Source organism: Paenibacillus sp. M-152 (assembly GCF_003856555.1).
Classification (GTDB): domain Bacteria; phylum Bacillota; class Bacilli; order Paenibacillales; family Paenibacillaceae; genus Paenibacillus; species Paenibacillus polymyxa_C.
In genome coordinates, this window is sequence record NZ_CP034141.1 from 497,501 (window position 1) to 612,843 (window position 115,343).

The 115,343-nt window shown below is 46.6% G+C and carries 85 protein-coding genes, 21 tRNA genes, 5 rRNA genes, 1 pseudogene and 4 riboswitches (1 of these 116 cut by a window edge); of the genes and pseudogenes, 77 read left to right on the forward strand and 35 right to left on the reverse strand.

All coding sequences use genetic code 11. The features are described 5' to 3' along the window. Nucleotides 1-288: 288 nt before the first annotated feature. The 23 genes from EGM68_RS02185 to EGM68_RS02295 all read left to right on the forward strand — a co-directional run bounded on the left by EGM68_RS02185 (nucleotide 289) and on the right by EGM68_RS02295 (nucleotide 5,391). Nucleotides 289-3,215 (forward strand): 23S ribosomal RNA (locus tag EGM68_RS02185). A gap of 76 nt (nucleotides 3,216-3,291) precedes the next feature. Next, a 5S ribosomal RNA gene (gene rrf, locus EGM68_RS02190) occupies nucleotides 3,292-3,408 on the forward strand. Nucleotides 3,409-3,442: 34 nt separating this feature from the next. Further along, a tRNA-Ile gene (locus EGM68_RS02195) sits at nucleotides 3,443-3,519 on the forward strand. A 22-nt stretch (nucleotides 3,520-3,541) separates the two neighbouring features. After that, nucleotides 3,542-3,617: transfer RNA gene (locus EGM68_RS02200), tRNA-Ala, on the forward strand. A gap of 4 nt (nucleotides 3,618-3,621) precedes the next feature. After that, nucleotides 3,622-3,697, forward strand: a tRNA-Asn gene (locus EGM68_RS02205). 34 nt (nucleotides 3,698-3,731) lie between these two features. Beyond that, nucleotides 3,732-3,805, forward strand: a tRNA-Met gene (locus EGM68_RS02210). A gap of 3 nt (nucleotides 3,806-3,808) precedes the next feature. Next, nucleotides 3,809-3,900: transfer RNA gene (locus EGM68_RS02215), tRNA-Ser, on the forward strand. A gap of 31 nt (nucleotides 3,901-3,931) precedes the next feature. Then, nucleotides 3,932-4,003: transfer RNA gene (locus EGM68_RS02220), tRNA-Glu, on the forward strand. 6 nt (nucleotides 4,004-4,009) lie between these two features. Beyond that, nucleotides 4,010-4,085 (forward strand) — tRNA-Val (locus EGM68_RS02225). Between the two features lie 10 nt (nucleotides 4,086-4,095). Further along, nucleotides 4,096-4,169, forward strand: a tRNA-Met gene (locus tag EGM68_RS02230). Nucleotides 4,170-4,194: 25 nt separating this feature from the next. Beyond that, nucleotides 4,195-4,271 (forward strand) — tRNA-Asp (locus EGM68_RS02235). Nucleotides 4,272-4,321: 50 nt separating this feature from the next. Next, a tRNA-Phe gene (locus EGM68_RS02240) sits at nucleotides 4,322-4,394 on the forward strand. A 25-nt stretch (nucleotides 4,395-4,419) separates the two neighbouring features. Then, nucleotides 4,420-4,495: transfer RNA gene (locus EGM68_RS02245), tRNA-Thr, on the forward strand. A gap of 4 nt (nucleotides 4,496-4,499) precedes the next feature. Further along, nucleotides 4,500-4,585, forward strand: a tRNA-Tyr gene (locus tag EGM68_RS02250). A gap of 16 nt (nucleotides 4,586-4,601) precedes the next feature. Then, nucleotides 4,602-4,674, forward strand: a tRNA-His gene (locus EGM68_RS02255). 18 nt (nucleotides 4,675-4,692) lie between these two features. Next, nucleotides 4,693-4,767, forward strand: a tRNA-Gln gene (locus tag EGM68_RS02260). Between the two features lie 4 nt (nucleotides 4,768-4,771). Then, nucleotides 4,772-4,847, forward strand: a tRNA-Lys gene (locus tag EGM68_RS02265). Nucleotides 4,848-4,862: 15 nt separating this feature from the next. Beyond that, a tRNA-Leu gene (locus tag EGM68_RS02270) sits at nucleotides 4,863-4,950 on the forward strand. 6 nt (nucleotides 4,951-4,956) lie between these two features. Next, a tRNA-Gly gene (locus EGM68_RS02275) sits at nucleotides 4,957-5,031 on the forward strand. A 10-nt stretch (nucleotides 5,032-5,041) separates the two neighbouring features. Next, nucleotides 5,042-5,112: transfer RNA gene (locus tag EGM68_RS02280), tRNA-Cys, on the forward strand. Nucleotides 5,113-5,138: 26 nt separating this feature from the next. Then, a tRNA-Arg gene (locus EGM68_RS02285) sits at nucleotides 5,139-5,215 on the forward strand. Between the two features lie 22 nt (nucleotides 5,216-5,237). Continuing rightward, nucleotides 5,238-5,311, forward strand: a tRNA-Pro gene (locus EGM68_RS02290). A gap of 9 nt (nucleotides 5,312-5,320) precedes the next feature. Beyond that, nucleotides 5,321-5,391 (forward strand) — tRNA-Gly (locus tag EGM68_RS02295). A 204-nt stretch (nucleotides 5,392-5,595) separates the two neighbouring features. On the opposite strand, the gene EGM68_RS02300 is transcribed toward EGM68_RS02295, so the two are convergent. From EGM68_RS02300 to EGM68_RS02310, 3 genes are all read right to left on the reverse strand, one after another. Beyond that, nucleotides 5,596-6,699, reverse strand: coding sequence for a PAS domain-containing sensor histidine kinase (locus EGM68_RS02300; protein ID WP_129548583.1), 1,104 nt, complete (start codon nucleotides 6,697-6,699; stop codon nucleotides 5,596-5,598). Continuing rightward, the gene (locus EGM68_RS02305) at nucleotides 6,692-7,345 is read right to left on the reverse strand and encodes a response regulator (RefSeq protein WP_016818376.1); all 654 of its coding nucleotides are present in this window, start codon (nucleotides 7,343-7,345) and stop codon (nucleotides 6,692-6,694) included. Before EGM68_RS02305 ends, EGM68_RS02300 begins: the two co-directional genes overlap by 8 nt. A gap of 142 nt (nucleotides 7,346-7,487) precedes the next feature. Then, entirely contained in the window at nucleotides 7,488-7,937 is a 450-nt protein-coding gene (locus tag EGM68_RS02310; protein ID WP_058712348.1) for a GAF domain-containing protein, read from the reverse strand. 298 nt (nucleotides 7,938-8,235) lie between these two features. Here EGM68_RS02310 and EGM68_RS02315 point away from each other — a divergent pair, with 298 nt between their 5' ends. The 4 genes from EGM68_RS02315 (at nucleotide 8,236) to rrf (EGM68_RS02330) (ending at nucleotide 14,453) form a co-directional block, all read left to right on the forward strand. Next, nucleotides 8,236-8,976 (forward strand): Crp/Fnr family transcriptional regulator, encoded by a 741-nt coding sequence (locus EGM68_RS02315; RefSeq protein WP_064962656.1) that lies wholly within the window; start codon nucleotides 8,236-8,238, stop codon nucleotides 8,974-8,976. A gap of 527 nt (nucleotides 8,977-9,503) precedes the next feature. Beyond that, nucleotides 9,504-11,057: ribosomal RNA gene (locus tag EGM68_RS02320) — 16S ribosomal RNA — on the forward strand. A gap of 274 nt (nucleotides 11,058-11,331) precedes the next feature. Then, a 23S ribosomal RNA gene (locus EGM68_RS02325) occupies nucleotides 11,332-14,258 on the forward strand. A gap of 78 nt (nucleotides 14,259-14,336) precedes the next feature. Then, nucleotides 14,337-14,453: ribosomal RNA gene (gene rrf / locus EGM68_RS02330) — 5S ribosomal RNA — on the forward strand. Together the 16S, 23S and 5S rRNA genes form the textbook arrangement of a ribosomal RNA operon. Before the next feature lie 175 nt (nucleotides 14,454-14,628). On the opposite strand, the gene EGM68_RS25625 is transcribed toward rrf (EGM68_RS02330), so the two are convergent. Next, the gene (locus EGM68_RS25625) at nucleotides 14,629-14,787 is read right to left on the reverse strand and encodes a hypothetical protein (RefSeq protein ID WP_013369026.1); all 159 of its coding nucleotides are present in this window, start codon (nucleotides 14,785-14,787) and stop codon (nucleotides 14,629-14,631) included. Between the two features lie 294 nt (nucleotides 14,788-15,081). Between EGM68_RS25625 and EGM68_RS02335 the strand changes: the two genes are divergently transcribed. The 5 genes from EGM68_RS02335 (at nucleotide 15,082) to EGM68_RS02355 (ending at nucleotide 21,266) form a co-directional block, all read left to right on the forward strand. Then, complete coding sequence (locus EGM68_RS02335; protein WP_058711592.1) at nucleotides 15,082-16,413, forward strand: extracellular solute-binding protein; 1,332 nt, start codon at nucleotides 15,082-15,084, stop codon at nucleotides 16,411-16,413. 132 nt (nucleotides 16,414-16,545) lie between these two features. Next, on the forward strand, nucleotides 16,546-17,436 hold the full coding sequence (locus EGM68_RS02340; RefSeq protein ID WP_019685896.1) for a carbohydrate ABC transporter permease: 891 nt from the start codon (nucleotides 16,546-16,548) through the stop codon (nucleotides 17,434-17,436). Between the two features lie 5 nt (nucleotides 17,437-17,441). After that, nucleotides 17,442-18,275 carry a carbohydrate ABC transporter permease gene (locus EGM68_RS02345; RefSeq protein ID WP_481855062.1) on the forward strand — a complete coding sequence of 278 codons (834 nt, stop codon included), beginning with the start codon at nucleotides 17,442-17,444 and terminating at the stop codon, nucleotides 18,273-18,275. Nucleotides 18,276-18,304: 29 nt separating this feature from the next. Beyond that, nucleotides 18,305-20,101, forward strand: a complete 1,797-nt coding sequence (locus EGM68_RS02350) for a sensor histidine kinase (protein ID WP_129548585.1) — start codon at nucleotides 18,305-18,307, stop codon at nucleotides 20,099-20,101. Next, nucleotides 20,082-21,266 carry a response regulator gene (locus tag EGM68_RS02355; RefSeq protein ID WP_013369031.1) on the forward strand — a complete coding sequence of 395 codons (1,185 nt, stop codon included), beginning with the start codon at nucleotides 20,082-20,084 and terminating at the stop codon, nucleotides 21,264-21,266. The genes EGM68_RS02350 and EGM68_RS02355 overlap by 20 nt, the downstream gene beginning before the upstream one ends. A gap of 72 nt (nucleotides 21,267-21,338) precedes the next feature. Here EGM68_RS02355 and EGM68_RS02360 read toward each other — a convergent pair whose 3' ends face one another. Beyond that, complete coding sequence (locus tag EGM68_RS02360; protein WP_040102323.1) at nucleotides 21,339-22,244, reverse strand: LysR family transcriptional regulator; 906 nt, start codon at nucleotides 22,242-22,244, stop codon at nucleotides 21,339-21,341. A gap of 161 nt (nucleotides 22,245-22,405) precedes the next feature. On the opposite strand from EGM68_RS02360, the gene EGM68_RS02365 reads away from it, so the two are divergent. From EGM68_RS02365 to EGM68_RS02390, 6 genes are all read left to right on the forward strand, one after another. Beyond that, a complete protein-coding gene (locus EGM68_RS02365; RefSeq protein ID WP_129548586.1) occupies nucleotides 22,406-22,996 on the forward strand; it encodes a flavin prenyltransferase UbiX in 591 nt (196 codons plus the stop codon). A gap of 28 nt (nucleotides 22,997-23,024) precedes the next feature. Then, nucleotides 23,025-24,443: a non-oxidative hydroxyarylic acid decarboxylases subunit C gene (locus tag EGM68_RS02370; protein ID WP_129550280.1), complete on the forward strand. Its 1,419-nt coding sequence runs from the start codon at nucleotides 23,025-23,027 to the stop codon at nucleotides 24,441-24,443. Nucleotides 24,444-24,484: 41 nt separating this feature from the next. Then, nucleotides 24,485-24,709 carry a non-oxidative hydroxyarylic acid decarboxylases subunit D gene (locus EGM68_RS02375; RefSeq protein WP_129548587.1) on the forward strand — a complete coding sequence of 75 codons (225 nt, stop codon included), beginning with the start codon at nucleotides 24,485-24,487 and terminating at the stop codon, nucleotides 24,707-24,709. Between the two features lie 71 nt (nucleotides 24,710-24,780). After that, nucleotides 24,781-25,242, forward strand: coding sequence for a hypothetical protein (locus EGM68_RS02380; protein ID WP_013369036.1), 462 nt, complete (start codon nucleotides 24,781-24,783; stop codon nucleotides 25,240-25,242). Nucleotides 25,243-25,405: 163 nt separating this feature from the next. Beyond that, a complete protein-coding gene (locus EGM68_RS02385) occupies nucleotides 25,406-26,566 on the forward strand; it encodes a serine hydrolase domain-containing protein (RefSeq protein ID WP_025675772.1) in 1,161 nt (386 codons plus the stop codon). 139 nt (nucleotides 26,567-26,705) lie between these two features. After that, nucleotides 26,706-29,042 carry an Ig-like domain-containing protein gene (locus tag EGM68_RS02390; protein ID WP_129548588.1) on the forward strand — a complete coding sequence of 779 codons (2,337 nt, stop codon included), beginning with the start codon at nucleotides 26,706-26,708 and terminating at the stop codon, nucleotides 29,040-29,042. A 111-nt stretch (nucleotides 29,043-29,153) separates the two neighbouring features. Here EGM68_RS02390 and sdaAA read toward each other — a convergent pair whose 3' ends face one another. Both sdaAA and sdaAB read right to left on the reverse strand, forming a co-directional pair. Then, nucleotides 29,154-30,053, reverse strand: a complete 900-nt coding sequence (gene sdaAA, locus EGM68_RS02395; protein ID WP_129548589.1) for an L-serine ammonia-lyase, iron-sulfur-dependent, subunit alpha — start codon at nucleotides 30,051-30,053, stop codon at nucleotides 29,154-29,156. Further along, nucleotides 30,043-30,732: an L-serine ammonia-lyase, iron-sulfur-dependent subunit beta gene (gene sdaAB / locus EGM68_RS02400; RefSeq protein ID WP_040102319.1), complete on the reverse strand. Its 690-nt coding sequence runs from the start codon at nucleotides 30,730-30,732 to the stop codon at nucleotides 30,043-30,045. The genes sdaAA and sdaAB overlap by 11 nt, the downstream gene beginning before the upstream one ends. A 211-nt stretch (nucleotides 30,733-30,943) precedes the next feature. After that, a riboswitch (glycine riboswitch) is annotated at nucleotides 30,944-31,058 on the reverse strand. A gap of 214 nt (nucleotides 31,059-31,272) precedes the next feature. Between sdaAB and EGM68_RS02405 the strand changes: the two genes are divergently transcribed. The 8 genes and pseudogenes from EGM68_RS02405 to EGM68_RS02435 all read left to right on the forward strand — a co-directional run bounded on the left by EGM68_RS02405 (nucleotide 31,273) and on the right by EGM68_RS02435 (nucleotide 39,924). Next, nucleotides 31,273-32,877 carry a DUF6359 domain-containing protein gene (locus EGM68_RS02405; protein ID WP_013369042.1) on the forward strand — a complete coding sequence of 535 codons (1,605 nt, stop codon included), beginning with the start codon at nucleotides 31,273-31,275 and terminating at the stop codon, nucleotides 32,875-32,877. Between the two features lie 328 nt (nucleotides 32,878-33,205). Further along, nucleotides 33,206-34,237, forward strand: a complete 1,032-nt coding sequence (locus EGM68_RS02410) for an ABC transporter ATP-binding protein (protein WP_064962201.1) — start codon at nucleotides 33,206-33,208, stop codon at nucleotides 34,235-34,237. Next, a complete protein-coding gene (locus EGM68_RS02415) occupies nucleotides 34,215-35,141 on the forward strand; it encodes an ABC transporter ATP-binding protein (RefSeq protein WP_064962202.1) in 927 nt (308 codons plus the stop codon). Before EGM68_RS02410 ends, EGM68_RS02415 begins: the two co-directional genes overlap by 23 nt. 13 nt (nucleotides 35,142-35,154) lie before the next feature. Continuing rightward, on the forward strand, nucleotides 35,155-36,123 hold the full coding sequence (gene opp4B / locus EGM68_RS02420) for an oligopeptide ABC transporter permease (RefSeq protein ID WP_129548590.1): 969 nt from the start codon (nucleotides 35,155-35,157) through the stop codon (nucleotides 36,121-36,123). A 37-nt stretch (nucleotides 36,124-36,160) separates the two neighbouring features. Next, nucleotides 36,161-37,060 carry an ABC transporter permease gene (locus tag EGM68_RS02425; protein WP_206099053.1) on the forward strand — a complete coding sequence of 300 codons (900 nt, stop codon included), beginning with the start codon at nucleotides 36,161-36,163 and terminating at the stop codon, nucleotides 37,058-37,060. 43 nt (nucleotides 37,061-37,103) lie between these two features. Further along, nucleotides 37,104-38,924: an oligopeptide ABC transporter substrate-binding protein gene (gene opp4A / locus EGM68_RS02430; protein ID WP_129548592.1), complete on the forward strand. Its 1,821-nt coding sequence runs from the start codon at nucleotides 37,104-37,106 to the stop codon at nucleotides 38,922-38,924. 61 nt (nucleotides 38,925-38,985) lie between these two features. After that, a pseudogene (locus EGM68_RS25940) lies at nucleotides 38,986-39,162 on the forward strand (LysR family transcriptional regulator); the annotation flags it as partial. A 6-nt stretch (nucleotides 39,163-39,168) separates the two neighbouring features. Beyond that, nucleotides 39,169-39,924: a LysR family transcriptional regulator substrate-binding protein gene (locus EGM68_RS02435; protein ID WP_240664165.1), complete on the forward strand. Its 756-nt coding sequence runs from the start codon at nucleotides 39,169-39,171 to the stop codon at nucleotides 39,922-39,924. 27 nt (nucleotides 39,925-39,951) lie between these two features. On the opposite strand, the gene EGM68_RS02440 is transcribed toward EGM68_RS02435, so the two are convergent. From EGM68_RS02440 to EGM68_RS02455, 4 genes are all read right to left on the reverse strand, one after another. After that, nucleotides 39,952-40,602: an amino acid ABC transporter permease gene (locus EGM68_RS02440; RefSeq protein ID WP_013369049.1), complete on the reverse strand. Its 651-nt coding sequence runs from the start codon at nucleotides 40,600-40,602 to the stop codon at nucleotides 39,952-39,954. Nucleotides 40,603-40,616: 14 nt separating this feature from the next. After that, nucleotides 40,617-41,276: an amino acid ABC transporter permease gene (locus EGM68_RS02445; RefSeq protein ID WP_025679585.1), complete on the reverse strand. Its 660-nt coding sequence runs from the start codon at nucleotides 41,274-41,276 to the stop codon at nucleotides 40,617-40,619. 71 nt (nucleotides 41,277-41,347) lie between these two features. Further along, entirely contained in the window at nucleotides 41,348-42,178 is an 831-nt protein-coding gene (locus EGM68_RS02450) for a transporter substrate-binding domain-containing protein (protein ID WP_025679588.1), read from the reverse strand. Between the two features lie 45 nt (nucleotides 42,179-42,223). Further along, nucleotides 42,224-42,961 carry an amino acid ABC transporter ATP-binding protein gene (locus EGM68_RS02455; protein WP_017427181.1) on the reverse strand — a complete coding sequence of 246 codons (738 nt, stop codon included), beginning with the start codon at nucleotides 42,959-42,961 and terminating at the stop codon, nucleotides 42,224-42,226. A gap of 328 nt (nucleotides 42,962-43,289) precedes the next feature. Between EGM68_RS02455 and EGM68_RS02460 the strand changes: the two genes are divergently transcribed. Beyond that, nucleotides 43,290-43,754 (forward strand): cupin domain-containing protein, encoded by a 465-nt coding sequence (locus EGM68_RS02460; RefSeq protein WP_013369054.1) that lies wholly within the window; start codon nucleotides 43,290-43,292, stop codon nucleotides 43,752-43,754. Nucleotides 43,755-43,835: 81 nt separating this feature from the next. Here EGM68_RS02460 and EGM68_RS02465 read toward each other — a convergent pair whose 3' ends face one another. The 5 genes from EGM68_RS02465 to EGM68_RS02485 form a co-directional block, all read right to left on the reverse strand. Continuing rightward, nucleotides 43,836-44,537, reverse strand: a complete 702-nt coding sequence (locus tag EGM68_RS02465; RefSeq protein WP_025679593.1) for a GGDEF domain-containing protein — start codon at nucleotides 44,535-44,537, stop codon at nucleotides 43,836-43,838. Nucleotides 44,538-44,588: 51 nt separating this feature from the next. Next, nucleotides 44,589-45,239 carry a class D sortase gene (locus tag EGM68_RS02470; RefSeq protein WP_025679595.1) on the reverse strand — a complete coding sequence of 217 codons (651 nt, stop codon included), beginning with the start codon at nucleotides 45,237-45,239 and terminating at the stop codon, nucleotides 44,589-44,591. Nucleotides 45,240-45,345: 106 nt separating this feature from the next. After that, nucleotides 45,346-48,957, reverse strand: coding sequence for an LPXTG cell wall anchor domain-containing protein (locus EGM68_RS02475; RefSeq protein WP_129548593.1), 3,612 nt, complete (start codon nucleotides 48,955-48,957; stop codon nucleotides 45,346-45,348). A 359-nt stretch (nucleotides 48,958-49,316) separates the two neighbouring features. Further along, a complete protein-coding gene (locus EGM68_RS02480) occupies nucleotides 49,317-50,126 on the reverse strand; it encodes a transglutaminase-like domain-containing protein (RefSeq protein WP_080771868.1) in 810 nt (269 codons plus the stop codon). A gap of 12 nt (nucleotides 50,127-50,138) precedes the next feature. Continuing rightward, nucleotides 50,139-50,220, reverse strand: a riboswitch (cyclic di-GMP riboswitch). 40 nt (nucleotides 50,221-50,260) lie between these two features. Continuing rightward, nucleotides 50,261-50,339, reverse strand: a riboswitch (cyclic di-GMP riboswitch). 107 nt (nucleotides 50,340-50,446) lie between these two features. Beyond that, entirely contained in the window at nucleotides 50,447-51,322 is an 876-nt protein-coding gene (locus EGM68_RS02485; RefSeq protein ID WP_040102309.1) for a helix-turn-helix transcriptional regulator, read from the reverse strand. 583 nt (nucleotides 51,323-51,905) lie between these two features. Between EGM68_RS02485 and EGM68_RS02490 the strand changes: the two genes are divergently transcribed. Next, the gene (locus EGM68_RS02490; protein ID WP_129550281.1) at nucleotides 51,906-53,162 is read left to right on the forward strand and encodes a DUF445 domain-containing protein; all 1,257 of its coding nucleotides are present in this window, start codon (nucleotides 51,906-51,908) and stop codon (nucleotides 53,160-53,162) included. Nucleotides 53,163-53,308: 146 nt separating this feature from the next. Continuing rightward, entirely contained in the window at nucleotides 53,309-56,380 is a 3,072-nt protein-coding gene (locus EGM68_RS02495; RefSeq protein ID WP_058711605.1) for a hybrid sensor histidine kinase/response regulator, read from the forward strand. 99 nt (nucleotides 56,381-56,479) lie between these two features. Here the strand turns inward: EGM68_RS02495 and EGM68_RS02500 are convergent, their stop codons facing one another. After that, nucleotides 56,480-57,631, reverse strand: coding sequence for a response regulator (locus EGM68_RS02500; protein WP_058831365.1), 1,152 nt, complete (start codon nucleotides 57,629-57,631; stop codon nucleotides 56,480-56,482). A 200-nt stretch (nucleotides 57,632-57,831) separates the two neighbouring features. Then, nucleotides 57,832-58,506 carry an NAD(P)H-dependent oxidoreductase gene (locus tag EGM68_RS02505; RefSeq protein WP_058831366.1) on the reverse strand — a complete coding sequence of 225 codons (675 nt, stop codon included), beginning with the start codon at nucleotides 58,504-58,506 and terminating at the stop codon, nucleotides 57,832-57,834. Between the two features lie 187 nt (nucleotides 58,507-58,693). On the opposite strand from EGM68_RS02505, the gene EGM68_RS02510 reads away from it, so the two are divergent. Beyond that, on the forward strand, nucleotides 58,694-59,077 hold the full coding sequence (locus EGM68_RS02510; RefSeq protein WP_025679610.1) for a winged helix-turn-helix transcriptional regulator: 384 nt from the start codon (nucleotides 58,694-58,696) through the stop codon (nucleotides 59,075-59,077). A gap of 96 nt (nucleotides 59,078-59,173) precedes the next feature. On the opposite strand, the gene EGM68_RS02515 is transcribed toward EGM68_RS02510, so the two are convergent. The 5 genes from EGM68_RS02515 to EGM68_RS02535 all read right to left on the reverse strand — a co-directional run bounded on the left by EGM68_RS02515 (nucleotide 59,174) and on the right by EGM68_RS02535 (nucleotide 66,093). Further along, a complete protein-coding gene (locus EGM68_RS02515; RefSeq protein ID WP_129548594.1) occupies nucleotides 59,174-60,421 on the reverse strand; it encodes a stalk domain-containing protein in 1,248 nt (415 codons plus the stop codon). Between the two features lie 191 nt (nucleotides 60,422-60,612). Then, nucleotides 60,613-61,362, reverse strand: coding sequence for a YcnI family copper-binding membrane protein (locus EGM68_RS02520; RefSeq protein ID WP_129548595.1), 750 nt, complete (start codon nucleotides 61,360-61,362; stop codon nucleotides 60,613-60,615). 30 nt (nucleotides 61,363-61,392) lie between these two features. Beyond that, nucleotides 61,393-63,111, reverse strand: coding sequence for a copper resistance CopC/CopD family protein (locus tag EGM68_RS02525; RefSeq protein WP_129548596.1), 1,719 nt, complete (start codon nucleotides 63,109-63,111; stop codon nucleotides 61,393-61,395). A gap of 254 nt (nucleotides 63,112-63,365) precedes the next feature. Beyond that, nucleotides 63,366-65,216, reverse strand: coding sequence for a bifunctional diguanylate cyclase/phosphohydrolase (locus EGM68_RS02530; RefSeq protein WP_129548597.1), 1,851 nt, complete (start codon nucleotides 65,214-65,216; stop codon nucleotides 63,366-63,368). Nucleotides 65,217-65,499: 283 nt separating this feature from the next. After that, on the reverse strand, nucleotides 65,500-66,093 hold the full coding sequence (locus EGM68_RS02535; RefSeq protein ID WP_058711892.1) for a DUF5317 domain-containing protein: 594 nt from the start codon (nucleotides 66,091-66,093) through the stop codon (nucleotides 65,500-65,502). A gap of 202 nt (nucleotides 66,094-66,295) precedes the next feature. Between EGM68_RS02535 and EGM68_RS02540 the strand changes: the two genes are divergently transcribed. From EGM68_RS02540 to nfsA, 7 genes are all read left to right on the forward strand, one after another. Beyond that, nucleotides 66,296-67,525: a multidrug effflux MFS transporter gene (locus EGM68_RS02540; RefSeq protein WP_129548598.1), complete on the forward strand. Its 1,230-nt coding sequence runs from the start codon at nucleotides 66,296-66,298 to the stop codon at nucleotides 67,523-67,525. Between the two features lie 462 nt (nucleotides 67,526-67,987). Further along, entirely contained in the window at nucleotides 67,988-68,572 is a 585-nt protein-coding gene (locus EGM68_RS02545; protein WP_013369071.1) for a sigma-70 family RNA polymerase sigma factor, read from the forward strand. Beyond that, nucleotides 68,562-69,305 (forward strand): DUF3600 domain-containing protein, encoded by a 744-nt coding sequence (locus EGM68_RS02550; protein ID WP_013369072.1) that lies wholly within the window; start codon nucleotides 68,562-68,564, stop codon nucleotides 69,303-69,305. The genes EGM68_RS02545 and EGM68_RS02550 overlap by 11 nt, the downstream gene beginning before the upstream one ends. A 119-nt stretch (nucleotides 69,306-69,424) precedes the next feature. Continuing rightward, on the forward strand, nucleotides 69,425-69,775 hold the full coding sequence (locus tag EGM68_RS02555; protein ID WP_013369073.1) for a metal-sensitive transcriptional regulator: 351 nt from the start codon (nucleotides 69,425-69,427) through the stop codon (nucleotides 69,773-69,775). Between the two features lie 55 nt (nucleotides 69,776-69,830). Beyond that, nucleotides 69,831-70,031: a copper ion binding protein gene (locus EGM68_RS02560; RefSeq protein ID WP_013369074.1), complete on the forward strand. Its 201-nt coding sequence runs from the start codon at nucleotides 69,831-69,833 to the stop codon at nucleotides 70,029-70,031. Nucleotides 70,032-70,148: 117 nt separating this feature from the next. Then, nucleotides 70,149-72,605 carry a heavy metal translocating P-type ATPase gene (locus EGM68_RS02565; RefSeq protein WP_129548599.1) on the forward strand — a complete coding sequence of 819 codons (2,457 nt, stop codon included), beginning with the start codon at nucleotides 70,149-70,151 and terminating at the stop codon, nucleotides 72,603-72,605. Between the two features lie 289 nt (nucleotides 72,606-72,894). Then, a complete protein-coding gene (nfsA, locus tag EGM68_RS02570) occupies nucleotides 72,895-73,638 on the forward strand; it encodes an oxygen-insensitive NADPH nitroreductase (protein ID WP_013369076.1) in 744 nt (247 codons plus the stop codon). 179 nt (nucleotides 73,639-73,817) lie between these two features. Here the strand turns inward: nfsA and EGM68_RS02575 are convergent, their stop codons facing one another. From EGM68_RS02575 to EGM68_RS02595, 5 genes are all read right to left on the reverse strand, one after another. After that, the gene (locus tag EGM68_RS02575; RefSeq protein ID WP_129548600.1) at nucleotides 73,818-74,663 is read right to left on the reverse strand and encodes a TatD family hydrolase; all 846 of its coding nucleotides are present in this window, start codon (nucleotides 74,661-74,663) and stop codon (nucleotides 73,818-73,820) included. Then, complete coding sequence (locus EGM68_RS02580) at nucleotides 74,656-75,609, reverse strand: ABC transporter ATP-binding protein (protein WP_129548601.1); 954 nt, start codon at nucleotides 75,607-75,609, stop codon at nucleotides 74,656-74,658. Before EGM68_RS02580 ends, EGM68_RS02575 begins: the two co-directional genes overlap by 8 nt. Nucleotides 75,610-75,654: 45 nt before the next feature. Continuing rightward, nucleotides 75,655-76,431 (reverse strand): ABC transporter permease, encoded by a 777-nt coding sequence (locus EGM68_RS02585; RefSeq protein ID WP_025678674.1) that lies wholly within the window; start codon nucleotides 76,429-76,431, stop codon nucleotides 75,655-75,657. Next, nucleotides 76,428-76,721 carry an MTH1187 family thiamine-binding protein gene (locus EGM68_RS02590; protein ID WP_013369080.1) on the reverse strand — a complete coding sequence of 98 codons (294 nt, stop codon included), beginning with the start codon at nucleotides 76,719-76,721 and terminating at the stop codon, nucleotides 76,428-76,430. Before EGM68_RS02590 ends, EGM68_RS02585 begins: the two co-directional genes overlap by 4 nt. A gap of 514 nt (nucleotides 76,722-77,235) precedes the next feature. Next, nucleotides 77,236-78,279 (reverse strand): ABC transporter substrate-binding protein, encoded by a 1,044-nt coding sequence (locus EGM68_RS02595; protein WP_129548602.1) that lies wholly within the window; start codon nucleotides 78,277-78,279, stop codon nucleotides 77,236-77,238. Between the two features lie 196 nt (nucleotides 78,280-78,475). Beyond that, a riboswitch (TPP riboswitch) is annotated at nucleotides 78,476-78,585 on the reverse strand. Between the two features lie 270 nt (nucleotides 78,586-78,855). On the opposite strand from EGM68_RS02595, the gene EGM68_RS02600 reads away from it, so the two are divergent. The 3 genes from EGM68_RS02600 (at nucleotide 78,856) to EGM68_RS02610 (ending at nucleotide 82,947) form a co-directional block, all read left to right on the forward strand. Further along, nucleotides 78,856-79,290, forward strand: coding sequence for a pyridoxamine 5'-phosphate oxidase family protein (locus EGM68_RS02600; protein ID WP_058831378.1), 435 nt, complete (start codon nucleotides 78,856-78,858; stop codon nucleotides 79,288-79,290). Nucleotides 79,291-79,507: 217 nt separating this feature from the next. Then, complete coding sequence (locus EGM68_RS02605) at nucleotides 79,508-81,610, forward strand: bifunctional 2',3'-cyclic-nucleotide 2'-phosphodiesterase/3'-nucleotidase (protein WP_129548603.1); 2,103 nt, start codon at nucleotides 79,508-79,510, stop codon at nucleotides 81,608-81,610. Nucleotides 81,611-81,885: 275 nt separating this feature from the next. Then, on the forward strand, nucleotides 81,886-82,947 hold the full coding sequence (locus EGM68_RS02610) for an EAL domain-containing protein (protein WP_129548604.1): 1,062 nt from the start codon (nucleotides 81,886-81,888) through the stop codon (nucleotides 82,945-82,947). Between the two features lie 149 nt (nucleotides 82,948-83,096). On the opposite strand, the gene EGM68_RS02615 is transcribed toward EGM68_RS02610, so the two are convergent. Beyond that, a complete protein-coding gene (locus EGM68_RS02615; protein ID WP_013369087.1) occupies nucleotides 83,097-84,188 on the reverse strand; it encodes a hypothetical protein in 1,092 nt (363 codons plus the stop codon). A gap of 269 nt (nucleotides 84,189-84,457) precedes the next feature. Here EGM68_RS02615 and EGM68_RS02620 point away from each other — a divergent pair, with 269 nt between their 5' ends. Beyond that, nucleotides 84,458-86,158 carry a glycoside hydrolase family 13 protein gene (locus EGM68_RS02620; protein WP_129548605.1) on the forward strand — a complete coding sequence of 567 codons (1,701 nt, stop codon included), beginning with the start codon at nucleotides 84,458-84,460 and terminating at the stop codon, nucleotides 86,156-86,158. A 69-nt stretch (nucleotides 86,159-86,227) separates the two neighbouring features. Here EGM68_RS02620 and EGM68_RS26340 read toward each other — a convergent pair whose 3' ends face one another. Next, entirely contained in the window at nucleotides 86,228-86,350 is a 123-nt protein-coding gene (locus tag EGM68_RS26340) for a hypothetical protein (protein WP_255305282.1), read from the reverse strand. 117 nt (nucleotides 86,351-86,467) lie between these two features. Continuing rightward, on the reverse strand, nucleotides 86,468-87,265 hold the full coding sequence (pdaA, locus tag EGM68_RS02630; RefSeq protein ID WP_058831382.1) for a delta-lactam-biosynthetic de-N-acetylase: 798 nt from the start codon (nucleotides 87,263-87,265) through the stop codon (nucleotides 86,468-86,470). Nucleotides 87,266-87,538: 273 nt separating this feature from the next. Between pdaA and EGM68_RS02635 the strand changes: the two genes are divergently transcribed. Continuing rightward, nucleotides 87,539-88,561 (forward strand): methionine ABC transporter ATP-binding protein, encoded by a 1,023-nt coding sequence (locus EGM68_RS02635; RefSeq protein ID WP_013369091.1) that lies wholly within the window; start codon nucleotides 87,539-87,541, stop codon nucleotides 88,559-88,561. After that, nucleotides 88,558-89,223 carry a methionine ABC transporter permease gene (locus tag EGM68_RS02640; RefSeq protein WP_013369092.1) on the forward strand — a complete coding sequence of 222 codons (666 nt, stop codon included), beginning with the start codon at nucleotides 88,558-88,560 and terminating at the stop codon, nucleotides 89,221-89,223. Before EGM68_RS02635 ends, EGM68_RS02640 begins: the two co-directional genes overlap by 4 nt. 135 nt (nucleotides 89,224-89,358) lie before the next feature. Here EGM68_RS02640 and EGM68_RS02645 read toward each other — a convergent pair whose 3' ends face one another. Then, a complete protein-coding gene (locus EGM68_RS02645) occupies nucleotides 89,359-90,339 on the reverse strand; it encodes an aldo/keto reductase (RefSeq protein ID WP_013369093.1) in 981 nt (326 codons plus the stop codon). 272 nt (nucleotides 90,340-90,611) lie between these two features. On the opposite strand from EGM68_RS02645, the gene EGM68_RS02650 reads away from it, so the two are divergent. The 3 genes from EGM68_RS02650 (at nucleotide 90,612) to EGM68_RS02660 (ending at nucleotide 98,750) form a co-directional block, all read left to right on the forward strand. Further along, the gene (locus EGM68_RS02650) at nucleotides 90,612-94,136 is read left to right on the forward strand and encodes an S-layer homology domain-containing protein (RefSeq protein WP_129548606.1); all 3,525 of its coding nucleotides are present in this window, start codon (nucleotides 90,612-90,614) and stop codon (nucleotides 94,134-94,136) included. Between the two features lie 163 nt (nucleotides 94,137-94,299). Next, nucleotides 94,300-97,440 (forward strand): ATP-binding protein, encoded by a 3,141-nt coding sequence (locus EGM68_RS02655; RefSeq protein ID WP_129548607.1) that lies wholly within the window; start codon nucleotides 94,300-94,302, stop codon nucleotides 97,438-97,440. A gap of 158 nt (nucleotides 97,441-97,598) precedes the next feature. Next, nucleotides 97,599-98,750, forward strand: coding sequence for a response regulator (locus tag EGM68_RS02660; RefSeq protein ID WP_013369096.1), 1,152 nt, complete (start codon nucleotides 97,599-97,601; stop codon nucleotides 98,748-98,750). Nucleotides 98,751-98,893: 143 nt separating this feature from the next. Here EGM68_RS02660 and rpoN read toward each other — a convergent pair whose 3' ends face one another. Beyond that, nucleotides 98,894-100,210, reverse strand: coding sequence for an RNA polymerase factor sigma-54 (gene rpoN, locus EGM68_RS02665; protein WP_129548608.1), 1,317 nt, complete (start codon nucleotides 100,208-100,210; stop codon nucleotides 98,894-98,896). A 254-nt stretch (nucleotides 100,211-100,464) separates the two neighbouring features. On the opposite strand from rpoN, the gene EGM68_RS02670 reads away from it, so the two are divergent. The 5 genes from EGM68_RS02670 (at nucleotide 100,465) to manZ (ending at nucleotide 106,023) form a co-directional block, all read left to right on the forward strand. Continuing rightward, complete coding sequence (locus EGM68_RS02670) at nucleotides 100,465-103,257, forward strand: sigma-54-dependent transcriptional regulator (RefSeq protein ID WP_013369098.1); 2,793 nt, start codon at nucleotides 100,465-100,467, stop codon at nucleotides 103,255-103,257. A 199-nt stretch (nucleotides 103,258-103,456) separates the two neighbouring features. After that, complete coding sequence (locus tag EGM68_RS02675) at nucleotides 103,457-103,876, forward strand: PTS sugar transporter subunit IIA (RefSeq protein WP_013369099.1); 420 nt, start codon at nucleotides 103,457-103,459, stop codon at nucleotides 103,874-103,876. Nucleotides 103,877-103,878: 2 nt separating this feature from the next. Beyond that, nucleotides 103,879-104,367 (forward strand): mannose/fructose/sorbose PTS transporter subunit IIB, encoded by a 489-nt coding sequence (locus EGM68_RS02680; protein WP_013369100.1) that lies wholly within the window; start codon nucleotides 103,879-103,881, stop codon nucleotides 104,365-104,367. Between the two features lie 31 nt (nucleotides 104,368-104,398). After that, nucleotides 104,399-105,169 carry a PTS mannose/fructose/sorbose transporter subunit IIC gene (locus tag EGM68_RS02685; protein WP_013369101.1) on the forward strand — a complete coding sequence of 257 codons (771 nt, stop codon included), beginning with the start codon at nucleotides 104,399-104,401 and terminating at the stop codon, nucleotides 105,167-105,169. Nucleotides 105,170-105,180: 11 nt separating this feature from the next. Beyond that, nucleotides 105,181-106,023, forward strand: coding sequence for a PTS mannose transporter subunit IID (gene manZ / locus EGM68_RS02690; protein WP_269203258.1), 843 nt, complete (start codon nucleotides 105,181-105,183; stop codon nucleotides 106,021-106,023). A 730-nt stretch (nucleotides 106,024-106,753) separates the two neighbouring features. Here manZ and EGM68_RS02695 read toward each other — a convergent pair. Then, entirely contained in the window at nucleotides 106,754-108,556 is a 1,803-nt protein-coding gene (locus EGM68_RS02695; RefSeq protein ID WP_013369103.1) for an alpha-glycosidase, read from the reverse strand. A gap of 150 nt (nucleotides 108,557-108,706) precedes the next feature. Here EGM68_RS02695 and EGM68_RS02700 point away from each other — a divergent pair, with 150 nt between their 5' ends. The 5 genes from EGM68_RS02700 to EGM68_RS02720 are packed head-to-tail and all read left to right on the forward strand — an operon-like array spanning nucleotide 108,707 to nucleotide 113,229. After that, entirely contained in the window at nucleotides 108,707-109,381 is a 675-nt protein-coding gene (locus EGM68_RS02700) for a response regulator transcription factor (protein WP_013369104.1), read from the forward strand. Then, entirely contained in the window at nucleotides 109,381-110,811 is a 1,431-nt protein-coding gene (locus EGM68_RS02705) for a HAMP domain-containing sensor histidine kinase (protein WP_013369105.1), read from the forward strand. Before EGM68_RS02700 ends, EGM68_RS02705 begins: the two co-directional genes overlap by 1 nt. 59 nt (nucleotides 110,812-110,870) lie before the next feature. Further along, the gene (locus EGM68_RS02710; protein ID WP_013369106.1) at nucleotides 110,871-111,788 is read left to right on the forward strand and encodes an ABC transporter ATP-binding protein; all 918 of its coding nucleotides are present in this window, start codon (nucleotides 110,871-110,873) and stop codon (nucleotides 111,786-111,788) included. Beyond that, nucleotides 111,785-112,501 (forward strand): ABC transporter permease, encoded by a 717-nt coding sequence (locus tag EGM68_RS02715; RefSeq protein ID WP_013369107.1) that lies wholly within the window; start codon nucleotides 111,785-111,787, stop codon nucleotides 112,499-112,501. The genes EGM68_RS02710 and EGM68_RS02715 overlap by 4 nt, the downstream gene beginning before the upstream one ends. Further along, a complete protein-coding gene (locus EGM68_RS02720; protein ID WP_013369108.1) occupies nucleotides 112,501-113,229 on the forward strand; it encodes an ABC transporter permease in 729 nt (242 codons plus the stop codon). Before EGM68_RS02715 ends, EGM68_RS02720 begins: the two co-directional genes overlap by 1 nt. Nucleotides 113,230-113,333: 104 nt before the next feature. Here the strand turns inward: EGM68_RS02720 and EGM68_RS02725 are convergent, their stop codons facing one another. Continuing rightward, nucleotides 113,334-114,290: an L-lactate dehydrogenase gene (locus EGM68_RS02725; RefSeq protein WP_013369109.1), complete on the reverse strand. Its 957-nt coding sequence runs from the start codon at nucleotides 114,288-114,290 to the stop codon at nucleotides 113,334-113,336. Nucleotides 114,291-114,828: 538 nt separating this feature from the next. Here EGM68_RS02725 and EGM68_RS02730 point away from each other — a divergent pair. Next, nucleotides 114,829-115,343, forward strand: the 5' portion of a protein-coding gene (locus EGM68_RS02730) for a MerR family transcriptional regulator (protein WP_013369110.1). 301 nt of this gene lie beyond the right edge of the window; 515 of the gene's 816 nt are visible here — the first part of the coding sequence; its start codon is at nucleotides 114,829-114,831; its stop codon lies beyond the right edge, outside the window.

Consider the following 115,343-nt stretch of genomic DNA (forward strand, 5'->3'; position numbering starts at 1 on the left):
CTCGTTGCTCAGTTTTGAGAGTTCAAACTCTCACATATGACTTCCAAAATATACTTGTATTCAAGTGTTGAGGAATTTGATATGATGTTCTTCCGGGATTAAAACCGGTGAATATTGCACCTTGAAAACTGGATACCGAAACGAAATTGCGTTTTAGAATATTCCTTTAAGCTGATCTTGTGTAAACAAGTGAAATAAAGGTAGCCAATAAGGAAAGATATTTTGCTTATAGCAAAAATCATTTTCTTATTGAACATCGACATTTTCTTTCTGCGAAAGAAAAGTCTAGGTTAAGCTACAAAGAGCACACGGAGGATGCCTAGGCGCCAGGAGCCGACGAAGGACGTGGCGAACAACGATAAGGCCTCGGGGAGCTGTAAGCAAGCTTTGATCCGGGGATGTCCGAATGGGGAAACCCGGCTGTCTTCATCGACAGTCACTACTCACTGAATTCATAGGTGAGTGAGAGGCAGACCAGGGGAACTGAAACATCTAAGTACCCTGAGGAAGAGAAAACAATAGTGATTCCGTCAGTAGCGGCGAGCGAACGCGGATTAGCCCAAACCAAGGAGCTTGCTCCTTGGGGTTGTGGGACGTCTCACATGGAGTTACAAAGGAACCGGTTAGATGAAGAGGTCTGGAAAGACCCGCCAGAGAAGGTAAAAGCCCTGTAATTCAAAACTTGTTCTCTCCGAGACGGATCCCGAGTAGTGCGGGGCACGTGAAACCCCGTATGAATCCGGCAGGACCATCTGCCAAGGCTAAATACTCCCTGGCGACCGATAGTGAAGCAGTACCGTGAGGGAAAGGTGAAAAGCACCCCGGAAGGGGAGTGAAATAGATCCTGAAACCGTGTGCTTACAAGAAGTCAGAGCCCGATCGATGGGTGATGGCGTGCCTTTTGTAGAATGAACCGGCGAGTTACGTTCCCGTGCAAGGTTAAGGTGAAGAGCTGAAGCCGCAGCGAAAGCGAGTCTGAATAGGGCGACTTGAGTACGTGGACGTAGACCCGAAACCGGGTGATCTACCCCTGTCCAGGGTGAAGGTGCGGTAACACGCACTGGAGGCCCGAACCCACGCATGTTGAAAAATGCGGGGATGAGGTGGGGGTAGCGGAGAAATTCCAATCGAACCCGGAGATAGCTGGTTCTCCCCGAAATAGCTTTAGGGCTAGCCTCGGAAAAAAGAATCGTGGAGGTAGAGCACTGATTGGGTGCGGGGCCCGCAAGGGTTACCAAGCTCAGTCAAACTCCGAATGCCATAGATTTAGTTCCGGGAGTCAGACAGTGAGTGCTAAGATCCATTGTCGAAAGGGAAACAGCCCAGACCATCAGCTAAGGTCCCTAAGTGTGTGTTAAGTGGGAAAGGATGTGGAGTTGCACAGACAACCAGGATGTTGGCTTAGAAGCAGCCACCATTGAAAGAGTGCGTAATAGCTCACTGGTCGAGTGACTCTGCGCCGAAAATGTAACGGGGCTAAACACACCACCGAAGCTATGGCTTGATGCTTTGCATCAGGGGTAGGGGAGCGTTGAATGCGGGTTGAAGGTGTACCGGAAGGAGCGCTGGACTGCATTCAAGTGAGAATGCCGGTATGAGTAACGAAAAGATCTGTGAGAATCAGATCCGCCGAAAGCCTAAGGGTTCCTGAGGAAGGTTCGTCCGCTCAGGGTAAGTCGGGACCTAAGGCGAGGCCGATAGGCGTAGTCGAAGGACAACAGGTAGAAATTCCTGTACCACCGTAATCCGTGATGAGCGATGGGGTGACGCAGTAGGGTAGTGACGCGGACTGATGGATGTCCGTCTAAGCAGTGAGGCTGATGTGTAGGCAAATCCGCACATCGTAAGGCTGGGCTGTGATGGGGAGCGAAAATTATAGTAGCGAAGGTCATGATCTCAGACTGCCAAGAAAAGCCTCTAGCCAGGAGAAGGTGCCCGTACCGCAAACCGACACAGGTAGGCGAGAAGAGAATTCTAAGGCGCGCGGAAGAACTCTCGTTAAGGAACTCGGCAAAATGACCCCGTAACTTCGGGAGAAGGGGTGCCTCGGTAGGGTGAATAGCCCGAGGGGGCCGCAGTGAAAAGGCCCAAGCGACTGTTTAGCAAAAACACAGGTCTGTGCGAAGCCGCAAGGCGAAGTATACGGGCTGACGCCTGCCCGGTGCTGGAAGGTTAAGGGGAGTGGTAAGCCTTCGGGCGAAGCTATGAACCGAAGCCCCAGTAAACGGCGGCCGTAACTATAACGGTCCTAAGGTAGCGAAATTCCTTGTCAGGTAAATTCTGACCCGCACGAATGGCGTAACGACTTGGGCGCTGTCTCAACGAGAGATCCGGTGAAATTTTAATACCTGTGAAGATGCAGGTTACCCGCGACAAGACGGAAAGACCCCATGGAGCTTTACTGCAGCTTGATATTGAATTTGGGTACGATCTGTACAGGATAGGTGGGAGCCGTAGAACTTTGAGCGCCAGCTTGAAGGGAGGCATCCTTGGGATACCACCCTGATCGTATCTAGGTTCTAACTTGGTACCGTGATCCGGTACGAGGACAGTGTCAGGTGGGCAGTTTGACTGGGGCGGTCGCCTCCTAAAGAGTAACGGAGGCGCCCCAAGGTTCCCTCAGAATGGTTGGAAATCATTCGAAGAGTGCAAAGGCAGAAGGGAGCTTGACTGCGAGACCTACAAGTCGAGCAGGGACGAAAGTCGGGCTTAGTGATCCGGTGGTACCGCATGGAAGGGCCATCGCTCAACGGATAAAAGCTACCCTGGGGATAACAGGCTTATCTCCCCCAAGAGTCCACATCGACGGGGAGGTTTGGCACCTCGATGTCGGCTCATCGCATCCTGGGGCTGAAGTAGGTCCCAAGGGTTGGGCTGTTCGCCCATTAAAGCGGTACGCGAGCTGGGTTCAGAACGTCGTGAGACAGTTCGGTCCCTATCTGTCGTGGGCGTAGGAAATTTGAGAGGAGCTGTCCTTAGTACGAGAGGACCGGGATGGACGTACCGCTGGTGTACCAGTTGTTCCGCCAGGAGCACCGCTGGGTAGCTATGTACGGAAGGGATAAGCGCTGAAAGCATCTAAGCGTGAAGCCCCCCTCAAGATGAGATTTCCCAATTAGTAAGACCCCTTGAAGACGACGAGGTAGATAGGTTGGGGGTGGAAGTGCAGTAATGCATGGAGCTGACCAATACTAATCGGTCGAGGGCTTATCCTAAGATAAAGCGCAATAAGTTTCGGATCCAGTTTTCAAGGTGTAACCTTGAAGTTAGAATTTGCGAGGCAAATTCATGTTTGGTGGCGATAGCGGAGGGGTTCCACACGTACCCATCCCGAACACGACCGTTAAGCCCTCCAGCGCCGATGGTACTTGGACCGCAGGGTCCTGGGAGAGTAGGACGCCGCCAAGCAAAGTCCTTTAAAGGATGATAAAATTATAAATTAGGGCCTTTAGCTCAGCTGGTTAGAGCGCACCCCTGATAAGGGTGAGGTCGGTGGTTCGAGTCCACTAAGGCCCACCATTTCTAGATTGACTAAAAGTATGGGGCTATAGCTCAGCTGGGAGAGCGCCTGCCTTGCACGCAGGAGGTCAGGGGTTCGATCCCCCTTGGCTCCACCAATATTCCCTGATAGCTCAGTTGGTAGAGCACTCGACTGTTAATCGAGTTGTCACAGGTTCGAGTCCTGTTCGGGGAGCCATATTTTTAATACTTCTGAATTTTATATATAAGGTGGCGGCGTAGCTCAGCTGGCTAGAGCGTACGGTTCATACCCGTGAGGTCGGGGGTTCGATCCCCTCTGCCGCTACTCGGAGAGATACCCAAGTGGCTATAAGGGGACCCTCTGCTAAGGGGTTAGACTGCGAAAGTGGTGCGAGGGTTCGAATCCCTCTCTCTCCGCCATAAATTTATTAAATCAGAATTCATTTTGTAAGGCCCGTTGGTCAAGGGGTTAAGACACCTCCCTTTCACGGAGGTAACAGGGGTTCGAATCCCCTACGGGTCATAATATGGAGGCTTAGCTCAGCTGGGAGAGCATCTGCCTTACAAGCAGAGGGTCGGGGGTTCGATCCCCTCAGCCTCCACCATATTTTATATCGCGGGGTGGAGCAGTTCGGTAGCTCGTCGGGCTCATAACCCGAAGGTCGTAGGTTCAAATCCTGCCCCCGCAATTAATTTCCTATTGGAAATGCCTCTGGAACTGTGGTGTAGAGGCCTAACATGCCTGCCTGTCACGCAGGAGATCGCGGGTTCGAATCCCGTCAGTTCCGCCATTTAAATGCATATAGTACGAACTATATGGTATAGTTATAAAATTAAATATGGCTCGGTAGCTCAGTCGGTAGAGCAGAGGACTGAAAATCCTCGTGTCGGCGGTTCGATTCCGTCCCGAGCCACCTTTCAAGTGGGAATTGGTAATGTGCCGGTGTAGCTCAATTGGTAGAGCAACTGACTTGTAATCAGTAGGTTGGGGGTTCAAGTCCTCTCGCCGGCACCATTTTGGAGGATTAGCGAAGTGGCCAAACGCATCAGACTGTAAATCTGCTCCCTTACGGGTTCGGTGGTTCGAATCCATCATCCTCCACCAGTTTTATAATCATATGGCGGTCGTGGCGAAGTGGTTAACGCACCGGACTGTGACTCCGGCATTCGTGGGTTCAAGCCCCATCGGCCGCCCTTTGATTCTTAATTTAATGGGGATTAGCCAAGCGGTAAGGCAACGGACTTTGACTCCGTCATGCATAGGTTCAAATCCTATATCCCCAGCCATTAAGAGCCATTAGCTCAGTTGGTAGAGCACCTGACTTTTAATCAGGGTGTCGAAGGTTCGAGTCCTTCATGGCTCACCATTTATAAATTATTTTGCGGTCGTGGCGGAATTGGCAGACGCGCACGGTTCAGGTCCGTGTGGGCTAACCCCCCGTGGAGGTTCGAGTCCTCTCGACCGCACCATATTTTGCGGACGTGGCTCAGCGGTAGAGCATCGCCTTGCCAAGGCGAGGGTCGCGGGTTCGATTCCCGTCGTCCGCTCCATTATCCATACGGCGCCATAGCCAAGTGGTAAGGCAAAGCTCTGCAAAAGCTTCATCCCCAGTTCAAATCTGGGTGGCGCCTTAACTGCTCATTATGGAATTTAATATGCGCCCTTAGCTCAGCTGGATAGAGCGTTTGACTACGAATCAAAAGGCCGGGAGTTCGAATCTCTCAGGGCGCGCCATTTCTTAAAAAATGTATAATGTCGGGATGTAGCTCAGCTTGGTAGAGCACCTGGTTTGGGACCAGGGGGTCGCATGTTCAAATCGTGTCATCCCGATACTGATTTGCGGGTGTAGTTCAATGGTAGAACTCCAGCCTTCCAAGCTGGTAGCGTGGGTTCGATTCCCATCACCCGCTTTTTGCTATAGCGGATTCTTGTTGCCTCAGTGGTGACACCTTATAAATAAAGAGAGCCTGTCTGGGGACAGAGCTCTCTCTTTTTTTTGTACATTTATATTCCATAGATTCCACAAAGTGATGGCTATTGTTAGTGCTTGCCATCGGTGTATCTCTCCTGTTCCTGCAGGGGGATACACCGATAACTGATCTAGTGCACAGATTTTACACTGGAATGGTTAGTTGGATAGAGGTTCCCTGATTTGGAGCAGAAGTCATGCTCATGAAGCCGCCTACTCCTCTAGCTCGTTCTTCCATGCTGAACAATCCAACTCCCTCTCCTTTGGATTCTCCAGAGAAGCCCATACCCTCATCCCGAATAGTTACTTTTATTATTTCGTCTTGATCCTCTACATCAACGTATGCTTCTGCTACATCTGCGTATTTAGCCACATTCGTCAGTGCTTCTTGTACAATTCTATAGATTGCTATTTCTTTTCGGATATCAAGGCGTTTACGTAAAGTACATTGAAAATGCACTTCGATTCCGTAATGCGAACAGAAATTTTCAATATAAGTTCTTAGGGCCGGTACGACACCCAAATCATCCAAAACTGAGGGACGAAGTTCCCACGCTAAGCCGCGAACATCTTTAATGATATCAGTTACCTGTGTACGCAGATTTTCCAGAGTAGCACTGGGCTGTTCAGCTAGTTGGCTATCTAGTTGAATAATAAGTGAAAACAGGCTTTGACCAATCCCATCATGAAGCTCTCTTGAAAAGCGTTTACGCTCTTCCTCCTGTATTTGCATGACTTGCGTCATCATGGTCTGAAGCTCTGCCTCTACTTTTTTTAATTTAGTTACTTCATTACGGATCGCTAAGTACTGATAGGGTTTACCTTCCTCGTCCATAAATGGAACAATCGTAGTATTCACCCAGTAGTAGCTGTTATCTTTAGCACGATTTCGTATTTCTCCCTGCCATACCTCACCAGAACGGATCGTAGTCCACAGGTTCTTCATGAAGGCTCGAGTATGATAGCCCGAATTAATGAGACGATGATCCTGCCCGATCAATTCTTCACGACTATATTGCGAAATCTCACAGAACTTATCGTTTACGTACTGAATAATTCCTCGATGATCGGTCAGAGCAACGATGGAAGATGTATCTAGAGCAAATTTAAGATTGGATAACTGGTGGAGAGAACTACGAAGTACATGGAGAAAAGGAGAATCTGGTATATGAATTTCCAAATCATTCAGTAGTTTATCGGTTGACTCCCCAAAGGCGGGCTGCAGTAAAAGGTTAGAAGGTTCATTCATAATGGAGCAACCCCTTTTTCAGTGCAAATTTGACCAACTCAGGCCGTGTTTTCAAGTTAAGCTTCTCCATAAGGTTGCTTTTGTGGGACTCTACGGTTTTGACGCTAATCACCAGGTGTTCGGCAATTTCCTTGTTGGCATATCCTTTGGCTACCCACGATAGAATCTCTTTTTCCCGCTCAGACAGGGATTCATACGGTCCGGCTATGCCCTCTTGTTTGATTTTATCCAGATATTCACTCATCAGGCGTTTAGTTGCATTGGGATACAGATAGGCACTGCCTTCGGCCACAGACTGGATGGCAGCGAGTAATTCCTCATGAGGTGCACTTTTTAAAATATATCCAGATGCTCCGGCTTGAATGGCTCGGAACAGATATTCCTCATCATCATGCATTGTTAGAATAAGCACTTCTGTATCTGGCAACTGTTTTTTTAATTCGGTGGTTGCCGTGAGGCCATCTTTGCCAGGTGGCATACTAAAATCCATGAGCACGACATTAGGTTGTAGCTCCACCGCTTTGCGGATTGCTTCATCCCCGTCTGCTGCATCTCCTACTACCTTAATACCGTTTTTGCCGTCCAATAGGGCCATGAGGCCAGAACGTACGACAACATGATCATCCACTACTAGTATACGAATCAATTAGTCATCCCCTCGAACGGTAAAAAACCGTGCGTTTTGTCATAATCATAGCAAATTTTAGGGATTTCAATCAACAGAGATAGTTAGATGAGCTGTTCATGTTCACTTATATTTATAATTTTATTTTTCTTCAAATATCAATCTATGGAGTGAGAGGGAGAGCACATAGCTGGCCAAGGCGATGAGCGACTTGAGTGGCCTTGGCTACATCAGAATCGGTGAATGTCCTCACATCACGGTTACCAACAAGTAGCACACCGTTTGGCAAGTCTCCTGTACTGGAAAAGGGAATGGCTACTGCAGAATGTAACTGTTCGGCCAGCATAAGCGCACATTCTTGACGTAAACGTATACTGCCTGATATTAAAGCGCTAACGGTTACGGTACGCCCCAGACGAACAGCCATCCCGGCAATCCCATGACCGACTTTAAAAGAGATAAGGCGATAGCGATTGTTTCGGCTGCCGGAGGCATAATACCAATGCAACTTACCCCCTGACCTGGACATAAATGCAAGTGCAGTGAGATCCCCATAAACATGATCTCGCAACTGGTTCAGTTCATTTCGCATTTCATCCGTTATTTGTAGCATAGAAGACACATCCTTTATCTTAACCAACTGTAGCTCTAATTTATTGTAATTCCGACAGGTACAAAAGTAATTCAGGGAACCCCCTGATCTATAGGCGCAGGAAACACTGACTTTTCATTAGACTGGGTAATCAATAAGAGGTGGGGCGATAAATGGGGCATTAGATAATCCTGGAAGTGATATTTATCACTGCAAATCAGGGAGTAGAGAGGTGCAAAATCAGGTGTTCTCCCGATAACAACCCAGGAATCAAAACATTATGATAAAGATATCAGGTAAACACGAGGAGGACGCTAATATGCAAGCCACTTGTATGGAACGGTTTAGGGACGAAACGCAGCGCACGGGGATTCAACTTTTTCTGACGGAAGAGCATTTTGAGCTATTAAAAGATATCATGTCCTGGAAGAAGGTAAAGGCAGGCGTTATGCTTTTTCGAGAGGGTGATGATGCGGAGCAGCTTTATTATATACATTCGGGTCATGTTAAACTCCGTAAATCGACAGAAGACGGTAAAGAATTGATTCTGACTATTCAGCACCAAGGCGATTTGATCGGGGAGTTTAGTGGGATAGATGGGGAAGAGTATAGTTGTACTGCAGAAACAGCCGATGTGTGTGAGTTAGGTGTTGTGCTTGTTAAGGACCTGGAGTCACTCCTGTCTAAGAACGGGGAAATGGCGCTTCAGTTCATACAGTGGATGGCAATGAAGCAACGAATTATGCAATCACGGTTTCGGGACTTACTGTTGTATGGTAAAACGGGGGCACTAGCGTCTACACTGATCCGTGCAAGTAATACATGTGGTGTAGCTGTGAAGGATGGCATTTTACTGAACATGAAGCTAAGTCACTCCGAACTGGGCGAGATGATTGGAGCAACGCGCGAAAGTGTGAATCGGATGCTGAGCTCGCTAAAAGAGCAGGGAACCTTGGATACGAGAGACGGAAAAATCGTCATTCATGACCTGAAGGTGTTGCGTGCCATGTGCTGTTGTCCTTCGTATGGCCAATGTGCCCATGAGGTTTGTAGGTTATAAAATGATGAGCATCGTTAGGCGGGGGGCTAAAAGACTCCGTCTAATTGTAAGTCTTCTGACAATAAGCAAATAAAAGGAACGAGTATTATAAATATCAAAAAAATCGACGACGCGTTTAGCGGCAAATCAACGATATAGTTTTTTTTAAAAGTAGTACATGTTGAAATAGCTGACTATTAGCAAATAAAATTCAGATATTGGATATTTGTAAAATATTACAAGTTGTATTCTGTAGTTGAAAATGGTATATTATTTGAGCTGACAACAAAACAGCCGTTTCGAAAAAGAATAACTAGGGCGAAACAATCTTCGAAAAGAAGAGAAAAAAATAACTCTTGCATTCTTGGAACGAACATGATATGATCTTATAGCTGCTGAAAAACGCAGCGAAAAAGAATTTGATCTTTGAAAACTGAACAACGAGTGAGTAAATTGATTTTGTTCGCAAAATCAACAATGAGATATTTTATCTCGTCAGTTTCAACATGAGCTAATCGCTCTTTCTATAAACCAACTTCGGTTGGTCTTTAATGGAGAGTTTGATCCTGGCTCAGGACGAACGCTGGCGGCGTGCCTAATACATGCAAGTCGAGCGGGGTTATGTAGAAGCTTGCTTCTAAATAACCTAGCGGCGGACGGGTGAGTAACACGTAGGCAACCTGCCCACAAGACAGGGATAACTACCGGAAACGGTAGCTAATACCCGATACATCCTTTTCCTGCATGGGAGAAGGAGGAAAGACGGAGCAATCTGTCACTTGTGGATGGGCCTGCGGCGCATTAGCTAGTTGGTGGGGTAATGGCCTACCAAGGCGACGATGCGTAGCCGACCTGAGAGGGTGATCGGCCACACTGGGACTGAGACACGGCCCAGACTCCTACGGGAGGCAGCAGTAGGGAATCTTCCGCAATGGGCGAAAGCCTGACGGAGCAACGCCGCGTGAGTGATGAAGGTTTTCGGATCGTAAAGCTCTGTTGCCAGGGAAGAACGTCTTGTAGAGTAACTGCTATAAGAGTGACGGTACCTGAGAAGAAAGCCCCGGCTAACTACGTGCCAGCAGCCGCGGTAATACGTAGGGGGCAAGCGTTGTCCGGAATTATTGGGCGTAAAGCGCGCGCAGGCGGCTCTTTAAGTCTGGTGTTTAATCCCGAGGCTCAACTTCGGGTCGCACTGGAAACTGGGGAGCTTGAGTGCAGAAGAGGAGAGTGGAATTCCACGTGTAGCGGTGAAATGCGTAGAGATGTGGAGGAACACCAGTGGCGAAGGCGACTCTCTGGGCTGTAACTGACGCTGAGGCGCGAAAGCGTGGGGAGCAAACAGGATTAGATACCCTGGTAGTCCACGCCGTAAACGATGAATGCTAGGTGTTAGGGGTTTCGATACCCTTGGTGCCGAAGTTAACACATTAAGCATTCCGCCTGGGGAGTACGGTCGCAAGACTGAAACTCAAAGGAATTGACGGGGACCCGCACAAGCAGTGGAGTATGTGGTTTAATTCGAAGCAACGCGAAGAACCTTACCAGGTCTTGACATCCCTCTGACCGGTCTAGAGATAGGCCTTTCCTTCGGGACAGAGGAGACAGGTGGTGCATGGTTGTCGTCAGCTCGTGTCGTGAGATGTTGGGTTAAGTCCCGCAACGAGCGCAACCCTTATGCTTAGTTGCCAGCAGGTCAAGCTGGGCACTCTAAGCAGACTGCCGGTGACAAACCGGAGGAAGGTGGGGATGACGTCAAATCATCATGCCCCTTATGACCTGGGCTACACACGTACTACAATGGCCGGTACAACGGGAAGCGAAGCCGCGAGGTGGAGCCAATCCTAGAAAAGCCGGTCTCAGTTCGGATTGTAGGCTGCAACTCGCCTACATGAAGTCGGAATTGCTAGTAATCGCGGATCAGCATGCCGCGGTGAATACGTTCCCGGGTCTTGTACACACCGCCCGTCACACCACGAGAGTTTACAACACCCGAAGTCGGTGAGGTAACCGCAAGGAGCCAGCCGCCGAAGGTGGGGTAGATGATTGGGGTGAAGTCGTAACAAGGTAGCCGTATCGGAAGGTGCGGCTGGATCACCTCCTTTCTATGGAGAATCGTTTCCTGCAATGGAAACATTCAAATATGAAGCATAAGCTTCAAACTTACTCACTCGTTGCTCAGTTTTGAGAGTTCAAACTCTCAAATTGCACCTTGAAAACTGGATACCGAAACGAAATTGCGTTTTAGAATATTCCTTTAAGCTGATCTTGTGTAAACAAGTGAAATAAAGGTAGCCAATAAGGAAAGATATTTTGCTTATAGCAAAAATCATTTTCTTATTGAACATCGACATTTTCTTTTTTCGAAAGAAAAGTCTAGGTTAAGCTACAAAGAGCACACGGAGGATGCCTAGGCGCCAGGAGCCGACGAAGGACGTGGCGAACAACGATAAAGCCTCGGGGAGCTGTAAGCAAGCTTTGATCCGGGGATGTCCGAATGGGGAAACCCGGCTGTCTTCATCGACAGTCACTACTCACTGAATTCATAGGTGAGTGAGAGGCAGACCAGGGGAACTGAAACATCTAAGTACCCTGAGGAAGAGAAAACAATAGTGATTCCGTCAGTAGCGGCGAGCGAACGCGGATTAGCCCAAACCAAGGAGCTTGCTCCTTGGGGTTGTGGGACGTCTCACATGGAGTTACAAAGGAACCGGTTAGATGAAGAGGTCTGGAAAGGCCCGCCAGAGAAGGTAAAAGCCCTGTAGTTCAAAACCCGTTCCCTCCGAGACGGATCCCGAGTAGTGCGGGGCACGTGAAACCCCGTATGAATCCGGCAGGACCATCTGCCAAGGCTAAATACTCCCTGGCGACCGATAGTGAAGCAGTACCGTGAGGGAAAGGTGAAAAGCACCCCGGAAGGGGAGTGAAATAGATCCTGAAACCGTGTGCTTACAAGAAGTCAGAGCCCGATCTATGGGTGATGGCGTGCCTTTTGTAGAATGAACCGGCGAGTTACGTTCCCGTGCAAGGTTAAGGTGAAGAGCTGAAGCCGCAGCGAAAGCGAGTCTGAATAGGGCGAATGAGTACGTGGACGTAGACCCGAAACCGGGTGATCTACCCCTGTCCAGGGTGAAGGTGCGGTAACACGCACTGGAGGCCCGAACCCACGCATGTTGAAAAATGCGGGGATGAGGTGGGGGTAGCGGAGAAATTCCAATCGAACCCGGAGATAGCTGGTTCTCCCCGAAATAGCTTTAGGGCTAGCCTCGGAAAAAAGAATCGTGGAGGTAGAGCACTGATTGGGTGCGGGGCCCGCAAGGGTTACCAAGCTCAGTCAAACTCCGAATGCCATAGATTTAGTTCCGGGAGTCAGACAGTGAGTGCTAAGATCCATTGTCGAAAGGGAAACAGCCCAGACCATCAGCTAAGGTCCCCAAGTGTGTGTTAAGTGGGAAAGGATGTGGAGTTGCACAGACAACCAGGATGTTGGCTTAGAAGCAGCCATCATTGAAAGAGTGCGTAATAGCTCACTGGTCGAGTGACTCTGCGCCGAAAATGTAACGGGGCTAAACACACCACCGAAGCTATGGCTTGATGCTTTGCATCAGGGGTAGGGGAGCGTTGAATGCGGGTTGAAGGTGTACCGGAAGGAGCGCTGGACTGCATTCAAGTGAGAATGCCGGTATGAGTAACGAAAAGATCTGTGAGAATCAGATCCGCCGAAAGCCTAAGGGTTCCTGAGGAAGGTTCGTCCGCTCAGGGTAAGTCGGGACCTAAGGCGAGGCCGATAGGCGTAGTCGAAGGACAACAGGTAGAAATTCCTGTACCACCGTAATCCGTTATGAGCAATGGGGTGACGCAGTAGGGTAGTGACGCGGACTGATGGATGTCCGTCTAAGCAGTGAGGCTGATGTGTAGGCAAATCCGCACATCGTGAAGGCTGGGCTGTGATGGGGAGCGAAAATTATAGTAGCGAAGGTCATGATCTCAGACTGCCAAGAAAAGCCTCTAGCCAGGAGAAGGTGCCCGTACCGCAAACCGACACAGGTAGGCGAGAAGAGAATTCTAAGGCGCGCGGAAGAACTCTCGTTAAGGAACTCGGCAAAATGACCCCGTAACTTCGGGAGAAGGGGTGCCTCGGTAGGGTGAATAGCCCGAGGGGGCCGCAGTGAAAAGGCCCAAGCGACTGTTTAGCAAAAACACAGGTCTGTGCGAAGCCGCAAGGCGAAGTATACGGGCTGACGCCTGCCCGGTGCTGGAAGGTTAAGGGGAGTGGTAAGCCTTCGGGCGAAGCTATGAACCGAAGCCCCAGTAAACGGCGGCCGTAACTATAACGGTCCTAAGGTAGCGAAATTCCTTGTCAGGTAAATTCTGACCCGCACGAATGGCGTAACGACTTGGGCGCTGTCTCAACGAGAGATCCGGTGAAATTTTAATACCTGTGAAGATGCAGGTTACCCGCGACAAGACGGAAAGACCCCATGGAGCTTTACTGCAGCTTGATATTGAATTTGGGTACGATCTGTACAGGATAGGTGGGAGCCGTAGAACTTTGAGCGCCAGCTTGAGAGGAGGCATCCTTGGGATACCACCCTGATCGTATCTAGGTTCTAACTTGGTACCGTGATCCGGTACGAGGACAGTGTCAGGTGGGCAGTTTGACTGGGGCGGTCGCCTCCTAAAGAGTAACGGAGGCGCCCCAAGGTTCCCTCAGAATGGTTGGAAATCATTCGAAGAGTGCAAAGGCAGAAGGGAGCTTGACTGCGAGACCTACAAGTCGAGCAGGGACGAAAGTCGGGCTTAGTGATCCGGTGGTACCGCATGGAAGGGCCATCGCTCAACGGATAAAAGCTACCCTGGGGATAACAGGCTTATCTCCCCCAAGAGTCCACATCGACGGGGAGGTTTGGCACCTCGATGTCGGCTCATCGCATCCTGGGGCTGAAGTAGGTCCCAAGGGTTGGGCTGTTCGCCCATTAAAGCGGTACGCGAGCTGGGTTCAGAACGTCGTGAGACAGTTCGGTCCCTATCTGTCGTGGGCGTAGGAAATTTGAGAGGAGCTGTCCTTAGTACGAGAGGACCGGGATGGACGTACCGCTGGTGTACCAGTTGTTCCGCCAGGAGCACCGCTGGGTAGCTATGTACGGAAGGGATAAGCGCTGAAAGCATCTAAGCGTGAAGCCCCCCTCAAGATGAGATTTCCCAGTAAGTAAGACCCCTTGAAGACGACGAGGTAGATAGGTTGGGGGTGGAAGTGCAGTAATGCATGGAGCTGACCAATACTAATCGGTCGAGGGCTTATCCTAAAGATAAGACGCAATGAAGTTTCGGATCCAGTTTTCAGGGTGTAACCTTGAAGTTAGAATTTGCGAGGCAAATTCATGTTTGGTGGCGATAGCGGAGGGGTTCCACACGTACCCATCCCGAACACGACCGTTAAGCCCTCCAGCGCCGATGGTACTTGGACCGCAGGGTCCTGGGAGAGTAGGACGTTGCCAAGCACAAAAAAAGAACACAGCCATTAAGGCTGTGTTCTTTTTGTATATCCGATTCATTTATCATTCATATGAAAGGCCCATGGCATGCCTTTGGTTAAAAGCACTACAATATTCTGGTTGTTCCTTGTATAGTGCTGCCTGACGTGCTGCTTCAACTGACATCCAGCACTGTGCGATGTTAATCTATTTCAACCTGTTCTGCCTGGAGGGCACTTAAGGCTTGAAGTTTACGGGTAATTTCCTTTTGCCACTTTGTATCTCCGACTTGTACGGCAAGATTGAGAAGATCCAAATAATCATCGATATGCAGGGAGGTTTTACTAAAAGCTTCTTTCACTGCGGTCCTGCCTCCTTTAAAGTCTATGTGTATTTATCGTTTAATAATGATAATCATTATCAAACAACGATCTTATTCATATTATGCCTGTCTTCTAGATAAATTGCAAGTCATGATATGAATGAATTTTGAAGCACGCAAATGAGGGCTTAAAAAAACAAACCCTTCTCCTTAAGTTCACGCATTGTTCACGTCTTTTCTATGGAACATAATGAAAAGAACAAGCGGGCATTGAGTGTCCACCGACTAGGAGGATAAATTGCGCAATGCTTCAACCAGAGGAGGAATAGGAACATGAGCAGAATAAAGATGAAAGCGTTTGCCGTTGTGGCGGCGGGCGCCTTGGCATTGACGCTGGCAGCTTGTAATAACGGACAGAGCGCAGGTCCGGGAAATTCAGGGGAAAAGGGTGGAGGCAATGTAACGAAGGATGTGACGATTACTTTTCAAAACATCAATCCTGATCCGAGCACCCCCTCGTACAAAATGATTAAGCAGATTGTAAGTCAATACGAGCAGGATCATCCTCATGTCAAAATTGAATTGGATTCGTTAAATACAGATCAGCAAAAGCTCAAGCTAAAAACACAAGCAGCAGCGAAGGAAGTACCGGATATTACGATTGTAAATCCGGCTGCACAGATGAAGCCCTTTGTAGATGCCGGGCTACTGGCACCATTAAATGATGTAGCTGATAAAGAGGGGTTAAAAGATACGTTTCAGGATGGCCTTCTTAATTACTATAGCTTCGATGATAAGCTGTATGCTTTTCCGGATGGTAACAATATAGAAGTGGTCTTTTACAACAAAGAGCTGTTCGAGCAGGCGGGAATTCAAAAGTTGCCGACTACCTTTGATGAGCTGATTACGACGGTCAAGACACTAAAAGCGAAGGGAATTACTCCAATTGCTATTGGGGAAAAGGATTCATGGACTGGTTCCCTCCTTTTTATGAATATTCTGTTGCGTACGAATGAAGGACCAAACTTCCTTAATGATGTGCTGGATGGCAAAAAGACGTTTAACGACCCGGCTTTTGTGGAAGCTGTGGATGCGTTCCAGGAATTGGTGCAGGCTGGGGCTTTCCCGGATGGAGCCACATCTATTGACTATAATGCAGGCGGTAATATTTTTAAAACAGGAAAAGCTGCGATGTATATCATGGGCACTTGGGAAACAGGTTCTATTGATGCTTCTCCGGTAGCGGGTAAGGTCGGAGCGTTTCAGTTCCCTACGGTGAATGGCAAAGGGAATGTAAATGAGTATGTCATCGCGCCAGGTAGCGCGTTTGCGGTATCTGCGAATAGTGAACATTTACAGGAGACGAAGGACTTTCTGCACTATTTTATTACAGAGATGCCCAAGATTCAGTTTGATCTGAAAAATGCAATTGGCAGTGGTCAGAAAATGAAAGGCGATCTGAAGGAAGCGGGTTATTCCGAACTAGCCATTAGTCTCAATGAGCTGTTCAAAAATGTAAAAGGAGGAGACCTCGCTTTTGATAATACGATGAATCCGGCTATTGCGCAGGCGCATCTGAGTAGCATTCAAAACCTGTTTGTGCAACAAGAAGACTCTGCGCAAGTTGCGAAGGAACACCAGAACACTTTTGAAGCCAATAAATAAGTGAGGATTTTGCAAAAATTCTGAAGTACTGGACTCTAGGGGAGGGAGCGAAGGTGCTCTTCCCTGATTCGCAATCACATATGGTTAAGCACCCCAGAAGATACTCCGAATCAACACAAAGGAGATTAGAGCATGAATGTACTGAAGGTGCCGGCACGCACGATTGCCGTTTTCGTGCTGCCCTGCCTGTTGCTGTATACCTGTATGGTATTTGTTCCGATTCTGGTATCTGTGTATTGCGGGTTGCTGGATTGGAACGGAATTGCAGAGGCGAAGTTTGTGGGGCTGGCTAATTTCAAACGAATTTTTACAGCCGATCCAGTGTTCTGGCCGTCCGTGAAGCGGACGATGATGTTCGCTGTATTTTCCATGCTGGAAATTCCATTCTGTCTGCTGCTGGCCATTTTACTCAATCGTTATGTGCGTAAGGCAAATACATTGGTAACGATGTATTTTCTGCCGGTCATTCTATCGGTGGTCATTATCGGGCAGTTGTGGAAAACGATCTATAATCCGGCCTCGATGGGTGGGATGCTGAACGGTATTTTGATGGCGGTCGGGCTGGAAAGCTGGACACGCTCTTGGCTGACGGAACCGCAGATAGCGATGTATGCTCTATATTTTGTATCGTTGTGGCAATATTTTGGCTACCATTTGCTTATCCAGTTTACCGGTGTACAAAATATACCCAATGAGCTGTATGAAGCAGCTAAAATTGATGGGGCAGAAGGATTCAAAGCAGACCGTTACATTACGTTGCCACTCATTGTGCCTATTTTCAAAATATCTATTGTATTAGCCTTTATCGGGTCCTTGCAATCGTTTGATTTGATCTGGGTGATGACGGGTGGAGGACCGGCCCATGCGACGGATACAGTATCCACGTATATGTACAATATGTCCTTTTTATCTATGAAATACGGGTATGGCAGTGCATTGGCTTCGTTTCTCGTAGTAATCTGCTTGTCATTTACAATTGTGATAAATTTTGTTTTCAAACGGATCGAAAATAAGGTAAGCTAAAGGAGATGGGACTGTTGAACGCCTTGAAAAAAACGGGAGTCTTCTCCCTGTTGGCTGTCTTAGTGGTCACGCAGCTGTATCCACTCTTTTGGTTGTTGACCTATTCGTTGAAGACGAATGAAGAGATATTAAGTTCAAGCTTCTTTGCACTCCCTCAAGTGCCCCAGTGGCACAACTATCAGGAAGCCTATGAATCAGGGAGCTACTTGCGTTATTTAGGAAACAGTGTGCTGGTGACTGGGGTTACGATGATATTCGTCATTGTATTAAGCTCGATGACTGCTTATGCAATTACACGTTTTCGCTGGCGTTTCGGGGCTGTTGTACTGACGTTGTTTTTGGTCGGGATGATGATCCCCATGCAAGCTACACTGCTACCGCTGATGGTGATGTTTAAAAACGTCCATATTCTGAATACGTATTTCTCGCTGATTTTACCCTACATTGCTTTTCAGACACCGATTGCGGTCTTCATCCTATCCGGCTTTATGCGGTCCATTCCCCACGAAATTGAAGAATCCGCCTACATTGACGGAGCGAGCATTTATCGTATCTTCCGCAGTGTAATCTTACCCATCTCGATTCCGCCTATCATGACAGTGTGTATTTTAACTTTCATTAATATCTGGAATGAATACATTATGGCTGTCACCTTTATCTCGTCCGAAAAGCTAAAAACTCTCCCTTTCGGCGTTTATACGTTTGTCAGCCAGTATTCTGTGAACTACGGCAATATTGGTGCTTTTCTAGTTATGGGAGCCTTACCGGTCATTATTATTTATTTTGCCCTGTCCGAAAAAATCACCAAGGGCATGGTTGCAGGAGCGGTTAAAGGATAGGCGGCCGATGCGAAAGGAGCGCACGAGGCATGATGCGCCGTTTTCAATCCATTCAATACCGCTTGTTTGTTCTGTTCCTATTGAGCATGTCCAGCATTGTGCTGGCGGTCAGTCTATTATTTTACAACCGTACTACAGTGCAGTTCCATGATAAGATCAGCGAGCTTGCACGTAAAAATGTATCTCAGACAGCAGGACTGTTCGAATTGCTGCTCGACAGCTATAACAGTCTTTCCAAGTCGATCAGCAACAATATGGATTTGGTTCGTCTGTTGACGACAGATCATAGTGATTTACCTGCTGTCAATTACATCAATGAACGTACGATTACGAATATCCTTGGAGCCATCTACTATTCGCGGGAGGATCTAATCGGCATTCATGTCATCACAGACACAGGCAAGGTATACAATTATGGAAATTATATGAATGTCATTGATACTCATTACGAGCATACGGAATGGTACAGGGAAATTCGAAGATCGGCGGGCAAAATTGCATGGCTGGGTGTTTATCCTCACTCTGTCATCGACCAAGTGGAAACCAGACCTGTGTTTGCATTCGGACGGCAGCTCTATGATCTGGATGAACACAAGCCGATTGGTATTGTTCTGTTTGAGGCTGAACCACGTTCAGTATTGTCCGCTCTCCACAATTTGCGGCTGAGCAATAATAGTCAGGTATATCTGTTGGGCCATGAAAATCGAATTGTATCGGCTACTTCTTCTGACCCGCCACCAGATTTGCGAAATCTACAGGAACAGGTCCCGGAGGAGGATGTAATCGTAGATCGGAATAATGAGAAAGCTGTAATCGCTTCCAAACTTCTGTTTGCCGATTGGTCGGTGATTAGTGCGACACCCAGTGAGGATCTGAACGTAGAACTGGCGCAAAATCAAAGATACTTATTTATCGTGGCACCTATACTCATTATGGTGTCAGCGCTAATTGCGTCCATCGTCTCTAGGAGCATCTCCCATCCGCTCAAACGAGTTATTCGGGAAATGAAACGGGTAGAGACAGGCAATTTTCGTCACACAGTAAACACCGAATCCTATGAAGAAATCAACCAGTTGGCTACTTCTTTCAACCATATGGTAAGACAGATTGCAGAACTGATTGAGTTAGTGCGTATATCATCGGTCAGCGAAAAAAATGCGGAGCTGCACGCTCTACAGACGCAGGTTAATCCACATTTTCTATACAATACGCTGGATATGATCTATTGGATGCTGGATGAAAAGGGACAGGATCAGCTCGGTGAGGTGGTTCTCTCCTTATCCCATATGTTCCGTTACAGCAGTCACTGGGAAGAGGGAGCCGATGTAAGTCTTCGAGAAGAAGTAGAGCAAGTCGGCCACTACCTCACCATTATCCAAGCTCGGCTGGAGGGCAGGGTATCTGTTGACGTCAACATTGAGGAACAATGGTTGGATATCCGTTTGCCCAAAATGACCTTACAGCCGTTGATTGAAAATGCGGTGAAACACGGGCTGGAGCCTCTTCATGCAGATACAGGTGGCAAACTGCTCGTCAGAGCGGAGGAGTATGGCGGTGTATTGAGTCTGCATATCATAGACAATGGTGTAGGGATGGAATATGAACGATGGGAGGTGGTCCAGGTCGCTTTGGCAGAACCCGGCAAACAGGCGGGCAGCGGGCAGGCGGGAGGCATCGGCCTGCAAAACCTAAATTTACGGCTACGGCACATGTTCGGAGAAGAGTACGGCCTACGGATCTCCAGCACACCAGGGGCCGGAACGACAGTCACTGTAAGTGTGCCTCTGCCACAGAAGGAGGAAAAACATGAATATTCTGATAGCTGACGATGAAAATATGATTCGACAGGGGATTCGGCGCACTATTGGCCAAGCTCTACCAACCTGCGGCATTCATCTCGCTGCTTCCACCGAGGAAGCAGCAGGCATTCTGGCGGAGCATCCTGTGGATATTGTATTGACTGATATCCTGATGCCCGGTATGGATGGTCTGGAGTTCATGCGTATTTCCAAGCGAAAGCATCCTCATCTGCAGTGGGTTGTCATTTCGGCCCATTCCGACTTCCAATATGCGCAAAGAGCAGTAAAGCTGGGTGCCAAAGACTACCTGTTAAAGCCAATCGGCAAAAAGAAGCTACTGGAATGCATTGAAATGTTAGCAGCCGAAGCGCTCGTGGCCTCGCAACAGGCAAACGAGGGCAGGCTTCTTAAATCCAATATGGTTTATTTACGTGAAGCTGTTTTCCAACGTTATGCACTCGGATTGGATACGGGGAAGCTGGATATACAGCCTTTCGTCGAAAATTATCCAGAATTCCATCTTTTTATGGTTCGCATGGAACCTGATCACAAGCAGACACATTTGGAGCATTTTATGATTGAAAATGTACTGTCCGAGCTCATTGAGGCTGGAGGCAGCGGTTTTGTCGTCAGTCTAGACCGCCATAGTCTGCTGGGGATTGCAAGGCTAAGGGATGAAGCAGAGGCTGCACGGTTAGAGATGTTGCTTGAATCCCATTTAAAGCGTTATGTCAGAGTGCCTCTGCAAATTACACGTTCAGGTGTCCATCACAATTTCTCATCCATACCTGAAGAGGTGGCGCGACTAAGACGAACGCCAGAGGAGATTGCAGCCGCAGCAGCGGATACAGGAGAATGTCTCCGCAAGGGCATGCATACAGTTGATGTAGCATTGCAGTATATTCGGGCTCACTTTACAGAGGAGCTGTCACTGGAAAAAGTGGCCTCAATCGTATTTTTAAATCCAGTATATTTCAGCCAGCTATTCAAGCAAAAGACGGGACAAGGGTATAAGGATTACGTCATTTCCTTGCGTATGGAAGAGGCGAAGCGGCTACTAAATGATCCTCATCTGCGGCTGGCTGATATTTCCGAGCGGATCGGCTATCAAGATATGAGGCATTTTACACAGGTGTTTCGGCGCAAATGTGGAATGACTCCGACCGAGTATCGGCATCAAGGAGTTAAATAAGTTGGTATCAACGACCGAATGAAGGAAGTTCATCCAGCATCAGACTGTTTCAGGAGTAGAGCGGTAGAGCATCTACTCGGGAACAGTCTTTTTCGTGTCTCCAGCTTGTAGCAGTTCAACAAATTTGCGAGCTGCATTGGATAAATAACGATCCTTGCGCCATACGACGGCAGGCTGTGTGAAGGGGAATGGCTCCTTAATGGAGAGTGTGCGAAATCTGTCCCCGTATTCTTGTCCCAAGCCAGCGGATGGAATAATGGTAATTCCCATGCCTGTGGAAACGAGCGAGAGAATGGTCGATATTTCTGGACAGTCCAATACGACGCGCGGAATAAGATGGTGTTCCTGAAATTTGCGGATGACGGTTTCGTATAGTCCGTGTCCTTCTGTTCGGCGTCCCAACAAGAGGTCATAGCTGGCAGCTTCCTGTAATGTAATTTCCCCACTGGGATGGCGATCTGCCCATTCACACGGAAGAACCGCAACAAAAGAAACGCCCTCCAGTTCAATCGTATGGTACGATTTGTCGTCTACCGGAAGCAGCAGCAGGGCCAGATCGACTTTATTTTGATGCAGCAGCTCTTCCAGATGATGTGTGTCTCCGTGTCCTATTTTAACGTATACCTCTGGATAAACCTGATGAAAGTGACTGAGTTGTTCAGTAATCAGAGACATACAGGCGGATGACGTGCCTATGGCAAGTGTGCCGGTTACTCTGTTTTCAAACTCCCCAATTTCTCTACAGGTGTCCTCCATTTCAGCCAATAATCGTTTGGCGCGTGTATACAGTGTATATCCGGCCTCGGTAACTTCCCACTTCTTTCCTTCACGGTAAATCAGCTTTACACCAAGCTCGTCCTCCATATTTTTGAGTTGTTGACTCAGTGGAGGTTGGGCCATGTTGAGCGTTCTGGCGGCCTTGGTGATTTGCCCTTCCTCCACGATGACGCAAAAGTAATGCAGATGCTTCAAGTCCATTGGGGATTCCTCCTCATTTCTAAGCAACGCTTCGATTTGAATACTTTTAAAGTATGCATTACATATATTATATATATTTTTCGTGTGCAGGGAACGGGCGTATAATTTTTGACAGTAATGCATGGGTGAACATAAAACGATGGGGTGGAAGGAGGGGACATATGAAGAAAATCATTGTAGGAATATCGGGAGCGACAGGGTCAATCTTTGGTATCCGTATATTGCAACAATTACGGGAGGCTGGAGTCCAAAGCCATCTGGTACTATCCCCGTGGGCTATTGCCAACATTCCCTATGAGACAGGCTACACGGTGAAGGAAGTGGAGGCAATGGCGGATGCAGTCTACTCGTATAAGGATCAGGCCGCACGTATTTCTAGCGGCTCCTTCCGGGTAGATGGTATGGTCGTCGCTCCTTGCAGTATGAAGACTCTTGCCTCTATTCGTATCGGTATGGCGGACAACCTGCTTACCCGATCAGCGGATGTGATACTGAAGGAGCGAAAGAAGCTGCTGCTCATGACCAGAGAAACACCATTAAGCAGTATCCATCTGGAAAATATGCTGGAGCTGTCACGTATGGGCGTGATGATCCTGCCGCCGATGCCTGCCTTTTATAATCATCCTGCAAGTATCGAGGAATTAGTGGATCATATTGTTTTTCGCGCATTGGATCAGCTCGGTATTGTCACAACCGCAGCCAAACGCTGGGATGGGATGAAGCAGAATGACTCCAGGCTGCACCAGAATTGAGAAATCGAAAGACGAAGGAGAATGAATGATGGCTTATAAAGACTTTCGCGATTTTCTACACACCTTGGAAAAGGAGGGACAATTACTCACGATCAGCGATGAGGTAAAGCCGGAGCCGGACCTCGCAGCAGCTAACAGAGCATTAAACAATCTTGGAGATAAGACGCCTGCTCTCTTTTTCAACAACATCTATGGATATACGGATGCTCGTATTGCAATGAATGTGATGGGCTCCTGGCCCAATCATGCCCTCATGATGGGAATGCCCAAAAATACGCCGCTCAAGGAGCAGTTTTTTGAATTTGCCAGACGCTATGAACAATTTCCGGTGCCCGTGAAGCGGGAAGAAGCCGCTCCTTTTCATGAAGTCGAGATTACGGAGAATATTAATTTGTTTGATATTTTGCCGTTGTTTCGTTTGAATCAGGGGGACGGAGGGTTTTATTTGGATAAAGCAATTCTAATTTCACGCGATCTGGATGACCCGGACACCTACGGTAAGCAAAATGTCGGCTTATACCGGATGCAGGTGAAAGGCAAGAACCGTTTGGGCATCCAGCCTGTACCACAGCATGATATTGCGATCCATATCCGTCAGGCTGAGGAGCGTGGCGAAAATCTGAAGGTGGCTATTGCCCTCGGATGTGAGCCTGTGATTACAACGGCTGCTTCTACGCCGCTGCTGTACGATCAATCCGAATATGAGATGGCGGGCGCCATTCAGGGCGAGCCTTATCGTGTGGTCAAAGCGAAGGATGCAGATCTGGATCTGCCTTGGGGAGCGGAGGTCATTTTGGAAGGCGAAGTGTTAGCAGGTGAACGTGAGTATGAAGGCCCATTCGGTGAATTCACAGGTCACTATTCCGGCGGTCGCGCGATGCCAGTCATTCAGATTAATCGTGTATATCACCGCAAACAGCCTATCTTTGAGCATCTGTACATCGGGATGCCTTGGACGGAAACGGATTATATGATCGGTGTGAATACAAGTGTACCGTTGTTTCAGCAGCTTAAGGATGCTTTTCCTAATGAAATCGTAGCTGTTAATGCCATGTATACGCATGGGCTGGTCGCTATTATTTCCACGAAAACCCGGTATGGCGGCTTTGCGAAGGCTGTGGGAATGCGTGCGTTAACGACTCCGCATGGATTGGGGTATTGCAAGCTGGTGATTGTGGTGGATGAGAAGGTCGATCCGTTCAATCTGCCGCAAGTCATGTGGGCTTTATCCACCAAGCTTCATCCAAAGCATGATGCTGTCATTGTTCCTGGCTTGTCTATTTTACCGCTTGACCCCGGCTCTGATCCGGCAGGTATGACGCACAAAATGATACTGGATGCGACGACACCTGTAGCACCGGATATTAGAGGCCATTACTCGCAGCCGCTTGATTCCCCGCTGGGTGTAGCGGAATGGGAGAAAAAGTTGAGCCAAATGCTTCGCTAAATATTTTTAAAAACAAAGAAAGATTAAAGGAGTGCTGACAAATGCATATTTGTCCCCGTTGTGAGTCCAATCGTTCAGAAGTCGTTTCCCATTCGCCGGTTAAAGGTGCCTGGGAGGTTTTGTTGTGCCCTGTATGCCTGTTCACATGGCGAACCTCAGAACCGGATAGCATTACTGATCCAGCAAAGTATAAATCGGCGTTCAAGGTAAACCCCCAAAATATTCCGGATGCTGCTCATGTTCCTCCTATTCCAGAGCGGATATAGGGTCGTTCGTAAGTAGCCGTAAATTATGGTATTTTGAAGTTATAGGCCAAATGTAAAGGGGATTATACTTCATGCAGACGCCAAGGATCGGTAAGGAGCTGTTCACGCTGCTGAACGGCAAGGAGTTGGAGCACAAGCAACAAGAAGCAATGATGCTGTTGACGGTTACAGAAGATCAGTGGCCGCACATAGCGATGATTAGTGTGGGCGAGGTTGTAGCGCTGGACGAGGGGAATTTGCGTCTGGCCCTATGGCCGGGTACGACCACGACAGGCAACATGATCCGTACTGGGAAGGCAACGCTTGCGGTGTTCACCGGGGGAAAGGCGCATTATGTGCGGTTGTCGCTGAAACATCTGCCTGCTTTACCCGGAGCCAAGCATGTACGTGAGCGATTTGCGGCCCATGTTTTTGCAGCCAGAGAAGATTCGGCTCAATATGCGGATATCTTGACAGGTGTCACAATTCGCCTCAAGGAGCCGGAATCGGTGATCCATCGCTGGAAAGAGACGGTGGCAGAGTTGTTGGTATAAAGCTATCTGATTATGACAAATCATCTTTGTAATTACCAAGTTTACCGTTAAAATAGATGCAAGGGAATAAGCGCTTACAAGGAGTCAGGTTGAGCTTGTTGGAACAGGAATTAGAGCGTAAGGGGAAGCTTGTTTCTTTTGAAGGAAAATAGGAGGGATGAAAATGTCTCGTTTTGACAAGGTAGATCAGCTATTGCAACGATTCTTAGCGAATGGGCCGGCAGGGTGTGGTTGTGCCATTGCACAAAATGGTCAAGTGTTGTATGAAGGGTATCATGGATATGCTGATGTGGAAACTCGGAAACCGATTACTGAAGATACCGTGTATCGCTTGTTTTCTATGACAAAGGTCGTTGTATGTGCGGCTGCACTTATGCTATACGAACGCGGACAATTTTTATTGAATGAGCCTTTGTATGAATATTTACCTGAGTATCGTAATTCGTATGTATTCAAAACTGCTCCTAACGGACACACCTACATTGATAAGGCGGATAACCCTATTTTGATTAAGCATATATTCAATATGAGTGCAGGAATTCCGTATGCTTCTGAGTTTTCAGAAACAGGAAAAGCTATGCATAAGGTCATTACAGCATTAAAGGAAAAGCAGGGGAAATATGACCTGCGCACAGAAATTAAAGCGCTTTCCGAAGTTCCGCTTGCATTTGAACCAGGAACACGATGGTTATACGGATATGGCCACGATCTTGTTGCTGGTCTTATTGAAGTTATTTCAGGTAAATCATTAGGGCAATTTTTGAAGGATGAAATCTTTGATCCGCTTGGAATGAACAATACAGGTTACCGTTATCGTGGAGATATTGAATCGCGGATGGCTTCCATGTATCAACGGACAGACGCCGGAAAACTTGAAAAAATTGAGGGTTTCCTGGATGAATATCATCAGCCAGATGCTATATATGAAGGTGGAGGCGCAGGTTTATATTCGACAGTCAAAGATTACCTCACATTTTCACAAATGATGTCAAATGGCGGCACGGTAAACGGTGTGAACTTATTGGGGAGAAAAACCATTGATTTAATGCGTACAAATCATCTGAATACAGCTCAACTATCGGATTTCACCAATTCATACCATACAGGTTATGGCTATGGGCTGGGTGTACGAACGTTAATGGATAAAGCGGCTGGGCATGCAAACAGCTCGATTGGAGAATTTGGCTGGACGGGAATGGCAGGCACCTGGGTTTCTATAGATCCGAGCGAACAGTTCTCCGTCGTTTATATGCATCAGCTTGATCCCAATATGGAAGAGTACCACCATTTAAGAATTCGTGCAGCAGCTTACAGCTGTCTGTAAAAGTACCGATTCTAGTTAATAAGGACCAAATTTTCTCTAAAGTCTAAACTATTCTTTTCCATATGACGACATAAAACGTAGGTGTAGGGATTTTGCGAAATCCTTAATTTTTAGCTTTGAAATGGGAGGGAATTAGATTTTGAAGAATAGATGGTCCGGTTTTCTGGCGTTGGTCATCCTGATTTCAAGTTTTACATCATATGCAGGGTTTGCATCTGCAGCAGAAGCAGTGCTTTCCAAGATTGTCCTTTCGTCTAACGAGGTAACTTTGCAACAGGGGGATACAGCTGCGTTGACGGCAACGGCTGTTTATAGCGATGGGACAACCTCAAATGTAACCGTAAGCACAGATTGGAAAAGTGATAATACATCTATTGCTACGGTGTACAATGGTACAGTTTCAGCCAAAGCTGAAGGGGAAGCCACTGTGATTGCGACCTATAAGGAGAAGGTACAATCCGTTCAGGTACATGTAACGAAAAAGGTTAAGGCGCTGACATCCAATGTACAAAGCCTGAACTTGCGTTCAAGCGGTACAGGACAGATCAATCTGACAGCGACTTACAGTGATAATACAACAGCTCAGGTTTCAGGTGATGCGACCTGGACTTCGGATAATCAGAAGGTAGCGACTGTAGTCAACGGATTAGTTACTGCTCAGGGAGCAGGTTCAGCTAATATTAAGGCTGTATATGGACAACAGACCGTAACGATTGCTGTACAGGTAGAGCAGGTTAAACGGCTGGATGCCAGTACATCAGAGGTTTCTCTTTTGTTAAAAGATACGGAGAAGGTTAAATTGACAGCCACGTTCCCGGATGGATCGACTCAGGATGTTACAGAGTCTGCCGAGTGGAGCTCCAGCAATACAGCCGTGGCAGATGTTCTGAAAGGCACTATTACCGGCTATAGCACAGGGAAGGCGACAATCACAGGTAAATATGGCACGATGTCCGCTACGATTGCGGTGGATGTGGATCAGACGAATAAGCTGAAAGCCAGCGAAACCAATATTTTTCTCCGTTTGGATGAATCAAAAAAAATACAGGTATCTGCTGTGTACCCGGATGGTACGGTAACAGATATCACAGATAAAGCTGCTTGGACATCAAGCGATGAAAAAATTGCAACAGTGAATAAAGGAACGATTATGGCCATTGGAGCGGGGTCGGCTACAGTGACCGCTAAGTACGGAGATAAGACGGTTTCGATCAAGACAGATATTGAAACCTCTAGATTTCTGGATTTAAGCGAGGACAAGCTGAGCTTGAATGCTAAGGAATCCAAAAAGCTCAAGCTGACCGCAACCTATGTAACAGGGACGGAAGAAGATATCACAAGTAAAGCAGAGTGGAAGTCCAGTAATGAAGATATCGCTTTTGTCAGCGGGGGAGAAGTCACAGGTTATAAAACAGGTGAGGCAACGATCACAGCTTCTTATGGCGGCAAAACAGCCACAGCTACCGTATCCGTAAACGTACCTGGTGATCTATCTTTGTCCTCTAAAACGGCAACGATAGATATTAATGAGGACTATACTGCGACTCTGACGGCTACTTATGCGGACGGGCGTAAGGAAGATGTTACAAAGGATGCAGAATGGACTTCAAGTGCGGAAGATATTGCTTCTGTGTCCAAGGGAACGATTACGGGTAAAGCGGCCGGTAAAGCGGTTATTACCGCAACCTATAACGGCAAAAAACTGACGATAAACGTACAAGTGGGCCTTGTAGACCGTTTGGAAACAGACTCGCGCGTAATTGCACTCGGTGCTCAGGAAACGAAGCAGCTGAAAGTATCAGGCGTTAAGAGTGGCGGTACAAAAACAGACGTAACCAAGGACGCCACTTGGACTACTAGCAATGTAAAAGTAGTTGAAGTTAGCGAAGGTTTGATCAAAGCTAATGCTAGCGGTAAGGCAACGATCACTGCTTCATATGGCAAGCAAACCATTACATTTACGGTAGAAGTAGACGTAGCGCAAAAGATTGAAGCGGATGCCATTGCGTTATCACTGAAATCCGGGGATCAAAAAACGATTGCGATTGTGGTTAAATCCAGTGATGGTAAAGAAAAGGATGTTACAACTCAAGCTGAATGGAAAACGTCCAATTATAAGGTAGCCACCGTCAAAAAGGGTCAGGTTACCGCGGTCAGCTACGGTAAAGCTAACATTCAGGCGAAGTTCGGCGGTAAGGTGATCAGCGTGCCTGTTGATGTTGATACGCTTAAATATCTGCAAACGGACAAAGTCGCCTTGACTTTGAAGGCAGGGCAGCTGGCTAAGGTTACGGCTACAGCCACGTATAAGGATGAGTCGGAGAAGGATGTTTCCAAGCCGGCTGTCTGGTCCTCATCCAGAATTATCGTTGCGACCGTCAAAGACGGTAACATTAAAGCACAGGGTAAAGGCAAAGCTGTAATTACAGTAAAATATGCTGGTAAAATGACGAAGGTACAGGTAACCGTTCAGTAATCTGTAACCGACTGAAAAGAAAAAGAGCAAGCATACGTCTAGGGACGGCATGCTTGCTCTTTTATTCTTAAGGGACGTACTCGCTTCTTAATACAGAGGAGGTTACCCCAATTATGACTTATCCTTTTTGACCGATGTGTTGCGAGTAAGGGATTCGGTCAAACGCTTGCCGGTCGGTGTCTGGGCCAAGCCGCCTTTGGCGGTCTCGCGGTGCTTTGACGGCATTGCGCTGCCGACTTCAAGCATCACGTCAATGACTTCGTCAGACGGAATGGCGCTGCGCACACCCGCCAAAGCCATATCCGCTGCGGCAAGTGCGGTCACGGCTCCCAGCCCGTTGCGCACGATACACGGAATCTCGACGAGTCCGGCGACGGGGTCGCATATCAGGCCGAGCGTGTTCTTGAGCGCTAGGCCTACGGCGTGAACGGCCTGCTCAGGTGTGCCACCGCGTAGCTCGACCATAGCGCCAGCGGCCATCCCGATGGCTGAACCAATCTCAGCCTGACAGCCTCCCTCCGCGCCGGAAATGAAGGAATTGTTGGCGATGACGTAGCCAATGGCTCCGGCTGCGAACAAGCCGTGCACCATATGCTCATCATCCCAGCCGAACCGCTCCTGCGCACTAATGAACACACCGGGGATGACTCCGCATGAACCTGCAGTGGGCGTGGCGACAATGCGCCCCATGGACGCATTAACCTCCGACACGGAGAGCGCATAAGCCATGGCGAGCGCGGAGGCATCGCCGGAGCAGGTTTCCCCTGTCCGCAGATATTCGGCTAAGCGCTTGCCGTCGCCGCCCGTTAATCCACTGCGGGATACGGTGTCTTGCGTCTGACCACGATGAACAGCCTCTTTCATGACTTCATAATAATCAGACATTTGGCGGAAGATTTCTTCTTCCGTTGAATTCGTCTCTTGTACCTGCTCTTGAATCATCAGGCGGCCAATCGTGGTGGATTCCTCAGCGCATATAGCGCTGATTTCATGCAGATGGCTAAATCGCATCAGATTCAGCTCCTTTTTTCAAATTAATCATTTTAATTTCGTACATATGTGGTAAGGATTGTAGTTTTGCGATTAATTCAGCCGTAGGAGGACTGTCCGTTTCGATGGCTGTAAGTGCTTCTCCATCCCGACCTTTGCGATCCACGTGCATATAGGCAATGTTAATGTCAGCAGCGCCGAGCGCTGAAGTCACCGCACCTAATGTACCGGGCTTATCCGAGTGAAGAAGCACCAACGTAGACAGCTCTCCGGTTAGGTTGACTCGGAATTCGTTGAGCTGCTGGACATGGATGCTGCCACCGCCGATGGAGGAACCCAGCAGTGTGCGCTGATCCTCACCCTTCCACAGCTCAAAACGGACGGTGTTCGGATGGGGGGCGGGTAGTCCGCTGACGGCAAATTCCACGGTCATCCCGGCCTGCTCCGCCCATTGCTCGGCATCTGGAATTCGATGGTCGTCTGTATCGTAATTGAGCAGTCCTGCGATGAGCGCTAGGTCTGTACCGTGTCCTTTGTATGTGTCAGCGAAGGAGCCGTACAGTGTCATGCGAGCACGGTCAGGCTGCGTCCCGAGCCAGTGACGGGCAACGCGTGCAAGCCGCACCGCGCCTGCAGTGTGTGAACTGGAAGGTCCGGTCATGGCCGGACCGATAATGGAAAATACATCTTTGAAACGCATGGTGTGGCCCCCTGTATGTTCTAGTACCATAGTATATGGTATTTCCGCGTTTTTGCGCGGCTATGACGGTTCCTAATGCTGACGTACAATGTGAGCGCAAAAAAGGACAGGATAAGGAAGTTTCCCTTATCTCTGTCCTCGTTACCTGAGAGTTTCGTGCGGTGTCCTTACCGCCTTACCCCTTGGGTGGCTTGCGCTCTCTCCAGAGTTGCGTCAGATGACGATACATGGACCTGAGAGATTATCCGCCAGCCGGGTGTTGGCGTCTTGCTCCTTCGGTGCCGCCAGCGTGTAAGCCCCTGGACAGACTCTCCCGTCATCTTCATTCGCGTATACCGTTCTACATATCTTTCTTAGCGTAATGTATGCCGTGCTCGGTGTCAATCGCAGGGTTCATTTTTTACATAAACAAGCGAGTTTCCGATAAAAGAGATTAAAATTTACATAATTATGGATGAAATCAGGAAGGAATTAGAAGATAGACAGCTAATCTGATAGAGGACAAGTACATTTATGGAATTATAGGAGGGATATTGACGTATGGTAAAAGGCTTGCGGTTCACAGGTTCACGCTTGAAAGGGGTGCTGCATCTGGCAGCGATCGTATCGCTGCTGATCGGGATCTTCGTTCCATTCGGTCAGGTCAAAGCGGAGGGAGCACTGACAGTAGCCGAGGCACTTCAGCGCCAAGGCAGTGGAGGCACAGTGACGGTGGAAGGTTACATCGTCGGACATGCTACCGGATCGAAAACGGCTAATTTTTCTTCTCCGTTTGCGAATGATTTTAACGTACTGATTGCCGACCAGGCCAATGAACGTAGCACGTCTAATCTATTGGATGTACAGCTGACATCAGCGTACAGAGGGCAATTTGGGCTAACAGGCCATCCTGAGCTGATTGGCAACAAAATCCGTGTGACGGGTACACTCGGCGCCTACAATAATTTTGGTGGAGTGAAAAGCCCAAGCGCTGTTGAACTGGTGAACGGAAGCGAGCCGGGTGAACCAGGTGAACCTGGCGAGCCTAATCCTGGTAACCCGGGTCAACCCGGTACTACACTGCCGGATGGCAAAGGTAAAAAGGTGCTGTTCGATAATACGCACGCACAGACGGCTGGGGCAGCAGATTGGGTCATTGAAGGCGCCTTCTCCGACTTTGCCAATGGACTGCGTAATGTAGGTTTTACAGTGGACCAACTGAACCGTCCCATTCCTTTTACTTATGGAGAACAGGCCATAACCTATGATAAGCTGCGCCAATATGATGTGTTCATCATCGGTGAAGCGAATGTTGCCTTTAAGGCATCCGAGCAGGCTGCCCTGCTGCAATATGTGAATAACGGGGGAAGTGTCTTCTTCATCTCCGACCACTATAATGCGGACCGTAACAAAAACCGTTGGGATTCCTCTGAGGTTATGAATGGCTACCGTCGTGGAGCCTATACTAATCCGGCCAAAGGCATGACTACAGAAGAAGCAGCATCACCGGCGATGCAGGGGTTAACTAGCTCCGATTGGCTGGCAACCAACTTTGGTGTTCGTTTCCGTTACAATGCGCTCGGTGACGTGAATGCTACGGACATTGTAGCCGCAGATCAATCCTTTGGCATTACCAAGGGTGTACGCTCGATTGCCATGCATGCGGGATCTACGCTGGCTATTATTGATCCTACCAAAGCCAAAGGAATTGCCTATATCCCTACAGGTACGAATAAATGGGGCAATGCTGTAGACCAGGGTGTCTATAACGGCGGAGGCCGTGCGGAAGGGCCTTATGCTGCGATCTCCAAGGTAGGTCAAGGCAAGGCAGCATTTATCGGTGATTCTTCCCCTGTAGAAGATGCTACACCGAAATATGCGCGTGAAGAAAACGGACAGTCGAAAAAGACATATGATGGTTTCAAGGAAGTGGACGATGCCACCTTCCTGGTGCAAACGGTCCAATGGCTTGCGTGGAAGCAGGACTACACCAAATTATCCGATGTGGCAGGTTTAACGCTGGATCAACCGACGAAGCTTCTGCCGTTTGAGGAGCCTGCGGCTTCCACAGAACCGCAACCCGAGCCTTGGTCTGCTCCAGCAGCAGGCTACAAATGGTACGATCCAAAAACGTTCAAGTCGGGCTCCTATGGAGCGGCTTCGTAATAAACGTAAAGAATTCAGTGTGAGTGGTTGGGTGCTAGTTTGCCGTTTGATCCTCTGTAGGGGATCAAACGGCTTTTTTGTGATGAAAATTAACCTGTGGTTGGTTATTTGATTACATTTTGTGCCAGGAAAGTCGCGCTACTGCTGGATCATTGATTTTTTAAATGATGTTGATAGCATAATCTTAATTGATATATCCATATACTGGTGATAGGATGTATTCAAATTATTCCGACAAAAACGGTATGTAATGTTCATGAGAGGTTTTAAACATCAAACATGGTGAGAATAAGCGGGACAAGACCATGGAGAATGGAGGAAGCGGGCATTGAATATCAAACCCGTGTTGGAGATTAAGGGATTATCCGTATCTTTTCGCATCAAGGATCAATATCACCCCGCAGTCGACCATCTGGATCTGACGGTCAATCCCAATGAAGTGCTGGCTGTAGTCGGAGAATCCGGTTGTGGCAAAAGCGCGCTGGCGCTTTCGATCCCACAACTGCATGACATGGAGCGAACACGTGTCGAAGGAAAGGTCCTTTTTAAAGGCACGGATCTGATCCGTCTCTCCTCAGGGCAAATGAATAAAATCCGCGGAGCGGGCATTGGCATGATCTTTCAGGACCCGCTGACAGCACTTAACCCGTTAATGTGCATTGGTAAGCAGATCGAGGAAAATCTCGATTATCATACGTCCCTATCTACGAAGCAAAAAAGGGAACGTGTACTGGAGCTACTGGAAAGCGTGGATATACCCAACCCCGTACGTGTGTATGAACAGTATCCGCATGAACTTTCAGGAGGGATGCGCCAGCGTGTGATGATCGCGATTGCCATAGCTTGCCGACCCTCTCTTATTATTGCAGATGAGCCGACGACTGCGCTCGATGTAACCATTCAATCGCAAATTCTTGACTTGCTCAAACAGCTTCAACAGGAGACCGGAAGCGGAATTATTCTGATTACGCACGATCTTGGCGTTGTGGCCGAAGTAGCCGACCGTGTGGTGGTCATGTATGCCGGAGAAATCGTGGAAAGCGCAGATGTTTTTGAATTATTTCGGCATCCGCAGCATCCGTATACGCGTTCCTTGCTAGCCTCCATGCCGGGATCGCATACCAAGGGAGAACCGCTGCATGTCATCGGTGGTATTGTTCCCTCCTTGCAAGATATTCCTCGCAATAGCTGTCGCTTTGCTTCGCGTATTCCTTGGATTCAGCAGAGAATGCATGAAGACCATCCCCGATTAAGTGAAATTTCTCCCGGCCATTGGGTCCGCTGTACATGTTACCAGCATTTTCATTTTGAAGATGAGACAAAGGGAGAGGCTGCTCATGGCACTACTAGAGCTAAATGATTTAAAGGTTCATTATCCGGTGCGCGGCGGTTTTTTCCAGCGTGTCGTTGATCAGGTAAAAGCAGTGGATGGCGTGTCGATCAGCATAGAGGCAGGCCAAACATACGGGCTAGTAGGAGAATCCGGCTGTGGAAAGACGACGACAGGAAGAACGATTATCGGCCTGAATAAGCTGACGAGCGGACAGATTCTTTTTAATGGCAAGGATCTTACGGCTCTGAGTCGTAATAACCGCCATCCGCTGCGTAGAGACATTCAGATGATTTTTCAGGACCCCTATTCTTCGCTTAACCCGCGCAAGCGCGTATTGGATGTCATTGCTGAACCACTGCGAAACTTTGAAAGGCTGAGTAATGAGGAAGAACGGCGGAAAGTACAGATGCTGCTGGAAAAGGTTGGCTTGAACGCTGATGCGGCCTACAAATATCCGCATGAATTTTCCGGGGGACAGCGGCAAAGGATCGGGATTGCGCGTGCGCTGACATTAAACCCAAAACTGATTATTGCAGATGAGCCCGTATCAGCGCTTGACGTTTCTGTGCAGGCACAGGTGCTTAATTTTATGAAGGATGTGCAGCGGGAGTTCAAATTGACGTATTTGTTCATTAGTCATGACCTGGGGATTATCCGCCATATGTGCGACCAAATCGGCATCATGTACCGAGGTCGCTTAGTGGAACAGGGGAGCGAGCAAGATATTTATGAGCGTCCACAGCATTTGTATACCCAGCGGCTTATTGCCACCATTCCCAGTATCGATCCTGCGAAACGGCTGGAAAATGCTCAAAAAAGGCAAAAGCTTTTATCCTCTTACAAGTCAGAGCTGCCCAAACATCTAGACGCGAGTGGAAAGCCGTTTGCACTAAAGTCAGTAAGTTCATCCCATCAAGTCGCGCTACCATAAGGGGGGACAGAATATGTGGAAATTTACAATGCGCCGGCTGCTGGTTATGATCCCTCAACTTTTTGCACTGAGTGTGCTTATATTTTTCCTAGCTAAGGCTATGCCAGGGGATGCCCTGACAGGGCTCATCACTTCAACTCCCAATCTAAATCCGGCTTCACTGGAAGAACAGCGACAAAGACTGGGATTGAATGACCCGGTGTGGGTGCAGTATGGGAACTGGCTCGTCCAGCTTGCTCATGGGGATCTGGGCAAATCTTATGTACATAAAATTAGCGTTACCGATTTGATTGGCAGTCGTTTGGGGAACACGTTCTTTCTGGGTGTTGTGATTCTGGTTCTAACGTATCTGATCGCCATTCCGCTGGGAGTACTCAGCGGTCGTTATCAGCATAGTCTGCTGGATAAAACCGTGGTCGGGTATACCTATCTCAGCTTTGCGACACCTCTATTTATACTCGCATTGCTGTTGTTGTACGTGTTTGGGTTCAGGCTTGGCTGGTTTCCAACCAGCGGCAGTGTGGATGTAGGTGTAGAGCCGGGGACATGGTCATATTACGTGAATAAGTCATATCACCTCATTCTACCGGCGGTTACAGGCGCATTGCTCAGTACAACGGCTACGATTCAGTATTTGCGCAATGAGGTCATTGACACACGTCTGAAGGATTTTGTGAAAACGGCGCGTTCCAAGGGGGTACCCGAAGGAAAGATCTATTCCCGTCATATTTTCAAAAACTCTTTATTACCCATTGCTGCTTTCTTGGGCTACGACCTGACGGGTGTGATTGCGGGCAACGTTTTCCTAGAATCTATTTTTGGTTATCCGGGGTTGGGCCAGCTATTTCTTCAGTCCATCACCCAACGGGACTTTTCAGTTGTGAACGCACTGGTCATGATCTCCGGCTTCTTGGCACTATTAGGGACCCTTTTATCTGATGTCATCCTAAGCAAGGTCGATCCCCGCATTCGAATTGAATAGAGAACAAGTCTAGAGAAAAGGAGGGATTATGGTGTCTATGCAGGTGGAGGACGTCTTCTCGCCGGAAATCATTCGTAAATCACCGTCTAGCTGGTCTGTACTGCGTCGTGAACTCGTACGTGACAAAATGGCCTTGATTTCCATTGGATTTGTGGCTCTGTTCTTGATTTTTATATATGCCTCTGTCCTGTTTGTCAATCAGGATGTAGTCACGACGGTCGATTTGGGTGCGATCCGCGAAGCTCCCGGTTCGGTGCATTGGCTGGGTACGGACCGAGCGGGCAGGGATATATTCGGCCAGCTGGTCATTGGGGCCCGCAATTCCTTTACCATTGGCTTTACGATTACTTTGTTATCCGCCGCCATCGGCTTGACGCTGGGCTTACTGGCTGGGTTTTATGGAGGACTGGTTGATAACATCATCATGCGAATCATTGATTTTATCCTGGTGCTTCCATTCTTGATGCTGGTTATCGTATTTGTCAGCATTGTGCCCAAAAGCGGCATAGGTTCCTTTATTTTTATTATGACTGCCTTTTTATGGATTGGAAAAGCGCGCCTGATCCGGGCCAAGGTGCTGTCTGAGCGGGAACTGGACTACGTGCAGGCTTCCAAAACCCTTGGCACACCCAATTGGAAGATCATCTGGTTGGGTGTGCTGCCCAATCTCAGCTCTGTTGTGATTGTTAATCTAACGCTCAGTCTTGCGGGAAATATCGGGATCGAGACCGGGCTTTCCTATCTCGGCTTTGGCTTGCCGGAATCTACTCCGAGCTTGGGGACACTGGTGAGTTATGCGAATGACCCGGATGTATTGCAGAACAACTGGTGGATGTGGTTGCCTGCCTCACTGCTTATATTGGTGCTAATGCTGGCAATCAACTTTATCGGTCAGGCGCTCAAACGTGCCACTGATGCCAAACAACGATTGGGTTAAACCGAAATTCAAGGATAAGGACAACAACAAGGAGGGGTTTACAATGGTTAAACGCTGGAAAAAAGGAATTCTGCCTGTTCTATCTGCCATTTTGGTGCTTTCTTTGGCTGCATGCAGCGGCTCGCCTTCCGCTTCGAATGGAGCAAAATCGTCTGACGGTACAGGTGGATCAGGGGCCGACAGCAAGCAGGTGAATGCGACTGCGCTGGCAAAGGCGGTCAAGAACGATAACCCCCCGATTAAGGGCGGCATCATCAATTATGCACTCGTGTCCGATACCCCTTTTGAAGGTATTCTGAATCCTGTATTTTATGATGGAAATCCGGATTTTGAAGTCTTCCAGTTTTTCTACCCTTCCCTGTTTTCGATTGATTCCAATCTGAATATTGACGATAAAGGAGCGGCGACGATTTCCTTTTCCGCAGACAATAAGGCGGTGACTGTCAAAATTGATCCCAAGCTGAACTGGACAGATGGTAATCCCGTAACGGCAGAGGACTATGCTTTTTCCTATGAAGTGATCGGCCACAAAGACTATGAAGGTCCACGTTATGATAGTTTTATGACCAACATTGTAGGTATGGAAGATTATCACGCCGGCAAGGCCAAGACCATTTCTGGCGTCAAGGTGCTGAATGAGAAAGAGGTTACCATTCATTTTAAGGAACCTAATCCTTCGGTAAAGTCGGGACTTTGGTCCACACCACTGGAGAAGAAGGTATTCCGGAACATTCCCGTAAAGGATATGGCTGGATCTGACCCTGTCCGTAAACATCCGATTGGCTATGGGCCATTCAAAATTAAATCTATGGTCACAGGTGAATCTGTGGAATTCGTCAAAAATGAAGATTATTTCCGCGGTGCGCCCAAGTTGGATGGCCTTCATCTGAAGGTTGTGAATCCGAATGTCATTACTGAGGCGTTGAAAAGCGGAGAAATCGACTGGGCCAGCTATCCAACTACCCGTTACAATGAGGCCAGTAATCCGAAAAATGTACAGTTTCTCGGTCAGGAGGAATTGTCTTATAGCTATGTAGGCTTTAAGCTGGGCAAATTCGATCAGGCCAAGAGTCTAAATATTATGGACCCGAACGCCAAGCTGGGGAACAAGTCATTGCGTCAGGCCCTTGGCTACGCGCTGAATAATGAGCAGGTTGGCAAGCAGCTCTATCATGGGCTTCGGACTCCTGCGACATCCCTGATCCCGCCCGCCTTCAAGGGATACCATGATGTGAATGCGAAGGGCATTGCGTATGATCCAGACAAGGCGAAAAAGCTGCTGGACGAGGCAGGATATGTGGATACCAATGGAGATGGATACCGTGAAGACCCTAAGGGCAAGGAACTGGTGCTCCATTATGCAGCAATGAGCGGGGATGCGACGGCCGAATCGCTGGCTAAGTTTTATTTGCAAAATTGGAAGGATGTCGGGCTTCATGTCGAACTGGTGGACGGTCGTCTGCTGGAGTTCAATTCTTTCTATGACCGTGTGCAGAAGGATGACCCGGGCATTGATATTTTTGGCGGCGCATGGAGTACAGGTACAGATGTAAACCCTAGTGGGCTGTATGGACGCGGAGCCAGCTTTAACTACTCGCGCTTTACCAGTGAAGAGAATGATAAGCTGTTGCAGGAAGGGGTGTCTGTGAAAGCCTTTGACGACAATTATCGTAAAGATATATACAATCAGTGGCAGGCGTATATGAGCGAGGAGGCGCCGATTGTACCGACGTTATTCCGTTACTCATTGGAGGCAGTAAATAATCGGGTAGCCAATTACGATATTACCCGCGGCAAGGAGTACGATGCAGACGCGTTTGCGAATATTACGTTAACTGCGGAAAAAGCAGAAGTAGCCCAATAATCTAAAAAAGCGCAATAGCCTGAAGAAGCGCGAACCGGATTGATCCGATCTCGCGCTTCTTTTGGCCTGTTCATGCAAACATTCTGGGGATTCTCGAAGGGAGAGAAGGAAGACGGAAATACGTCAGCTTCAATACTTCATAGCCGTATGCGAGGAACTGCATTTTACGAAGGCTTCGGAAAAGATCGGTATCTCTCAACCCACGCTTAGCTTGCAAATTAAGGCGCTGGAAGAGGAACTGGGCATGACGCTCTTTGACCGTGCAGGCAAGAAAATCAAAATGACAGATGCCGGGAAACTGCTGCTGCAACACAGTGCGCATGCGCTCAAAGATTTACAGCAAGCGAAGGCTTCTATTGAGGAACTGCGTACCGAGCAACGCGGCAGTTTACGGATTGGTATCGCATTACCGGAGCTAGAGGAGTCGTTGCAAGAGATGTTTGCCCACTTTCATCGGTCATTTTCTAAAATCAGCTTGCACATCTGTCCATCCTTTGATGTAACAGAACAGCTGCTGGATAACCGTGTGGACGTTGGCATCACCCTACATTCGGGTACAGATGAAAGGCTTGTCCAGCTTCCTCTTCGCACAGAGAACTACTGTCTTATTGTCCCCGTAAATCATGCATTTTCCAATCGTTCTTCCCTTATGCTGGACGAATTGAGGCATGTACCCTGGGCGATGCAGCCAGAGTGCCATCCCGGCAGGAAGCTGATTGAGAAATGCTTCCGTGATCGCGGGTATCCCTTTGCAACCGTCCTGGAAACAAATTCTATACCTTCAATCCTACGCTGGGTGCAGGAGGGACTTGCCGTAACCCTACAGACGAAGTCCCTTGCGGCCGAACTGGATCGTTCACTTTTTTGCACGGTGCCTATTTTGCGTGGCGTGCCCCAAGGTCAGCTAGAGTTGATTTATCGGTCTGACCGTTACCAGGGAGAAGCAGTGAAGCGATTGATTGAAAAGATACAAGCTGTACTAACAGAGTGTTCCAACTAGTGGCAACCCTGATGAGTACTACGTGCTTTAATGTGTACGAACTTCTAGCCTGCGTGCAATCAGTGACATACTGTAATTAACGGCAAAGTACAGGAAAGCAGCGAACAGCAGAGCTGGAATGACAAAAGATTGATTTTGTCCACCGACGATCTGAATGTTATGCGTCAGCTCCGGCAAACTGATAATGACAGCCAGTGAGGTATCCTTGAATAGGGAAATGAACTGGCTGACAATAGGAGGTACCATGCGACGAAGCGCTTGGGGTAGAATGATATGCCATAAGGTTTGAGAATAGCTTAGACCGGAGGAACGTGCGGCTTCCAGCTGTCCTTTATGAACCGAATTGAGACCGCTGCGTACAATTTCGGCAATCATGGCTCCCTCGAAGATCGACAGTCCTGTAATGGCTGCCCACTTGAGGGAAATCGATAATCCGATGGATGGCAAAACCATGCCGATGAAGAAAATAATGAGCAATAAGGGCAGGTTGCGAATCAGATCAATGATAAAGGCTGCAACCTGTGAAAGGACAGGTATACGGGTATAGCGCAGGATGCCGAACACAATACCGAGAGCGAAGCTGAATATGATAGAGTAAATAGCGACCTCCAGCGTGAGCAGGAAGCCCTCCAGAATAAAACGCACATTAGGCCATGCAAACAATCCACCGAAATCCATACGGGCTTCCCTCCTTAGGATGTTTTGGAAAAGCGTCGCTCCATATATAGCACAAGAAAGCTGAGTGGAACCGTCAATACAAGATACAGCAGCGCCGTGATCGCATAGACTGTGATGGGCAGGAAGGTATCTGAGTTAATGAGGTCCGAGTAATACATGAGATCCAGTCCAGCCACAATGGCCAGCACGGAAGAGTTTTTGACCAGATTGATGAATTGGTTGCCGATTGCAGGCAGTACAATTTTAATGGCTTGCGGTAAAATAATGCTGATCATCGTCTGGTTGTAATTCAACCCGGAGGACCTTGCCGCTTCAAATTGTCCCTTGGGTACAGATTGAATGCCGGCACGTATAGCTTCTGCAATAAAAGAGGCTGTGTACACAGTCAATCCAAGCGTTCCAGATACAAAGCCGTCCAAGGGGATGCCCAGAGTGGGAAGACCGAGATAAAAAAACAGTACAACAATCAGCAATGGAATATTGCGGATGACCTCTACATAGACAGTACCGATCCAGTTTAGCCATTTAAAAGGCGCAATTCGGAAGATGGCAATGATTGCCCCCAGAATGAAGCTTCCGATCAAGGCAATAACACTAGCTTGAACGGTATGAAGCAAGCCTTCTCTGAAACGGTCGCCATGATCGAAAAGTACGTTGATATCAAAAGTTAGCATCTACGGGTATACCTCCTTATCCAGAGCTAAGAAAGGAAGGAGCACGCAATCGCGGCTCCTTCACAAGATCATTATTCGGGTTTAACCCCAAGCCATTGCTCATGCAGCTTATCGTATTCACCATTGCTTTTCAGTTCCTTGATCGTATCATTAATGGCTTGCAGCAGTTCGGTCTGCCCCTTTTTCACTGCAATACCGTAAGGTTCCTCTGTGAAGTTCCCACCTACTAGGGTATAATTCGGATCTTGCTGTTGCATGCCAAGCAGAATAGAGTTATCGGTCGTCAGCGCTTGCCCTTTACCTGCCTTGAGGGCGTTGAAGGCATCTTGATAGTTTTCGAACTCTAAAATCGTTGCTTTGGGCGCTTTTTCGCGGATATTTTTTGCGGAGGTAGAGCCTTTAACAGCGAGTACCTTGGTATCGGGTGTCAGGGACTCCAGACCGGTGATCGGGCTTCCTTTTTTCACGAGTAGGGATTGACCTGCATTAAAGTAGACATCGCTGAAATCGACCTGTTTTTTGCGCTCATCCGAAATGGTCATCGTGGCGATAATAGCGTCGATGTCCCCATTTTGCAGTAAGGTGATTCGTGTTTTGGACGTGACTTCCTTGAGTTCGAGCTTGGTTTCATCACCAAAAATATGCTTGGCTACAGCCTTGGCGATGTCGATATCAAAGCCCTCGACTTTCCCGCTAGCCGGATCTTTTAGTCCGAATAACTTGGTGTCGTACTTCACCCCAACGACCAGTTTGCCACGCTGTTTGATGGCTTCCAGCCCGTTGGGAGCTGCTGACTCATTCCCCGACGTTGCTGCTTCTTGTTTGCCTCCACAACCTGCCAAGACGAGCAGACAGGATAATGCAACCAGCACCAAAGTACTCCACTGAAATCTTTTTCTCATCAAAATGATCCCCTTTCAATTTTTATTGCATTAATAATAGTCCGTTTAATGATGAATCAGACGGCTCAGGAACAAACGAGCCCGTTCTTCACCCGGATTCTGAAAAAACTCAGCAGGCTGGCTGTCTTCCAAGATCTGTCCTTTGTCCATAAAAATCACGCGGTCAGCCACTTCACGGGCAAAGCCCATTTCATGAGTGACGATGACCATCGTGATGCCTTGATGGGCAAGCGAGCGCATGACATCCAGCACCTCTCCGATCGTTTCGGGGTCCAGAGCTGAAGTCGGCTCGTCAAACAGCATAATTTTCGGATTCATTGCGAGTCCACGGGCAATTGCAACCCGCTGTTGCTGTCCACCGGACAATTGGGCGGGGTAGCTCTGTGCCTTTTCTTCAATTCCGACACGCTTCAGATAGGTGAGGGCAGTTTGAATAGCTTCTTCTTTCGGGATGCCCAGTACCTTCATCGGTGCCAGTACAATGTTCTCAATCACCTTTTTGTGGGGATACAGATTGAAATGCTGGAACACCATCCCGATATTGCGGCGGAAGGCGTTAATATCAATTTTTTTGTCATGCACGGGGACATCGTTAACGATTAGCTCCCCATCAGATATCGTTTCCAGACGATTGATGCAGCGAAGCAGGGTGCTTTTACCTGAGCCGGAGGGACCGATGATGACAACGACCTCGCCCTCCTTAATCTGAAGATTGATGTCTTTAAGTACATGAAAGTGACCGTAATGCTTGTTGACATTGCGAAAATGGATCAGAGAGCTCACCCCTTTTTTGACTTGAATACATCGCTTAGTAGACGGAATGACAAGATGCAGTTCTATTAGAATTTCGAAATTTCTCTCATGATACTATAAGCTTACAATAAAAAACAAGATTTTATGTCAATAAACTTTACGTGAAAGGTATTTTTGGCTGTTTTTATACTAGTTATTTGTTATTTATATGATGAAAACGAATATATATCCACAATTTAATGTTATTTAGTTTGACATAAACTATGAAACCTCGACATGCAGAGGGAGAAACGTGACAAAAGCAGCGCTATGTTTTACAGTAGGGAAGAAGGAATTTAGGGTAAAGGAAGGATAGACAATGACGAAAGCTATTTCACCGCTAGTCACGGCATTGGGCATGGAGCCCCATCCAGAAGGCGGCTGGTACAAAGAGATGTGGAAGGCCAATTTTCAAATTCCGAAGCCTGTACTGCCGGATGTGTATTCCGGTCCGCGCTTTGCAGCTTCGTCTACGTATTTCTTGCTGCATCCGGGTGAGTTCTCCGAGTGGCATGTGGTCCATTCTGACGAGCTGTGGTTGTACCATAGTGGAAGCCCTATAGAGTTAAAATTGGGTGGAAGCGGAGAAGAACCTGGCGAAGAAACGGTAATTATCGTTGGTGCAGATGTGGAGGCAGGACAACATCCACAAGCACTCGTACCAGGAACTGTATGGCAAACGGCACGTCCGCTGGGGGATGAGCCTGTGCTGGTAACCTGTGTTGTTGCACCAGGATTCCACTTTGATGATTTCAAGCTGATTGCCAAGGGTAAGGTGGAGTAGGAATGTTTTATCGGCGGGTATAATCCTGGATAAACAGGACCTTACCCGCCTGATTTGTTGTTACGGGTATTTTTGTTAGTGTTAGAGAGCTGCCATTTGTTGTATACTTTGGATCTTTGTTTTTTTTCGAAAACCAGCTGCAAACTTTATCACTCGTGCAGTACCATATGATCTGACGTTTGGCCTCTGTTTGATCCTCTGGTATACAGCATAGCGGTTTCTCCCCATTCCTTTCGCTTGGTACATGGCGATATCGGCCTCTTTCAGTAAAGAAGGCAGGGGCTTCTTCGGAGAAGGATGCATAGTAATCCCGATGCTACCTGTAACTTGAAGATTGATTCCCTGGATGTTATAAGGAACGCTGATTTTTTGCAGCAGCAGTTCTGCCAGAACTGTGACCTGATCGGCATCATAATCCTTCATAATGAGTAGAAATTCGTCACCACCGATTCGAAAAGCTTTCTGATGGGAGTTTGTTACCTGGAGTAAATGATCGCTTACCCGTCTGAGCAGCTTATCACCGATTTGATGTCCATATGTGTCATTAATGGCTTTGAATCCATCCAGATCAAGATACATAATAGCAAAGGCTTCCTTGCCGTTGCTTCGTTTCCAAAATAGCTCAAGTGCATTCCGATTGAATAGACCCGTTACAGGGTCCTGATAGGCAAGTTTCCGCAGCAAATTTCTTTCCATCATCACAGAATGTAAAAAAATTAACGTATATATCCACAGCGCCAAAGTTAGACCGATTAGAAGTAAGGCTGTTAAAGATATACTCAATGGGGTCACCACCAATATAGTTTATAGGTTATTCCGCTTCTATTAGCGGCATTAGGTTAGTTGTCTGGCATGAACGATGAGTCGATGTGTCGGATTTACAAGAGGGTCACAGGTAATTAGTGTGAGAAGCTTTTGTTTCTTGATGCTTTTTAAAACGGAGACATTTGAAGGAGTGACGACTGAGATGTTGTAGACCTTGTATACGTATTTTTCACCCCGAGTGTGAATTAGAATCTGATCTCCGATTTTCACCTCATTAAGCCGGTTAAATAAACGTCCAGTTGTTCGTGAGCGATGAGCGGCTATGGCAGCATTCCCCACCTGGCCGAGTGTCGCAGTTTCCGACATATGTACGGCTGCATATCTCATATGCTGTTGGGTTGCACCTTCGAGTACAGGAAGTTCCAGCCCGATACGATCAATCTGGATTGTAGCGATTGGGGCTTGCTCTGAAGCTGACGATGGGGGAGTGGTTTGAGACAATTGTGGCCCATCCACTGCTGCAGTATTTGTCAGCCAATTGGACAAATTTGTATAGCCTTTCATCATTTCGGGAGTCAGTGTCGATGTATCTGTATTTGATAATGATTCAGCTTCCTGTAATAGCTCTTTTTGCTTTTGATTTTCCAACCATTCATTAGCGGTAGGAAATAACATAATGATGATTCCTAACATGATGCTCACGTATGCCAGCTTACGCAATTGAAAAGCCTCCTAATACAGTAATCCATAGATCGGACATGTAAAATAATTCCCCTTCTCGCTAGTGATGAGCTGAGAAGGGGGATTTTTGATTATAAAATGTTATTTATTTTTTATGCGTTCGTCTATAACCCAGATAGGCCCCCAGAAGAATTAAGAACATGCCACTTACATAGAAGGGAGCAGGACTGTTTTCTCCTGTCTTTGGCAATGTATCCACCTTGGGTGTATGACCCGGATCACTTGGATTCTCTGGTTTTTCTGCGGGTAGGCGGATTACACCCTTAGGTACTGGGTCTTCTTCAATCTTCACGGGCGGAGAAGGCTCCTGGTGAGGATCGGCTTCCGGTGTCTCAGGTTGCACCCCTGGTTCAGCGGATGGTTGCGCCTCTGGTTCTACAGGTGGCTGTTCAATAACCGGAACGCCCAACGGAACATCCTCATCCTCAATAATTTTCGGCTCTTCGGTTGTTACGGGCGTAACAGGCGTCGCCGGAGGTTCAGTTATTTCAGGGTCCTTATCATGTTTTTTGCCTGAGCCCGGACTCGTAGGTGTACCCGGATCGGTAGGCGTACCTGGGTTTGTAGGCGTACCTGGATCAGTAGGTGTACCCGGACCCGGATCAACAGGAGTGTCTTTTTTGTTGGTGATTACGATTTGTTTAATGCCTGAACTTTGTTTGATAGTTGTATCTATTTTGATTTCTGTTTTTGGCGCTGTTATTTTGTAGCCTTCAGGAGCAGTAAGCTCCTCCAGGATGTAGTCATCATAACTCAATGAAGAAAATACGATTTTCCCGTCCAAATTGGTAGTTTGGACAAGAGGTGCTCTTTTCTGATTCTTGTCATAGAGTGCAAAACGTGCCCCGGATAGAACCTTATTGTGATCGTCCTCATCAACTTTGGTAATCTCCAGACTTCCCGTAACTCCTCCTCCTGATCCTGAACCAGAGGATGTGCGCACGGTAATTTCCTTACTTGTTTCCCTGATTTCGGTGGTCAAACGGTCGCCCTCGAAATTAACCTTATTGCTCACTTTTGCCTTGTCTTCAGCTTGAAGAAAGGATTGATATTGCAAAATATAACCTGATGATATAGCCTTCGCAAAGGCAAGCTCAAAGGATTGCTGACCTTGAGCAGTCGTTGTTATTTTTAGCTTATAATCCTGATCCTTGACTAACTCAGTGTCCCTAACAGCTTCTCCGTTGGCAGACACTTTGGTGGAGTATAGATGAAAGGAATCTTCAATCAGAATTTGATTATTGCTGGGCGTATCCACGATCTTCGCGTTGGAGACATGGGATTGCCCTTCATTGATATGGATGTTCCAGTCGATTTTATTTCCATTCTGAGCACCGGACTTTGTCACGTATTCTCCACCGTGGGGCACAGTCACTTTGGCAGTCCATTCCGAATCTACATTTTTTCCATCCATAAGCAGAGCGTTATTGTTAATCTCTTTATCAATAAGCTCTCCTTCCAATGTTGTTTGGAAAGTAACCCAGTAAGGAGAGTTGATGGACTGGTTAAACTGGATGCTCAGCTCGTTGTTGTTAGCGGCGGAAGGTAAAACCAGAGTATATTGGCTCGAAGGCACTTCGCCCCCTTTTTGTACGCCATTCCACCACCCGAGCAGGGTCATATCGTACACTTTAACTGAATTTGGGACCAGTTTTTGCCCTTGTAACAAGGTATCCCTAATTTCAGCATGATTCAGAGTTTTGCGGTTATAGTTGGCCTTAATGTCCCATGTAATTTGCTTGGAGCTGGCATTGTAACTACCTGACTTCGCCCCATTTTGCTGGGTCATATTGTCCGGCCATAATCGAGCTTCGGCCTCAGCAGTTTGTGTTGTTCCGTTGTATAACCAAGTGATAGAGGCTTTATTCCAAAAGTCCGGCTTGGTTTTGTCGATTTTCCATTCATTGTTAAAGGTAGTTGTGTAGTTAATGGTGTACGTGTCTTGAATCTTTTTATGAAAACGTATAGTGAACCCTTTTTTGTAATCCAGCGTAAGAGGGATCAGTTCGTAGTCTGTCGGTGATGTTAGTGTTGTTTTTCCGTCCGCGCTTTGGATCTTCAATGTGTTCGGCAATAAGGCCAGACCGCCATTCGGAAAGGCATCGTCGATAACGATTTGATCCATTGTATACTTATCCGCATTAATAGAAATGACCCAAGGAATTGTTTTGGTGTTATAGTTCGGTTCCTTATAGCCTTTGGTGATAATTATACTTTTCAGTTCGGTGGTTGTTTCTTTTGTTACCCCATCAGAAGTTACACTGTTCGTTATTTTACTATTTTTAACTACACGATCTATAGCCTTTGTTTGATAACGGATGGTATATGAGGCTTCAATATCCGTATTGAAAAGCAGATTGAAACCATTGGTACCATGATCGTCAGTAACTGGAGTGACGCTGTATTGGGATGCAGGGAGCTCATCCTGTGTATCCCCTTTATACACTTTAAGTGAATTTATGATGAGTTGTTGGCTGTTATTAAAACGGTCACTTAACGCGGCTTTAGCTGCGGGAATTTTTTTGTTGGCAAAATTATATTTGATTGCCCATGAGATCGTTTGTGTGACTGGGTCGTATTTCTCCACTTTTTTGCTTAAAAAATCCCCGCGTTGAACAGTGACTGTAGCTGTTGCGGACGTATCTCTCACATCGTCCCCTGAAAAAGTGGCTGTGTTGGAGAAACGAGTATCCTCGCTTGTTATGTTTGTGGAGTATTGAATTCGGTAGGCGCTGTTAATACTCTCCTCGTTAAAACGGATTCTGAAGCCCGGCACAACCGGATCAGCCTCTACTGTATACTTATCTGCGCTAACAGTGTCCCCCAGCACGGTGGTTCCGTTCACATTAATTTGTAAATGGTTTACCCGGATGGAGTCCTTGACTAGTTCTAGTCCTTGGGGAGTTGGGTCGGTTACTACAGCGTGTTTGATAGGATCCAAGTGTTTATTTACGTTAACTGTCCAATGAATTTGGTCTTTTCCATCAAACTTTCCTTGTTTCTCCATTGTAGGGCCAGCTGCAGGCTTAATATTTACGATAGCCGTTTGCTCGCCGCCTTTGATCGGGATCGCAATAATAACTTGTGTACTGCCTTTTTCTATTTGTGTGCTAAATTCAGTTTTGATCTCTAGCTTACCGCTGACATTAGAGTGGCTTTCTACGTAATCATTAAATGTCATAACCACTTTACCTTGACGGTCTACGGTAAAATGACCTACTTCTCCATCTGTATTCGTCAAAGGAGACGTAATATCTGTGTAAATTTGGAATTGCTCAGGTAATTGAAAGGTAAAGGTGTCTCCAGCTTTATACGTATGGTTCGGCAGTTCCCATTCATAGCCTAAATGGATGGCGGAACCAATATCAATACGGCTATCGGGATTATACACTGCATCAATAACACTTCCAGTAGAATCTGTAAGGGTTAGCTTGGTTAAAATACTTTCTTGAGTTGCCCTAACTTCAGAAGTTGAGCCAGCAGTTGGTTCAGGGACTGGAGCCGGGACAGCAGGTGGGATGTTAATTGGCTCTGAGGGCATTGGATAAACATCGTTAGTCACACTCTGAACCGGATCGGTTCCTGGGGTCACTGGCAGAGTAGAGTCGGGATTTTGTGCATAAGCTTGTGTTGTGCTGAACAAACACTGCAAAAAGAGCAATAGCGCAACCGTTGCTGTATTCCATTTTTTTCTCATACGGTAAACAAATCTCCTATTCTTAAAATACTCTTATTTAACGGCTAATGGTTATTCCTTCGAGGTCGAGAGAACTGTATTTATATATTCATCATTCATTCATATGATGCTATGTTAGCCGCATTAATTACTTGTTCAGAATTTATGAAAATTCATGTTCGGGGATGAACCTCCTCCTTTTGTCTCGAAATTAGATAATGGTTGGAAATCTCATTGTCTTCCTGGACTAGAATACATGCCACATCTCAACAATTTCTCAACAAGGATAGAAAAAGAGCCTTGATCATGTGATCAAGGCTCTTCAAGAAATATAGTTCTATTTTTCATTTTTTAATAAATATGAATTTAAAACATTGATATTAATATTGCTTTGTTTTAATGTATTTGGAGGGATCTTTGACCATTTCGAATTTCTGTTTACCCATATACAGTGCTGCATCTACTGTAGTGTCTACGACCACCCACTGATTATCGATGTAGACCTCATTCCAGGCATGATAAGCGTCCACGTAGGAAGATTTGCCCATAACCAGCTTGGTTGGTACATCTACACTTCGTAACATAGCAGCCATCAGTGAAGCATAACCATAACAAATATCTTTTTGAGAGCTTAACGTATGATCAATTTGTGGCAGATAGTCAGTCGTTAAGGCAAAGGCCTGATTGGAGTCATACTTGATATGACTAATTACGTAGTCATAGATTTTTTGCAGCTTCTCGCGATCGGTTGTTGCACCTTGGGTTAACTCACGGGCTTTTTGAATCGCTTGATTAGTACTACTCCAGTTAATATTTTGAACGGAATTAAGATACACTGCCTTGCTATCGTTTAGCTTTAACTCGATCGTATCTTGTCCTATCACTTTATATTGATTACCACTAAGCTGTTCCAAAATACTGATGTTATAGTTCCCATTACCCATTTGGAGAGGAAATACTTCTTCGGATTTCCCGGGTGTTAGATTATAAGAGTATTTTTGTGCATCTTTGGTAACCAAAATCTTGGTTTTAACGTTAGGTTTAACAGGGTAGCGCACACTGACCGTCCCATGATTTACATTGTTTTGGTCCAACCATGCAACACTATCAGCAGCGTAAATTGTCGAATTTAAGAGAATTGCGGACAGCATGAAAAATAGGAGAAGTGTGGAAAGTATCATTTTCCCCATAAAAAACTTCCTTTCGGTGGCCAGGCTGCCATCATCAATAGAAGGCCCTATAGCTTTGCGTCCCTGCCTTTCGACAGGTTTGCCATTTCGTATAAAGTTTTCGGGAAAAATAAGCACGACAAAAAGCCACTTCAACCGGTAGCTGGCTGCCATCATACAGAAGGCCCTGTAGCTTTGCGTCCTTGCCTTTCGACAAGTTTGCCATTTATCCTGAATAGCTTGTACTATTATTCTATCAGTTAGGTACTCTATTAGGCAAGTTTAAATCTCAAATTTTCGCTATTTATCGACAAAGCAAGCTTGGAGATTATACATAAGACCTATTTTATACGGTTTCCCCATTTTTTGCGATAGGAATGAGGCGTTTCTCCAATGTGCTCTTTGAACAGATTGATAAAATGACTTGTGTTGGGAATGCCGACATATTGTGCGATGTCCACAATAGCTACATCACTAGTTTTAAGCCAGCTTTGAGCAGCCGTGATACGAACATTAATAAGATACTCAATAGGGGAAAAGCCAATCTGTTTTTTAAAGTTTTTAGCCAGGTTGAACTTGTTTAGACCAAACATTTCTGCTAGCGAATCCAGCGTGATCCGTTCGCAATAGGATTGATCTAGATATTGCTTTACCTTGCGCACCTCTGCCGTTCCATCTGAATTCGCATTGGGATTGGCGTAGGGGTGCTGTAAAATAATCGTTAACAAGTCAACGATTATCCTGGATGAGAGCAGTTCAGAGGATAAGCTTCGTTCTGGCTGTACATGTAATAAGGTACGCAGCTTGTCCAGTACTGTATTTGAATCCTTTAGTGAAATTACCGGCTTATTGTGTTTATCGAATTGTTCGTAGAAATGGTCAATAAGATTGCCATATAGATTCACACTAATAAACTCCCATGTCTTCTGACAGGAAGTTTTGTACTGTACATATTCTTCGCAATTAATAAAAAGCATATCATGAGGTTTCAATATATAATCCTTGCCCCGGTATTGTAATTCCCCTCTCCCGGACAGAGTAAAAAGGAGCAAAAAAGAGGTGAGCTTTTGCCGTTCCATTACATAAGCATCTGTTTTGAAATAGCCTATTTCCTGTATATAAAAGAGGGATTTTTTAGCAAAAGCAGAGGGTGTACATATAATTGCAACTGGATCATCGCTCCAGACATACTGGGCATTTTTTTGGTTTGTTGTCATATCCAATTCCTTTACAAAAGAACAATTTTAGTAAGACAATTGTAGTTTGTTTCATGAATATCCTTTTAGAACCGGAGTTCCCATTTACAAAGGTTATTTTATCACATTAAAGTATATTCATGTATCGATTTGGGGTTATACATCATATAACAAAATTAACCAGAAGGCACCTATTTGAAAAGGATAAGGTCATTCTGGAATTTATTCCTTAAATTGATGGAATAAAGAATGAGGTTGGAAATAATTAATTTCCTCAATGAATATATCGTAATCTTGCAATTCCACTTTTTGAGGCATTTATCCTTTAGGTTGCAAGAAAAATGGGACCATAATTCGACAAAATGATTCAAAGGGCTCATTTTGTTAGAAAATAGTTGTAACTTAATTGTTGTGATTTTGTTCACGAAAATGTATGGATAAGTGTGGTTATGCGAACTCAATTTAAGCTAATGTGCAAATTTTAAATATCATGCAATTTGTTGACAATAGAGTATGGTTACCTTTGGTATCTGCACAGGCAATGATATGATGGTACTACAGATGTAATGAAACAAATTTTACAGTTAGTTTGGAGGACTACATGATGGGAAAAACAAAAAACACAAAAACCGCAGCAGCTTGGTCACTTGTTATGATGGGAGCGGGCTTTGCTGCTACGTTACCTTTTCAACAATTTGGCTGGGCCCGTCTTTTGGCCGGATCTTTTGAAGCCGGACTTGTAGGAGGGTTGGCAGACTGGTTTGCCGTAACCGCGTTATTCCGTCATCCGCTGGGCATTCCGATTCCACACACAGCGCTTCTCCCTAAAAATCGGGGAAAGCTGACCGATGCCTTGGTTAACACGGTCGAGAATAATTTGCTTCATAAAGAAAGTATTGCATCTAAAATTGCCGAGATTAGATTGGCAGAGCTGGTGCTGAAAAGTGTGGAAAAAGGAATACGTACGCCCGAAGCGGTTACTTTTATAGATGTTCTTGCCAAGCAACTTGTCCGTTCGATTCCGCTGGCAGAGCTGGCCCCGGCCATCGCAACCGGGGTTAAGCGACAGGCGACTGAATTCGATATAGGACCATTGCTAGAGGTGCTCGCCCGGCAAGCTGGCGAGCGAAAGTATGACCAACGGGCGTTGGATTATGCGCTGGAGCAGACGGAGTCCTGGCTAATGCGGTCAGACACCGGGGTTACGCTAGGCACCTTGGGGATGCAGGCTGTTAGCGGCTTGCAGGTCAGCGGGCTTATGCAGTTTGCCCTGAACGCTTTCCTTGGCTATTTGAATGAGGAGCGTATGGGCGAGATGATTCGTCACTTTTTGCTGGACCGCGTAGCGGAGCTTCGAGACGAAGGACATCCGCGTCGTCAGGCCGTCCTGGATGGGTTCAACACACAGTTGATTCATCTGGCAGCCAAAGATACGGTCAGGGAGGGGCTGAATCACTGGAAAAACACCTTTATTGATTCTTGGGAAGGTGATGCAGCTATATCCGATAAGCTCGAAGAGCTTCGTCGTAATCTGCTGGATTACATGGAAGATGCCAGTTATGTAACGGCGTACATTGTACCTTTGCTGGATCAAATGCTGTCTGATTTATGGAGAAATACGGAGCTGCTGGACAAGATCAATTCGTGGATCGTAGCAGGTGTTACCGGAGTAGTGGAAGCAAACCATAGCCAAATTGGTAATCTGGTTCGAGAAAATGTAAATCGAATGGATGATGCCTCACTGATCGCTTTAATGGAGGACAAGCTGGGGCAGGATTTACAATGGATTCGGATTAACGGTGCGCTTACAGGTTTTCTGATTGGAATTGTGCTTACTGGGGTTCGTATGTTGCTTGAGTAGCACGGACAATCTGAGCTAAGGAACGATAAATGAAATTTGTGTAGATAAGGTTGTGAAACTATGAGGATTGGTCACCATCCAATGCTGCTGGTTCAGATGAGAGCCCGGCAACGGTACGTTGATATATGGTGCCGGATCACCAGTAGATGAATAAGCGGAACTTTTTTTTAATTACGCTGTCATTCCTGATCGTGATTATCGGCTTGCGTTTGTTGTGGTTTGATTATTACCACAATCAGGATTATCCCCGGGCCAAGGCGGGAATTCTGGATCTGAGGGGCTTGAATCTGCAGGAGATAAAGACCCTGCCATTAAATGGGGAGTGGGAGTTTTATCCTGGGACTTTATCCTCTCCTGCCGAACTGAAATCCTTACTTATGCAGAAGCAGCGCCAGACCATTCAGGTACCAGGACTATGGAGTGAGTCGGTATCTCCTGTAGATCATAAGGCATATGGCGTTGGAACCTATCGGCTGCTTATTTTGAGTGACAGGTCGGAGGACACTCTATACGGACTTCGGATTGGAAAGATCAGTACGGCATCCAACATATTTGTGAACGGTCGTTTAATTAGTCATAGTGGTCAGGTCTCTAGCAAGGTCGAACAGCATATAGGATCAACTGTTCCATTCTCTGCCATGTTTGATGCGAACAGGCAGGCCATTGAGATTGTCATCCAAGTATCCAATTTTGATTTCTCTGCTAGTGGAGGAATTATGAAGCCTATCATTTTTGGAAGCGCGGATGCTGTGAATAGCCGAACCAACTTCACGATCGCAATGCAAATTATGGTATGTATTATTTTGCTGCTTCACGGGTTATATATAGTCGTTATATTTTTTATGAATCCACAAAAGAAGGCGCTTCTGTATTTTGCGGGAATTGTAATCTGCACGGTATTATCCATCCTGACAGACGATGACAAGCTTTTATTGGACTGGTTCCCCATTAATCTGGGTCTTTCGTTAAAGATAACCACCCTTTCCTACATTGGAATAGGCATGTGTGTACTGAAGCTGGCGCAGTCTCTGTTGGTTCGATCCCGAATCATTCAGATTGTTTTTATAGGCCACTGTTGTTTTGCGATTTTGGTGTTACTTGCACCTGCATCCAGCCTGTATGCATTTCTTATGGTTCTTATCGCATTACCGGCTATTACTCTATGTGCTACAGTTCCCTCCCTTGCTTTTCTTAGAACATTCAGAGGGCAAAAAGAGGCTATTTTTCTGTTGCTAGCATCCATTAGCATCGCATCCAGCATGCTGTGGGGCATTTTCAAGACGAATGACCTCCCCTATTACCCTTGGGATATTGTGCTGGCTTTTGTGGCATTTGCATCCTATTGGTTCAAACGATTTTTTAATACGAATGCTGAACTGAGAAGGCTGTCGGACAGATTGCAGCGCGCTGATCAGGTGAAAAATGAATTTTTAGCCAACACCTCTCATGAGCTGCGAAATCCACTGCATGGGATGATCAATATAGCACAGACTGTGTTGGAGAACCGGGGCGGCGCCCTGGATGAACCCAACAGGAGAAACATGCAATTGCTTGTTACGGTCGGCCGCCGTATGTCCTTATTATTGAATGATTTGCTGGATGTTACACGTCTACGTGAAAAGGATATTATTCTGGAAAAAAGAAGCCTGAAGCCCAAGGCTGTAGCCTCGGGTGTATTGGATATGCTTCAATTCATGACAGATGGGAAACCTTTAAACATGGTAGTTAACATCCCTGCTGATTTTCCGAATGTATTAGCGGATGAAAACCGAGTAATCCAAATCCTGTTCAATCTCCTTCACAATGCTGTTAAACATACTGCTGAGGGGACTATTTCCGTTCACGCACACATCCAAGGCGAAATGGCCAGTATTCAGGTGCGTGACACTGGCGTTGGGATAGATGAGGAGACGCAAAAGCGAATATTTCGTCCATATGAACAAGGAAATTCTCATTTGACGGTTATTGGGGATGGGCTTGGACTTGGGTTGAGTATCAGCAAGCAATTGGTGGAGCTTCATGGAGGATCTTTGAGTGTAAGTTCTGAACTTGGTCAAGGCTCAACCTTTTCTTTCACACTACCGCTCGATCCCTCACCTACCCCAGACGAATCACGAGATAACGAGCAGGTATGTATGGATGAAGAAGCAGATACTAATTTTATAGCTCTACAGAACGAAGCTGTGATGCAAGTTGCAGCAGGCTCTGCACGATCTGCCATACTCGCAGTAGATGATGATCCGGTCAATTTAAGGGTGTTAGAGGGCATTCTCGCCTCGGAGTCGGAGCCTTACGACCTTGTCACTGTAACCAGTGCCCAGGATGCCTTGCATAGGCTGGATCATCGGGAATGGGATTTAATAATAGCCGATGTCATGATGCCCCAAATGTCGGGTTATGAGTTAACTCGGCGTGTGAGGGAATACTTTAGCATTTCCGAGCTGCCTGTGTTGCTGTTGACTGCACGTAGTCAGCAGGAGGACTTATATACGGGATTTCTTGCAGGGGCCAACGATTATATTATGAAGCCTGTGGATTCCATGGAATTGAAATCAAGGGTCCGTGCCTTGACTGATGTTAAAAAGTCCGCAAGGGAGAGGCTTTGGATGGAGGCTGCGTGGTTACAGGCACAAATCAAACCTCATTTTTTGTTTAACACCTTGAATACCATTGCATCTTTAAGTCATGTGGATCACACCAGAATGGTGAATCTTATTGAGGAATTCGGCAAATATTTAAGATCAAGCTTTAACCCTCAAAATCTGGATAGAGTCGTATCACTGGAATATGAGCTTGCTCTCCTGAAATCTTATCTTTATATAGAGAAGGAACGCTTTGGCAATAGACTAGATATTGTATGGGAAGTAGACGAACAGATAAACTTGCTATTGCCACCGTTATCGATTCAGCCACTTGCAGAAAATGCAATCAGGCATGGTATCATGAATCGGATAGATGGAGGAACATTGTGTATTCGTATTCAGCAGCGGGAGGATGGAACAGAAATAGCGATCATTGATGATGGTGTGGGCATGAGTCAAGAGGAACTGGACCGTCTGCTGAGTCCTCATCAAGAACAGGATAGCGGGATTGGATTACGGAATACAGATCGACGTTTGAAGCAAGTATACGGTAAAGGATTATCTATTAGCAGTCTTCCCAACCAGGGTACAACGGTAAGCTTCCATGTTCCCCAGGTACAAAGACAAGAAATATAATATCTCTGTCCCGTAGGTCCTCTATACAGAACGAGGCGAAGTAAGTGACACTTCTAATGGGGACTCTACGGGTACGGAGAATGATTCCCAGTCGTGAAATTAGGCATGAGCCATTTGCCACTCTTTAAACCAATTTGTAATTTGTTCATTGGGCTTCTCATGAAGCTCTTCCCATAAGACGGATGATAATAAATCATACCATTTGATCACTAAGCTATTTTTATTCATCTCAGCATAGGTCTTCATTAATCCCCAGTAGGCTTCCTCTTCTTGGGGGTGACGACTACAGATGCCCTCATAAATAGAGATCGCCTCTTCAGGCTGGGAGTTCCCTCTATACCATTCTGCCATTTTTAATGATATGGATAACCACATTTTATGCAGCCTTTGGCGTTCACTTTCAACCCACCAAAAATCATATTCCTGTAAATAGTCCCCTTTGTAAAGCTCCATCATTTTTACATAATATGGGATTGATTCCTTGTTCATCTGTGGAGCGGATGCCAGGAGAGACTCCCATCTTTCTGTATCTAACAGAACGTTTTGCGTGTGCAAAATATAACCGCCATTAGTATTGGAAATCTCTAAAAAGGAATGATACGGCGCTATCGTTTTTCTAATGTAATAAGCGGCTGTATATAAAAGAGAGTAGGCCTTATCTTCTTCATATTCTGGCCATAGTAATTCAATCAAGGCTGATTTGCGAACCCATTGGTCATGATTTTGGAGCAAGTACAAAAACAACTCCTGGGTCTTTTTAGTCCTCCACTGAATAACAGTGGGTTGCTGATCCGGTAATGTAAAGACGACATATTGAAAAACCTGTAACTGGAGAACAGAAGGCTGATTCTCAGGCATGGAGGCAGCTTGATCGTCACGCTTTAGAATGCGATTCATGGTTTTGATAAGACGTTCTGTCGTGACCGGCTTGAGCAGATAATCCAGTGCGTTAAGTTCGAAGGCCTGAATAGCGTACTTATCGTAAGCTGTAACAAAAACGATCTGAATATGGGGTTTGTGCTCCAAAATTTGATGTGCTAATTCAATTCCGCTGATCCCTGGAAGTCTTACATCCAAAAAAGCTATATCTATATCATCAAGTAGAATATAGTCCTTAGCCACGAATGGATTCGTAAAAGCTCCTGCAATATGTATGCCTTGTAACTCGCCAAGCAGACGCTTCATATAATCCAAAGCTAACTCTTCATCATCGACAATAACAATCCTTGTCAATATCTCTGATCTTTCCACGTGTACTGTACTCCTTTGTAGGCAGATACATCTTATTATATAGGATAACTTGACTACGGCTATAAGCAAACAGTTGCAGAAGAAAAAATTTTAAATAAAGAGGCGGGCTGCGATGGGCCATCGTTAAGATGAGTGATCGCAAGCCCGCCTGTTCAAATTGTGTCAAACTTAAAGATTGACTAACAGTATTGGACGAATATTTACAGGACCCAGCGTGTGACCTTCTCCAGGGGTTGTCTGGATTTTTCCCGCTTGGGTTCATGAGCACGATAACCGAAGGCGGCTATGACTGAAATATCCAGCAGCCCGTTCTCAAGCAATCCTTCTTCCTCTAAAATGGCATGTACCTGATCATAGTTAAAGCCTTCAATCGGGCAGGAATCGATGCCGATCTGAGCTGCCGCTGTCATCATATTGCCTAAGGCAATATAGGTTTGCTTGGAGGCCCAGTCAAATAACGTGCGTTCGTTTTCCAGCAGACGTTGGTTTTCACCTTGGAAAATCTTATAGCGGCCTGGTAGAGAGGCAAAGTCTTCGTCAGACATCCCCTTAACCTCTTTATACATGTACTCCACGTAAGGAGAATCATAACGAACATCCTTACGTGCCAAAATCAGAACGACGTGGCTGGCCGCAGGAATTTGCTTTTGACCACCACTGGAAACCGCCGCCAGCTTTTCTCTCAATGCCTGATTTTGCACGACCACAAACTGCCACGGTTCAAATCCTACGGAGCTTGGGGAAAGTCGTCCGGTTTCGAGAATAAATTGAAAATCCTCCTCAGGTATGATGCGATCGGGGGCGAATTCCTTCGTGGCATGTCTGAATAAAAAGGCATCCAGAATTTCCTGCTTTTTAGCTGATGTATTGGACATAAAATGTACTCCTTTTGATATGGGTTTAGTTGGTACTCTATGGTTTTTCTGCTACTATAATGAGAGCTAATATCGAATATATAGTTATCATATAGAAAGTTTTTGCAGGGAACAAGTACGCACATATTTGTTCCTTGTTATAGGTCTGAGGCTATTAGCCTACATCCTGTAGAAAGAAGGGGAATACATGGCACAGGAGATGGAACATACAGTTAGCGTTAATTTTGGATGTCCGGTAGCGAAAACTGTTGGGGTGATTGGAGGCAAGTGGAAGGGAGTCATTTTATATCATTTGACCACAGGACCGCGGCGCTATAATGAAATTCGACGGACCTTGCCTAATATTACACAGCGGATGCTAACCTTGCAGCTACGCGAATTGGAGCGTGATGGCATTGTGCACCGTGAAATTTATAACGAGAACCCACCACGTGTGGAATACTCGCTTACCCCGTTGGGAGATACGTTAAGACCGTTGCTGGATTTTATGAGAGACTGGGGGATCTTCTACGGAGAACAGGGATGCGAGCCTGTGGCGACAATTTCCAAGTCAGGCAAGCATTTTTGCTAAGATAGACATGAGAAAAGCCCACCGATGATTTCATAGAAAACACATGAAAATCATTAGCGGGCGGAATAAGGACGGATTCCTTTTACAAAATGGACACTATTTAAACTCGATCGATTCGTTCATCTTCGCCCAGGCCGTTTCTCCAATAATACCCAGACGCCAGATGGCGATTCCCTTGAGGTCATAACGTTTAGCTAAACCGATCTTGGCGTTAACGGTACTGTCTTTTTCGCTACCCATTGAAATTCCCAAAATGAGCTTGTCCCGCGAGGTTTCCTTCAACGCCAGCTTTATGGCTTCATCCACTTTATCCAGTGGCTCAGGCGTAGATTTTTGTCCGTAATCATAGGCCATGATGATCAGATCGTCCGCCAGATTGCCCAGCGTCTTGTAATCATAGCCAGTGTAAGAGCTATTCAGCGGATGCAGAACGACGGTAAGCTTGAGCCCGGCTTGATGCGCTTTGGCTGATAACTTTTTAATAAAGGCGTTGTAATCGGAGCGAGCTTTGGCCTTATCGCCGCTCCAGCCTAATCCTTCAAGATCTAACGTAATGCCCTTGAACTGCTTATCGGTGGCAGTGCTGACGATTTGGGAAATGGTCTGTTCTTGAAGCTGCGCGTTTTCCAAAACCTTGGTTAGCTCATGATTACCGTCGACAGAATAAACCATCAGGTAAGGGGAAGTCCCCTGGCTATCTGCCTCCTGTAGAATAGACTCGGGAGTTACAGCTCCAGCAGCTTGAGGCCATTTATATTCTTTGCCGGTCGTTGTGAACTGTCCGTTCGTATCAATTCGGCTCCAGCCGAAGGCAACGGCATTAAAATTCGGTATTTTGGATTTTTGGTCAAAGGAAGACAGTGCATAGAAGCCTACAGTGTACATAGCTTCACGTGGCGATGTGATAGAGACCGTCCGTGTTCCCTGGTTCCAGTTCACTGTGGCTCCAAACTGTTGCCCGAAAAAGCCCAGCGGAATCATCGTGCTGCCGCGTACGGTTTGCGGTGCTGCTGTTAGTTGAACCGTTTGTCCATCTACTGTGGCATTGCGGCTCCCCATTTTGAGAACCACCTGCTTGGTTGCATTGCCTTGCGCTTTGGTAGCGGTGATGCTTTGGTTGGCTTGATCCCATTTCACTGTAATGCCCAGAGCCTCAGAAATAGCGCGAAAGGGAACCATCGTCGTGCCGTTCATCATGGCAGGCTGTACAGGGAACGGCAATGGATATCCGTCCAGCATGATGCTGACCTTACCCGCCTCCGCTTGTGCCAAGGGACTATAGATGCCCGCTGCGGTACTCAGAAAGATAACGCTAGATAACAGAGCCTTATTTACGATTTTCATCCTATGATCTCCTATGCTTAATAGATTGCAATGCTATCATGTTAGAATCGTGAGGTTTCTATCATTTTACCAAAAAAATGATAGATAGGTGAATGTAAAATGATAGGATGAGATAACGATAAAAAAAGCTGGTGCCTGAATGAATGGCACCAGCTTTTTTACATGTAAGGCTCTGTTGTTTGTAACTCAGATTACTTGCGACGCTTGAGTGCAATGCCTACTGCTGCGGCACCAAGCACGACTGCGATGATCGAGAGGACAAGTGCTGTTGTTTGTGCAGCAGAGCTGGCTGGAGCAGAAGCGGCAGGCGTAGCCTCAGCAGCATTGTCCGAGGTCGGCGCTGCACTGCTGTTATCTTTGGCCGTATCTGTGCTCGCATGGCCCTCTGCGGTGCCTGCCGAATCATGTCCGCTGTCTGCGGCAGGAGCAGAAGTTTCGGTTGTGGCATCTGCCGTAATTTTGGTAATGGAATGAGGATTGTTACTTCCTTCATCGCCTGTCCATTCCACAATACTTCCGTCACTGTAATATTGGAAGGCGTCCCAGGCTGCCGCGGTATTCTGGTCTGCATTTTGTGCTACAAAGCTGAAGCGTTGGTACTGTCCCGCTTGAATGCCGTCTTTTTCAGACGTCCATGTGACGGTGGTTATTTTGCCAGAGCTGTCTTTTTCGGTGGCTACCTTCCAATCCGGTACAGGCTCGTATTGTTTGAAAACGACCTCTTTAGGAACTTTTAAAGCGACTTTGGTGGTTGGAATGTTTTTTTCCACAGGCACTTTCAACGTGTACGTTTCCCACGCATTAGGTTGTGAAACGGAAGGCTTGACCGTCACATGCGCACTGGCCATACCTGCAAAAAGCAAGGCACCAGCCGCAATTAAACCTATAGAGGTTGTGAGCCTGGAAAACCTGGATTTTGCTGTTTGAATCGTTATATTCATCTTCATTTCGCTCCTTGTTAGATAAAATAATTATTTTTTACCGCCTACATGCAGAGTAAATTCAGCATCAACCGCATCGAGTGATGCCGTCAGGGCATGTACTTTTACCGCCCATGTTCCTTCGGAGGTTATCAATTCCTGACTGCGGAAGGGCTGTTGCTGCTTCACGGGCAGAACAAATTCCTGTTGATCTTGGTCAGGATCAGCTGGGGTAAGCGTCAATGTGACTTGCTGGATACCTGAAACGGCAGTACCCTTGCTATCCTGAACGGATACCTTAAATTCATTGCTGCCCACAGCATTCGGGCTGACTGCCAGTGTAACGCTGTATTCGCCAGTAGTGCGAGTCTCCTCAAACGGTACAGCAGGTGCCTGGCCAGGTGACATGTGAGTGAGCACCGCTGCCAACAGCATCACGAGCAGGCCGACGGACAGCTCGACACGCAATCCTCCGGCGGCTCGTTTGCTCGCTGCCGCTTGTCGAGCGCTGCGGAACTGGCTGGCTGCAAAGACCAGCATAACTAGCAGTAGCGCTGCTTTACCGAGCAGAACGAGTCCATAGGACGTGTTCAGCAGCATGGAGGGAGCCGGAAGGTACAGCAGCGCTCCATAGATACCAGTGGCGAGTAGCGCCGCCACCATAGCAATGCCCCAGCCAGCAAAGCGGCGCAGGGCGATTTGTCGCAGAGCTGCCTGCTTGGATACAGGCAGCTCCGATCCGGCAACAGGCAGGCACACCACCATGACGGTAAGTGAGCCGATCCAAAAGGCTGACGCTGCAAGGTGGACGAAATCTGCCACAATGGCTGGAGCCGGATGGGTAGCTGCTGCCGGATGCCCAACAAAGGCCTTGGATAGCATGAGGCTCAGCGTTAGTAGAACGGAGCTGTAGCCCCATACACGGCGCTGGCGATTGGAAATGCTGGGATCAATCGCATAAATTAACGTTACGCTTAGAAGCAGCACGAGAATCATCTGGATAAACCAGATTTTACCTGCCCCAGTAAATTGAAGCGCTTCTCCCAGAATGGGAAGTGAGAAGCCCTCCCTGATGGAAACTCCAGCATCCCAAGACGCCTGAAGCGGTAGGCTGATTAAAATGGCAGCAGACGTTATGCCATAGCCGCTCCATAGCAACTTAGTCCAACGGGGGAATGTGTCAGAGGGCTGCTGATTAAGCATCTTCTGCTCACTGCGATTCTTGTCTCGGTTTATGCTCGGTAAGAGGAACAGTCGGAAACAAATCGCTCCAAAAAGCAGCGATAGTCCTATGTAAAGGAGCCAACGGACAGCGATTAAGTCGATTCGTGATGTCCCAGAGCTTTCAGAAGGGGTAGCTTGATCGGTATACGCATTGGAACCGCTACCTACTTGAAATGGAATCACTCCATTGACTGGATGTCCATCTGCGGACAAAGCTCTCCAAGTGATGGTGTAAATTCCATTTTTCATCCCTGGAATCAATTGTATTTCCATGGTGGATGGGTGCTCTGGGTTGAGCTGTGCTTTTCCTGTGTCGACCCGCTTGCCTGTTTCATCGGTCACTTTGATGGACATGAAGGCAGATTGCAAATCTTCGTTGAAAGTGATAGTCACCTCAGAAGGAGACTTGTCCAAAACCTGATTTTCGGTCGGACTGGATTCAACGACAAATGCATGAGCCCACGATGAGTGAGGAAACAGGAGCAGAAGAGGGAGACACAGCAATAAAAGACAAGCCGCACGGGCTGGTCTGGACAGGTACAACATGCCTGTGAAGTCACCTTCTCTCGATTACTTGAAGCGAGGATATCCTCATTTGTAGCATTCTATACGGACAAACCAATTCCTATCTTAATCATAGTGCATATAGCGTGAATAGATGGAACGAATTATGACATTTATATGAAATTTGAAATAATAAGCATCATGCAGAATGCGAATCCTATGAAAAATCCCTACTGCGAATGAAATCGCCTGGATTTCATTCGCGGTAGGGATAAAGAGGAATAGTGTATGAGACATTAGAGGCCTGCTTCTATAGACTGCGTGAAAGCAGGTTGCTTATGTTGAATATATTGGATAAAAATAGCCGTTAGTTCGGGATCGAATTGACTTCCCGAACAAGTACGCAATTCTTCGATGGCCTCCTCGAATGTTTTGGTCGGTTGATAGGGACGCTCGGTTGTCATCGCATCAAAAGAGTCGATGATTGTCAGCATCCGACACAGCCTTGGGATTTGCTCGCCCTTAAAGCCAAACGGATAGCCTCCCCCGTCATAACGTTCATGATGCAGCTCCACAAAAGGAACTAAATCTATGAATCGTTCGTTGGCTTCGACAATACGTTTGCCCCACATGACATGAGCTTGTACCATCCGCCATTCCTCGCTGGACAGCTTCTCTTTTTTATTAAGAATATTCCAGGGGATTTCCAGTTTTCCGATATCGTGAATGAGGGCTCCCAGTAAAAAACGCCGTTTATCCTTTGGACCGAGCTGAAGCACATCGCTCATGTCCGCTGCATATCTGAATACCCGTTTGGAATGCTTGAAGGTGTTAATATCCTTGTACAAGAACAGATTGAGCTGCTGCTCAAGATCACGGATATCCTGTCCCAGATCGACCTCGCGTTCCACTTCATTTAGACTACCGTGTGTATGAACGATATTTTTGCCCTGTTTCTTGGCGTAGTACAGTGCTTTATCCGCCAGATCGACCAGCTGTGATTTGTCGTAGATGTCAATGCGGCTTTGTGCAATGCCTGCGGAAAAGGACAGGCACCCGTGTGGGAAAATTTCGACTCCCTCGTAACGGGAATCATTCAGTCTTTTTCGGATAGCATTGACTTTTTCATAAGCTTGTTCAGCGGTATGATCGGGCATAAGCAGAGTGAATTCTTCTCCACCATAGCGGGATACGGTAATGTGAGTACCGAACGTTTCCTTTTTCAGAAACTCACCGAGAAACCCCAGTAGTTGATCACCCTTGAGATGACCGAAATGATCATTGTATTTTTTGAAATCATCAATATCAATCAGCGCCAGACTTAGGGGAATATTCTGCGATTTGGATATATTCAGTTCAGCTTCAAGCGTATTTTCAAAGTAGCTGTGATTGTACAACCCTGTTCTGCGATCCGTGTTGGCTTTTTCTTCAATTTCACGATACATCGTGAACATTTGCTTGAACGCGTGGGATAAGAGCATGCTTAGGCCCAGGAACAGCAAAAGTCCTAAAATTCCGTTGTAATAAATCAGCGTGGTCAACACCAAAGACAGGATGAGTGTACATAAGTATACAAGCAGGGATTCAGCCAAAAAAGCCTGTTTGAGCTCATTGAACGACCCTTTATATGCGATATAGAAGTAGATGCCGAGGGTGATTGTGTTCACCGTAAAGTAGCAGATCAATGCCAGCAGGTAGGAAGTAAAATGGTCCTCGTTTAAGGCTCCCTGCGTTCCGCCGCTTAGTTCGAATACGGTTGACGATACGAAAATGGAAAGTGCGTAAATGGAAAAATTGACTGCATGTTTCCACCAGGACAGTTCTGTATGCCGAAACGCAGCAATAATCACATTGAACAGCAAAATCAAAATGGCAATTTCAGTGCCATGCACAAAAATACAAGCGAGGTACACGGAGGAATCCATGGACTGCTTGTTACTGGCTGGTGGCAACTGGAATGTAAAATGCTCCAAAATCAGAACTGCTCCCAATAAGGAATAGATCGTGACCCACTCTGTCGTTGAATAGTGCAAAAAGGACCAATGGTTCGTATACAAGAGGACGATCAGGCCTACCATACACATGAAAAATACGTATATTCCCGTCGTGGTAACCCGTTCTTGCAGCTTTTTTAATATACTCATCATTTTTTCTCCTGCCTTGTCGTATCTTGATGTCAAAGCTACCAGGGGTGAATGGGATAATTTACAATTTTGTAATCGAAAATTTCACATGAAAAAACAGGCCGGAATCCAGCCTGTTTTGTTGAGCCTGTGCTTCCCTTTTTATCTTATCGGTGACTAGCCCCCGATTTTGTAACCGGAAGTCAAAGCGATTACAACAGAAGCAACGATAATAGCATTGATAATCACACGGGAGTATTTCAAGTTTTTCATAATGTTCCCTCCCTTCCTTGGAATAAGGTCTGAACTAGGCGTGGCGGGGATTGGTTTCTTGTTGATTATCCTTATTTCTTTTCACGACCATCACATTTTGGATAAACAGGAACATCCCGAAGTTCATGACGACATCTCCAATACTAATCACCTGCGTGCGGGGATAGGGCTTAGAAAGGGGGATGATGTCACCAAGCAATGATAAACGCGTGCTCGCATCCATCATGTAATGTTTCGAGATGACACTTCCGGATTTAAGCATATCTGTATAATAGGGGCCCAGCACCTCTGAAGCGCTCAACGAGACCGGCATTCTGCCGCCATTTACCGCCATCACGATAAAATTCAATAATACGCCGATTAAAATAAGCTTGAATCCCTTATGATGTCTGTTCAACCAGAGAAATATCAATCCGACTACGTAGACTCCCATAAATAGATACCCGTTCATAGCTGCCAGCCAAGCCCATTTTTCCTGAGCATAAAAAATAATGAATTGCACCACGAGCAGCAGGGGGAACATCCAGCCGGCTATAAGGCGAATATGACTGAAACGGATCAGACCTTGCCGCCAGCCTCCTCTGAACAGACCTACAATGAGACCCAGCAGCACTCCATCATAGACCATTATCATTCTCCAGATTCTACATTTTTTTTGTTTTGGTTACCGTGTAATTCGACCTGAAATTGGTAAATTCCTGCCTGATTTATAGCAGTTTTGAAAAAAAATTGCGGATTAGCGTGTAATTATTCGAAGCCAGACGAAATGAATGATATCATAATATATTGAAGTCATTATTTATATTTTAGTGAAAAGGATGATTATTATCATGAACCGGTTATCCAATACGGTAATGGTTGCCGCAGATATGACCAAATCACGAATATTATGGATTGCCTTTGTTCTGGGTGCATTAAGTGCCTTCGGACCCTTGTCCATAGATATGTATTTGCCGTCACTGCTCACATTAGCCGACAATTTGCATACGACTACTTCGCTGGCACAGCTTAGTTTGACAGCCTGTCTGTTGGGACTGGCCGTTGGTCAGATCGTTGCTGGTCCGCTTAGCGATGTGAGGGGTCGCAGAGGACCGCTGGTGATCTCGCTAATTCTGTACGCTGCAGCATCGCTGTTATGTGTGTTTGCGCCAAATATCGGTGTGCTCATTGCGCTTCGCTTTATTCAAGGGCTTACGGGATCGGCGGGAATCGTGATTTCCAGAGCTGTGGCTCGTGATCTGTACTCGGGCAAAGAACTGACACGCTTTTTCTCACTGCTCATGCTAGTGAATGGTGTGGCTCCCATTGCTGCACCTGTGCTGGGCGGTGTCATTTTGAATTTTGTTTCCTGGCGCGGTGTATTCATGGTGCTGTGTGTAGTTGGTGTGGCCATGCTGATTGCCGTCGTATTGGGTCTTCCAGAAACGTTGCCAACGAACCGCCGTTCATCCGGTGGCTTGAAGCAGACGCTAGGAACACTCGGTCATCTGTTTGCAGATCGACGTTTTATGGGTTATGCCCTCTCACAGGCGCTGATTACAGGGGCGATGTTTGCGTACATCGCTGGCTCGCCTTTCGTGCTTCAGGATATTTTCGGGGTTTCCCCCCAGACGTATAGCATCATTTTTGCAGTGAATGGTTTAGGAATTGTACTGTTTTCCCAGTTGACGGGTAGACTCGTGGGTCGATTTAGCGAGCGACAGTTGCTCTTGTCAGGTCTGGTGATTGCGGCTGTAGCCGGGATCAGCTTGCTTACCGTAGCTTTTACCGGAGGCCAACTGTTAGCCGTATTGATTCCGATGTTTTTTGTCGTATCCTGCGTAGGTATTGTGAGTACAACGACGACTTCACTGGCCATGCAGAGTCAGCAGCGTTCCGCAGGCAGTGCGTCCGCCATGCTTGGCTTGCTGCCTCTATTGCTTGGCTCCATCGCTTCACCGTTGGTGGGCTTGGGTAGTGGAACAACCCCCGTACCGATGGCGGTTGTGATTGCTATAGCAGAGCTTGGTGCGCTGTTAAGCTTTATTGTACTTGCCAAGGAAGCACGCGCGAAGGCTTAAAATAGGCAATTTGAACTGAAAACTCCCATGGACTGATGCATGAACCACTTCAGACCATGGGTGTTTTTTTATCGTTTTACAATCGAGATATCTTCGGCTTCCCTCGCGGGGAGGGGTGTCTGTTTTAAGTACATACGAGAAGGTTTGTGAATTAGAATGTAAATCAAAATGATGATATGGACGGGAAAGAAAGGGTCTATTCCGTGTATGTTTAAACCAAATATGGATACGTAAAGAAGTAAAGTGAGGGTAAGTTTATACTTTTTTGTTGCAATAAACAGCAGGATCAGTATGGTCGGAATTAAACGAAAGAATAATTTACCTAATACAAAACCGACCATACCCTGTCTCTCTGTTATTGAGACAAAAAAATCGAACGATATTCCCCGTTCCTTCCAATATAGAGTATGAGCCGAAAGAGAGGAGGAGATTAGGATCGAACAGTGCAAGGAGGTGGTCAGATTGGCACAGGATGATCAGATGACAATGCTTGTTGCAGAGACACTGGCTGGCAGCCGCGAAGCTTATAAGGAGCTCTATGATTACACGATTCATACGGTCTATAAATCAGTGCATTTTCTGTTGGAGGAAAAGGCAGACGTTGATGATGTGGTTCAGGAAATTTATATACAGGTGTATAAATCACTGGAGACATTTGATACAAATAGATCTTTTCAACCTTGGCTGATGGGGATTGTTATGCGTCAAATTCGGGCGTATCGGAGAAAAAGATGGATGAGGATGCGAATCACAAGTAAGGCTGAGAGTCTGGAGCATCATGCAGCGTTTGATTTTTCTGAGGAAATAGTGGACAAGGTTGCAAATCATGTATTGCTCCAAGCAGTTCAGCAGCTATCGTTCAAGCTAAAACAGGTGATTGTATTGCACTATTTGCATGAGTATTCCCAAGAGGAAATCGCAAACATTTTAGACATACCGTTAGGTACGGTGAAGTCACGAATTCACGCGGCTTTGCAAAAGCTCCGTTCGAAAGAGCGGCAGGGACATTTTCTGATCGGAAAGGTGGAGAAAATCCATGAAGCTTGAGCAAGAACTACGTAAGGTGATGCAGCATGAGGATAACCACTTATCTCCTCCCATTGAGTTAAAGGAAAATATCATGATACAAATTGAGCGAATTAAAGGGAAAGGATCTAAACCTATGAAAAAGTATATCGTGACAACGATTCTTGTAGCGGCATTATTGATCCCGACAGGTGCCTTTGCTGCTTACTCTTACTTGACTGATACGCTGTATGGCTCGCAGGAAAAGCTAATTGAAATGGGAGGGACGGCACAGGAATATACAAGAGTAGAATCGAAGCTCCAACAAGCACAGGGACGTTTGTCGAAGGAAGAGTTTAGTGTTTTTATGGAATTACTAAAGGAACTAGGAGCCTATAATCTTAAAATAACGGACAAAAACGGGATGCTCCATAAGGAGCGTTTAAGCGTCGATGAACAGCGTGAGTATAATCGAATAACCGCCGAGTTGGAACCGTACTTTGATAAATTGAATCAGGAGGAATTCCAAACCCATAAGAGTATAGATTTACAGGACGAGTTAGACTATGCGAAAAAAGCTTTAAGTAAGGATGAATTTGTTAAGTTCCGTGTTCTGTTCACGGAGTTTTACAAGTATGTTCCCCGTATAACGGGCGAAAATGGGGTATTGTATCCAGATCGTTTGCCTGAAAGAGAAAGAGAAGATTACGAGGAGCATTTGAGGTTGCTTCAGCCTTATTTCGATCAGTTTAATTCGCTTGAGAAGAAACGGTGACGAAAATTAAGGCGAAAAGGTGACACTTTTCTGGAAGGTTGACATACCCCATGGGGGTATATTATGATGAGGATATATTAAATGCATGAGTGCATATACACCACACAGGAGGCTGATGTATGGCTGAGGAGCAACCTGTTTCCCACACTGAAGTCCACGGGGCTCATTGTGGAACAGATGGAGAGAAGACAGTTAGAAAAAGTCATCATTCGGCAGAATTCAAGAACAGCCTTGTATCCCGGTTAAACCGTATTGAAGGTCAGGTTCGCGGGATTAAGGGATTGATTGAGAAGGACACCTACTGTGACGATGTGCTGAATCAGATTGCGGCTGTTCAGTCGGCCCTGAATGGTGTCGGCAAGCTGCTGCTGGAAGGGCATATGAAAAGCTGTGTCATTGAGCGCATGCAGGCAGGAGAGCAAGAAGTGATTGATGAGCTGCTGGTGACGGTTAAGAAGCTAATCCGTTAAAAGTAGCAGGTATACACATTATGGGTATGGACGTACCCTTGAGGAGGAAACGAAAATGGCACAAGTTACATTGAACGTAGAAGGCATGAGCTGCAATCATTGCGTGAAAGCAGTAGAAGGAGCCTTGGAGAAAGTAGGCGCTACCGGCAAGGTCAGCCTCGAGACGAAACAAGTAAATGTAGAATATGATGAATCCAAGCTGAGCGTTGAAGCTCTGAAAACAGCCATTGAAGACCAAGGCTATGATGTTGTTTAAGATTAAGATGCTGTATGATGCGAGAACATATTTGTTCGAAGGAGAAGCTTCCATATTAGGAGCTTTTTCTTTTTGAACATAATATACCCCACTAGGGTATGTAGAAGGAGGACTACCATGGAAAACCGTGCGACCGACGGTGATAAACATACAACGCTTCATATTACGGGGATGTCCTGCGCAGCCTGCGCAAGCCGTATTGAAAAAGGTTTAAATCGAATAGACGGCGTGGCACAGGCTAATGTGAATTTGGCTTTGGAGCAGGCGTCCATATCCTATGATCCCAAGCAGGTGGAAATTCCAGAATTCCGCGATAAAATTGCTTCTCTTGGTTTTGGAACTGTGAGTGAAGAAGCCAATTTGAATGTGACGGGCATGACTTGCGCGGCTTGTGCAGCTCGAATTGAAAAAGGATTAAACCGAATACCAGGCGTAACAGGTGCCAGTGTAAATTTGGCGATGGAAACAGCCCATGTGGAATATGCTGCTGGGAGTACTACGGTTAGTGATTTGGTAAGCAAGATTGAACAGCTGGGCTATGGAGCGATCCCGCAGAGCGCTGAGGACAATATTGCGGATGTCCGCAGTAAGGATATCCAACGTAAAAAATGGAAGTGGATGATATCGGCAGTGCTGTCGCTACCGTTATTGTGGGCGATGGTGGCTCATTTTTCCTTTACCTCATGGATTTATGTGCCGGAACTGTTCTTGAATCCATGGTTTCAACTTGTACTGACGACACCAATTCAGTTCATCATAGGATGGCAGTTTTATGTGGGAGCATATAAAGCGCTTCGTAATGGAAGTTCGAATATGGATGTATTAGTTGCGCTAGGTACGTCTGCGGCTTATTTTTACAGCTTGTACCTTACTCTGCGTCCGTCTGACGCCATGGAGGGAATGGCGGGAATGCCTGTCACGACCATGCCAGAGCTGTATTACGAGACAAGTGCGGTACTCATTACGCTTATACTAGTCGGTAAATGGTTCGAGGCGGTAGCCAAAGGGCGCTCGTCTGAGGCGATCAAGAGCCTGATGAACCTACAGGCGACAACGGCACGTGTGGTACGTGATGGACAAGAGCTAGATTTGCCGATTGAACAAGTGCGTGTGAAGGACATCTTTATTGTGCGCCCAGGGGAGAAAATTCCCGTCGATGGTGTGGTCGTGGATGGACGTTCGGCAGTGGATGAATCCATGTTAAGTGGAGAGAGTCTTCCGGTTGAAAAAGGAGAGGGTTCCCCAGTCACAGGAGCCACGCTCAATAAAAACGGAGTACTTCGTATTCAGGCTGAGCGTGTGGGTGGTGATACGGCGTTGGCCCGTATTATTAAGGTCGTGGAAGATGCGCAAAACTCTAAGGCCCCGATTCAGCGGATTGCTGATCAAATCTCGGGTATCTTTGTCCCCATCGTAGTTGCTGTTGCCGTGATAACATTTCTCGTCTGGTTTTTCCTTGTGACACCGTCGGATTTTGCAGGATCACTGGAGAAAATGATTGCAGTTCTCGTCATTGCTTGTCCTTGTGCGCTTGGATTGGCCACCCCAACGTCCATTATGGCAGGATCGGGACGTGCTGCTGAATACGGTATTTTGTTCAAGGGCGGCGAGCATTTGGAAATGACCCGTTCCGTCAACGCAGTGATTTTGGATAAGACAGGTACGGTTACGAACGGCAAACCAGAGCTGACAGATGTTATAGTTAGAGCGAGCAGCCTGGCTGAAACGGATTTGCTGCGATTGCTCGGTGCGGCAGAAAAAAGCTCGGAGCATCCGCTGGCGGAAGCCATTGTAAAAGGGATTGCTGATCGAGGTATTGAGCTAGTGGGCCCGACGGATTTTGAAAATATTCCAGGCTATGGTGTGAAGGCCTCTGTGGAGGGCAAGCAGGTATTGGTGGGCACACGCCGATTAATGAGCAGGGAAGGCATCACGATGGATGACTCAACCGAGCAGCAAATGAATGAACTGGAAGGCGCAGGGAAAACGGCAATGCTTGTCGCTGTGGATGGTTCCTATGCCGGATTAGTGGCCGTGGCGGATACAATTAAAGAAACATCACGGGAAGCTATTGCCCGTCTACGGGCGATGAACATTGAAGTCATTATGATTACAGGTGACAATGAAAGGACAGCAAAGGCCGTTGCCGCCGAGGCGGGAATTGAACGGGTGCTGGCGGAAGTGCTGCCTGAAGGAAAGGCCGAGGAAGTGAAGCGACTTCAGGAACAGGGCAAGATCGTAGCCATGGTCGGGGACGGTATTAACGATGCGCCAGCGCTGGCTACAGCCCATATAGGGATGGCAATGGGCACAGGTACAGATGTGGCCATGGAGGCTGCCGATATTACTCTCATGCGTGGTAACCTGAATAGCATTCCGGACGCGATCGAAATGAGCCGCCGGACCATGACAAACATACGGCAAAATCTGTTTTGGGCGCTCGGTTATAACGTGATCGGCATTCCGATTGCTGCTTTGGGCTTTTTGGCTCCATGGTTGGCGGGAGCGGCCATGGCATTCAGCTCTGTTTCGGTTGTACTGAATGCGCTGCGTCTCCAGCGGGTGAAGCTGTAAACGTATTGATGTATTAGGCAGATGCATGCTGTTGGATATTTGCAGCGATATCATTTTTGTAATTAGAGCAAGTACGCACAATTTTGGCTTTGTGTGTACTTGCTTTTTTGTTGTGTTTTTTTATTTATTTAATTCATGCAGTCATTCTTCATCGCGTCAGGTTGCTTATCATTCGCGAAAGTTTCATAATATTTGTAAGAGTGCCATGCAAGCATGCAAGAACCTTTTCGTGTACTCACAGCTTGAAGCAGATAAAGAGCTTATATTATGGATTAGGAGTGAAGCAGTCATGAATGATACGATTTCCTTGTTGATGAACCATCGGTCTGTGCGAAAATTCAAGTCAGACCCCATTACCGACGAGCAGCTCGCAGCTATTGTGGCAGCTGGCCAAATGGCATCCTCGTCCAGCAATGTGCAGGCATATACCGTTATTGCCGTTACCGAGCCTTCATTAAAAACAAAACTGGCCGAGCTGGCAGGAGGGCAGGCTTACGTCGAGCAGTGCCCGACATTTCTGGTATGGTGCGCAGACCTGTATCGTTTGAAGCAGGTGACGATTCATCATCAGCCAGGCCAGCCTTCCTATGAAGGGTCCGTCGAAAATTATACGGTTGCAACCATTGATGCTGCGTTAGCTGCACAAAATGCAGCGGTGGCCGCTGAATCACTCGGCTTGGGCATCGTTTACATCGGGGGCATTCGTACTAAAATAGCAGAGGTATCCGAGTTATTAGGCTTGCCAGAGCTGGTATATCCAGTGTTCGGTATGTGCATTGGTGTACCGGATCAGGAAACGGGCTTGCGTCCACGTCTTCCACTGTCGGGTGTGTTGCATATGAACGGTTATGACAAAAACCAAACGATGAAAGCTGTAGAGGTATACGACCACACATCAGCCGAATATTTGAAGGAACGTACGGGCGGTCAACGCTCCACACCTTGGTCTGAGCAAATGGCCACGAGACTGACCGAACCAGCGCGCTTGCAATTGAAGCCATTTTTGGAACAGAAGGGTTTCTTGAAGCAATAAAAATGGAGCAACGATAAAGAATGCTGCAATTTACAAGTGGCATTTGAGAAATATGTGTTATTTAAAGCTATAAGAACCTCCTTAATTACGCATGTTGAAGTTTCGCGTACATAAGGAGGTTCTTTGCTTTGACTATAAGTTGTGGTTGTAATCTTTTTTAGTAAATAGCAGATATGCCTTTACGAATCAGACAGTGAGTAGAAGCGTCTTGTATTATCATAAAATAATTGACGGACAGCAGCTTCATCTTGATGGGTCAGCTTGCTATATGCGCGAATGACCTCGGTAGTCATCCGTGGATGCGTCTGCTGTCCGGTAAAAGGACCCTCGAACGGCCATGGACCGTCTGTCTCTGCCATGACCTGATCAGACGGATACTGTCTTGCCAAACTGCGGATTTCTTCTTCGTACAGGAGATCCGGTGTGAAGGAGACATAATAGTCGTTCCGGGCCATACGTTTGGTCGTGGCGGCAGAGCCCTTAAACCAGTGAAAATGCGCCTGTGTGACGTCATGACGTTCCAAAAGGTCGCAGGCAATGTCTGCATCTTCATAAACAGCGTGCAACACAATGGGTTTGCTATGTTTGCTTGCAAACTGGATAAAACGCTCCAGCAGTGCTATGTAAGGAGCGAGCTCAAAGGGCTCTCCACTGCGTGAAGCTTCCAGCCGATTGTAATAGGGCAAGCCGACTTCACCCACCGCGACCATCTGCTGTACATGTTCGTCCATCCAGTCAAATAACAGGTCAAGCTCGGTATGTGATGGCAGAGCCTGTTCTGGATGAAAGCCGAAGGCGGGACGTACTAGCCTGGGCCAACGCTCAGCCAGGCGCAAGTTGGCTTGACTGGAGGCGAGATGCATGGACACAGCTATGATGGCTTCTACATGGTTGTCGGCAAGCGAAGCGAGCAATAGCTCCTGTTGTTCAGGCGGGTAGCTGTCTACATGAATGTGCGCGTCGATTAAGGGAACAGTTGCTGCCGCGTTCGATCTCAATGCAGAGTGCATGTTCCAATCATTCATAATGGTTTACCCTGTCGTCCGAGGTGTTTTTGCGGATGCTTTCAGCGGCGTCCATGTCGCCGTCCAGTTTGTGCTTTTCCTCGCGCATCCAGCCAGTCATGGTCCGTTTCCATTCCATAAAGCGTGGATCCAGGGTGATTTCTTCCCTACGCGGGCGGGGAAAAGGAACATCTACGACATGCATCACTGAAGCAGGTCGCGCCGACAGCACATAAATGCGGTCGGAGAGCAGCAACGCTTCTTCAATGCTGTGGGTAATGAACAGCACAGAGCGGCGGTTCTTCTCCCACATCCGCAATAACCATTGCTGCATGTCTGCACGTGTCAGCGCATCGAGTGCGCTGAACGGCTCATCCAGCAACATTAATTCCTGTGGGCTGAGCAGGGCGCGGAGAAAGGCCGCGCGCTGCTGCATGCCACCAGATAGCGTATGCGGATACGCCTTCGCGAACTTGCCCAGTCCAACCTGTTCGAGCCATTGCAAGGCTTCTTTTCGACGTTCACGTTCGCTGCCGTATAGGGAGCCCGCTGCTGCATCCTTTCGTGGTGCATTTTCCTGCCCGAGCAGTATGTTGTCCAGCGTGGTGCGCCACGGGAAAAGGGCGGGCTGCTGCGGCATATAGCTGATATGCCCGCGTTCACCAGTCATGTCCCGTCCATGCATACGGATACGTCCCTGCTGCGGCTTGAGCAGCCCTCCGATGATGTGAAATAGCGTGCTTTTGCCACTGCCTGACGGACCGATGAGAGAGACAAATTCGCCCGGTTTAACGGTAAGGGATACATCCTGCAGTACAGGCAGTGAGCTTCGCTTTTCCCGGAAGGCGAGGCTGATCCCGTCCAATTCCAAAGCAGGAGGGGCAGGCGTCATTACCTGCAGTTCTCCGGCTTGTTGCTGTTCATCAGCGACGGGTGGTGATGTCAAGTCAGTCGGATGCAGACTCATATATGCCACGTCCTTTCATTGATGCTTTAATGCAATATGTGGAATCTACTCTTGGTCAGGTTTCCAGCGAACCAACCATTTCTCCAGTAGTAAAATAACGACAAACATCAGCAAGCTGAGTGCAACAATAATACCGATAGCGGCAAAAATGAGATCCGTACGATAGGCAGACTTTTGCAGCAACATATAATATCCAATTCCTTCACTGGCCCCAATCCATTCGGCAATGATCGCGCCCATCACACTATAGGTAGCAGCGATTTTAACGCCAGAGAAGACTTGTGGCAGGGAGTGTGGTAGCTCTAGCTTTAGAAAAATAGCCCTGCGGCTTGCACCTGACATTCGCATGTAATTCATCATCATACGGTCTGTCCGTGTCAGCCCGTCCATGGCCGCTACAGCCACGGGAAAAAAGCATACTAATGTAATGACCATAAGCTTGGGCAGCACCCCAAAACCGAACCATACCATGAGCAACGGACCGAGGGCGATAATCGGAATGTTTTGGCTAAGGATCAAGAGCGGGTATAGAGCAGATTTGAGAAAAGGAATCGTATGAAGAACGATGGCGATCAGCAGTCCCGTTGCTGTCCCTATAGCAAATCCCGCAAGCGTCAGGCGAACCGTAGCCCATGTATGGGTGCCAAGCAACGCCGATTGCGCCATGCCCTCTTGTACGATTAGGGATGGAGCTGGCAGGAGCCAGGATTCAATATGTAAATAGTTAACCGCTCCCTGCCAAGCCGCTAAAAAGAAGAGGACCGCCACAAGGGGCGGCCATACGCTTTTCCACCAGGATGCGTTCTTGCCTTTCGGATTCATGGGCGATACTTCTCGGTCAGCTTGTTCATGCTGATGCCCTGTGGGTTATGTGCGATTTTGATCTGTGAAATGACGCTGGGACTTCCAGCTTCCGTCAAGGCCTCATGCATGTCTTTGACGACTTTCAGCAATTCGTCCAATTCGCCCTCCATTGTGGTATCCAATGGATTCACCTGATGCTTGACGCCGGAACGCTGAATGACCTCAATCGCCTTGTCTACATATGGATAAGAGTCTTCGTTATTAGGAGTTTTAGGGATGACTTGAATACTGAGCAATGTGTTAGCCATGCGAATTTCACCTGTCCTTTATTGTTTAAGTTATTAGGAAAATAAATTGGTTTAAGGCGGGGAGACCGCTTCACTGTTCATTTGATCTTACGATCGCTGTTGCCGTGGGATTCTTTGAATAAAATTTTAAAGGTAAGAATCCCCCTGAGCATATGCTTCCGAAGCTAGCTTTTCTAAAGAAAGCTTTCAGGCGAACGCTTCGCTTCTCCAGATTCAAATGAATCGCTACGCTGCCAATCGCCTTAAAAGCACTTTAGTTTTTTGATAGGTTGTGTGGCATTTTTACACACAAGCGCACCTGCTTTTGCGCTTAGATACTATGAGACTAAAGAATAAACCAAGTGGAGCGAGAGCGAAGCGGACGGAAAGGTGCTGTACAAGCGAAGCGGTCGCTTTTGTCCCCGGATTTTTACCCTGCTGATGCTTTAATCCGGAAATCCGGGGGCGGTGGCGATGGAAAGCATCATCCGTCCGCGTATTGGCACAAAGGCTACTTCAAGCTCTATTTACAAGATCAACGCTTGGGCAAGAAGTCGTTTGTGAAGGCCTTATCGACTTCCAAAGGTTTGCTGAGCAGCTTGCGTTCATACATCCAGTCCGAGTAGTTTTTCCATACCTCCGCTTTTTGTACGCCCCATTGCGGGGCATCGTCCTGATAACGCGGACTTAGCCATTTTTGACTAGCGAGTACCAGTTTTTTGTCCAGCTCCGGCACTGCTTTACTTAAGATATCTGCCGCTTCTTCTGGATGGGCGATAGTGTATTCATAGCCTTGCGCGGTAGCGTCCATGAACGCCTCAACCAGCTCAGGATCATTTTTTATCGTCTGTTCATTGCTCACAATTACAGGTGTATAGTAATCGAGGTTTTTGGAATAATCTTTTACATATAGCATATCCAATGGCTCACCTCGAAGCTTGGCCTCAATCCCGGTCCATGCGTAGAAAATCCAGGCAAAGTCAATATCCCGCTTCACGGCTGTAAAATAGTCTGCATTGCCCATATTGACGATCTTCACTTTGCTCACATCACCTTGGTCTGAATCCATGATGGATTTCATGACCGCTTCTTCTACAGGAGAACCCCAGCCGCCGTAACTTTTACCCTCGAAATCTTTCGGGCTTTTAATTCCGCGGTCTACCGGGGCTGCGAAGCCAGAGGTGTTATGCTGAATCACCGCAGCGATGGATACGAGCGGCACGCCTTGGATGCGAGCCTGAGTGACGCCTTCTTGATAGCTGATACCAAAAGGTGCAGCATTCGAAGCAACCATTTGGTCCGCCCCGCCTGAGCCTGGTTGAACAATTTGGACATTCAAGCCTGCTTTTTCGTAAAATCCTTTGTCCTTGGCGACATAGAGTCCTGTGTGATTCGTATTGGGTGTCCAGTCGAGCACGACTTTAACATCTTTGAGCCCCTTTGCCGAGGTAGACGTTGAAGTGTCGGCAGCAGGAGCCTCCTTTTGAGATGTAGGGGGATTGCCGCCGCAAGCGGTCAGAGTCAGAGCCATGAGCCACAGACTGATTAGACCCAGGCTTAACATTTTCATGCGCTTCATCGTTGTGTTCTCTCCTTTTTAATTACCCGTTATCCGTCCAATCAGACAGCTTATGTCCCCCATTTTCACAAAAATAACATCTGCCGGAATGCAATCTTTCCAACAACTTCATCTTCAACAAAAAAAGCGTCCCGGGATTCCGGGACGCTTGCGCTTGTATATACCAAAGTAAGGGATGTCCTGTTTTAATAAAAGGCACATCTTGCTTAAGCATTCCTACGCTGGCATTACCCAGATCAGGTTGTAAGGGTCAGTGTCTTGGGACACACTCTCAGCCGGCCGATTCCAGCACCCCTGGCATTGTATGGTTTAATGGGTTCGTTTATTCGGGTTTACTACGACGATTATATGCCTTGAAGGCGGGTCTGTCCAGCCTTAAGGAAGCGCTCACGGTTCATTTGCCGAACGACAGGGTACACTTTTACTGTGAGCTTTGATCTGAAAATGAACATGAATCATTCAGATCTGTTCTGGTCATGTTATTTTCAGAACAGCTACACTGTATGTTTAGGAGAGCTGGTGCCAAGTGGCATAGACTCTATAGAATTCTAATTCGTAAAAAGGAGTTGTTGTACTGTGGGTAAAACGGAGACATTGGATCGCAGTCAGCTGGAACAAGCCATTGTGAAGGCTTTGGATAACAACAAATTTTGCTCGTTAGGTACGGTAGAGGGCGGAAAACCGAAAGTACGCTATATGGCCCTTTTTAACGATGGAATGAACATTCATCTGGCGACGGATCGCAAAACACATAAAGTGGAAGAGCTAAAGAACAATCCGAATGCTTATCTGCTGCTGGGTTATGAAGTGGGTGGTACAAAGGAAGTCTTGGAAGTGGAGGCTACCGTCCAGGTTACAGCTGATGAGGGGTTACGCAAACAAGTGTGGAATGATTCTCTGAAAAAGTGGTTTTCCGGACCTGATGATCCCGATTATGTCATTTTAGACGTCAATCCGACTCGTATTGAGTATGTTGGTCAACAAACGGAGCGCCAGGTGTGGACGAAATAGAAACAATATAAACGGACAAGCCAGTAAATTTCCAACTTTTTCAGGAGATTTACTGGCTTTTTTGTGCGAAAAATAATTATTTTTTCATAAATATTTTAAGCAAATGACTACTCTTTTGTCCTACGTTGGATTAAAATAGGAATGGTGGGTTCAAAGCTTACATATATGTGCAAAAGTATGTATATGAGGCATACACCTTAATGAGGAGGGGTATATTTTGTTATTTCGTAAAAATTGGTTTAAAGGGTTTACAGCAGCAGTTGTAGCTTGTAGCCTGCTGATGTTTTCAGCCGCTCCATCCTGGGCAGCTAGCGATTCTCGCGATAGCGCTACGGTGAATCTGCGGATCATGGAAACGACGGATATTCATGGGGCACTGATGAATTATGACTACTATTCGGACAAAGAAACCAACGAATATGGCTTGGTTAGTACAGCTAGTTTGATCCAGAAGGCACGTAGTGAAACAAGAAACAGTATGTTGTTCGATAATGGTGATTTGCTGCAAGGCAATCCATTAGGCGATTATATGGCTCGCAATAAAACCTTTGAGAAAGAAGGCGGTGTTCATCCGGTCTACAAGATGATGAATTTAATGGGCTATGATGCAGCTACAGTGGGCAACCATGAATTCAACTACGGTCTCGACTTTCTGGACAAATCGCTCAAGGGAGCTGATTTTCCTTATGTAAATGCGAACGTTTATGTTGATAAAGGGGGGCAAGCTACTAAAAATTATTTCACCCCTTATCAGATTCTTGATAAAACAGTAATGGATGAGAAGGGCGAAGAGCATACACTCAGAGTGGGTGTCATCGGTCTGGTAACACCTCAAATTATGCAGTGGGATGAAGCCAATTTGAAGGATAAGGTCGTTACAAAGGATATTGTGGAAACAGCCAAAAAGTTTATTCCACAAATGAAAACAGAAGGGGCTGACATTATTGTCGTACTTGCACATACAGGCTATGAAGATGTGCCGCAAACGCCAATGATGGAAAATGCCGTTAAATATTTGAGCAAGGTAGACGGAATTAACGCGATTCTGTTTGGGCATGCTCACAAATCTTTCCCAAGCTCAGATTTTAAAGATATGAGCGGATTAGATTTGGACAAAGGAACTATTAATGGTGTACCGGCTGTAGAAGCTTCTTCTTGGGGCAAGGATCTAGGCATTATTGATCTGAGCCTGGAAAAGAAAAACCGTGAGTGGAACGTCATCGACTCTCAGTCTCAAGTGCGTCCGGTTGTAAGTACCACCAATCAGGCTGCGCAGTTTATTCCTGAATTTAAACTAGTTGATGCGATTAAAGAAGAGCATCAAGGAACGCTAGATTATATTCGTCAACCTGTCGGTACAACGACTGCACCGATTACCAGCTATTTTGCATTAGTGCAGGATGATCCGTCCATTCAAATTGTGACAAATGCACAGAAATGGTATGTTCAAAACCATCTTAAAGGAACAGAATACGAAAAGCTTCCCGTGTTGTCGGCAGGCGCTCCGTTCAAAGCCGGTGGTCGTAACGGTGCCGAGTATTATACCAACATTCCCGAAGGTACAATAGCGATTAAAAACGTGTCCGATCTGTACGTGTACCCGAACACGGTTCATGCCGTAGAAGTTACTGGTGCTGAAATTCAGGAGTGGCTGGAATGGTCTGCGGGTCAGTTCAACCGCATTGATCCTAGCAAAACAGAGGAACAATCGCTGATCAACAAAGATTTTCCAACCTATAATTTTGATGTGATTGACGGTGTGAATTACCAGATTGATGTAACTCAGCCTGCACGATATGATGCCAAGGGAACTATTATTGATTCTTCAGCCCATCGTATCAAGGATCTGCAATACAATGGGAAGGCTATTGATCCTGCACAGAAATTTATCGTTGCGACCAATAACTATCGTGTTTCCTCCTCCAAACTGGCCAACCCAGATGGCAAACGTATTGTGATGGCAGCACCAGATGAAAGTCGCCAAGTCGTTGTTGATTATATCCGTACGAACGGAACGATTAACCCGTCAGCGGACGGCAACTGGTCTATTGCTCCTTTTGGTCAGGCCAAGGTTACCTTTGAGTCCTCTCCTGATGCCAAAGATGTGCTGGCCGGAAATCAACAAATTTCATACTTGAGCAGCGCGGCAGACGGGTTTGCCAAATACAGCTTGAAAGCTGGCGCTAAGTCTAGTGCAGCAACGACGTCTGTGAAGGAAGCTGCGGCACCTGCGAAAGCAACCGCGAAGCCAGCTGTTAAAACGACTAAACCTGCAGCTGCAAAACCAGCTAAAACAACGAAACCAAAGGCATCCAAGTAACTTGGAGCTTTAGTTTCCACTCCATATCAGAATGAAGCAGTAAGTCTCTTTAAACAAGAGACTTGCTGCTTTTTTTGATAGCAAATACAACAGTACCCGCGTTTATCATGAGTGTAAAAAAGGTTTTGTTTTTGTCGAATATGTACTTAAGTCCTAAGTTGTTGTTAAAAATAAGCTTATTTTTTGTAAAAACACGTAATTATATAGTGCTTTTGTTCTAGTTATTTGTGATATAATGGTGATAAAACCGGGAAATTGTTCCGAGGAGGACCATTATGACTTGCAGCAATTGCAGCATCATATTACCTATTAAGGATCAAGGATTGCTGAAAATTAGGCATTCTAGGGTGTCGCTTACTCCAGCATTAGAGGGCTTGGGCATGCTATCGGAACAAATGAAACAAGAACATTGGTGTGAGGGTAACATCGTGTTTCGCTATGACAGCCGTTCACAGTTGGAACAGCTGGTTAACGGACTGGCTCGTCTGCCGCAGGAGTGCTTGAGCCGAATGCAAGTTGTGGTGACTGGCTTGCAACATGTTGAGGGATTTGAGGAATGGCTTTTATTTGGTCAATTGCAAGCTCGACTGCAACATCCGGATCTGGTGAGTATTATTAATAATCAAAACTTTACCAGCCATATGCAGCCTATTGTTGACTACAAGCTGAATGTCATCGGCTTTGAGTTTTTGCTGCGTCCATCACAGCCAGATAAGTCTTTTCAGCCTTTCCGACTGTTTGAAGTCGCCCGTGAAGCTGGATTGCATGCTCATTTGGATCGCTCGGCTCGTATTTCCGCTATTGAAAAAAGTGCGACCTGCCTTCCGGCGGGGATTAAACGATTTATTAACTTTCTCCCTTCAACCATTTATAATCCGGCTTATTGCTTGAATCATACCTTTGAGACGATTGAACGGTTATCTATGAATACGGAGGATTTTGTGTTTGAGGTCGTAGAGACGGAAGAAATAGACGACCTGAATTTTTTGCATCAAATCTTTGAACAGTATCGTACACGGGGAGTTTCAGTGGCACTCGATGATGTAGGAGCAGGCTATTCTACGACAGAGCTTATGAATTGCCTCCAGCCCGATTATATTAAAATTGACCGCAGTATAATTGATGGCTGTCATCATAACAGTGATCAGAAACGGCAAATTACTGGGATAGTGGAATCGGCTTTTCGTTTTGGAGGTCAGGTGTTGGCTGAAGGTATAGAGCAAATGGAGGATTTTGAATTTTGTCGCGATGCAGGTGTGTCACTGGCCCAGGGTTATTTGTTTGGTAAGCCGGAGCCTACACCGCCTTCCAACTTTATACTGAGCAGAGTAGTGTAATCTGAAATAGCGTATTCTATAAGAAAATTGACATAAATAACCCGATGATCTATGGTCACCGGGTTATTTAACATTTTAGAACAATTACATCTTAATTATATTCTTTGCTCTATTGAGGCGATCCATGTGTCCATCTAGTGTTATTGCGATTATAGCGTGATCACGTATAAACCCAGCGGAGTGGTCGCGCTACCTGCAACCATGAAGCTAAGAGAATAGCTCGACTGGCCAGGAGGGATGCGGATGTCAGTCAGTCGGCATACCTTGGTATTATCTTGTAGCAAGGGGATACCATATACATGACCATCCACGCGTACAGACCCGGCGAACGCGCCTCCACGTGGATTGGCATAGATTCGTACGGTACGTACCTCACTACTGTGATTAACGATAGGAATGGTTGCGTTATATATCGTTCCGAATTGTCCGCGATTATCAAGCGCAGGCCCCAGCTCGCTGCGTTCCCCTGTAAACAGCAGATCTGCAGGAGTTTCGCCGTTCAGCTTCTTAGTGGCACATGCTCGGTAGTTGGCGCTTTGCCCTACTACATACTCCGGCATGCGCGCATTTGTTTCAGAAAAGGACCATACTCCTCGTGGGTGCGCCTGCGGCGGCGGGACAGGAGGGAGTGCATCCTTGTGAATCTCGCGCAGATCCGTCTGCGTATCTTTGCTGACTACGGTGCGAATCACGTAATCCAGCGTCCCGTGGCCTTCGGCGTATTCTACCGTGAGGTCGTAGATGAATCCAGCCAGCGATCCTTCGGGTAGCTCAAATTCCTCCAGCAAGGCGGTGCCTCTGCCGAATTTGTGACGGTCTACTGGCTTCAGACGTTTCATCGTACCCGCCAAACAGCTTTTGGCAATAGACTGCCCAACATCAATAATCCAGTTGCCGTCCTCGGGTACAATCTCAAGGGCACGTTCAATATGACGTACTTCCAGGCGAGCCGTGCTTTTATTCTCTATGGTGATGCCCAGTTTAACAGGGCTGCCTATTTTGTTATAATGCCAGCCGAAAATCCGATGCTTGACTGTCCGGGTTGTGGTGCGAACCACATCATGCCACAAAGTGGCTTGCTCGGTAGGTACCGTCACATGGGTAAGCGTCTCCGGGTTATCGCTAAGCATCAGGCGGCGTGTTCCCCCCTCAGTGGCTGACTCCACATCCACATGGATGTTGGGTGGGATTACAGCTGATTCCACAATCAGATCCTTTGGCTCCTTGGGTCGAAGGTTCATATACATTCCTCCCTAAATTCAAGAATGGCACCGCTTTTGGTTCAAGTATATGGGCAGTTCATAAATATAGGTAACGCCAAGTCCATTTATACAACCTGTTTTTCAAAAATTAAATTAAAAATATATCGTAGGCTATAGCAGCTCTGCTTATGCGCCCGAGCAAGCTTACAAGTCCCTTATTTCTCTGCACCAACGATTCGCATACAGGTATTGCGTGTATGTTAAGAGCATAAGCTATTGGATGTACAGAGAAGATACAGGAGGGAAACATGCCTAAAAAAATATGGTGGAAGGAAGCTGTTGTTTATCAGATATACCCGATCAGTTTTCAGGATTCTGACGGAGACGGAAAAGGGGACCTGCGCGGCATTTTGTCTCGGCTGGATTATCTGTCTGAGCTGGGGATTGATGTGATCTGGATTTGCCCGATATATAAGTCGCCCAATCACGATAATGGATATGACATTAGCGATTATTATGCCATTATGGATGAGTTTGGAACGATGGAGGATTTTGATGAACTCCTTCATCAGGCGCATGAACGAGGCATCAAAATTATGATGGATTTGGTATTAAACCATACGTCGGATGAGCATCCGTGGTTCACGGAGTCACGCTCGTCCAAGGATAATCCGAAGCGGGACTACTACATATGGCGAACAGGCAAAAATGGCGGATATCCGAACAACTGGGAATCGTATTTCTCCGGTTCTGTGTGGAAATATGACAAGCTTACAGACGAATATTACATGCATCTGTATTCCGAGCATCAGCCGGATCTGAACTGGGAAAATGAAGAGATGGTGGGTGAACTCTATCGTATGGTGGAATGGTGGTTAAAAAAGGGAGTCGATGGCTTCCGCTTTGACGCCATTGCCCATATTGTCAAAGCAGAAGGGCTGCCGGATGCGCATAATCCTGACAAACAAACCTTGGTACGTGCCTATCAACTCTTTTCCAATCTGGAACAGGTTCATGTACTTCTACGGATGCTAAATGAAAAAGTACTGGAGCGTTATCCCTTAATGACGGTTGGCGAAACGTCCGGTTTAGGACCGGAACAGGCACTGGATTATGTGGGAGATCAGCGGCATGAGCTGAATATGGTGTTCCAGTTTGAGCACATGTTTATTGATGCACAAGGGTTAGGAACGGAAAAATGGAAGTACAAGTCGTGGACGCTGGTGGAACTGAAAAAAATAATGAGTAGTTGGCAGACGGTGCTTCATCAGGAAGGATGGAATGCCAATTATCTCAACAATCACGATCAACCACGAGCTCTCTCCCGTTTTGCGAATGATGGACAATATCGTGTGGAATCCGCCAAAATGCTGGCAACCTTCACACATATGCTTGAGGGTACACCTTATATTTATCAGGGTGAGGAAATCGGGATGACGAATATTGCCTTCCCGTCAATTGATGATTATCGGGATGTGGAAACGTTAAACTACTATGAGCAGCAACGGAAGCTCGGTGAGCCGGAGGAGCAGATTATGGCCGCGATCTGGCGAAAAAGTCGGGATAATGCGCGCACTCCCATGCAGTGGAATGCCGGACCTGCAGCCGGATTTACCGATGGAGAGCCGTGGATGAAAATTAATGATAACTACACGCACATTAATGCAGAGGCAGAAAGAAATGACCCGAACTCAATTTTCCACTATTATCGTAAGTTGATTGCTCTGCGCAAACAACATGAGGTCATAGTCTATGGCGAATACAAGCTGTTGTTGCCACTTGATACAGAGCTATATGTATTTTCACGCATGTTGGGACAAGAGTGTTTGCTAGTCATTTTGAATTTCTTTGACCGTGATCCCGTGTTTCACTGGCCCGACGGTGAGAAGTTTCCTGCCGCCAAGGCGGAGCTGCTTCTCTCCAACTACGAACCGGTAAAAGGAGAAAATTTGCACGCCTTGAAGCTGCGGCCTTATGAAGCTAGAGTGTATATGCTAACCTTGAAATAGGCGTTGTTATCCTGTGGATGGTAAATGGAAGGGGAGGCCCATAGGGGACTTCCCTTCCTTAGCGTTGGACTAAATAGTTACTGTTTCAGCCAATTCACGTATTTTGGCGATAATCCGCTCTTCTTGATTTTCCCCCTCATTGGGGATAGATTCAGTCGCGTAGGCAGCCAGTTCAGCATGGTGATGAATCATGACGGATATCCATGACCTTCCTTATTCGTAAACTAATCAGCCCGATTCACACAGTCTGCTAGGGCAGATGTGGATCGGGCTGATGACGGTATTGAGTCATTAAGTTAGATGCTATTTTTAATGATAGTGCTTAACTTTAAGGTCATCCAGGCTTTTGAACTCATATCCTTGCTTGCGAGCCTCGTCAATGATTGAGCCAAGTGCCTCGGCATTATCCTTGGATACAGAATGGAGCAAAATGACCGCTCCAGGGTGGAGCTGCTGCATAACTTGGCGATAGGCATAGTCTGTTCCTCGCTGAATATTCGTGTCCCAGTCCTTGTAGGCCACCGACCAGAACACACTCGTGTATCCGGCTTCTCGACAGGATGCCAATGCTTTTTCATTAAAAATGCCGCGCGGTGGCCGGACATATTTCATTTCCTTTTGCCCAGTCAGCTCTGCAGACGCAGTTCGTACCCGATCCAGCTCAGACCGAATCTCTGCCGAAGAAATGGTGCTCATATCAGGATGGCTCCATGAATGGTTTCCGATAATATGGCCTTCGCTGGCCATGCGGCGCATCAAATCCGGTTGGTCTTTTACAAAATGCCCGGTTACAAAGAAGGCGGCTGGAACCTTTTTGGCTTTCAATACATCCAGCACCTTGGGAGTATATCCATTTTCGTAACCGTTGTCGAAAGTAAGAAACAATTCTTTCTTAGTCGTATCCCCCAAAAAGATGCCGCCTTGTCTTTCAATCAGGTGCATAAAGCCTTCTTGTGCGATGGAAGGCAGCTCGCCTCCCTTACTTTTTTTAAATCCAAAATGATACGGCTGTCCGTCCACAGCTTGGGTAGCTGATGCTGATTCTCCCATAACTGTGGACATCCCCATCAATGCAATGCATAGCCACAAGGTAAATATTTGCTTCATCTATGTTCCTCCGCTTCCGCCCTGATTCGGGTAAGATGTGTATACTTCGGCATATTCCATACCATCTGCAATATCATGTTCATTTATGCAAAGAAAGAAATGCTTGCACCAAACTTAAAACACATATTGACATCAATATAAAATCGAAGTAGTATACTCTATAAAACTTACTAAAATACTCGGATTTAAATTTGATTCGATGTTTATGCCATAGGAAAGAAATCAACTCAGAGGGATTTTACATACTTGATGGAGCGGGAGGAGTTAGGAGCTATGATTGAACTTAGGAATGTATCCAAAACCTATGTAAGAAAAGGCTTAAGCATTCAAGCGTTAAAAAATATAAATATCACAGTGGATAAAGGAGATATCTTTGGTTTTATCGGATTCAGTGGTGCGGGGAAAAGTACGCTTATCCGTTTGGTCAATCGTCTGGAGAAAGTAACGACCGGTGAGGTTCTTGTCGAAGGGGAGAGCTTAAATGCCTACTCGACCTCCGGGCTGCGAAAAGTAAGGAAGAAGATCGGCATGATTTTTCAGCATTTTAATCTGCTGGAATCGAAAACAGTATTCGAAAACATTGCCATTCCGTTGGTGCTGCTCAAGCGCAACAAGCGGGAAATTGAGAGGCGTGTAACAGAGTTGCTGGCATTCACAGGATTATCGGATAAGGCAAATAGTTATCCCAGCGAGCTTTCCGGCGGACAAAAGCAGCGTGTCGGGATTGCGCGGGCGCTTGCGAGCAACCCGTCCATTTTGCTCTGTGATGAGGCAACCTCGGCACTCGATCCGCAGACCACGCAGTCTATTCTTGATTTGCTTCGCAAAATTAACAAGGAATACAAGATCACCATATTGATCATCACCCATGAGATGTCGGTCATTCAACGGATTTGCAACAAGGTAGCTGTAATGGAGAAGGGGGAAATCATTGAGCAGGGCGATGTACTGGAGGTATTCGGGCAGCCGAAGCATCCAACGACGCAAAGCTTTGTACGCACAGTTATTCACGATGAAGTACCGGATAGTGTACTGCAAACGTTCGAGCAACAAGAGTCGCAACGCATATACAAGCTGGAATTTATCGGACAGGCAGCTTCCGACCCAGTGGTTCATGAATTGATTCGGAAGCATGATATCCATGTGAACATTTTGTTTGCCAACATGACGGAGATACAAGAAACGACGATTGGCTATATGACACTTCAACTGCGCGGTGAGCAGCAGGCCGTTCAGCAGGCTGTTGATTTTATCAAGAGCAAAGGAGTCCATATTCAGGAGGTGGAGAGTCTATGATGATTACAGGAACCACGATAACTTGGGATCAACTGTGGGAAGCTTTGTATGAATCCGTGCTCATGGTCAGCATATCATTATTTATTGGCGCTCTGATTGGGATTCCTATCGGTATTTTACTTGTTGTTACCCGTTTAGGCGGAATTTTGGAGAACAAATGGCTGTACGGTATTTTAAATCCGATCATTAACATTGTCCGTTCCTTACCGTTTATTATTTTGCTGATAGCGATCATTCCGTTAACTCGTCTGATTGTGCATACATCTATTGGGACTAGTGCGGCCATTGTCCCCTTGATTATATATATAGCACCTTATATCGGCAGGTTGGTGGAAAATTCGCTGTTGGAGGTCAACCCGGGGATATTGGAGGCAGCAGATGCGATGGGAGCGACTCCGTTTCAGGTCATTCGATACTTTTTGCTACCCGAGGCATTCAGTTCTTTGATTTTATCGTTAACGACAGCCGCCATTGGACTGATTGGTGCAACGGCTATGGCTGGTGCGGTCGGTGGCGGTGGGATTGGCGACCTGGCGATAGCGTATGGCTATCAACGTTTTGATACGCTGGTAATGCTGATTACTGTTATCATTCTAGTCGTGTTTGTACAAGGTGTTCAGTCCTTGGGCAATCTGCTCTCCCGCAAAGCACGCAGGGGTTAATGAACAAAACGGATATAAAAATATATAGTTGGTATGTCAGGTTTTAGCGTTATTACTGATCAAGAAACGCCCTATGTAACTGGATAGGGCGTTTTTGCTGTTTCTTATATCCAAACTATTATCACATTGCTATTTTTATAGAGCGCCAATTACTGGATGAGGAACATACAGTTCTTCCAGCGACGCAATTTCCTCTGGTGTTAACGTAATTGATAGAGCAGCTACCGCATCTTCGAGATGAGATGTCTTTGTAGCACCGATAATGGGAGCAGTCACCGGTGCTTTCTGCAGCAACCAGGCAAGAGCAATTTGAACGCGGGGAACTCCACGTTTTTCTGCGATTGTCGCAACCTGATCCACAATCAATCGATCGGAATCTGCAGTCGCATCGTATTTAGATTTTGACACTTGATCGGTTTCAGACCGATGTGTTGTTTCCTGCGTATCCCGCGTCAATCTACCTCCTGCAAGCGGGCTATATGGAATTACACCGATCTTTTCCTCCTTACAAAGCGGCAGCATTTCTCTCTCTTCTTCACGGTATAAAAGGTTTAAATGATTTTGCATTGATACAAACCGTGTCCATCCATTATTCTCAGCGACATGCAATGCCTTCAGAAACTGCCATGCATACATGGCAGAAGCACCAATATATCTTGCCTTTCCGGCCTTCACAACATCATGTAATGCTTCCATCGTCTCTTCAATAGGGGTATTGTAATCCCAGCGATGGATTTGGTATAGATCCACATAATCTGTCCCCAGTCGCTTAAGGCTCTTATCAATTTCGCTCATGATAGCCTTTCGGGAAAGTCCCGCACCATTGGGGCCTTGATGCATACGGAAATGAACCTTTGTTGCTAGGACAATTTCATCTCGATTCGCATAATCCTTTAAAGCCCGTCCGACAATTTCCTCGCTAGTTCCATCTGAATATACATTTGCGGTATCAAAAAAATTAATGCCTAGCTCCAGAGCTTTTTTTATAACTGGACGACTGCGCTCTTCATCTAGTATCCATGGATGAATCCATCGTTCAGCGACCCCGAAGCCCATACAGCCAAGACAAAGCCGGGATACATCCAAGCCGGTATTTCCAAGCTTAACATAGTCCATTTGATTATACCTCGCTTCCTAGATATGGTTTTCTTCAAATCTAGTCTACTCCACCGCTTACATCGGATATTATGCCATATGGAGTTAACTCCAAGCCAAGCATTTTTGCTGCGGAATGATTCGTATAGGTCTAATTGTTCAGAATCGGTTCAGTAGGGTTTCGTATACTTCTCTTAGCATAGTTCCTTGGTTGCATAAATCGTAGAACTAAACATGACTAAAGCCTTTGATATAACAGGATATATGCCAATAAATAGCGTCTAGGAGTGAAAATGTTGAAACTTGTAAATCGAAATAAATGGATTGCATCTGCAATGGTACTGGGGATTGCTTCAGGCTCCATCGTATCTCTGCCTTGGATGGGCGGTGCCCAGACTGCTTATGCAGCGACAGCAGATACGCAAAGTGAAACTGGATTTGTAACACAAGCTCGCACTTTGGGTTTGATGACAGGTGGTAATCAGGGCGATTTTATGGCACAAAAGAATTTGACCCGCGCAGAAGCGGCTAAAATTTTGTGCAGTCTGTTCCAGTTGGAAGTTAACAATCAGCCGCAAACTTCTTTTATGGATGTGTCCTCGGATGCATGGGGTGCTCCCTATATTGAGGCTGTACGTGCAGCTGGGTATATGACAGGCAACGGAGAACTGTTCCGTCCGGGAGATGCCATTACCAAGGAAGAACTGATCGTATCGCTAGTACGCGCAATGGACTTGCAGGATGCAGGTACTATGGACGCACAGCAAAATGCAGTTCAGGTAGCTCGCAATTATGGTTTGTTATCAGAGGATGCTTCTGCAACGGATTTGAAAAATCCATTGAACCGGGAGAGTAGTGCGGAAGTATTCGTTAGCCTGTTGGATCATCCAGTAGGAGAAGTGAAATCAGAGGGCAATACTGTTCGAATCGGAAATATCCCCTACCAGCTGGAAGGATCTTTGCAAGGCTTGTTCGGTGAAAATAACAAAGCGGTATTAAAAGGGGCAAAAATCGATCTTAACCGTAATTTGCGTACACTCACAGGTGTAAAACAGCTGGAAATTAACGCAGACGGTGGCGTATTTGACGGTAAGGGTATGTCTTTTGATGGACGCCTAATCGTCAATGGTTCGGTAACCTTGAAAAACATGTCCTCCACAGGCGTATTGGAAATCAAAGGTTCAGGAAATCAGTCTGTATCGGCCATTTTGGAAAATACGACATGGTCTGGTGTGGAGTTGGGCTCTAAGGATGCCAAGCTGACAGCAACCGGAACGACAAAGATTGACAACTTGACGCTGAAAAATGATGCATCGATCATGACCGAAGGAAATGCTGCGATTAGCCGTGTTTCATTACAACAGGGACTCGGCAAGCTGTTGGTTAACGGTAGTATTGGTTTGCTGGATGCATCTCAATATGTGGGCGTTCCCTTAATTACGTTGGCTAAGGGAGCAGCAATCAGCCAGCTTAACCTGCCGGAACAAAAACAGCCGCGGGATGTTATCATTAACTATGATGCGGTGAAAGAAGCTATTGGTCTCGTGAATGGTACAAAGAACTCATCCTCTGCTGGATCGGTTATCACGGATACAGACAGCAAAGATAAGAAAAAACACGACAGTGACATTATCAGCGTAGACCGCAGTCAGTTGGAGACAGAAATCAATGCAGCCAAAGAACTGCTGGAGCGTGCAGATGAGGGTGGAACAGATCAGGCGCTTTACCCAGCCGCAGCGAAGGAAAGCCTGTCTATAGCAATCAATCAAGCTATGCTGGTACTGAACAATACGGCAGCCACGCAGGCAGAAGTAGATCAAGCGCTCAGCACATTGAAACAGGATGTTTCTGTATACACGGCCTCAGTCACAGAACCGGTGATTGGAACACAGGAATTAACTAGACTGATTCAGTTAGCTTCGACTATCCTTGAACAAAACCGGATGGTTGGTGACGAATTTCCGCCTCTTTGGGATGACTCACTAAGTCAAGCTATTCGATTTGGCAACAATGTGTTGGAAGGGAATGCGCCTCAGAATATTGTGGATCGGGAAGTAGAAAGCTTGGGTCGAGTAATAAAGGTATACAAAGCATCAGTAAAACTCAGAGATGTCTATCTGCATTTTCTCGATGTAACGGATCGTGTGGAGAATTTGAAAACTGACAAAGCGCGTTACAAGTCCATTGTGAGGGAAGGATCAAAAGTATATCTGAATCCATTATCTACAACTGAGCAGTTGGACGAATGGAAACAAAAAATAGAAGGTGCCACAGAATCATTCTTGGCACTGCAAGCAGCGGACTTCTCAGTGCTTAAAAATACTTTACAAGAAGCGCAGGTTATCTACGATCAGAGTGGTTCTCAAAATGCTGAACTAGACAACCTGATTCAGGAATATACAGAGAAGATGCACACTGCTATGACCCAGCAGGACGTATTGAACTTGAACATGGAGCTGAGTCAAAGGCTTACGGAATTTACTGCGCCAGTGCCTGCTACAACTCGGGAAAAACTGCAGCAGCTGGTTCAAGATATTCAACTCAAACTGCTGTCTGACCCTGTAGCTCGTAATTACTTGAATACGGAAATGCAGCTTTTAGATCAACAAACAGTACAAGCCCACTTTGCACTTATTATGCCGTTTACTCCTGAGGAGCAATTGGTGATCTCTTATAATCAATTAAGTCAGGCTAAAGGGACCTATATTGAAAAATATAATGAGAAAAGGCTACAGTTGAGAGACAAAGTCATTGAAATGCAGACTTCGATCAATGGAATTTTGCTGCAAAATTCAGGCACATTAAGCGCTGAGGCTCAGCAAGCCTTGTCTTCTGCTTCAGAGCATGCCTCTACTTTCTTAGGCTTGTCCAGCTTTGAATTACAAGACGTTGTTCCTGTATATGAGGAGCTGCAACAGGTACAGAATCAGTATACTGCACCTATAGCGGTGGATACTATGTTGTTGAACCTCAATATCAATTTGGCTAATAATGAAGTTCAGACGTTCGGACGTCATTATACTGATCAAGATAACGAAGAACTTCAGGGGCAAATTAATCTGGCAAACCTTGTGCTTAATAATCCGAATAGCACACAACTGCAGGTAGACCAGGCTAACACGGATTTGATTACAGCGTTTGCGAACTACCAATCCAAATGGATCGTAACTGATCTTGATATCAATGAGCTCAAGAACATTGCGAACAATCTGCTTACAGTAAATGGTACAGATCCTACGACGGTCTACTTTCACAGAGTAGTGGATGCATTCAATCGTCTGGACCAGTATTTGCCTATGCCGGAACTTAAGAAAAATTACATGAATCTGGAAGATGCGATTCAGGAGTATAAAGATTTTATAGACAGCCAGCAACAAAGCAGCGGAACAGGAAGCGGCGACAGCAGTGGTGGAACAACACCGCTAAGCGATAGCGACGGAACAGGAAGCGGCGACAGCAGTGGTGGAGCAACATCGCCAAGTGATAGCGACGGAACAGGAACTGGCGACAGCAGTGGTGGAACAACACCGCCAAGCGATAGCGACGGAACAGGAAGTAGCGACAGCAGTGGTGGAACAACACCGCCAAGCGATAGCAACGGAACAGGAAGCGGCGACAGCAGTGGTGGAGCAACATCGCCAAGCGATAATAGCGGAACAGGAAGCGGCGACATTAGCGGTGGAGCAACACCGCCGAGCGATAACAGTGGAACAGGAAGCAGCGACAGCAGTGGTGAAGCAACGCCACCGAGCGTTAGCAGCGGAGATGATTCAGGCTCGATTCCTGGCGGTAGTATTGATGACGTTATAATTCCTTAATAAGGGGAATATAGGAAGTGCAAGGATGTATAGAAGGGGACGATTCCGCACAGATTTTATCTGCGAGCGGACGTCCCTTTTTGTATGGGACAGATCTTCTAATGTAGCTGGATAGAATAACCGATACAAAAAGATAGACGTTATTGAAAAGAGCGGGGGATTTATGAAAAAACAGGGAGTTTTATTTTTTATTATACTTCTGCTTGCGGTTGCGTTGCCGGTATATCCGTTAGTGTCGGGTGTATTATCCGGAAACAGTCATTGGAAAGCTCACAACGGTGTTATTGATTTGCGTAATTGGGACCCCGACAAGGAAGGTGCTGTACAGTTGGGAGGAGAGTGGGAGTTTTATCCTAATCAGCTTTTGCAGCCTTCATCTTTTCAGGAAACGCGATATCAGGATTGGGGAAATCGTCAAAACTCCTCCAAATTGGGATTAGGCACCGGATCTTCTGCCAAAATTGTGGATGTGCCTGGTAAATGGAATCAGTGGATGCCTGGGGGACAGGCGACTGGATATGGAACCTATCATGTTCGTGTACTATTGCCTGAAAAAGTGGAAAATCTGTACGGCATCCATATGCAAAATATTCGCAACTCCAGCCGAGTATGGATTAACGGAGCAGAGGTGGGGGCAAGTGGTATTCCCTCTGTTTCGGCCGACAAGGGCAAGCAGGGCAACGCCCCCTTTGTTGGATTTGCTGCAGTAGATGGACATTCGGCTGATATTACCGTGCATGTGGCTAATTATAGCTATTCCTCTGGGGGGATCATTTATCCGCTGCTATTTGGGGATTATGCCAGTATTACGCATAGCCGTGAAGTAGCGATGGCAGAGGACACCGTACTGGTTGCAGGATTTTTTATCCCTACCGTATTTTTTATCATGCTGTACTTTTTACGTAGAAAAGAGAAGGCCCTGCTTTACTTAGCATGCTTTTGCATCGCGGCACTATTTTACATTCTGACACATGGAGAGAAGCTGCTAGTCTGGGGGATGCCGGATTTGCCTTATGAATGGATATTGAAAATTCAATCGTTCTCTTCGACGCTGTTCTACTATTTTCTGATTCGGTATGTTCATCTGACGACACAGATTGTTATGAATCGAATCGTGCTGCTTCTATATAATATTGTAACCGCACTGATGCTGGGTATGGGGCTATTGTTGCCTACACTGGTCCTTTCATCCTTTGAGACTTTTATTCTTCTTTTTGGTGTAGTCAGTGTGGGGTATGTATTACTGATTCTGATTCGTGGACTTCTTCAACGGACGGATGACGCTGCGCTGCTAGTCATTAGTATTATGAGCATTCTTATGATTGTGGTGACTAGTTTTGTGTATGTTCTGGGCTGGGGAGATGTACGTGGGGTGACAGCCTATGAAATGCTCATATTCGTATTGGCTCAAACACTGTTGCTGGCCAAACGTTTTGTACATTCGTTCATGGAGGTTGAGAACCTATCACGACGGTTGCTAACACTGGATGGGTTAAAGGACGAATTTCTGGCGAACACGTCACATGAGCTGCGTACTCCTCTACATGGAATTATTAATATCGCTCAATCTATGCTAGACCGCTACGGGGCACAATTCAATGAGCCGCAAAAGCACAACTTGGCCTTGATTGTGAATGTAGGGCGCAGACTGTCTTATTTGATTAACGATATTTTGGATTTTTCTAATTTGAAAAATGGAAGATTAGCCTTAAACCGTCGGCCTGTAAATGTACAGACTGCCGTGAATTCTGTGCTAGAGGTATTAGGTCATAACGTAGGTAAGAAAAAGCTCCAATTCGTCAAAGAATGGCCTAATTCGTTGCCCAAGGTGGATGCAGATGAGGACCGGTTGAATCAGATCTTATACAATTTATTGGGTAATGCGATGAAATTTACGGAGGAAGGCGAAATCGTAATCTCTGCCAAGGTGAGGAACCGTGAAATGGAAATCAGTGTGAAGGATACCGGACCAGGTATTGCCCCAGACCATCTTTCACACATATTTGAACCTTTTAATCGAGGAGCGAATGCTGAGGACAAAGGATATAGTGGAACTGGGCTTGGGTTAGGCATAACCCGTCGTCTGGTGGAGCTGCATGGAGGTTATATCCGAGTAGAATCTAGATTGGGCAAGGGTTCGACCTTTTATTTTACACTGCCATTAGCGGAGACTGGTACGTCGGCACATGAAGTTCAAAAAGATGTCTTGTCTGAGGTTATATTGAAGCCTGGTGTGACCTCGAATCAGGGTGTGAATCCGCTTGAAGAGGATGGATTAGAGCAAGTGAGGAATGTTCCTTACAGAGTGCTGGCTGTAGATGATGATGGGGTTAACCTTCGGGTATTGGAAGAGCTGTTATACGCCACAGGTTGTAGTGTGGTGGCTGTGGACCATGCTGAGGAGGCGCTTCAGCTGCTGAATGGCCGTGCCCGATTTGATCTAGTTATTACGGACTGGATGATGCCAGAAATGTCCGGTATTGAGTTGTGTCGACGAATTCGCGAAGGGTATTCTCTCTCCGAGCTACCCGTATTGCTGCTGACGGCACGCGACCTGCCCGGCGATATCCATGCAGGCTTTATGGCCGGAGCAAATGACTTTCTGCGTAAGCCTGTTGATGCGGAGGAATTAAAGGCGCGTGTACGCACCCTGTTGAACATGCGTAATTCGGCAGAGGAAGCGGTGCGTTCGGAAATGGCCTTTTTACAGGCGCAAATCAAGCCGCACTTTCTGTACAATGCATTAAATGTCATTGTTTCGACCGTAGCAGTAGACCCGGACAAAGCAGCGGAGCTGCTCATGGAGCTGAGTCAGTACTTGCGGGGAAGCTTTGATTTTCAAAACAGGGAGAATACAGTTCCGCTATGCAAGGAGCTGGAATTGGTAGAATCGTATGTGGCATTGGAAAAAGCCCGTTTTGAAGAACGGTTGCAGGTAACTATAGAGGTAGGGAGGAACATCCGGTCGCTGATCCCGCCATTAAGCATTCAGCCCATCGTGGAAAATGCGATACGACACGGTGTGATGCAGCGGGCCACAGGTGGAACAGTGCGGGTGATTGTACAAGAAGATGGAGCCGATTTTGTGGTCAGCGTGACCGATGACGGCGTAGGGATTCCACCAGAGCGACTACAACAGCTACTGTCGGAGGAGCATGTATCCTCCAGTGTGGGACTGCGTAATATCCATCGCCGTCTGATCCATATGTATGGAGAAGGATTGCGGATTGAAAGCAATCCTATGCAAGGGACGACGGTAAGCTTCCGTGTGCCGGAAACGATCTTATCTCACCCTACTGAATGAATAAAAAAATACAGTACATCGGCCAGAAAAGCTAATGTCGCGCCCGAGTTTATACGATATATAAAATATAAGAAATTAAAAATCGGATGATAAAGCAGATAGCCTGGTCATAGAGCATTGTGATGGATGGTTGCAGCAAGAAGGGGGCGCGGACACAGATGAAGGCGATATTGATTGATGATGAGAGGTCGGCATTAACGTACCTGGAACGGTTGCTGGAGGCGGACGGACGATTAACGGTCATGGGCAAATATACGTCTGCACAAGCTGGGTTGGATCATCTGGCGGCAGAACGCGTGGATATTGTTTTTATAGATATCGGAATGCCGGAGATGAACGGACTGGAGGCCGCCGAGTGGATTCAACAGCTGGACTCGCATATTCATATCGTCTTTGTGACTGCGTATTCGGAATACGCTATTGAAGCATTCGAACTGCAGGCACTGGATTACTTGTTAAAACCTGTTCATGCCCGGCGGCTTAATAAAACGTTAGATCGGATTGTAGCCACGCTGGCAGATTCCCGTCCTTCCAGCTCGGTCGTCGCAGCAGAGCAATTACCCAAAGTGCGTTGTTTTCAAAAGCTTGAAATTCCGGAGGATGGACAAGGAGCCGTGGGAGCAAAGCCATTCAAATGGCGTACACTAAAGTCGCAGGAGCTATTCTCCTTTTTACTACATCATGAAGGAGAATGGGTTAGCAAGGAGCAATTGCTGGATGCGCTGTGGCCCGAATATCATTTGGATAAGGCTGTTGTTCATCTACACACGTCCATTTACCAAATCCGCAAGGCGTTGAAAGAACGGATGCAAGATACGAAGCTGGAATACAACCTGGATCGCTATCGTTTGAATCGTAATGGCTGGGTTACAGATGTGGAGCTATTCGAGCGGGGCATCTCCGAGTGGGCGGCCTCTGGGAATGGCGGTACACCGCGTATCGAGAGCCTGTTGGCTCTGTACCGTGGCAATTATCTGGAGGAGCACGATTATCCATGGGCGTATGCAAAAAGAGAAAAACTACGCAATATGTATCTGGCATGTGCTTCAGAACTGGCTAAGGAAGAGCTTCGTTCAGGTCGTGCCCGGCAGTCTATCCAGCGCTTGCTCAGCCTACAACAGAGGGAGCCTTACTCAGATGATATCTGTGGTCTGCTGCTGACAGCCTATGCCCAGTTGGGCGAGTATACAGCTGCTCAAAAGCATTATGAAAGCTTCGTCAGCTTATTGGAAGATGAGTTGGGTATTGAGCCACATCAGGTTACACACCAGTTGTACGTGCAATTGAAAACACAGACGCTACCTGCGTAGACTGCTGTACTCGCTCAGGTCATATGAATAGGCCAACCAGAGGTTACTGGTTGGCCTATTCTCTATTGGAGATTCTACGAGGGAGGCAGCCGGTAGAATGTGATAGCGCTGCTTCTTGGTTTTCACAATCGCTTGCTGAAGTTTTAATACACTTTTCTCCTGGCGGAGGATAAATACCCCAATTCTTCTCGGTATTTGGCTACCGTTCTGCGTGACAGCTCTAGTCCTTCCTTTGCCATCAGTTCTGTGATTGCCTGATCTGAAAATGGTTTTTGCTTCTCTTCACCGTCGATGATCTGCTTTATCCGCATTTTTGCGCTCTCTGATGAAGTAGCATCTCCGTCTTTCGATCCTAGGGCGGAGGTGAAGAAATATTTGAGTTCAAACAATCCACGGGGCGTCTGCATGTATTTATTACTGACCGCCCGGCTGATCGTGGATTCATGCAGGCCGGTTATTTCAGCAATCTCCTTTTGGGTCATCGATTTCAGATGATAAACGCCATGCTCAAAAAATTCCCGCTGCCTATCAACAATAGCCTGGGCCACACGCATCAGGGTCAGGCGGCGCTGCTCAAGGCTATGAATAAGCCATAATGCCGTATTCATCTTCTCACGAAGAAATCGTTTCTCTTCCTCCATAGCCGGCTTTCGAAGCATACTTTGGTAAAAAGGATTAATCCCGACGCGTGGGACTGTGATATCATTAACTGTCACAATGTAGTCGTTTTTAAATTTCTCCACTGAGATATCTGCTATATGATGCTGGCGTTCATATGGAGCAAATGCCGCTCCCGGACAAGGATTCAGCTTGCGTATCTGATCGGTAATTTGTTGTACCATGTGAATGTCGATCCCCAGAGCATCTGCGATTTTTTGTATGCGGTTACATGAAAGATTGACCATGTGATGTCGCACGATTTCTTCCAGATAAACATCATCATTCCCGGCATATCGCAGCTGCAAAAGAAGGCATTCCTCCAGACTGCGGGCAGCGATTCCTGCCGGTTCAAAGCCTTGAATCAGGGCAAGTATATTTTCAACCTCATCGGTGGGGACGTCAAGTATTCCGGCAACTATATTTACATCCAGCTCAAGGTAGCCTTTTTCATTTAAATTCCCAATCAGAAACATGCCAATCATCTGTTGTAGCCTGGATAGCCCGCTGACCATCCCAAGCTGCGCTTTAAGATGTCTATATAAATTATCTGCGGGATTAGAGACAAAATCCAGAAGGTCTACCGGATTATCATTTTTTCGTGGCGAATATTCTTCTTCTGTATTGATTCTTTCGATGGACATATCGATCTCTGCCAAATCAATGATCGGATTTTCATTTGCTTGCTCATGAAGATATGACATCAGATCGACCGAAGAATATTGAAGAATCGTGATGGCTTGTCGTAATTCTGGAGTCATAGCCAGCCTGAATGTTTGCTCTTGCTGTAATCCGTAGCGCATTATTTTATCTCAGCTCCTTACTGGGAAACAAAAATAACTTTTTATGCAGCTTATTCGTGAAGCTTATGCAATTATACTGCCAACCTTTGATCTTGGAAAAGAAGTGAATGGAATAGGCTGAATTTGAGTTTTGGATAGATTCAATAAAAAGGGTATCAGATTAATGATTAACTTGTCAGTTTATTTTCTTGTAGAGGATTATTTCTTTTTTTATATACTAATTAAATAAGAACTAGTCAGCATGGGGGAATACCGTGAAACGAATTGATGAGATCTTAGAGTATATTGCCAATGGGACAAAGAAACTGTCGGTAGAGGCCTTGCAGGACGGCAGTGGAATTACGGCAGCGGAAATAGCCGATCAACACAATATGTTAAGGAATAATGTAAGCAAGGAGCTTAATAGCCTACTACGCGCCGACTTGATTATTAAAATCAAGGGGAGACCCGTCAAGTTTTTGCACAAGCAGGTGATCGAGGAGACCTTTCGGGTTCAGCTTAAAGAGAAACAAATCCAAGTCAACAGCATTCATGAAATATTGCTGCCTGGAGAGCAAGTGGATCCGTTTCACGCCTTAATCGGTTTCATGGGGAGTATGAGAAACCAGGTTGAGCAGGGAAAAGCGGCAATATTATACCCGCCGAAGGGCTTACATACGCTGATTGTGGGGCAGACTGGCGTTGGGAAAACAATGTTCGCTAGATTGATGTATAATTATGGTAAATATATGAAGCGCTTTTCAGAGCAAGCACCGTTTATCGTATTTAACTGCGCCGATTATTACAATAACCCTCAACTGCTACTTTCCCATATTTTTGGTCATGTAAAAGGAGCATTTACCGGGGCTGATCGGGAGAAAGAGGGGCTGGTTGAGAAAGCGGATGGGGGCATCCTGTTTTTAGATGAGATTCATCGGCTGCCCCCAGAAGGCCAAGAAATGATATTTTATTTCATGGACACGAACAGTTACAACAAATTGGGCGAGTCGGAGCGTAAGCGGGAAGCGAATGTGCTGCTCATCGGCGCTACGACCGAAGATCCCGGTTCTTCTATGTTGAAAACCTTTATCAGACGGATACCGATTACGATCAACATTCCTTCCTTGCAAGAGCGGACCGTTGAGGAGCGGTTTTTGATCCTGAAGCATCTCTTTGCAAACGAAGCCCATCGTGTGAACAAGCCCATTAGGGTTGAATTGGAAACTGTAAAAGCGCTGATTGGCAGCGTAACCTATGGCAATATCGGTCAGTTGAAATCGAACATTCAGCTTGTGTGTGCCAAAGGATTTTTGAACAGCATACATGAAAATAAGGAAGAGATTGAACTTGATTTTAAAATTTTGCCCGGAAATATCAAGGAAGGTCTATTTAATATGGGGAAGAACCGCAAGGAGATTGCCGAAATGGAGATGGTCAACTCCTCGCTGTATATTACTCCTGAAGGCAGCAAAGGAATGGATGAAGCAGACGCTTCTGAACTGCCGTTCAACCTGTACAAATTGATTGAAGACAAGATAGGGATGCTCAAAGAAGAAGGACTCGATGACAGTTTTATCAATAAGTTTATAACTACAGATGTCAATATTCACATCAAAAGTTTCTATAACCGATTTTATAACATTAAAGGGGGACGGGAACGGATTCTTAAGATCGTAGGCAGAAATATTCTGGAGTTCGCTGAACAGGTGCAAGAGATGGCTCAAAAAGAATTGAATAGAAATTACAGTGACAGGTTTGTTTATGCCTTCAGTCTTCATTTGAGTGCCTTCTTAAAGCGAATCCGGGAGAAAAAATATGTCAGTAAACAAATCTATGATCCGATGAATGATCAGGATGAAGAATACAGACTGGCACTTATTATCAAGGATTTGATCGAGTCCAAGTTTGAAGTCAACGTACCCGATGCCGAGACTACCTATGTGGCGATTCTTCTGAAATCGGTAGAAGAGGAGCACCAGGGAAATGTGGGAATCATTGTAGCTGCACATGGCAACAGTACGGCAAGCAGTGTCGTTAGCGTTGTCGACAGCCTGCTGGGAAGCTCAAATATTTGCGCAGTAGACATGCCTTTGGATGTTAGTCCTAGAGAAATCCTGGAAGTTATTGTGGATAAAGTGAAGGACATTGACAATGGCAGAGGCGTATTGCTGCTGGTTGATATGGGCTCCTTGCTCAATCTTGAAGCAACCATTATGGAACGTGTCGGGATTAAGGTGAAGACTATCGATATGGTTTCAACCCCGCTTGTGTTGGAGGCTGTGCGAAAGGCCAGTATTTTTGATATGAATATAGAGGAAATTTATCAATCTTTGAAGGATTTTCGTGGATATAACACTGGAAATGCTGGAGTGAAAGCGGAAAAGACCAGTAATAAGGTAATCGTGACGGTCTGTTCCTCCGGCAAAGGTGCCGCCGCCAAGCTAAAGGAGTTTGTAGAGAAGGTTGTTTATGACTTAACCGAAGAGAAAATAGTTGTTGTACCGGCAAAGGTCAGGGAATTGGATAAAGTGGTGAAGGATTTACGGGCCAAGCATACGCTTCTTGCGGTGATTGGGGTTAAGCGGCCAAGCGAGCTCAATGTACCGTTTATCCCTTTGGAAAAACTGATCGAGGCAAGCGGTGAACAGGCATTAAGAGAATTGTTGCTCAACAATCAGTTGCCTGTTATGCATGAACACGGAAGCGTGGTCGTAAGAGATCTATGTGAGGATACGCTAAAGGAGTTTATGACTTATTTGAATCCTCACAAAATTTTGGGGATTTTGATGAAATTTATCGAGCAGCTGGAACAGGAACTGGAGGCTGATTTCCATTATGCAAAGAAGGTTCAGCTTGCTGTTCATACGGCTCATGCGCTGGAACGAATGGTCATTGGAGAAGGGCTAGTGTATCAAGAGGATGTATCCTTGCTTGACCAACGATTAATCGATGTGGTGAACCGTTCCTGCAATATATTTGCCTCCAGTATTAACATTAAGCTGACTAATGATGAAAAATATTATATTTGCGAAATCCTAAGCGAAGTATATAACTGTATCCCCAAGTAGTGGCGCAAGTGTATAAAACGATGCTGGATGTGTATTAATCATGCGGATAAGGATAATAAGTAGTTGGTGAGAAAAGGCCAAATTCCCGGAGCAGCCGAGGGTTTGGTCTTTTTTTTGATAGTTAATCGCATCATACAGAATCTTGGCATGAGACTTGCATATAAGTATAGGCGAAGGATGCAAGGAGGGGGTGAAACAAATGATAGGTGTTATTGTTGGCACTCATGGAAAATTTTCCGAAGAGATCCTAAGATCCACGGAAATGATTTTCGGCCATCTGGAAAATGTGGTGGGTGTAACGTTTGAACCAGGTGAAAGTGTTAACGGACTTGTTGAGAAGTACAAAGCGGCCTTGGAAACAATTGATTGGACGGACGGATTGATTTTTCTCGTCGATTTGTTTGGTGGCAGTCCCTATAATGCGGCCAGTAGGATTGTGGCCAGGTATGAAAAAATGGACATTGTAACAGGGGTAAACCTGCCAATGATCGTAGACCTGCTGACCAATAGAGGGCTGGAGAACGTGGAGAATCTGAGTGATCTGGCCATCCGTGCGGGTCAGGATTCAATGAAGTCTTTTCGTGTCATCCGGGACATACAAACAGAGGAGGAATTATAGGTATGGAAATATCATTTGTTCGTATTGATGACCGTCTAATTCATGGTCAGGTGGCTACTGTGTGGGTGAAGGAAACGAAGTGTAACAAAATTATCGCCGTCAGCAATGAGGTCGCTGCGGATACGCTGCGCAAAACCTTATTGTTACAAGTGGCGCCGCCGGGGATTAAAGCTTATGTTGTCACGATTGCGAAAGCGATTGAAGCTTATAACAATCCTAAATATAACGATTTCAAGACCTTGTTCCTGTTTACCAATCCCACGGATGTACTGCGGGTTGTAGAAGGTGGGGTACCGTTTACATCGGTAAATGTAGGTGGAATGTGCTTCAAAGAAGGCAAAACACAAATTACCGGAGCAGTGTCCGTAGACAAGCAGGATGTAGAGGCATTTTATAAATTGCACGAAAAGGGGATAGAACTGGAGATTAGAAAAGTGGCCAGTGATCCTAAAATTAATTTGATTAACAAGCTCCAAAATGTCCAGTTTTAACAACACGTACGCATAAGAGAGGGGGTCAAACATGAGTGTTTTTGAAATCGTAATGGTCACGCTGGTTGCAGCCATTTGCGGAATGGGCAGTGTTTTGGATGAAGGACAGACTCATCGTCCTATAGTTGCGTGTACACTGATCGGTCTGGTCCTGGGAGATCTCAAAACCGGTATTATTCTAGGCGGTACGCTGGAATTGTTGGCTTTGGGCTGGATGAATGTCGGAGCGTCCATGGCTCCGGATGCGGCTTTGGCCAGTGTAGTCTCAACCATATTGGTTATTGTCGGGCACCAATCGATCGGTGCGGGAATTGCCGTTGCGATTCCGATTGCGGCTGGCGGACAAGTGTTAACTATCTTTGTTAGAACGATTACCGTGTTCTTTCAGCATCTGGCAGATAAATATGCCGAATCTTCAAATTTCAAAGGAATTGAATTATGTCACTTCATAGCCCTCCTTCTTCAGGGATTACGTGTCGCTTTGCCTGCCGTATTGGTGGCTATTGCAGCCGAAACCGGTCTAGTTACGACTTTGCTGGATGCCATCCCGGAGGTCATTACAAAAGGGCTGCAAATTGCAGGAGGATTCATCGTCGTTGTAGGATATGCCATGGTTATTAACATGATGGCAGCCAAATATCTGATGCCTTTCTTTTTCTTGGGCTTTGTCATCGCGGCATTTACAAGCATCAATCTGGTTGGCTTTGGAATCATGGGAGCGGTTCTGGCTCTGCTGTATATCCAGCTCAATCCCAAATATAGCCAGCGCAAAGATCAAGTGGGTGAAATTGAAGAGCTCTAAAGAAATTCTTAATGAAAGAGTGGGGTACTATGGAAGAAAAAAAGTTGACCAAAAGCGATTTAAACAAAATGTTTTTCCGTTCATGGTTCCTGCTGGGCTCGTTTAATTTTGAGCGTATGCAGTCGATTGGTTTTTGTGTCACCTTGATTCCGGCAATCAAGCGGCTATACAGCAAGAAGGAAGACCAAAAAGAAGCACTAAAGCGGCATTTGGAGTTTTTTAATACTCAACCGTTTATCTCTGCACCGATTATGGGGGTAACGGCCGCTATGGAGGAGCAGAAAGCCAATGGACAGCCGATTGATAATGCTACCATAAGTGGCGTGAAAGTTGGCTTAATGGGACCTTTGGCTGGAGTAGGGGACCCTATTTTCTGGGGAACATTACGCCCCGTTCTGGCTGCATTAGGAGCTTCCATTGCGTTGTCCGGAAGCGTTATCGGGCCTGTCCTATTTTTCTTGCTCTTTAATGTTATTCGCCTGGCTACCAAGTGGTACGGACTGAAATACGGCTACCAAAAAGGGACGGAGATTGTGTCCGACATGTCCGGAAACCGGCTGCAAAAGCTTACGGAATCGGCCTCCATCCTGGGACTATTTGTTATGGGCGCACTCGTATCTAAATGGACTACTCTGAATATACCACTCGAAGTATCCCGATATACCCGTTCGGATGGAGTAGAGGTTGTTACGACGATACAGATGATTCTGGATCAATTGATACCTGGACTGTTACCTCTTTTGCTGACTTTTTTATGCATGAGACTGCTCAAAAAGAAAGTGAATGCTATAGCTCTGATTTTTGCTTTATTCGCAATAGGAATTATTGGATACGCTCTTGGTGTATTGGCTTAAGCCAATTTGTAAAGTGATCCGGTCAAGCAATCGTCGCTGACCGGCAACCTGCCGCTTAACTTGTAAACGCTTTAAATTTTACTGATTAAAATGTTCAATCATCTACAAGCGAATCTGCAAGCGCTCAACGATAGTCATGAAAGGCTACTGGCTTGTTGAAAACTGACATAAGCAATGATTCTCTATCATTAATCACTACAGGCTCAATGATGGTTTTAAAGCCACATTGAGCCTGTAAAAGCAGGTTCCGCTCTTTTGCTGTTAGTATGTTTGTTGTAATTTTTTGGATGAGCTTGCCAGATCGGGTACTAACAGCCTCTTTTCTCTATGATCTGATATTCGCCGAGACCTGTTTTCTTCAGTGGCATATGCATATAGCATATCTCTTCACAGTTAGGTCATATTGAGAGGTTTATGAAGCCACGAAGACTTAAGGAGGCCATGGCATTGGGAAAAAGGAGACGAACTGGCTTTAAGGGCAAAAGAATTAGGGTGGACGTTAGACAATCTTCTTCAGCTCAAACAGGACAAGGCGGTAACCCCATTTCTATCAATGCGTCGGACGTTGGGGTAGTAAGAACAGATGTCCAAAATAAATAATCAGCTTGTACAAAAAGCTATATCCTCAACGTAAAAAAATCGCCGGGAATAAGTTGGATAACTTGTTCCCGGCGATCTTGCTTTTTTTACAGTCGGCAGGTATTTTCATCAGCATCCGCGTCTACATAGCCTATGCCTTGCTTTGCATCTTGTCGTCAACTTCTTTTGCAGAGTTGACTGATCGCACAGGCGTTGCCTTCAGCACAGCATATCCGTAAGGCAAAAGCTCGGCATGCAGCCCCTTTGCTCCCACGGACCACCGGCTTTCGCCAAAGACTAACTGCCATTCCTGCTCTGGAATGGACAATTCAAAAGTGTGATCCTCATCGGAACGGTTGAGCAGCACAAGCAACACTTCTTCGTCGCTGCGCCGCTCGTAGGCGAGTGAGGCGCCCTCCGGTTGTGCCTCCAGGAAAGTGATGCTTCCTTGATCACGAAGGACAGGGTGCGCCTTGCGAAGAGCGATCAGCTCACGATAAAAGTTGAACAGCTCGTGGTCCTGCTTGTCGGTATCCCACTCCATGCACTGGCGGCAGCCTGGATCGGCATCTCCATCCAGGCCGATCTCATCGCCGTAAAAAATGCAGGGTGCGCCCATATACGTGAACTGGAACAAAGCAGCCAGCCGCATCAGTCGTTTGTCGCCCCCGCACAGCGTCAGTAGGCGTGGTGTATCATGGCTATCCAGCAGATTAAAGGCAACCTCGGATGCCTGCTGCGGATAGCGGGCAAGCTGGCGTCCAATGGCGAAGGCGAAGCTCTGGGCATCGGTCACTTTTTTGACGAAAAAATCATTCACCGCATAGGTGAATGGATAATTCATCGTCGCATCGAATTGATCGCCCTGAAGCCATTCTGATGATTCGTTCCACATTTCGCCCAAAATGTACGCCTCCGGATTAGCCTGCTTGACCGTCGTACGGAATTCACGCCAAAAGGCGTGATCTACCTCGTCTGCCACATCCAGTCGCCAGCCGTCGATACCGACCTCTTCAATCCAATGCTTTGCCACATTCAGCAGGTACTCTTTTACCTCAGGATGTTCCGTGTTCAGCTTGGGCATCATCGGTTCAAGCCCGAATGTATCGTAGGTCGGGGTGCCATCGACCACTTCCAGCGGAAAGCTATGAACATGGAACCAGTCCTTGTAAGGTGAGGCTTCGCCTTTTTTCAGTACATCCACGAACGGTTTAAAGGTACGTCCTGAATGGTTGAACACCGCATCAAGCAGTACCCGGATTCCCCGATCGTGGCAGGCCTCCACCAGCTTTTTTAATATCTTTTTGTCCCCGAAGTGCGGGTCTACCTCCATATAATCCTCAGTATCATATTTATGATTGGTCGTCGCCTTGAAGACAGGAGTCATATATATGGCGTTGATTCCCAGCTCGTTTAGATGATCTAGATGATCGAGAATCCCTTGTAAATCGCCACCGAAAAAATTATCTCTTTGCGGTGTGCCACCCCAGTCCTCAGCACCTTCCGGGCTAATGGAGGGGTCACCATTGGCAAAGCGTTCTGGGAAAATCTGATAAAATACTGCATCCTTCACCCATGCGGGTGGCTTCAAAATATCAATCGGATTTAGAAACGGGTATTGGAACAGACTGTCTGCATTTTGAGGTTCCTCGGTCGTGAAATCATCCTCGTTCATCCAAATTCGTTCCTCGTCATCTTCCAGCAAAAATCCATATTTCAGCCGACGGTGAGTAGGCTTTACAGTACATTCGTAGTAATCGAACCTGCCATCGGTGGCAAATTTGGACATCGAAATAAGCTGCCGAGTACGATCCCAGTCGTACTTATCTACGGTAAGAACGTGAACAGAATTCAGGTCATTTTTCTTTGCACGAAGCCGTAAAATTATCGTTTCATCATCATAACCAAAAGCCCAATTACGTTTCGGGTGGTGGTATATCGCTTCCAGCAGCATCTGATAGGCCTCCTTGTTCACCTGCATTCAAATTTGAAATTGTGAAGCGTATGTCGTATAAGGTAGTTATTAACCTTTTTAAGTGGGTTATGTACCATAAATGCTATAATGCCCATTACATAAAAGAAAAACGATAAGTAGGTGTCTATTATGAAAACAAATGTGCTATACATCGAAGATGACCAAGATATTGGTGCTTGGACGCATCAGTATTTGGAAGAGCGAAAATACGCTGTAACCTGGCTTCGCAGCGGGGATGGGGCTGTGGAGGCAGCTCGTACGTGCCAGCTCGTGATTCTGGATGTGATGTTACCCGGTCTGGATGGGTTCACCATTGGGAAGCGGCTCAAGAAAGAGTACCCGGAGCTTCCCATTCTCATGTTGTCTGCCCGTACATCCATTGACGATAAGCTGCAAGGATTGGATTTTGCTGATGATTATGTGACAAAGCCCTTTCACCCCGATGAACTCATAGCACGTATGGAAATTTTGCTGCGGCGATCAGGAAGCGTATCCGAAGAATCTCTACAACTGGGGCATCTGTCTGTGTTTCCTCCAGATAATCGTATTGTAAATCGTGATACCGGGGAGGAAATTACGCTGACAGGCAAGCAATATCATATTTTTGCTTATTTGCTGCGGCATTTGGGCCAGATTATGACGAAGGAACAAATGTATGAGGCGGTGTGGGGAGATCCGTATATCGACGGAGACAAAACCTTGATGGTCCACATCCGGCACTTGCGGGAAAAGCTGGAGATTGATCCTGCCACACCCCGTATCATTGAGACGATCCGTGGTGTAGGTTATCGGGTGAAGGCATAATGAACGGTATGCGTAAAAGGTGGACAGGATTACATCTCAACTCCCGTCCAGGTCAGGGAGGGCGGTTTCGTAATTCATTGTTGTTCCGCTATCTGGTCATTATTGTGTTTGCTATGGTGCTGTTGCCCATTGTATTGCCTGTTACAACCTTAATATATAGCATACTGTTGAATTTGCAGACGGATATCAAGCCTACGAATCCTTACTATCCCTCTACGACCCATACTGAAAATAGCTGGCACCGAGAAGCTATAGCTTTGAAGGGGGCTAATCCAGAGCAAGTCTCAGCCCATCTGCGTAAAATACAGCAAAATATGTTCCCGGATTCACAAATATTTTGGGTCGATACCGCAGGGTTAACCAGATTAGAGCTGCCAACCCAACCTAACATTCCAAAACAATGGAGCGCGGCACAGGCTATAGCTTTTATGAAGCAAGCCAGCTATGATGGGCCGTTTACAGTCGTGGCCTTTATCGGCGGGGGCAAGGATGATGTGAATCAGGGCTATATGGTATTAAAGGTGCCCCGTTCGTTTTTTGAACAGTCGTCTACTGATAATGGCATGTTGATGTACTATCTCCTTTTTATTCTATTGGTTCTGGGAGCTTTTATATTCGTATCTCTTCTGTTTTTTGGAGGCATTCGGCGGAGGTTGTTGCAGCTTCAGGCTGCCATGTCGCAGCGAGGAGAGGATGGGTTGCCCATCCTCGTTGCCACCGGTCGACCGGATGAAATCGGCAAACTGGAGGAGGCTTTTAATCGGATGGTCGAACAGTTGGCAGAGAGCCGAGGACGTGAGCGTCAGGAGGAGGAGCTACGGAAGAGGCTGGTCGCTGATCTGTCACACGATATTCGAACACCGCTTACGGTTGTGCGCAGTCATCTGTATACACTGGATGCAGAAAACCTGAGCAGCAGAGGGAAGCAGTCGATTACACTAATGGAAAATAAGTTAAAAGACCTTGGAAGTCTGATCGACAACTTGCTGACCTATAATCTCCTATCTAGTGGCAAATACACCATGAATAACGAACCGCGTGATATTTTGCGGCTGGTGCGCGAGTGTGCGGCCAGCTGGTATCCGGTGTGGGAAAAGGAAGGCTTTGAAGTGGATATCGACCTGCCCGAGCATAGTATGGTGTGGAATGTCGATGAGCAGGGCTTCCGCCGTCTGCTGGATAATCTTTTTCAAAATGTAGTTCGTCATGCTGCCTCAGGCCGGTATATTGGTATTCAAGTTCAGAAGGTTAACGGGAGAGAGGCATTGGTCATTGCAGATAAAGGCCCGGGAATGGAACGGCAATCCAGTGAAAAAGGAGCTGGAATTGGCCTGGCGATCACAGAACTATTGGCTCGCGAAATGAATTTGGAGAGGGAGATTTGCAGTTCATCGGCCGGGACACGAATCTGTTTTTTAAACAAAACTTAAACTCAGTGTTCCCTTGGCTTTAAACTTGGCGCGTTACGATAGGTGTCGAGGTGAGGAACTTGAACGAATCAATCATTGAAACGAACAGTCTCAGCAAAATATACAAAGGCCGCGCCGCGGTTAATCAGCTGGACCTGAAAATAGCGCGGGGAGATATTTACGGATTTCTCGGACCCAATGGAGCAGGGAAAACGACAACGATCCGCATGCTACTTGGGCTTATTCGCCCAACTCGAGGAACGATCCGTATATTCGGCAAAGATATTCGCAGACATAGACTCGATATTTTGCGTAAAGTCGGTTCATTGGTAGAGTATCCTTCGTATTATGGTCATTTGAACGCCGTCGAAAATCTGGAGGCTATTCGTCGTATTTTGAATGTGCCGAAAGAGAACATTGCGGAAGTATTGGAGGTCGTTCGGCTGACCAAGCACGCTAAACGCCCGGTTAAAGGTTACTCGCTGGGCATGAAGCAGAGACTTGGTATCGCAGCAGCCCTGCTCGGCAATCCCGAAGTGCTTATTCTGGACGAGCCAACGAATGGCTTGGACCCCGAGGGCATTCAGGAAATGCGCGAATTGATCCAGGCGATGCCCAAGCAGCGGGGGATCACTGTATTGGTATCCAGCCATTTGCTGAGTGAGGTAGAGCATATGGCGAATACCGTCGGCATTATCCGTGAAGGACAACTGGTCTTCCAAAATACGATTCACAATCTTCGTCAGGAGTCCGCAGGGGGGATTCGGATCGTAGTATCGGAGCCGGAAGCAGCCCAATTGATTGCACGTGAACAGGGCTACCATTCAGTGAAGGACGGGTCAGCGCTGGATTTTGACAACATGAATGATGCGGCTGTTGCGCTGCTAGTTAGAAGATTAGTTGAAAACACACATGCCGTATATCGTGTGGAGGAACGCCGCAAATCGCTGGAGGATATGTTCATGCAGGTGGTGGGCAAAGGAGGGGGCTCCCTATGATGCTGCGAGCGCTGACAGCAGATCTGCTCAAAGCACGCAGAAAGGGAATCTGGTTCCTGGTCTTCCTCGGTCCTCTTGGGCTGGTGGCGATGCAGGGACTGAACTTTGGGCTCCGCTATGACTATCTGATTCCGCGATATAAGGGCCGCTTATGGGAAAGCTTGATGGATAACATCGCACTGTTTGTTCCCCTTGCACTTGTGTTAGGAGCTACGATGGTCGCTTCCATGTTGGCGAATGTGGAGCATACCTCTAACTCCTGGAAGCAGCTGTTGGCTTTGCCTATTTCCAAATTTAGTGTTTATATGGCAAAGCTAACCCTGGCCATTGGAATGCTGTGCGTGTCCTGCCTACTCTTGACGGTAGGGACTTGGACCTTGGGGATGCTTCTTGGCTTTGGGGGAGAGCCAGCACCGATAGGGGAGCTACTGCGGCTCGGGTTCTGGCCCTTAGGCGGCACGCTGCCTATACTCGTATTGTTGTTGTGGCTAACGGTCACGTTCCATAATCAAGCTCTGCCTGTAACACTGGGCATTACGTTAGGCATTGGCAGCTTATTCGCTTCCCAACTGTCCGAATGGTTTCCGCTGGCTTGGCCGCAATTCGCATGGGTTGCGCCACAAGCGTGGGTATTCGCGTCTATCGGATGCGCAACAGGTATAATTCTCAGCCTGCTGACCGCAGCTCATTTTAGCCGAAAGGATGTGGCGTAATGTTCGGAGGATACGTACGGTTACTTTCTGTCGAACGCCTGAAAATGGCGAAATCGCCCGTCTGGCTGCTTGCGCTCGTCAGCCCGGCGATTGCCGTCCTAGTTGGTTTACTGGCGAATCCGGGAGGAAACTGGCTGTTGCTGTTGGCTGCCATGCTTACAATACATGCAATGCTGTTCCTGCCGATGCTGACCGCCGTGTTTGGGTCTCTAGTCTGCCGTTTCGAGCATGGGGGCGGCGGCTGGAAGCAGCTGATGTCATTGCCGTTGTCCCGCACGGGTCTGTACGCAGCCAAGCTGACCATCATTATGGCTATGGTCGGACTGACTCAGCTGCTGTTCGGAGGAGCGCTGCTGGGTGTTGGAGCTGTGCAGGGGATGAACGGGCCGATTCCTTGGACCGTGATCGCCCAAAGCCTGCTTGCAGGCTGGGTTGCTTGTCTGCCGTTGGCCGCCCTGCAACTGATGGTGTCCTTTTTGTGGTCTAGCTTTGCTGCACCGCTTGCTTTGAATTTCGTCTTCACCGTGCCCAATATGCTGATCGCCAACTCTCAGACCTATGCTCCGTATTATCCGTGGGTACAACCTTTATTGGCGATGATGCCGAGTGGGGGAGACGACTTTGGGGCGTTCATGGTGCCAACGGATACACTCTTGATGGTGGTACTGGGTAGCTTTGTCCTGTTTGCGTTGGCTGGCCTGACGATATTTCGTTATAAAGAGATATAAGACGAAATATAGGAACTGTAAAAGCTCCTTGCCCTAAATGAGGGCAAGGAGCTTTTTTACTGTACCCAGGTTCGTGTTCTGAATAAGGTACTGGCTCTATGGGGTTACACTAAGTCTGAAATGGCGCGAATATTTTCGCTGATCAGGCGGCAAGAGGCGTCGAACTTGGCTTGTTCTTCTGGATTTAGCTCAAGTTCGATAATCTCCTGAATTCCTCTACTGCCGATGATTGCCGGAACGCCCGTGCAGACATCAGTGTGTCCGTACTCGTCGTCCAATACGGCAGAGATCGCTATAATTTTACCATCGTCATTCAAAATGGAACGGGTAATGTACGCCAGCGCATTGGCAATACCAAAATAAGTGGCACCTTTGCGGGTGAAAATCTCCCAACCGGCATCCCTTGTTTTACGGGCGATGTCATCCAGATCAACGTGTCTGAATCGTTCCTTATGCTGACGCAAAATGTGCAAGAGCGGCTTGCCGCCAATCGTGACGTGTGACCAGGCCACGAATTGGGATTCGCCATGCTCGCCCAAGGCATACCCCTGCACACTGCGTGGATCTATAGAAAATACCTCAGAAAGCAACGTCTTGAGTCGGGATGAGTCAATAGAGGTGCCTGTGCCGATCACCTTATTACGCGGCAGACCGGATATACTCTGCACCAGATAAGTAACAATGTCGACAGGATTAGCGGCAATAACGAAAATACCGTCGAAACCGCCCTCCATAATAGCTGTCACAATCTCTCTGGTGATATGCACGGCATCGTCCAATACAGACAAGCGGTCTTGGCCGGGCTTAGGGTTGGATCCAGCTGTTATAATCACAACATCCATATCCGTGCAGTCTGCATATGTGCCTGCACGGACCTTGGTGCGTGTAGACGTAAAATCCATACAATGGGACAGATCCAGTGCATGGGCTAAAGCTCGGTCATACGTGCGGTCAATCATCATGATTTCATCACAAATGGACTGATTGACCATTGAGTAGGCACAGCTCGAACCGACCATTCCCGCGCCGACAATCGCTACTTTCCTTGCCTTCCCCTTCATTTATGTTTCCTCCTCGTTCCAGCGAACGTTAATATGCTACAAATTATGCCTGAAATCCATTTTACGTTACATAACATAACATATTGCTGATCTTTTGAAAATATCCATTTTTTTGCCCTCATTCCGATAAATTAAAAACGAAAGGTGAGTAGGGAGAGCTATATAGGAATAATTAAAGAATAAGCGAGGATTATCAATATTCTTTTAGGGGAGGGCAGGATAGAATATATCCATTTATTTATAAATGGTTTTCGTATAAATCATAACATGGACCATATTCATGGAAGAAATGTTGCCATAACATTATTGGAAGTGTGACATTTATGTGACGCTTCATAAAGAACCTTAAGAGTATATAGTGAAGGGGCATTCTCAGCGATGTCGCTTCTTGTATTTTTATAATGTATTCGTTTATGACAAAGGTTCTTAGTAGTCTGCATTATTAGAACATTTTTGCCAAAGGATTTCCAATGGTTTCCGCGAATTCTACATATACAAGCTTATTTCTTTCCATACCATCCGGGGAGGTAATGATTAAATGGAAGAAAGCAAGTCGACGACGGAAGCAGCAAAGCAACTGGGAATTGGGGCGAGTACCCTTCGTAAATATGCAGCGGCGCTGGAAGAACAGGGATACGTGTTTCAGCGTTCCGCTAATCAGTCGAGAATGTTCAGTGCTGGGGATGTTGATTGTTTGAAGGTGATGCGGAGGGCGTTGCGTGAGCAGCATATGACGATGGAGCAATCCGTTCAGGTGGTACTTGAGCGAATAACCGCTCCCTTCCAACTGGAGGATGAAGAATTCCGCTTGCCACCTATCTCGGATGCTGAGTCACTGACCGCAACCTGGCAAGAAATAATGGCGGCGGCTGAAAACAGAGAAGAGACAGTCGTGCAGGAGCAAGCTGCTGCTACGGTTGAGCTGACAGAGTTAGAGGATGAAATGAGCGTTCAGGAATTGTCGGAGGAACCCATGCAACCGCAGGAGCAACTTCAGACTTTGACATCAGCCATTGAATATAGATTGGAGCAAGCACCTGTATCCGTACAAAC

Excerpts from the sequence above, each read along its gene's own strand:
- EGM68_RS02355 (WP_013369031.1), top strand. The coding sequence starts at position 20,082 with ATGAATATTCTGATAGCTGACGATGAAAATATGATTCGACAGGGGATT.
- EGM68_RS02495 (WP_058711605.1), top strand. The coding sequence starts at position 53,309 with ATGAATAAGCGGAACTTTTTTTTAATTACGCTGTCATTCCTGATCGTG.
- EGM68_RS02435 (WP_240664165.1), top strand. The coding sequence starts at position 39,169 with ATGACGCTCTTTGACCGTGCAGGCAAGAAAATCAAAATGACAGATGCC.
- EGM68_RS02540 (WP_129548598.1), top strand. The coding sequence starts at position 66,296 with ATGAACCGGTTATCCAATACGGTAATGGTTGCCGCAGATATGACCAAA.
- EGM68_RS02510 (WP_025679610.1), top strand. The coding sequence starts at position 58,694 with ATGGCACAGGAGATGGAACATACAGTTAGCGTTAATTTTGGATGTCCG.
- EGM68_RS02350 (WP_129548585.1), top strand. The coding sequence starts at position 18,305 with ATGATGCGCCGTTTTCAATCCATTCAATACCGCTTGTTTGTTCTGTTC.
- EGM68_RS26340 (WP_255305282.1), bottom strand. The coding sequence starts at position 86,350 with ATGATTCATCACCATGCTGAACTGGCTGCCTACGCGACTGAATCTATC.
- EGM68_RS02715 (WP_013369107.1), top strand. The coding sequence starts at position 111,785 with ATGATGCTGCGAGCGCTGACAGCAGATCTGCTCAAAGCACGCAGAAAG.
- nfsA (WP_013369076.1), top strand. The coding sequence starts at position 72,895 with ATGAATGATACGATTTCCTTGTTGATGAACCATCGGTCTGTGCGAAAA.
- EGM68_RS02595 (WP_129548602.1), bottom strand. The coding sequence starts at position 78,279 with ATGAAGCGCATGAAAATGTTAAGCCTGGGTCTAATCAGTCTGTGGCTC.
- rpoN (WP_129548608.1), bottom strand. The coding sequence starts at position 100,210 with ATGCGCTACGGATTACAGCAAGAGCAAACATTCAGGCTGGCTATGACT.
- EGM68_RS02645 (WP_013369093.1), bottom strand. The coding sequence starts at position 90,339 with ATGGACTATGTTAAGCTTGGAAATACCGGCTTGGATGTATCCCGGCTT.
- EGM68_RS02705 (WP_013369105.1), top strand. The coding sequence starts at position 109,381 with ATGAACGGTATGCGTAAAAGGTGGACAGGATTACATCTCAACTCCCGT.
- EGM68_RS02635 (WP_013369091.1), top strand. The coding sequence starts at position 87,539 with ATGATTGAACTTAGGAATGTATCCAAAACCTATGTAAGAAAAGGCTTA.
- EGM68_RS02640 (WP_013369092.1), top strand. The coding sequence starts at position 88,558 with ATGATGATTACAGGAACCACGATAACTTGGGATCAACTGTGGGAAGCT.
- EGM68_RS02590 (WP_013369080.1), bottom strand. The coding sequence starts at position 76,721 with ATGGCTAACACATTGCTCAGTATTCAAGTCATCCCTAAAACTCCTAAT.
- EGM68_RS02675 (WP_013369099.1), top strand. The coding sequence starts at position 103,457 with ATGATAGGTGTTATTGTTGGCACTCATGGAAAATTTTCCGAAGAGATC.
- EGM68_RS02650 (WP_129548606.1), top strand. The coding sequence starts at position 90,612 with ATGTTGAAACTTGTAAATCGAAATAAATGGATTGCATCTGCAATGGTA.
- manZ (WP_269203258.1), top strand. The coding sequence starts at position 105,181 with ATGAAAGAGTGGGGTACTATGGAAGAAAAAAAGTTGACCAAAAGCGAT.
- EGM68_RS02695 (WP_013369103.1), bottom strand. The coding sequence starts at position 108,556 with ATGCTGCTGGAAGCGATATACCACCACCCGAAACGTAATTGGGCTTTT.
- EGM68_RS02515 (WP_129548594.1), bottom strand. The coding sequence starts at position 60,421 with ATGAAAATCGTAAATAAGGCTCTGTTATCTAGCGTTATCTTTCTGAGT.
- EGM68_RS02300 (WP_129548583.1), bottom strand. The coding sequence starts at position 6,699 with ATGAATGAACCTTCTAACCTTTTACTGCAGCCCGCCTTTGGGGAGTCA.
- sdaAA (WP_129548589.1), bottom strand. The coding sequence starts at position 30,053 with ATGCGATTTAGCCATCTGCATGAAATCAGCGCTATATGCGCTGAGGAA.
- EGM68_RS02585 (WP_025678674.1), bottom strand. The coding sequence starts at position 76,431 with ATGAATCCGAAAGGCAAGAACGCATCCTGGTGGAAAAGCGTATGGCCG.
- EGM68_RS02310 (WP_058712348.1), bottom strand. The coding sequence starts at position 7,937 with ATGCTACAAATAACGGATGAAATGCGAAATGAACTGAACCAGTTGCGA.
- EGM68_RS02365 (WP_129548586.1), top strand. The coding sequence starts at position 22,406 with ATGAAGAAAATCATTGTAGGAATATCGGGAGCGACAGGGTCAATCTTT.
- EGM68_RS02565 (WP_129548599.1), top strand. The coding sequence starts at position 70,149 with ATGGAAAACCGTGCGACCGACGGTGATAAACATACAACGCTTCATATT.
- EGM68_RS02615 (WP_013369087.1), bottom strand. The coding sequence starts at position 84,188 with ATGAACCTTCGACCCAAGGAGCCAAAGGATCTGATTGTGGAATCAGCT.
- EGM68_RS02360 (WP_040102323.1), bottom strand. The coding sequence starts at position 22,244 with ATGGACTTGAAGCATCTGCATTACTTTTGCGTCATCGTGGAGGAAGGG.
- EGM68_RS02555 (WP_013369073.1), top strand. The coding sequence starts at position 69,425 with ATGGCTGAGGAGCAACCTGTTTCCCACACTGAAGTCCACGGGGCTCAT.
- EGM68_RS02610 (WP_129548604.1), top strand. The coding sequence starts at position 81,886 with ATGACTTGCAGCAATTGCAGCATCATATTACCTATTAAGGATCAAGGA.
- EGM68_RS02370 (WP_129550280.1), top strand. The coding sequence starts at position 23,025 with ATGGCTTATAAAGACTTTCGCGATTTTCTACACACCTTGGAAAAGGAG.
- EGM68_RS02335 (WP_058711592.1), top strand. The coding sequence starts at position 15,082 with ATGAGCAGAATAAAGATGAAAGCGTTTGCCGTTGTGGCGGCGGGCGCC.
- sdaAB (WP_040102319.1), bottom strand. The coding sequence starts at position 30,732 with ATGCGTTTCAAAGATGTATTTTCCATTATCGGTCCGGCCATGACCGGA.
- EGM68_RS02580 (WP_129548601.1), bottom strand. The coding sequence starts at position 75,609 with ATGAGTCTGCATCCGACTGACTTGACATCACCACCCGTCGCTGATGAA.
- EGM68_RS02340 (WP_019685896.1), top strand. The coding sequence starts at position 16,546 with ATGAATGTACTGAAGGTGCCGGCACGCACGATTGCCGTTTTCGTGCTG.
- EGM68_RS02620 (WP_129548605.1), top strand. The coding sequence starts at position 84,458 with ATGCCTAAAAAAATATGGTGGAAGGAAGCTGTTGTTTATCAGATATAC.
- EGM68_RS02505 (WP_058831366.1), bottom strand. The coding sequence starts at position 58,506 with ATGTCCAATACATCAGCTAAAAAGCAGGAAATTCTGGATGCCTTTTTA.
- EGM68_RS02720 (WP_013369108.1), top strand. The coding sequence starts at position 112,501 with ATGTTCGGAGGATACGTACGGTTACTTTCTGTCGAACGCCTGAAAATG.
- EGM68_RS02385 (WP_025675772.1), top strand. The coding sequence starts at position 25,406 with ATGTCTCGTTTTGACAAGGTAGATCAGCTATTGCAACGATTCTTAGCG.
- opp4A (WP_129548592.1), top strand. The coding sequence starts at position 37,104 with ATGGTTAAACGCTGGAAAAAAGGAATTCTGCCTGTTCTATCTGCCATT.
- EGM68_RS02445 (WP_025679585.1), bottom strand. The coding sequence starts at position 41,276 with ATGCTAACTTTTGATATCAACGTACTTTTCGATCATGGCGACCGTTTC.
- EGM68_RS02450 (WP_025679588.1), bottom strand. The coding sequence starts at position 42,178 with ATGAGAAAAAGATTTCAGTGGAGTACTTTGGTGCTGGTTGCATTATCC.
- pdaA (WP_058831382.1), bottom strand. The coding sequence starts at position 87,265 with ATGAAGCAAATATTTACCTTGTGGCTATGCATTGCATTGATGGGGATG.
- EGM68_RS02375 (WP_129548587.1), top strand. The coding sequence starts at position 24,485 with ATGCATATTTGTCCCCGTTGTGAGTCCAATCGTTCAGAAGTCGTTTCC.
- EGM68_RS02525 (WP_129548596.1), bottom strand. The coding sequence starts at position 63,111 with ATGTTGTACCTGTCCAGACCAGCCCGTGCGGCTTGTCTTTTATTGCTG.
- EGM68_RS02475 (WP_129548593.1), bottom strand. The coding sequence starts at position 48,957 with ATGAGAAAAAAATGGAATACAGCAACGGTTGCGCTATTGCTCTTTTTG.
- EGM68_RS02415 (WP_064962202.1), top strand. The coding sequence starts at position 34,215 with ATGGCACTACTAGAGCTAAATGATTTAAAGGTTCATTATCCGGTGCGC.
- EGM68_RS02315 (WP_064962656.1), top strand. The coding sequence starts at position 8,236 with ATGCAAGCCACTTGTATGGAACGGTTTAGGGACGAAACGCAGCGCACG.
- opp4B (WP_129548590.1), top strand. The coding sequence starts at position 35,155 with ATGTGGAAATTTACAATGCGCCGGCTGCTGGTTATGATCCCTCAACTT.
- EGM68_RS02380 (WP_013369036.1), top strand. The coding sequence starts at position 24,781 with ATGCAGACGCCAAGGATCGGTAAGGAGCTGTTCACGCTGCTGAACGGC.
- EGM68_RS02405 (WP_013369042.1), top strand. The coding sequence starts at position 31,273 with ATGGTAAAAGGCTTGCGGTTCACAGGTTCACGCTTGAAAGGGGTGCTG.
- EGM68_RS02535 (WP_058711892.1), bottom strand. The coding sequence starts at position 66,093 with ATGGTCTATGATGGAGTGCTGCTGGGTCTCATTGTAGGTCTGTTCAGA.
- EGM68_RS02680 (WP_013369100.1), top strand. The coding sequence starts at position 103,879 with ATGGAAATATCATTTGTTCGTATTGATGACCGTCTAATTCATGGTCAG.
- EGM68_RS02575 (WP_129548600.1), bottom strand. The coding sequence starts at position 74,663 with ATGAATGATTGGAACATGCACTCTGCATTGAGATCGAACGCGGCAGCA.
- EGM68_RS02560 (WP_013369074.1), top strand. The coding sequence starts at position 69,831 with ATGGCACAAGTTACATTGAACGTAGAAGGCATGAGCTGCAATCATTGC.
- EGM68_RS02700 (WP_013369104.1), top strand. The coding sequence starts at position 108,707 with ATGAAAACAAATGTGCTATACATCGAAGATGACCAAGATATTGGTGCT.
- EGM68_RS02460 (WP_013369054.1), top strand. The coding sequence starts at position 43,290 with ATGACGAAAGCTATTTCACCGCTAGTCACGGCATTGGGCATGGAGCCC.
- EGM68_RS02725 (WP_013369109.1), bottom strand. The coding sequence starts at position 114,290 with ATGAAGGGGAAGGCAAGGAAAGTAGCGATTGTCGGCGCGGGAATGGTC.
- EGM68_RS02685 (WP_013369101.1), top strand. The coding sequence starts at position 104,399 with ATGAGTGTTTTTGAAATCGTAATGGTCACGCTGGTTGCAGCCATTTGC.
- EGM68_RS02655 (WP_129548607.1), top strand. The coding sequence starts at position 94,300 with ATGAAAAAACAGGGAGTTTTATTTTTTATTATACTTCTGCTTGCGGTT.
- EGM68_RS02530 (WP_129548597.1), bottom strand. The coding sequence starts at position 65,216 with ATGATGAGTATATTAAAAAAGCTGCAAGAACGGGTTACCACGACGGGA.
- EGM68_RS02480 (WP_080771868.1), bottom strand. The coding sequence starts at position 50,126 with ATGGGGAAAATGATACTTTCCACACTTCTCCTATTTTTCATGCTGTCC.
- EGM68_RS02425 (WP_206099053.1), top strand. The coding sequence starts at position 36,161 with ATGCAGGTGGAGGACGTCTTCTCGCCGGAAATCATTCGTAAATCACCG.
- EGM68_RS02485 (WP_040102309.1), bottom strand. The coding sequence starts at position 51,322 with ATGACAACAAACCAAAAAAATGCCCAGTATGTCTGGAGCGATGATCCA.
- EGM68_RS02490 (WP_129550281.1), top strand. The coding sequence starts at position 51,906 with ATGGGAAAAACAAAAAACACAAAAACCGCAGCAGCTTGGTCACTTGTT.
- EGM68_RS02345 (WP_481855062.1), top strand. The coding sequence starts at position 17,442 with ATGGGACTGTTGAACGCCTTGAAAAAAACGGGAGTCTTCTCCCTGTTG.
- EGM68_RS02440 (WP_013369049.1), bottom strand. The coding sequence starts at position 40,602 with ATGGATTTCGGTGGATTGTTTGCATGGCCTAATGTGCGTTTTATTCTG.
- EGM68_RS02520 (WP_129548595.1), bottom strand. The coding sequence starts at position 61,362 with ATGAATATAACGATTCAAACAGCAAAATCCAGGTTTTCCAGGCTCACA.
- EGM68_RS02550 (WP_013369072.1), top strand. The coding sequence starts at position 68,562 with ATGAAGCTTGAGCAAGAACTACGTAAGGTGATGCAGCATGAGGATAAC.
- EGM68_RS02660 (WP_013369096.1), top strand. The coding sequence starts at position 97,599 with ATGAAGGCGATATTGATTGATGATGAGAGGTCGGCATTAACGTACCTG.